Genomic DNA, 104,646 nt, shown 5'->3' on the forward strand with positions numbered 1-104,646 from the left:
ATGGAGGCTCATTGGCTACCGGCGTTCATGGTGGCGAGAGGCAAGCGGCGGCACGGCGCCGCCGCCGACATCAATCAGCCCAGTGGACGCGCAGGCGCGCGCCTTCCAGGTTGATCGCATTGAGGATCGGGTACTGCTGGGCGTCGTTGCTGTCCAGCGCCTGGCGCAGTACCTGCAGCTTCTGCTTGCCACGCAGCAGCAGCAGGCGCTGGCGGCACTGGCGCAGGCCGTGCGGGGTCAGCGTGATGCGCAGCGGCCACTGGTTCGCGCCTGGGCAGCCGGTGGCATCCAGCGCGGCATAGGGCAGGGTACTTTCCAGTGCGCGTGCGAGGTCTTTCGAGCCCGGGAACAGCGAGGCGGTGTGCCCGTCGTTGCCCATGCCCAGCGCTACCAGGCTCGGCGGCTGGCTGTGCTGCGCCTGCAGGTTGGCGGTGTACACGCATTCGGGCAGTGGCTTGCCGATCCGTACCAGCGGATCGAAGTGGGCGCCCTCGGTGCGCTTGAGCAGGTGCTCGCGCACCAGCCAAGCGTTGCTGTCGCGATCCTGCGGCGACAGCCAGCGCTCGTCGGCCAGGCTCACTTCAACCCGGTCCCAGTGCACGTCCAGCTCGGCCAGTGCCTGGTAGACCGGGGCCGGCGTGGTGCCGCCGGACAACAGGATGCGGGCGCGGCCCACTTCATTGATGTCGTGGTTGAGGGTGCGTGCCATCTCAGCGGCCACCGCTTCGATCCAGCCGTCGGCGTCGCTGTGCTGGATGAACTCGATGCGGTTGTCGTGGAAGCTGGGGTTCATGCGGCAACTCCTGGTGCGTCACGTTCGGCGTCGGTGGCATAGGCGGCGGCGCCCAGCAGTCCGGCGTGGGGATGCATCACCGCCAACGAGGGCACGCGCGCCATGATCGAGGAGAAGCGGCCCTTGTGTTCGAAGCGCTGGCGGAAACCGGAGTGCTGCAGCGAATCGAGCATCTTCGGGGTCAGGCCTCCGGTCAGGAACACGCCATCCCAGGCGCCCTGGGTGAGCACCAGGTCACCGGCGATGGCGCCGAACACGGCGCAGAACACGTCCACGGTGCGCATTGCCTGCGGATCACCGTGCAGGGCACGGGCGGTCACGTCCACCGGCTGCAGCTGGCCCGGGTCGATACCGGCCATCTCGCACACGGCGCGGTGGATGTTGACCAGGCCAGGGCCACAGATCAGGCGCTCGTTGGAGACGCGGCCGAACTGTTCGGACAGGATCTCGAGGATGCGGATCTCTTCCGGAGTTCCCGGCGGGAAACTGACATGGCCGCCTTCGGTTTCCAGCGGATAGCAGCGGCCGTGGCGCATGATCAGGCCGCCCACGCCGAGGCCGGTACCCGGCCCGATCACTGCGTAGTTGCGCGGCTGGCCCGGCTTGCCCGGAACCCAGGCGGCACCGCCGACCTGGACCACGTCCTCGGGCTGCAGCAGTGAGATCGCCATCGCCTGTGCGGCAAAGTCGTTGATCAGGTGCAGTTCGTCGAAACCGAGCATCGCTGCGGTGCGGTTGCGCGAGATCACCCACGGATGGTTGGTGATGCGCGCTTCATCGCCATCAACGCGACCGGCCACTGCGAACACGCCGCGGCTTGCGCTGGCGCCGATCTGTTCCAGGTGGTGGCGCGCGGCATCACCCAGCGAAGGGAACTCCGCCACCGCGTATTCGCGGATGCTGTCCTTCCGCAGCGGCGCGTCCTGCGAGGTATCGGCCAGGGCGAAGCGGGCGTTGGTGCCGCCGATGTCGGCCACCAGCACCGGCTGCGAGCTGGCGCTCATGCAGACGCTCCGCTGTCCGGTGCGTCCACGCCCTGCGGCAGGAACTCGCCGGCATTGCTCGGGCCCCATTGGCCGGCGGGGTAGGGCTCCAGCGGCAGCTTGGCGTCCTTCCACGCGTCGGCGACGCTGTCGATCCAGGCCCACGCTGCACGCACTTCGTCGTCGCGCACGAACAGCGTGTGATTGCCATTGAAGGCATCCAGGAACAGGCGCTCGTAAGCGATGCGGCGATGCAGGCCGGTTGGCACTGACAGTTCCAGTTCCAGCGGATGCAGTTCCAGCGCGCCCCATTCCGGGCCGGCCAGGCTGCTCATCAGGCCCAGTTCGATGTTTTCCTGCGGCTGCAGCTGGAACACCAGGCGGTTCGGTGCGGCCTGCGCGCGCTGCGGGCGCTCGAACAGCCAATGGGTGACCGGCTTCAGCGTGACCACCACGCGGGTGGTGCGCTCGGGCAGGCGCTTGCCGGTGACCAGATGGAACGGCACGCCGCTCCAGCGCCAGTTGTCGATATGCGCGGTGACACCGGCGAAGGTTTCCACGTCGCTGCCTTCCGGCGGCTGGTAAGCCTGCGCCGGCTGGCCGTTGATGGTGCCAGCGGTGTAGCGGCCGCGGATGCTGTCACGCGCGGCGTGCTTCGCGTCGAGCGGGCGAAGGGCGCGCAGCACCTTGACCTTCTCGTCGCGGATGCGGTCGGCTTCCAGCGACGCCGGCGGCTCCATCGCCACCATGCACAGCAGCTGCAGGATGTGGCTCTGCACCATGTCGCGCAGCGCGCCGGAGCGGGCGTAGTAGGCGTCACGGCCGTCCACGCCTTCGCTCTCGGCAACCAGGATGTGCACCGATTCGATGTAGTTGCGGTTCCACACCGCTTCCAGCAGCGTATTGCCGAAGCGCAGCGCGATCAGGTTCTGCACTGCCGCCTTGCCCAGGTAGTGGTCGAGGCGGAACACGCGGTCCTCGTCGATCCACTGGCCGATGGTGCTGATGATTTCCTCGGCGCTCTCGCTGTCGCTGCCGATCGGCTTCTCCAGCATCAGGCGTGCCGGCGCGGCGAGGGCGCCGCCCTTGGCCAGGCCTTCGCAGGTGGAAATGTACAGGCCCGGCGGAATGGCGAGGTAGCTGACGCACTTGCGGTGCACCAGGTCGGAGACCGCAGCGGCAACCGAGTCGACGTCGCGCAGGTCCACCGAACGGTAGTCGATGCGGCGCAGCAGGGCAGCGATGTCGTCCTGCGTGGCCATCGGCATGGCCTGCTGCAGGCGCGGCCGCAGGATGTCATGGAAGGCTTCGGTGTCATGCCCGGACAGGGCCAGTGCGCGGATGCGGAAGTCCTCCGGCAGCAGGCCGTCGCCAAGCAGGCGAAGCAGCGAAGGGAACAGGTAGCGCTGGGCCAGATCACCTGTGGCACCGAACAGGAAGAGGGTGTCGTGCATCGCTCGAGTTTCAGATCCGGGTGACATCGTTGTCAATCGCTTCATGGCTGGGTTCGGGGGACATCCGCGCAACTGCCTGTCCGAGGTTCGTCAGGGGCGATCTCCGGGGTTGCGGAAGACCGTTCCATTCGAAACCACTACCTCGGCGGAACCTTCGTTCAACCGCCGACGCAGATCGGTGCGCACCGATCATCGGATAGTGCCACGTGAAAACGTTTACATGGCAGAATGGGCAACTGTATTCGATTGCAGTGCTCGCCGTCATGCGGCAGGCGCGCAATCATCACTGCCATCGGGAGGGCCGAGGCAGTCCCAAAAGACAGCCCGGCTTCGGGCGGACCGGATAGGTGATATGGCAAAAGTGCAGTTGCAGGGTGTGCGCAAGGTCTATGACAACGGCCAGGTCGCGGTGAAGGACGCCACCTTCGAGGTCGCCGATGGCGAGCTGATGGTGCTGGTCGGTCCGTCCGGCTGTGGCAAGTCGACCCTGTTGCGGATGGTGGCGGGCCTGGAAGAGATCAGCGGTGGCACGCTGACCATTGGTGATCGCGTGGTCAACGACGTGGCGCCGAAGGATCGCGACATCGCCATGGTGTTCCAGAGCTACGCGTTGTATCCGCACATGACCGTGGCCGAGAACCTGGCCTTCGGCCTGAAGCTGCGCGGGCATGACAAGGCAACCATCGACAAGCGCATCGCCGAAGCCGCGCAGACGCTGGGCCTGACCGAGATGATGGACAAGCTGCCCAAGGCGATGTCCGGTGGCCAGCGTCAGCGCGTGGCACTGGGCCGGGCGCTGGTGCGCGAGCCGGCGGTGTTCCTGCTCGACGAGCCGCTGTCCAACCTCGACGCCAAGCTGCGCCACAGCGTGCGCACCGAGATCGCGCAGCTGCACCGCAAGCTGGGCACCACCATGATCTACGTGACGCACGACCAGGTTGAAGCGATGACCCTGGGCCAGCGCATCGTGGTGCTGAAGGACGGCATCATCCAGCAGATCGATACGCCGATGGCGCTCTACGACCGCCCGGCCAACCTGTTCGTGGCCGGTTTCCTCGGCAGCCCGGCGATGAACGTGCTGCGCGGCACGCTGCAGGGCGATGCCGGCGGCGTGAGCGTGGTCGACGGCGAATGGCGTGCCCCCCTGGGCCAGGCGACGATCGATCCGGCATGGCTGCAGAAGCCGATCGCGGTGGGCGTGCGCCCGGAGCACCTGCAGCCGGCGGCTGCCGATGATGCGCATGCATTCACCGCGCGCATCGAAGGCATCGAACCGGTCGGCAACGAGATCTTCGTCAACATGAGCAGTGGCCAGCACGCGCTGACCATGCGCGTGGCACCACAGTCGCTGCCAGCAGTGGGCGAGCAGATCCGCGTGGCGATTCACCCGCAGGGCCTGCATTTCTTCAACGCAGAGAGCGGCGAGCGGCTCTGATTCTGTAGAGCCGAGCCCATGCTCGGCTACTTCGTTGCAGTGCGGACCAACGGTCCGCACCCACCGGGTCGGTCAGTAGATCCACGCCATGCGTGGATGAGGGCGCGTCAGATTCAGCGGGCCAGGCCATCCAGCAGCGGCACGCGCTGCGCAATGGCATCACCCACCTGCAGCTCGGCGTCGCCAGCCTCCAGCGGCAGCACCGCCAGCGCCAGGTCACCGGCTACGCTGGCGATCGTGCCCAGCGTCGCGCCGTCCTGCAGCACGCCATCGCCGGCCTGTGCCGGTGCCGCAGTATGCAGCAGCTGCACCGCGCGCTTGGCCTTGCCGAGGAAGTGGGTGCGGGCGACGATTTCCTGGCCCGGGTAGCAGCCTTTCTTCACGCTGTAGCCATTCAGGCGGTCCAGGCCCAGCTGCTGCGGGGTCCACACTTCGCGCTGGCTTTCGTCCAGGCGCGGCAATCCGTAGCGCAGGTCGGCCTGGCGCCAGGCGAGGGCGAAGGTGGCCTCATCGGTTTCGCTGCCGGATGCAACGGCAGCCGCCGCCCCGATGCGCAGGGTGCGCGGCAGGGCGTCGCTGCCCAGGTCCAGCTCCCAGCCGTCACCTGCAGCGAGCGCGATCGCGGCGCCGCTGGCAGCCTCGGGTGCAGTGAACGCACCGGCCACGGCCAGATCGCTGCGCACCTGTACCTTCACCTTGCGACGGAACACGAAGCGCTGCAGTTGCGACGCAATCGCATCGGCATCGCCGTCGGCCAGCACCAGCATCACGTGATCGTCGGCCAGCCGGAGCAGCTGGAACACTGCCAGGGTGCGGCCCTTGGCACTCAGCCAGGCGCTCCACTGCCAGTGCAGCAGGGGCAGGGCGGTGACATCGCTGCTGAATTGGGCGTGGGCGAAGGCGGCCGCATCCGGGCCCTGCAGGCTCAGCAGCTGGTGGCCGGGCAGGCGCGGATATCCGACGAAAGCAGGGGGCAGGTTGTCAGGCACGTGAACGAGGTCTAAAATTTGTGCGTTGCGAGACCGAACATGATAGGCCAAACAACCCCCACTCCCGACGACGAATCTGAAGCCCCGCTGGTCCCCGCGGCACCCGTGCCCGTGGAACAGGAAAAAGCAGAGGAATTCGGCGGCCGCGGCGGACTTGATCCGGTGCGGTATGGCGATTGGGAGAAAAACGGACGCTGCATCGATTTCTGATCAGCATTGAGCCAACGCGGCCGCGTGCCGCCCAGCCGAGACAACGAGCCCAGCGAATGGCGACCAGACAACGCCCACTTTCCCCGCACCTTCAGGTGTATCGCTGGCAGATTCAGATGGCCACCTCGATCCTGCATCGAGCCACTGGCATCTTTCTGTCTGTTGGTGCCCTCATCATCGCTGCCGGCCTGCTGGCCCTGATGATGGGGCCCGAGTCCTGGAACTGCTTCACCGGCCATGCCGGGGCCTGGTATGGCCGCGTGTTCCTGTTCGCGTGGACATGGTCGTTCGCCTATCACCTGTGCAATGGCATCCGCCATGTAGTGCAGGACTTCGCCATCGGCTTCAGCATCCCTGCCTTCATCCGCAGCAGCTGGCTGTCGGTCATCGGCAGCCTGGTGATCACCCTGCTGGTGTGGGCCTATGTGATGTTCGGAGGTGCCGCGTGAGCAAGTTCCGTACCCCGCTGAAGAACGTGCGCGGCCTGGGCTCGGCCAAGACCGGCACCGAGCACTTCGTGCACCAGCGCCTGACCGCCGCCGCGCTGGTGGTGCTGGGCATCTGGTTCCTGGTCTTCGTACTGGGCCTGCTGGGCTCGGATTACGCGACCGCCGCCGCCACCGTGGCCAAGCCGTGGAATGCAGTGCCGCTGATCGGCCTGCTGATCGCCATGTTCTGGCACGCGCAGCTCGGCATGCAGGTCGTGCTGGAAGACTACATCCACGAATCGCTGCTGGCCCTGGTGCTGCAGACCGCGGTGAAGTTCGTCGCCGTGCTCGGCATGATCGTCAGTGTGTTTGCGGTGGGCCGCATCGCCCTCGGCGTTGCCTGAGCCCAGGCACCTACACAGGAATCCAGATTAGATGTCCGCTTACAAGATCACCGAACACAAGTACGACATGGTCGTGGTCGGCGCCGGCGGTGCCGGCCTGCGCGCCACGTTCGGCCTGGCCGCCAAGGGCCTGCAGACCGTGTGCCTGACCAAGGTCTTCCCGACCCGTTCGCACACCGTCGCCGCCCAGGGCGGTATTTCGGCCGCACTCGGCAACATGGGCGAGGACGACTGGCGCTACCACTTCTTCGACACCATCAAGGGTTCGGACTGGCTGGGTGACCAGGACGCCATCGAGTACATGTGCCGTGAGGCCATCCCGGCCATCATCGAACTCGAACACTACGGCGTGCCGTTCTCGCGCACCGCCGAAGGCAAGATCTACCAGCGTCCGTTCGGTGGCATGACCACCAAGTACGGCGAAGGCCCGGCGGCGCAGCGTACCTGCGCGGCGGCCGACCGTACCGGCCACGCGATGCTGCACACCCTGTACCAGCAGTCGCTGAAGCACGATGCGCGCTTCATGATCGAGTACTTCGCGCTCGACCTGATCTTCGACGACGAAGGCGCCTGCCGCGGCGTGCTGGCCCTGGACATGTCCGATGGCACGCTGCACCTGTTCCGCGCCCAGGGCGTGGTGCTGGCCACCGGCGGCTACGGCCGTGCCTACTTCAGCGCTACCTCGGCGCACACCTGCACCGGCGACGGTGGCGGCCTGGCCATGCGTGCCGGCATCGCCATGCAGGACATGGAGTTCGTGCAGTTCCACCCGACCGGCATCTACGGCGCCGGCTGCCTGATCACCGAGGGTGTCCGCGGTGAAGGCGGCATCCTGCGCAACAGCAGCGGCGAGCGCTTCATGGAGCGCTATGCACCGCACTACAAGGACCTGGCCTCGCGCGACGTGGTCAGCCGTTCGATGACCATCGAGATCCGCGAAGGCCGCGGCGTCGGCGAGCACAAGGATCACATCCTGCTCGACCTGACCCACCTCGGCCCGGGCGTGATCGACGAGAAGCTGCCGGGCATCGCCGAGAGCGCCCGCATCTTCGCCGGCGTCGACGTGCACAAGCAGCCGATCCCGGTCATTCCGACCGTGCACTACAACATGGGCGGCATCCCGACCAACTACCACGGTGAAGTGGTGCAGAAGGTCGGCGACAACGACAACGCCGTGGTGCCGGGGCTGTACGCCATCGGCGAAGCGGCCTGCGTGTCCGTGCACGGCGCCAACCGCCTGGGCTCGAACTCGCTGCTCGACCTGGTGGTGTTCGGCCGTGCGGTGGCCAACCGCTGCGCCGAGACCATCAAGCCGGGCGCCGCGCACAAGCCGCTGCCGGCCGATGCCTGCGACAAGGCGCTGGGCCTGCTGGACAAGCTGCGCCACGCCAACGGCGATACCCCGACCTCGGTCATCCGCGACCGCATGCAGCGCACCATGCAGGCCGACGCGGCCGTCTTCCGCACCAGCCAGACGCTGAAGGAAGGCTGCGAGAAGATGGACAAGATCTTCGACTCGTTCCAGGACGTGAAGGTCTCCGACCGTTCGCTGGTCTGGAACTCGGACCTGATCGAGACCTACGAGCTGAACAACCTGCTGCTCAACGCGGTGGCGACGATCAACTCGGCTGAACAGCGCAAGGAAAGCCGTGGTGCGCATGCGCACGAGGACTATCCGGACCGCGACGACGTCAACTGGCAGAAGCACACCCTGGTCAGCGTCGACGAGAAGGGCAAGTGCAGCTTCGACTACCGTCCGGTGCACATGTACACGTTGACCGACGACGTGTCCGTGGTGCCGCCGAAGCCGCGCGTGTACTGATCCGACCCCGCCTACCATGCAATCCGCGCCCACGGGCGCGGGCCGCCTGAGCCAACGAGAGCAGCCATGGCCGAGTTTTCACTCCCCAAGAATTCCAAGATCACGAAGGGCAAGCACTTCCCCGTCAAGAACGGCGGCAAGAATGTGCGCACCTTCAAGATCTACCGCTGGAGTCCGGACGACGACAGCAACCCGCGCACCGATACCTATGAAGTCGATCTGGACGCCTGTGGCCCGATGGTCCTGGACGCCCTGATCAAGATCAAGAACGAGATCGACCCGACCCTGACCTTCCGCCGCTCCTGCCGCGAAGGCATCTGTGGTTCGTGCGCGATGAACATCGACGGCACCAACACCCTGGCCTGCACCCGAGCCATCTCGGACTGCGGCAAGAAGGAAGTGCCGATCTACCCGTTGCCGCACATGAACGTGGTCAAGGATCTGGTTCCGGACCTGACCCACTTCTACGCGCAGTACGCCTCGATCAAGCCGTGGATCCGCACCCAGACCCCGGCACCGCCGGACCGTGAGCGCCTGCAGTCGCCGGAAGACCGCAAGAAGCTCGACGGCCTGTATGAGTGCATCCTGTGCGCCTGCTGCTCGACCAGCTGCCCGAGCTACTGGTGGAACGGCGAGCGTTACCTGGGCCCGGCGATCCTGCTGCAGGCCTATCGCTGGATCATCGACTCGCGCGATGAGGACACCGGCGCGCGCCTGGACGATCTGGAAGATCCGTTCAAGCTGTACCGCTGCCACACCATCATGAACTGCGCCCGCACCTGCCCGAAGGGCCTGAACCCGGCGCTGGCGATCGCCGAGATCAAGAAGCTGATGATGGAGCGCCGCGCCTGATACAGGCCTGGCAGTACCCGGTGGAGCCACGCCACGCGAGGCTGCACCACCCAGTAGAGCCACGCCATGCGTGGCTTTGCTGTATCTGGAGAAGCACGATGGAAGACGATGTCCTGCTGAAGAAGCTGCGCTGGCGCTGCCGCCGCGGCATGCGAGAACTGGACCAGCTGTTTGGCCGCTACCTGGACCACGAATGGCGCACTGCGCCGACCGAAGAGCGCGAGGTTTTCCTGTTCCTGCTCGACTGCGAGGACGATAAGTTGTGGCGCTGGTTCATGGGCTATGAGGCCTGCCCGCATGCGCACGCGATCCCCCTCATGCAGAAGATCCTCGCCCTCAAGCCTTGAGTGGCGCCCCTCGCGGCTGCAGGCCGCCGCCCAGGTCGTGGTGCTGCTGGCCGCCCCCTGGTTGCTGCGTGCCTCCGATCTGCCTGCGCGGCTGCTGATGCCCGCGCTGCTGCTGGCCTGGGGCGTCGGGTTGGCCGAACTGGCCTGGCGCCAGCGCCGGCCGCGCGTGCAGGTGCTTCTGCCTCCGCTTCCCGGGCCACTGCAGGTGGCCGGGCGGGACGTCGATACGCCAAGGCTGGTGGTGCGTGGCCCATGGCTGTTGTTGCTGTGGCGTGAGGATCGGCGCCGCCGGCGCCTGCTGTTCTGGCCGGATGTGCTCGATTCCGGGCAGCGACGTGAACTGCGACTGGCCGTGGCCGCACGCAGCGTTTCCCGTCAGCCCCGGTCGATGGCACCATAAGCTGAATTGACCGGCGTGCCTGCATGTTCAAACCCATTCCCGTGGCCATTGGCCTGCGCTACCTGCGCGCCAAGCGCCGCAACGGCTTCATCTCCTTCATCTCGATGGCATCGATCCTGGGCATCGCGCTCGGCGTTACGGTGCTGATCACCACTCTGGCGGTGATGAGCGGTTTCCAGAAGGAAATCCGCAGCCGCCTGCTGCAGATGACCGCCCATACCACCATCAGCCGCGACGGCGAGCCGATGCCGGACTGGATGCGGGTGGTTGATGTCGCCCGCAAGGATCCGCGCGTGGCGGGTGCCGCGCCGTACATCGAGATCCAGTCGATGATCAGCGGCCCGCGCGTGCAGGGCGCGATCATCCAGGGCATCAATCCGGCGCTGGAGCCGAACGTCTCGGTGATCGACAGGAAGGTCACCAAGGGCAGCTATGACAGCCTCAAGCCGGGCAGCTTCAACCTGCTGCTGGGCAAGGAGCTGGCGATCTGGCTGGGCGTGGACGTTGGCGACCAGGTGCTGGTGACCTTTGCCGAAGTGCAGGGCACGCCGGCTGGTGCGGTGCCACGGATGAAGCGCTTCACCGTCAGCGGCATCTTCGAGGCCGGGTACAACGAGGTCGATCGCGGCGTCGGCTTCGCCAACATGCAGGACCTTGAGCGCGTGCTGCGTAGCGACGGCGCCACCGGCGTGCGGCTGAAGCTGCACGACATGGACCGTTCGCTGGAAGTAGGCGTGGACCTGGCGCAGAGCCTCGGTGGCGCCTACCGCGTGAGTGACTGGACGCAGCAGAACGCCAACCTCTACCACTCGCTGCGCATGGAGAAGGTGGTGATGGGCATCCTGCTGTCGCTGATCATCGCCATGGGAGCCTTCAACCTGGTGTCCTCGCAGGTGATGCTGGTGACCGACAAGCAGGCCGACATTGCCATCCTGCGCACCCTGGGCCTGACCCCGGGCGGAGTGATGCAGGTGTTCATGGTGCAAGGCTCGTTGATCGGCATCTTCGGCACGCTGGCCGGCCTGATCGGTGGCATCACCCTGACCCTCAACCTGGAACGCATCCTCGGCGCCATCGAGAGCGTGTTCAACGTCAAGCTGCTGCCGGAGGATGTGTACTACATCACCGGCCTGCCGACCGACATGCAGACCGGCGACGTGGTGGCGATCACAGTGGTCGCGCTGCTGATGAGCTTCCTGGCCACCCTGTATCCCGCCTGGCGGGCAGCACGCACCCAGCCGGCGGAGGCCCTGCGTTATGAATAAGGTCGTCAACCGCGGCGATGAAGTGATCCGCGCCGAAGCGCTGGGCAAGACCTATGCCGAAGGGCGCATGCAGACGCCGGTGTTCGATGGGCTGGACCTGACCGTGACTGCTGGCGAGACGGTGGCGATCATCGGTGCCTCCGGTGCCGGCAAGAGCACGCTGCTGCACCTGCTGGGCGGCCTGGACATTCCGACTGCCGGCGAAGTGTATGTGACCGGCCAGCGCATGTCGGCGCTGTCGGATACCGCGCGCGGTCTGCTGCGCAACCAGGCGCTGGGCTTCGTCTACCAGTTTCACCACCTGCTGCCGGAATTCACCGCGCTGGAAAACGTGATGATGCCGGTGCTGCTGGCCGGCACGGCCGTGGCCGAGGCGAGCAGCCGGGCGACCACGCTGCTGGAAGCGGTCGGCCTCGGCCATCGCCTGGACCACAAGCCGGGCGAGCTGTCCGGCGGCGAACGCCAACGTGCCGCAGTGGCGCGTGCGCTGGTCAACCATCCGGCCTGCGTGCTCGGCGACGAGCCGACCGGCAACCTGGATGACCGCACCGCCGGCACCGTGTTCGAGCTGATGCTGGAACTCAACCGCGCGCGCCATACCAGCCTGGTGCTGGTGACCCACGACCGCAGCCTGGCGCGGCGCCTGGACCGGGTGCTGGAGCTGCGCGAAGGGCGCCTGCACGCGCTGGCCCACGCCGACGTCTGAGCGCTGGGACCGCTTTGGTAGAGGCCGGCCTTGGTCGGCTGCTCCTGCAGGGCAAGCGCCAACCAAGGTTGGCGTCTCCCGTGGTCCGGCCAGTAGCCGCCGACCGGCGGCTGAATGGGGCGCGAGCCGTCGCGCCGGCGTTGCCAGCCCAGGCGCATGATGGCGACAGTTCCCCGAGGAGATCGCCATGAAGACCCCGATCCTGATGGCCGGACTCTGCCTGGCACTGGCCGCCTGTGCGACGACCGGCCGGCTCAGCAGTACCGAGAAACTGGATCTGTACCGTGCCCACGCCGGCGCGCCGCAGAACGACATGCAGTTCTTTGGCAGCCTCAATGGCTGGACCGAGCTGGGCGACAGTGCGCTGGCGGTGTGGACCCGTCCCAGCGAAGCCTATCTGCTGGAGTTGAATGGTCCCTGCCAGGACCTGCCGTATGCGACCGCCATCGGTCTGACCAGCAGCATGGGCCGTGTGTCGTCGCGCTTTGACAAAGTGCTGGTACGCGACCCCACCGGCGGCCCGCGCCTGCCGTGCTTCATCAACAGCATCCGCAAGCTGGATGTGAAGGCGCTGCGCGCGTCCGAGCAGGAGCTGCGCCAGGCGCAGGTGCAGGAGCGCGAGGAAAACACCGCACCGGCGAAATGATCGAAAAAGGGGACGGAGGGGATTAAGTCGTTTGTGGCACAAACGACTTAATCCCCTCCGTCCCCTTTTGGGTTGTCAGGTTTCCGGGGTGAAGCCGGCCGGCTTTTCCGCGTCCTTCTCGAACAGGAACTTGACCAGTTCGCCTTCAAGGAACGCACGATGTTCCGGCGTGCGCGGCGACAGCCGGTTCTCGTTGATCAGCATGGTCTGGTGGGCCAGCCACGCGGCCCAGGCCTGCTTGCCGATGTTGTTGAAGATGCGCTGGCCCAGCTCGCCGGGGTAGGGCACGAAGTCCAGGCCCTCGGCATCGCGTTGTTCGTACTGGCAGAAGACGGTTCGGGGCATGGCATTCACTCGTGGTTATGGGGTTTGCTGGAATTTCGTTTCGGCGTCTTGATCGTGGCGCCGTCGAGCAGTTTGCGGATCGGTGCCGGCAGGCCCAATGCGGGTAGCTCGTCGTTGGCGACCCAGCGCAGCGTGGGTTCTTCCACACGCAGGCCGCGCACCTTCCGTGACAATACCTGCAGGTGCAGCCTGTAGTGGCTGAAGGTGTGCTGCAGCACCGGCAGTTCCTCTGCATCTTCCAGCGAGCCGTCGACATGTGCGTCGAACCAGTCCTGCAGGTCGCTGCCGGCCTCGGCCTGCGGCAGCGTCCACAGCTGCGCCCAGATGCCGGTGTCCGGCCGCTTCTGCAGCAGCACGCGTTGCTGGGCGTCGCGCAGCAGCAGGGCGACCGCTTCGCGTTCGGGCAGGGTCTTGCTGGGCTTGGGCGTGGGCAGTTCAGTGGTGCGGCCTTCGCGCCGCGCCACGCACGCGTTCTGCAGCGGGCAGATCACGCAGGCCGGCTTGGCCCGGCTGCATACCGTCGCGCCCAGATCCATCTGCGCCTGGGTGTAATCGGCCATGCGCCCGGCCGGCACCTGCGCGACGTGCGCCTGGGCAATCGCCCACAGTTGTTTCTCGATGGCCGGCAGGCCGGGAAAGCCGTCGATGCCGTGGTAGCGGCTGAGCACGCGCTTGACGTTGCCGTCGAGAATCGCGAACCGATCGTTCCATGCCTGGCTGAGGATCGCACCGGCGGTGCTGCGGCCGATGCCGGGCAGGGCATGCAATGCATCGAAATCGCGCGGCAGGTCGCCGTCGTGCAGTTCCACGCAGCGCTTTGCGGCGGCATGCAGGTTGCGTGCGCGGGCGTAGTAGCCGAGCCCGGCCCACTGCGCCATCACCGCGTCATTGCTGGCGGCGGCGAGCTCGGGCAGGGTTGGGAAGTGCTGCAGGAACCGCTGGAAGTACGGGATGACCGTGGCCACCTGGGTCTGCTGCAGCATGATCTCCGACAACCAGACCCGATAGGGGCTGCGCGGGTGCTGCCAGGGCAGGTCATGGCGACCGTGGTCGTCGAACCAGTGCAGCAGGCGGGCGACGAAGTCGTCTTCCTTGGCAGTGTCGGCGCTGGCGTGCGGCTGGCGGGGCATGAGTGTTCCGGAAGGAGGCAGCCACCCATGGGGTGGCTCTACCAGATCGCAGTAGAGCCACGCCATGCGTGGCTGCACGGTGTATCAGGCGCCCAATGCTTCGGGCAGCAGGGCGTCGACGAAGGCTTCCGGGTCGAATACACGCAGGTCTTCCGGGCGCTCGCCAATGCCGGCGAAGCGGATCGGAATGCCGAACTCGCGGGCCAGTGCGAACACCACGCCGCCCTTGGCGGTGCCGTCCAGCTTGGTCACCACCAGGCCGGTCACGTTCACTGCGGCATTGAACTGGCGCAGCTGCGACAGCGCGTTCTGGCCGGTGGTGCCGTCGATCACCATCAGCACCTCGTGCGGGGCGGTGGGGTCGATCTTGCCGAGCACGCGGCGGATCTTGCCCAGCTCGTTCATCAGCCCGGACTGGGTGTGCAGGCGGCCGGCGGTATCGGCGATCAGCACCGAGGTGCCGCGGGCCTTGCCGGCCTGCAGCGCGTCGAATGCCACCGAAGCGGCATCGGCGTTCTGCCCCTGCGCAACCACGGCCACGCCGTTGCGCTCGCCCCAGGCCTGCAGCTGGGCCACGGCGGCGGCGCGGAAGGTATCGCCGGCAGCCAGCATCAGGCTGTGGCCGTCATCCTTGAAGCGCTTGGCCAGCTTGCCGATGGTGGTGGTCTTGCCGACGCCGTTGACGCCGACGGTGAGCACTACGAAGGGCTTGGCATTGCGGTCGATCACCAGCGGCTTGGCCACCGGCTGCAGGATCGCGATCAGCTCGGCGCGCAGCGCGGCCAGCAGCGCATTGGCGTCGGCGAACTGGCGCGACTTCATGCGCTTGCGCAGGCCCTCGACCAGATCGGTGGTGGCGCCCACGCCGACGTCGGCGGTGATCAGGGCGGTTTCCAGCTCGTCCAGCAGATCGTCGTCGAGCTTGGGGTTGCGCGAGAACAGGCCGCCGAAGCTGCGCGCGATGACGCTGTTGCGCAGGCGCTCGCGCCAGCCGGGCTTGCCGGCGGGCGCCGGAGGGGCATCCACCAGCGCAGGCAGGTCGGTGGCCGGGGCGGTGGGTTCCTCGACCGGAATGACCGGAGCCAGAGGAGCCAGCACAGCGGCCGCAGCGAGCGCTTCATTCTGGACGTCCTCGGGCGCGGTGGCCGGCTGCGCAGCTGGCACGGCCGGCACTTCGGCGACCGGGGCCGATTCCGGTGCAGGTGCGGGTGCATTGGCTTCGACCACCGCGGCGGTGGGTGCGTCTTCGGCCGGGGCGGCCGACGGGAACGCCGCCGCCAGCTCTTCAGCCGAGTAGTGCTGGGTCTTGGACGCCTCCGTGGTGGGGGCATCCTGGGGCTTCTTGCGGCGGAAAAAACTGAGCATTGGCAAAAGGCGCTGAAATCAGAGGGATATGCTACCACTCGGGCCTGTCGGGCCGATGTGGACTCAAGGTCGCGGCCGGCCGGCCGTTAACCGGTCCGGAGGGTTGCGCGGAGCGGCCCGGAGACCGCCATGAACAACGTGATGGGAATCGCCCTCGGCGGGATGCGTGCGGCCCAGCAGGGCGTGCAGGTGGCAGCGCACAACGTGGCCAATCTGGCCACCCCCGATGCGCAGCGCCTGCAGTTGCAGCGCGGTGCCACTGGACAGGGTGGGGTGCAGGCCTCGGTGACTGCCGCCGGCGCTGATGTGGGTGCACCGCTGGGAGATCTGCTGGCGGCGAAAGCCGAGGTGGTGGCCTTCGCCGCCAATGCCTCGGTGATCCGCCGCCAGGACCCGTTGCTGGGTTCGCTGCTGGATCGGGAAGCCTGAGCCCCCTCGGCAGGCGCGAACCGCCGCCCCTGGTGGGTGCCAACCCTGGTTGGCATGCTTACCCGCCCTGGCAGGTGCCAACCTTGGTTGGCACGCTTTTGGGGGCGTCAACCAAGGTTGGCCTCTACCAAGGCACCGCTGGGCCATGCCCGGCGACCACCGCCTCGATCAGGCCGACAGCTCCAGCAGCAGCTTGTTCAGGCGCGCCACATAGGCACCCGGATCCTTCAGGCTGTCACCGGCGGCCAGCGCGGCCTGGTCGAACAGCACCCGGCCGAGGTCGTCGAAGCGCGCGCCATCGGCTTCGGCGTCGAGCTTGGCGATCAGCGGATGGCCCGGGTTGATCTCCAGCACCGGCTTGCTGTCCGGCACCTTCTGCCCGCTGGCTTCCAGGATCTGGCGCATCTGCAGGCCCAGGTCCTGCTCGCCGATGGCCAGCACCGCCGGCGAATCGGTCAGGCGGTGCGACACGCGCACCTCGGCCACTTCGTCACCCAGGACCGTCTTGAGCCGCTCGACCAGGCCCTGCTTGTCCTTTGCTGCCGCTTCCTGTGCCTGCTTGTCCGCATCGGTTTCCAGTGCGCCCAGGTCGAGATCGCCACGGGCGATGTCGACGAAGCCCTTGCCGTCGAAATCGGTCAGGTAGCCCATCAGCCACTCGTCGATGCGGTCGGTCAGCAGCAGCACTTCCACGCCCTTCTTGCGGAACACTTCCAGGTGCGGACTGTTGCGTACCTGGCTGTAGCTCTCGCCGGTGAGGTAGTAGATCTTGTCCTGGCCTTCGGTCATGCGGCCGATGTAATCGGCCAGCGACACGCTCTGCGCATCGCCGTCGCCACGGGTGGAGGCGAAGCGCAGCAGGCCGGCCACCTTCTCGCGGTTGTTGTAGTCCTCGGCCGGGCCTTCCTTCAGCACCTGGCCGAACTCCTTCCAGAACGTGGCGTACTGCTCGGGCTTGTCGGTGGCCAGCTTCTCCAGCATGTCCAGCGAACGCTTGGTCAGCGCCGATTTCATCGAATCGATGACCGGGCCGGACTGCAGGATCTCGCGCGAGACGTTCAGCGACAGGTCGTTGGAATCGACCACGCCCTTGATGAAGCGCAGGTACAGCGGCAGGAACTGCTCGGCCTGGTCCATCACGAACACGCGCTGCACGTACAGTTTCAGGCCCTTGGGCGCATCGCGGTGGTACAGGTCGAACGGCGCGCGGCCGGGCACGTACAGCAGCGAGGTGTACTCCAGCTTGCCCTCGACCTTGTTGTGGCTCCACGCCAGCGGGTCGCTATGGTCGTGCGCTACGTGCTTGTAGAACTCGGTGTACTCGGCGTCGCTGATCTCGGTGCGCGGGCGGGTCCACAGCGCGCTGGCGCGGTTGACGGTCTCCCACTCGACGGCGGCGCCTTCTTCGCCACCTTCCTTCGGCATCTGGATCGGCAGACCGATGTGGTCCGAGTACTTCTTGAGGATGCTGCGCAGGCGCCAGCCATCGGCGAAGTCGTGCTCGCCGTCCTTCAGGTGCAGCACGATGCGGGTACCGCGCTCGGCCTTGTCGACGGTGGCCACTTCGAAATCGCCTTCGCCACGCGAGGTCCAGCGCACGCCTTCGGCCGCAGCCAGGCCGGCGCGGCGCGAGGTCACTTCCACTTCGTCGGCGACGATGAAAGCGCTGTAGAAGCCGACGCCGAACTGGCCGATCAGCTGCGAATCCTTCTTCTGGTCGCCGGACAGCTGCCGCAGGAAGTCGCCGGTGCCGGATTTTGCAATCGTGCCCAGGTGGGCAATCGCCTCGGCGCGGCTCATGCCAATGCCGTTGTCTTCGATGGTGATGGTGTGGGCGGCGGCGTCGAAGCTGACGCGCACGCGCAGCTCGCCGTCACCTTCCAGCAGGGCCGGCTGGGTCAGGGCCTCGAAGCGCAGCTTGTCGGCGGCATCGGCGGCGTTGGAGACCAGCTCGCGCAGGAAGATTTCCTTGTTGGAGTACAGCGAGTGGATCATCAGCTGCAGCAGTTGCTTGACTTCGGTCTGGAAGCCAAGGGTTTCGGTCTGGGTGGTCTCGGTCATCGATAGGGCTCCATGTGCAATGCCGCGCCAGCGCGTGCGGCCTCGCCAAGGGGTAGGGGTGATTGTCCCGAAATCAAGGGGGTTGTTCGGCCGGGCTTGCAGCCCTGCACCCGCCGGGGCCGAAGCAACAGCAACAGCAATAGCAACAGCGGGCTATCCTTGGGATGGCGGGGTGGTGTGGGTTGGCAGGACACGCCGTAAACCCGTCCATGGGGGCTCGATGGCGCCATCCATGGCGCCAACGGTCCTGCCAACCCACACCGCCCCACCGTCCGCGGCATGGATGCCGCGGCCAAGCCCCCATGGACGGGTTTACGGCGTCCCCCACAACCTGACCCGCCCCGCCAACCCACAGGAAACCAGCTTTTGAAGTTGCTTCGGCCGTTGCTTCGGACTCTGCGGGTGCCGGGCAAAGCCCGGCCGAACTACAATCCCACTCATGCTGAAATTCTTGAATACCTCCCGCCGGGGGCGCCAATGAGCGGCCGTGGGGGCAACGACGGCCAGGTCCGCATCATCGGCGGTCGCTGGCGCAATACCCGCTTGCCGGTGCCGACCCTGCCGGGGCTTCGGCCCAGCAGCGACCGTGTGCGCGAGACCCTGTTCAACTGGCTGATGCCCAAGCTGGGCGGGGCCCGCGTCCTGGACCTGTTCGCAGGCAGCGGCGCATTGGGGCTGGAAGCCGTCTCGCGCGGTGCCGCCCACGCCACCCTGGTCGAGCGCGATGCGCAGCTGGGACGCAACCTGACCGCCGCCGTGGCCAAGCTGCAGGCCAGCGACCAGATCAGCGTCGTGCAGGCCGATGCCCTGCGCTGGCTGCAGGGTGCGCAGGCGCAGCAGGCCGATCTGGTGTTCATCGACCCGCCATTCGCCGATGGCCTGTGGCAGGACGTGCTGGCCCAGCTGCCGCGGCACCTGGCAGCCGATGCCTGGCTGTACCTGGAATCGCCGGCCGGCCACGTGCCGGTGCTGCCGCAGGGCTGGCTGCTGCACCGCGAGGGCAGCACCCGTGAGGTGCGCTTTGCCCTGTACCGCCGTGCCACTGCTACACTTTGACCTCATCTGAACATCTGCTACCGCCCATGACCGTGGCCAACCGCCGCATTGCCGTCTATCCCGGCACGTTCGACCCGATCACCAACGGTCACATCGACCTTGTGAGCCGGGCCGCGCCGCTGTTCGAAAAGGTCGTGGTCGGCGTGGCGCAGAGCCCGTCGAAGGGCCCGGCGCTGCCGCTGGAACAGCGCGTGCAGCTGGCGCGTGGCGCCCTGGCCCACCATGGCAATGTCGAAGTCATCGGCTTCGATACCCTGCTGGCCCATTTCGTACGTTCGGTCCAGGGCGGGGTGCTGCTGCGCGGCCTGCGCGCGGTGTCCGACTTCGAGTACGAATTCCAGATGGCCAGCATGAACCGCCACCTGATCCCCGAGGTCGAGACCCTGTTCCTGACCCCGGCCGAGCAGCACAGCTTCATTTCGTCCTCGCTGGTCCGCGAGATCGCGCGCCTGGGCGGCGACGTGTCCGGTTTCGTGCCGGCCGCGGTGCTCGAAGCCCTGCGCAAGGTCCGCGAAGCGAAGGCGGCACAGTCGTAAGCCCGCCGTACCTGCACCCCATTACGTACAACACCACGCACCATTCCGGGAGGAAATCCATGAACACCACCATGCGCGCGATGCTGATCGCTTCGTTGGCCCTGGCCTTCACCGCCTGCAAGAAGGAAGAGGCCGCTCCGGTCGACGAGGCCAAGCAGGCCCTGGTCGCCCCGGCCAAGGACGACGATGCAGGCTGGAAGAAGTACCTGCAGGAAGTGGCCATCCAGAACATGGGCAACATCACCAACAGCCCGTTCCTGTATTACCTCTCCCCGGAATCGGACCCGGACTTCCAGGCCAAGTACGAGCGCCAGACCGAGAGCGCGACCCAGGCCGTGGCCCGTGGCGTGCAGCCGGGCAACATGCTGGCCTTCGGTTCGTCGGCCTCGGGCAAGATGGCTGACATGATCCAGGCCGTGTTCAAGGACGTTTCGCCGGATTCGATGAAGGGCGTGCGCGTCGTCTTCATCGGCCAGTCGGCCGACAACGCCCGCGTGCAGGCTGCGATCCAGCCGACCGGTGCCGAGTACATTTTCGTCGAAGCCAAGTAATACCGAGCCATGGCGGCCATGCTCCGGCATGGCCCGGGCGGCGTCCTGCCAGGGCGCCGCTGATGACCTGACCGGCCCGCGCGCCCGCGCTGGCCGGTCCTTTGTCCCAAGGCGCGGGCGAGGAGTATCGCCATGTCGCTGAAAATCAACGAGCTCTGCGTCAACTGCGACGTCTGCGAGCCGGCCTGCCCGAACCAGGCCATTGCGATGGGTGAAACCATCTACGTGATCGACCCTGCGCGCTGCACCGAATGCGTGGGTCATTTCGACGAGCCACAGTGCGTGGTCGTCTGCCCGGTCGAGTGCATCGACCCGGATCCGGAGATCGTGGAAACGGAAGACCAGCTGCTGGCCAAGCTGCGCCAACTGCAGCACGATCACCCCGAACTCTATGCGGAGCCCCCATCCGAATGAAGACGCTGATCGTCCGCCCCCTGTTGCTGCTCGGCCTGCTGCTGAGTCCGATCGCCTGGGCCGACAGCCCGGCCCGTGCCGAGCGCCCCGACGGCGCAGCCATTGCCAGCGGCCACGCGCTGGCCACCCAGGCCGGCATCGACATTCTGGCGCAGGGCGGCAACGCCTTCGACGCCGCGGTGGCAGTGTCGTCCACGCTGGCGGTGGTCGAGCCGATCAGTTCCGGGCTGGGCGGTGGTGGCTTCTTCCTGCTGCACGACGCGGCCACCGGCAAGGACGTGATGCTGGACGCGCGCGAGACCGCACCGGCCGCCGCTACACCGCAGGCCTTCCTCGACAAGCAGGGCAACCTCGACCGTGACCGCTCGGTCAACGGTGCGTGGTCGGCCGGTATTCCCGGCCTGCCTGCGGCGCTGGTCGAACTGTCGGCCAGGCACGGCAAGCTGCCGCTGTCTGCATCGCTGCAGCCAGCCATCCGCATCGCGCGCGAAGGCTTCCCGGTGTACGACCGCATGGCCAAGGGCTATGCGTCGCGCCGTGAAGTGATGGAGCGCTATCCCGGCACGCGTGAAGTCTATCTGCGCAACGGCAAGCCGATCGCCAGCGGTGACCTGTTCAGGCAGCCGGAGCTGGCGCAGACGCTGGAGCGCCTGGCCGCAGGTGGCTTCGATGGCTTCTACAAGGGCCAGACCGGAAAGCTGCTGCTGGCCGGCGTGAAGCAGGCCGGCGGCAAGTGGACCGCTGAAGAGCTGGCCGGCTACCGCGTGAAGCAGCGCGAGCCGATCGTGTTCAACTACAACGGCTGGAAGATCACCACCGCGCCGCCGCCGTCGTCCGGTGGCATCGCGCTGGCCAGCATGCTGCAGATCCTGGAAGGCTGGGACATCAACAAGATGGACCCGGCGCACCGCACCCATCTGGTGGTGGAGTCGATGCGCCGTGCCTACCGCGACCGTACCTTCTTCCTCGGCGATCCGGACTTCGTGCAGATCCCGCAGAAGGTGCTGACCAGCAAGGACTACGCACAGGGCCTGCGCGCGACCATCCATCCGGAGAAGGCCACGCCCAGCGACCTGCTGTCGGGCAATCCGACGCCGCTGGAAGACGACGAGACCACGCACTTCTCGATCATCGACCGCGACGGCAACCGCGTCGGCGCCACCCAGACCGTCAACCTGCTGTACGGCTCGGGGCTCATTCCCAAGGGCACCGGCGTGCTGCTGAACAACGAGATGGACGATTTCGCGCTGAAGCCGGGTACGCCCAATGCCTTCGGCGTGATGGGCTACGAGGCCAATGCGCCGAAGCCGGGCAAGCGCATGCTCAGCTCGATGACGCCGACCTTCATGGAAAACAGCGACAAGGTGATCGTGCTGGGCACGCCGGGTGGCAGCCGCATCATCACCATGGTGCTGCTGGGCATCCTCGGCTACGACGCCGGCTTGGACGCGCAGCAGGTTGCCGCGCTGCCGCGCTACCACCACCAGTGGCTGCCGGATCTGATCGAAGCCGAGGACGATGCGTTCGACGCGGCGACGGTGAAGCAGCTGCAGGCGATGGGCCACAGGATCGACCTGCCGGGCAATGTCGCCGCCGGCGGTCGCGGTTCCAGCCACGTGTGGGGCAACCTGCAGACCGTGGAATGGGACCGCAAGGCGAACAAGCTGTTCGGCGGCAGCGACCCGCGCAATCCGGTGGGCAGTGCCCAGGTCGTGCCGGCCCACTGATGTGGCGGTGCCGGCCACTGGCCGGCAATCTGGCAGATCACCAGGACCCCGCCAACCGGCGGCGTTTCCTGTTTCCTTTCTAGCGATTATTTAACAGTCCGGCGCCGATAATCGACGCATGAAACTCTGGTCTATTCGTGGAAACTCGCAGCGCCTGGACGGCGGCGCGATGTTCGGCAACGCGCCGCGTGCGTTGTGGGAAAAATGGGCGGCTCCGGACGAGCTCAATCGCATCGAGCTGGCCTGCCGTGCGCTGCTTGCCAGTCCGCTGGAAGGCAAGACAGTACTGTTTGAAACCGGTATCGGTGCGTTCTTCGACCCGCGCATGCGCGAGCGTTATGGCGTGCAGGAAAGCCAGCACGTGCTGATCGATTCACTGCGCGAAGCGGGTTTCGAGCACGAGGACATCGACGTGGTGGTGCTCAGCCACCTGCACTTCGATCATGCCGGTGGCCTGCTTGCCGCATGGAGCGAAGGGCGTGAGCCCGAACTGCTGTTCCCCAACGCAACCTATGTGGTTGGTGCGCAGCATTGGCAGCGCGCCGTGCGGCCACACCCGCGCGATCGGGCCAGTTTCATTCCTGAGCTGCCCGGCCTGCTGCAGGCCAGTGGCCGCCTGGAAGTAGTGGAGGGGGAGTACTCGAAGGTGCTCGGCCGCAGCGTGCGCTTCAGCTACAGCGATGGGCATACGCCGGGGCTGATGCTGGCCGAGATCGTTGGCCACGCGCATGCCGGTGAAGATGCGCACGGTGGCGTGGTGTTCTGTGCCGACCTCATCCCAGGTCGTTCATGGGTGCACGTGCCGATCACCATGGGCTATGACCGCAATGCCGAATTGCTGATCGACGAGAAACGGCAGTTCCTTGAAGACAAGCTGGCGCGCAACGTGTGGCTGTTCTTCACCCACGACCCGCAGGTGGCGCTGGCGCAGCTGGGCCGTGATGACAAGGGACGTTTCGTGACCCTGCACGAACAGGGCGAGCTGAAGGCGCGCGCCCTGGGTTAATGGCAGAGCCGAGCGTGGGCTCGGCTCTACATCACTCGTCGTTACGACGCCTTCAGGCAGCTGCTCATGAAGGTCTTGCGCGCATCGCCGGCCAGCTTCTTCGCGCCTGCGTCAGCGTTGCATTTGCGCATGCGTTCCTGCTGCGTATTGACCGGCTTGGTTTCGGCGGCCTGGCCGCTGAGGCAGGAGCTCTGCGCGGTCTTGTAGGCATCCCCCTTCAAGCCCTTGTTCTTGGCCGAGCATTCGGCCATGCGCTGCTGCTGCGGGGTGGTGGCATTGGCAGTCAGGGGCAGGCCGACCAGCAGGACGGCGGCCAGCAGGAAAGAGGCTTTCATCGGGAGCTCCAAGCGGTGGCGGGTGCGCGGAGCATTCGCTTCCGACCGGTAAGGCCACGTGAAGAATCACGCGTCGGCCACACCCGCGTCCACGGGCGTTCACGTGACGCGGCGAAGCGGGCCGGCGAACGGTTGTCGGGTCAGAGCCCTCTCCTGCGGAGAGGGATCCGACCACGGTTCGCCGGATCAGCCGACGCGGGTGCCGAAGATGCGGTCACCCGCGTCGCCCAGTCCGGGCAGGATGTAGCCCTTGTCGTTGAGCTGGGCATCGATGGCCGCAGTGTAGATTTCCACGTCCGGATGCACGGCCTTCACTGCTTCGATGCCTTCGGGCGCGGCCACCAGGAAGATGCCCTTGATGCGACGGGCGCCGGCGCGCTTGAGCATGTCGATGGTGGCGATCAGCGTGCCGCCGGTGGCCAGCATCGGGTCGAGGATCAGTGCGTCGCGCTCTTCCAGGCGGCCGGTCAGGCGCTCGAAGTAGGGTACCGGCTGCAGGGTTTCTTCATCGCGCTGCAGGCCGACCACGCTGACACGGGCGGCCGGAATCAGCGACAGCACGCCGCTGAGCATGCCCAGGCCGGCACGCAGGATCGGCACCACGGTGATCTTGGCGCCGGCAATGCGCTGCACCGTCACCGGGCCGGCCCAGCCGGCCAGGGTGTGCGGCTCGGTATCCAGGTCGGCGGTGGCCTCGTAGGCCAGCAGCGTACCCAGCTCGTTGGCCAGTTCGCGGAAATCCTTGGTGCTGAGCGCAGCGTTGCGCATCAGGCCGATCTTGTGCTGCACCAGCGGGTGGCGCACTTCGACGATCTTCATGGTCGGGAAGGGGAATAGGGAGAGAGGCCGCCATTTTGCCGGATTGGCGGGGCGAAGCCCAAACCGGGCCCGGGGCCGCTGTACATGAAATGTGCAGAGGCATGTCACGGCCATGCAACCTTGCGGACATACCGTGCAGACCCATTCTTAACAGGAATGGGGATTCCTAGTGCATATCAAGACTCCGTTGGCCGTTGCCATCACCCTGACCCTGGCGATGGGGGCCGCCGCCCCGCTGCAGGCCGCCGGGCAGCAGGCGGTAGCCGCCACCGGCGCCGTGGCGGCCGACGCGGTCGACCTGGACCGTATCGAGGTGCGCGCCCAGCTCGAATCGCAGATCCGCGCGGTCGACCTCAAGCGCGGCAGCGACGCCATCGAAGACGCGGTGTCCTCCGATGCCCTGGGCCAGTACCCGGACAAGAACGTGGCCGAGTCGCTGCAGCGCCTGCCGGGCATCAGCGTGACCCGTGACCAGGGTGAGGGCCGTTTCGTGGTCATCCGTGGCCTGGACGCCAATCTCAACAGCGTCAGCGTGGATGGCATCGCCGTGGGCACGCCGGAGGATTCCAGCCGTGCCGCGCCGCTGGACGTGATCCCGTCCGATTCCACCGAACGCCTGCGCGTGGTGAAGTCGCCGACCCCGGACATGCCCGGTGATGCCATCGGCGGTGCCGTGCTGGTGGAATCGGCCTCGGCCTTCGACCGCGACGGTCGCAGCCTGCGTGGCAAGATCGAGGGCAGCCACCAGCAGCTGTCCGGGGAGACCAGCCCGAAGGCGGCCTTCAACTACAGCGAAGTGTTCAACGACACCTTCGGCGTGGCGCTGGGCGTGAACTACCAGAAGCGCCGGTTCGAGTCGGACAACACCGAAGTGGAGTACGACGGCGAGGACGATGCCGCCCCCGGTGACGTGACCGCGATCAACCTGCAGCACCGCAAGTACGAGATCGAGCGCAAGCGCATCGGCGCCAACCTCAACCTCGACTGGCGGCCGGACGAAGACAGCAGGTACTACCTGCGCACGCTGTACAGCCAGTTCGACGATGCGGAGACCCGCCAGCGCGTGATCTTCAACTTCGACGACGCGAAGATGGTCAAGACCGGCACCGACCAGTACCGCCTGGATGGCATGCCGAAGGACTCGATCGACAAGCGCATGCGCTACCGCACCAAGAAGGAAAACACCTTCGCGGCCAGCCTGGGCGGCGAGAACAAGTTGACCAACGCCGTGGTTGATTACCGGATCGGCTACACCCGTACCGAAGAGCGCGTGAACGACGAGATGGAGGCGCGTTTCAAGCTCAACGGCAAGGCGTTCAACGGCAGCCTGGACCAGAGCAGCCGGCTGCCCAGCTACAGCTTCGACAACCCGCAGTGGCTGGACAACAGCAATTACGCGTTCGACCGCTTCGTGCTATCGCCCAAGCAGGTGAACGACAAGGAGCACAGCGCGCAGGTCAACGTGCGCTTCGACGGCGACAGCAGCAGCATCAAGTTCGGTCTGCTCGGCCGCTGGCGCGACCGCGACGTGAATGTGGATGAGCGCGAACTGCGCGTCGGCCCGAAGGTGGCGCTGGCGGGCTGGACCACCTCCTCGCCCGAACATCGCCACGGCAACTTCGGCGACGGCATGGATTCGGCGGCGATGCGTGCCTTCTGGGCGGCCAATGGCAGCCAGTACAGCGCCCGCCCGCAGGACGTCGGCGGCAATGCGATGACGTCGCTGGAAGAGGATTACGTGGCCAGCGAAGACATCTTCGCCAGCTACGCCATGGGTACCTGGGACGTGGGCGCGCTGCGCCTCATCGGCGGCGTGCGCGTGGAGAACACCCGCTTCAAGGCGATCGGTAACCAGGTGGACGTGGCCGCCAACGGCCGCAGCTTCACCGTCACCCCGCGCGTGGCCAACAGCAGCTACACCAACGTGCTGCCGGGCCTGCACCTGCGCTATGACGCGGCTGATGACTGGGTGCTGCGCGCCTCGGCCAACAAGACCGTATCGCGCCCGTCCTTCGGCGACGTCTCGCCGCGCGTGGGTTACAGCCGTGGTGACGAGGAAGTGCGCCTGGGTAACCCGGAACTGGATCCGTACGAGTCGAAGAACATCGACCTGTCGTTGGAGAAGTACATCGGCAGCAGCGGCATCGTTTCGCTGGGCCTGTTCCACAAGTCGATCGATGGCTACATCGTCGAAACCGTGCGCACCAATGATCCTGCCTACGGTGGATTCGATGTGACGCAGCCGATCAATGGTCGCAAGGCCACCGTGCGTGGTGCGGAGTTCAACTGGCAGCAGCAGCTGGCCTTCCTGCCGGACGGCCTGGATGGCCTGCTGGTCGGCGCCAGTGGCACCTGGCTGGATACGAAGTTCGATGCCGGCATCAAGGACCGTGCGGGCGAGGACTTCACGCTGCCGCGCGCTTCCAAGCATGTCTACAGCGCACACATCGGCTATGAAAAGTATGGTGTAAGCACGCGCCTGGCGGCCGTGTACCGCAGCGAGTACCTGGACAGCATCGGCAAGGGGCGCGCGTTCGATATCTACGTTGCGCCGAATACCCAGCTCGATTTCTCGCTTGACTACAGGTTCACCCCGCGCGTGAGCGTGTACTTTGAAGCGCAGAACCTGCTGGACAAGCCGTTGGAGCTGTACCAGGGCACCCGTTCGCGCACCCTGCAGCTGGAAGAGTACGGCCGCACCTATGCGCTTGGCCTGAAGGTGGCGCTGTGAGGGGGCGTGGCGTCACCGTCCTGGCCGCCGCGCTGGCGGCTACGCTGGTCGCCGGCTGCACGCCGGCCACCGGCAGCGATCCGGTTGCGGGAGCTGCCGCGCCGGCCGCCGGGGGCGAGCGCGTGGTGACCACCATCGCCGAAGCGTTCCTGTCACCGATGACCCCGGCCGACAACATCGACTCGCCGGCGGCCTGGCGCGCGCCGGACGGCGTACTGTGGCTGATCGCCACTGCCAAGGCCACCGACAAGCTGGTGGTCTACGACGGCAGCACCGGCCAGCACCTGCGTGACGTCGGCAGCAGCGGCACCGCACCGGGGCAGTTCGACCGCCCAAACGGCATCGCGGTGACCGACGACCTGCTGTGGATCGTGGAGCGCGACAATCACCGCGTGCAGGTACTGCGCCTGCCGGACTTCGCGCCGCTGGCGACGTTCGCGGCGGACGACCTGCGCAAGCCTTACGGGCTGTGGGTCGACCGCCGTGCCGATGGCTACAGCGTCTACGTCACTGACTCCTGGGACAACGGCGAGGATGCACAGGGGCGCGACATCCTGCCGCCGCTGGCCGAGCTGGACAAGCGCGTGCGCCAGTATCACGTGACCCGCAATGGTGAGAAGGTCGACGCCAAGCTGGTGGCCAGCATCGGCGATACCACCGAGACTGGTGCGCTGCGCGTGGTCGAGTCGATCTGGGGCGATCCCGAGAACGACCGCCTGCTGATCGCCGAAGAGGACGAGAGCTACGCCAGCGAGTTCAAGGTCTACACCCTCGCGGGCCGCTTCACCGGCACCACCTTCGGCCGCGACGTGTTCAAGGCACAGGCCGAAGGCGTGGCCCTGCGCACCTGCGGCAAGGATGGCTGGTGGATCACCACCGAACAGGGCAAGCAGCGCAGCGTGTTCCATCTGTTCGACCGGCACACGCTGAAGCCGGTCGGCGCGTTCCAGGGCACTACCGTGGCCAACACCGATGGCATCTGGATGATGCAGCAAGCCAGCACGCGCTTCCCGCACGGTGCGCTGTATGCCGTGCATGACGACCAGGGCGTGGTGGCGTTCGACTGGGAGAGCATCGCCAAGCAACTGGCGTTGCCGCTGGAGTGTGGCGCATGAGCCGGCAGCGCGTGATGCGCACGCTGGCCCTGGGCCTGCTGCTGGCGCTGCCGTCGCTGTCGTTCGCGGCGGCTGAACCGAATACCCAGGTGCCGGCAGGTAGCCGCCACTACGCAGCGACGACGGTGCCGGACCGCATCGTCGCCTCGCCGGCGGTCGATCCCAGCCATGGGTTCGCAGTGGCCTGGCGCACCGATGGCAGCGTGCAGGCGCCGCTGCTGGAGATCGCAATGGCCGCAGATTCGCCGGCCATCGAAGGCATCCGCCAGGTTCGTGCGACGACCCGCGCGCTGCAGACCGAGAACGGCCTGTCGCACCACCATCGTGCAGATATCGATGGCCTGCAGCCGGATACCCAGTACGTCTACCGTGTGCAGGGAAACGGCAGTTGGAGTGCATGGAACCAGCTGCGCACGCTGGCTGCCGCCGACCAGCCGCTGACCCTGCTTTACTTCGGCGATACCCAGAACAAGAACGTCAGCCATGTCAGTCGCGTGGTGCGTGCTGCGCAGAAGGCCGCACCGCAGGCACGCATGAGCCTGTTTGCCGGCGACCTGGTCAGCGGCGGCGACAACATGGATGACAGCGAGTGGGGCGAATGGTTTGCCGCCGTCGGCTGGCTGGCGCAGGAAACGTTCGTGGCGCCGGCCATAGGCAATCATGAGTACTTCGAGGAATTCGAGGACACCCCGCAGGAGCGCCGCGTGCTGGGCCGCCACTGGCCGGTCACGTTCGCGTTGCCGGGCAATGGTGCCAGCGCTGCGCAGCAGAGCAGCTACTGGTTCGATGCGCAGGGCGTGCGCGTGGCCGTGGTAGACGGCACATCGGCACTCGACCTCGGCACCGCTACGGCACAGGCACAATGGCTGGACAAGGTGCTGACCGGCAATCCGCAGCCGTGGACCATCGTGTTGCTGCACCAGCCGTTCTACTCGCCGCGCGAAGGGCGCGAGAACGCCGCGTTGCGTGACGCGCTGTTGCCGGTGGTACGCCGCCACAACGTCGATCTGGTGCTGCAGGGCCACGACCACACCTATGGCCGCCGTGGCGAAGGGCAGGCCGCAACGCCGCAGTACGTGGTGACTGTAGCCGGACCGAAACAGTACCGCGTGTCCGATGAAGCGCGCAGGACGATGAACCCAGTGGCCGAAGACACCCAGTTGTTCCAGGTGTTGAACATCGACCCGCAGCGCCTGCGTTATGAAGCGCGCACCGTGACCGGCCGTCTCTACGATGCCTTCGAACTGCGCCGCGATGCCAAGGGGGGGAAACAGCGCATGGAGCTGACCGAAGGCCGCATCACGCAGCGTGGCTGCCCGCGTGCGCAGACTGCCAAGGGCCGCGCCGATCGCTGCTGGGAATGAGGAGATCCAGATGAAAACCGTACGCCGTCTTGTCCCCATGGCTGCCATCGGCGGGGCCCTGCTCCTGCTCGCGACAGCGGTGACCGCTGCCGATACCGTGCTGCATCCGTTCCTGGTGGCCCAACCAAGGGAAGCCCCGCAGGAAGTGAATCTGGCGGTGGAGATTCCGGCCGGCAGCTTCACCAAGTACGAGATCAAGGAAGACGGCCTGGTGCATGTGGACCGCTTCCAGTCGATGCCGGTCGCCTATCCGGCCAACTACGGTTCGATGCCGCGCACGTTGGCTGGCGACAACGATCCGCTGGACGCGCTGGTGCTGACCCGTGAACCCCTGCATCCGGGCGTGATCGTACGCTTCCGGCCGATCGGCTACCTGAAGATGATCGACGGCGGCGAGCATGACGAGAAGATCATCGGCGTACCGACCGACAAGGTTGACCCGACCTACGCCAACATCCGCGACCTGGCCGATCTGCCGGAGATCGAAAGACAGCGCATCGAAGCGTTCTTCCGGGTCTACAAGGACCTGCCGGCCGGGCGCAACCGGGTCCAGCTCAACGGTTGGGGCAACGCCGCCGAGGCGCGGGCGCTGATCAGCGAAACGATGAAGCGCTTCGAAAGGTAGATCCACGCCATGCGTGGATTCAGTCCAGCAACGTCTCGATGAACGATTCGGCCTGCAGGCGGTCGCCCAGTACCCGGGCCACCGCCTGTCCGGCTGCCTCCTGGTGTTCAGCGCGGATGCCGCCATCGTCATCGTCGTTGTAGAGGTCATCGCCGGCATCGAGGTACACCGTGCCCGCTGCAGCCAGAGCCGCCATCAGGGTCGGCACGTCGGCAGTCATTTCGACGGCATCCAGCAGGCCGGCACCGTGATGGCTGAACAGCACACGGCCGTCGTCCAGATCGAGGATGAACGGATCAGCGCTGCGATCGGCAATCACCAGCCAGTTCGAGGGCCAGTCGTTGATCCGTTCGCCGCTGATGCCATGCCATCGATAGCCGGCCTGATGGCTCCACAGGCGTTTCAGCGGCGGTATCCAGACATCAAGGCCGGGAACGGTGATGCCGGCGGTGCCTACCCGGGCATTGATCTCTTCGCCCAGCGGCCCGACCTGCGCGTAGAAGCGTGCCAGTACCGGGGGCAGCGGGAACGGGCCCTGCCAGTCACGCTCGTGCTGGGCGTGCAGCAGCCCGAAGCGGGCGAATGAGGCGTGCAGATCATCCATGTCAGAGTCCAACGGGCAGCGGCCATGCAGCCTAGCAGACGGCGTCTGCGCGCATCGCCTTCACCACCGCTGGCTATCATGGCCGCCTTCCACAACGAAGGCATTGCCTGTGTCGGTAGCGTTGGTATGGTTCCGTCGTGATCTGCGGCTGCAGGACAATCCGGCCCTGCAGGCCGCGCTGGACGCGGGCCACGATGTGGTGCCGGTCTACGTCCACGCGCCGCACGAGGAGGGCGAGTGGGTGCCGGGTGCTGCCTCCGATGCGTGGCGCCACCGTTCACTGACCGCGCTGGATGCGGACCTGCGCGCGCGCGGCTCGTCGCTGGTGCTGCGCAGTGGTGACAGCCTGCCGGCCCTGCAGTTGCTGATCGAGCAGACCGGCGCCGAGGCGGTGTACTGGAACCGCAAGTACGAGCCGGTTACCCAGCCTCGCGACGCTACCATCAAGCGCACGCTGCGCGAGCAGGGCGTCGACGCGCAGAGCTGCAATGGCAGCCTGTTGTTCGAGCCCTGGGACATCGCCACCCAGCAGGGACAGCCGTACAAGGTGTTCACGCCTTACTGGCGCAACGTGCTCAGTCATTGGCGCCTGCCGGCACTGCAGGCCGCACCGGAGGCACTGGCGCCGCACGCGGTCGACAGCCTCGCACTTGATGATCTCCAGCTTGCACCGACGCTGGATTGGGATACCGGCTTCTGGGAGTACTGGCAGCCGGGTGAAGCCGGTGCGCTGGAGGCGCTGTCGGTGTTCGAGGACGGCGCCTTGCGCGGTTACCGCGAGCAGCGTGACCTGCCGGACCGCGTGGGCACCTCGCGGCTGTCGCCGCACCTGCATTTCGGTGAGATCGCACCCTGGCGCATCGCGCATGCGCTGGAAAGACTGCGCAGTGCCGGCACCGATGCCGACATCGACGGCTATCTGCGGCAACTGGGCTGGCGTGATTTCGCCTACCACCTGTTGCATCACTTTCCGAAGACGCCCACGGACAACCTCAATCCGCGTTTCGACCGCTTCCCCTGGGCGGCACCGACTGCAGCGCAACTGCACGACTGGCAGCGCGGCAACACCGGCGTGCCGATCGTTGATGCCGGACTGCGCGAGCTGTGGCACACCGGCTACATGCATAACCGGGTGCGGATGATCGTGGCCAGCTACCTGTGCAAGCACCTCCGCGCGCACTGGCTGCATGGCGCGCGCTGGTTCTGGGACACCCTCGTCGATGCCGACCTGGCCAACAACACGATGGGCTGGCAATGGGTGGCCGGGACCGGCGCCGATGCCGCGCCGTACTTCCGGGTGTTCAACCCGGTCACCCAGGCCGAGAAGTTCGATCCGCAGGCCCGCTACATCAGCCGCTGGGTGCCCGAGCTGGCGGCACTGCCGGTGAAGGCGCGGTTTGCGCCGTGGCAGCATCCCCTGCTCCTGGCAGCACACGCGCCTGACTATCCACGCACGCCGATGGTGGACCTGGCTGAGGGCCGCGACGCTGCGCTGGCGGCATACCGCCAGTCGGGGGCGGGGTAAAGGGTGACCCGAGCGATCCGGTCAGTTAGCTGAACGCGGCCCTGTCGGCGCACCGGATCATCATCCCGACATCGCATTCGGCTGTTTATCCTCTCTGCGCCCGCAAGCCGCCGGCCGACCGGAAACCAAGGAGAACCTCATGATCCGCAACACCACCCGCAACGTCGCACTGGCCCTGATGAGTGCGGCCGTCCTGTCGGCCTGCGCCACCGGCGGCTCCTATGTGCAGAGTGACCAGTACGGCAACCCGACCGAACAGCAGAACCGGACCGGCCGCAACGCGCTGATCGGTACGGCCATCGGCGTGGCGGCCGGCCTGCTGACCGGCGACAGTGCTACCGAGCGGCGCCAGCACGCGCTGATCGGTGCCGGTATCGGCGCACTCAGCGGTGCCGCCGTCGGCCAGTACCAGGATCGCCAGGAACGTGCACTGCGCGAGCGCACCGCCAACACCGGCATCGATGTGCAGCGCCAGGGCGACAACATCATGCTGAACCTGCCGGACGGCATCACCTTCGACTTCGGCAAGGCGACCCTGAAGCCGCAGTTCTATGGCTCGCTCAACGGCGTGGCCGGTACGCTGCGTGAGTACAACCAGACCATGATCGAGGTGGTTGGCCACACCGACAGCATCGGCAGCGACGCAGTCAACAATCGCCTGTCGAAGGAACGCGCCGACTCGGTCGCGCAGTACCTGATCGGCCAGGGCGTGCAGAGCGTGCGTATCGAAACGCTGGGCGCCGGCAAGGCGTACCCGATTGCCGACAACAGCACCGATGCCGGCCGCGCCAAGAACCGCCGCGTCGAGATTCGCGTGATTCCGCTCAAGCAATAACGCGTAGCGTTACTGCTTGAGCCGGTCCGGCCATCGGCCGGAACGAAAATGCCGCCCTTGCAGGCGGCATTTTCTGTAGGTGCCGCTACAAAACCCGGCTACGCCGCCGAGGCGGCCACCTTCTCCAGTATCCGCTTGCCACTGCTTTCCAGCGCGGCATCTTCCTGTGCCTTCTGCTGCTGTGCCAGCTTCGCGCCGGGGCACTGCGCCAGCATGTAGTTGGCATCGAAGTTGAGCTTCTCGACCAGGAAGTCGACAAACGCACGCACCTTCGGCGAGACCAGGCGGCCGCCGGCGAACACGGCATTGAAGTCCACTTCCGGGCCGGTCCAGCCGGCCAGCACGCGGCGCACCATCCCCGATTCGACGAACGGCTTGGCCATCACATCACCGGTCAGCAGCAGGCCTTCGCCACAGACCAATGCACCATTCAACGCAGACATGTCGTTGGCGGTCATCAGCGGGGTGACCGGGAAATCGCGCAGCTCGCCGCCGTTCTCGCCCAGCTGCCAGGTGAAGCGCGGCGAATTGCCGGTGTGGTACGGCTTGCGCATTGCCAGGATGCGATGGAACTGCAGCTCTTCCGGATGCAGCGGTTCGCCATAGCGCTCAATGTAGGCCGGACTGGCGAACACCTGCGTGCGCAGGCTGCCCAGCTTGCGCGCGACCAGATTGGAATCGGGCAGGGCACCCACGCGCAGCGCCAGGTCCGCTTCACCGGCGATCAGGTCCAGCTTCTCGTTACCCATGTGCATGTCCAGGCGGATCTCTGGATACTGCGCATGGAACTGGCCCAGCAGCGGCGCAATCCAGGTGATGCCGATCGAGTAGGGCACAGTGAAGCGCAGCCAGCCGCGCGGGCCGGACTGCAGCTGGCTCACCGCGCTTTCGGCCTCTTCAAGCTCGCGTGCGATGCGCTGGCAATGTTCGTGATAGATCGAACCGGCTTCGGTCAGGCCGAGGCGGCGCGTGGTCCGGTGCAGCAGGCGCGCGCCCAGGCGCGTTTCCAGCTCCTGCACTTTGCGGCTGACCGTGGTCTTGGGCAGGCCGAGCGATTTGGCAGCGGCAATGAAGCTGCCTTGCTCGACCACTTTGACGAAGATCAGGGTCTCGTTGAGATCGTGGGACATGGTCGGGGATCCTGGACGTCGGGGATGGGACAATCGTGACAGAACGATTGGACCGGGAGCGGGATGATTATTCCCCTTAATCAGGACTAATCAAGTAAAGGTTTGAGGTCTATCGTGGCGCCATTCGTTAATTGGAGCCCGTCCGCCATGAGCCTGCGCAACATTCTTGCTCGACTCCGGAACGCCGGCCAGAACACCCTGGACCTGGCGATGACCGTCGAAGCCCGTCCGAGTTCCTTGGTACACAAGGACTTTCGTGAGTTTACCGCGCCCATGCGTCAGCAGCGTGGCGGTGTCATCCGCCTGGTCCCGCACAAGGGCGACCGCCTGCGTCGAATTGGGACTATCCCGGATTTGGGAGGAAATGTCCCGTGAATGGGATGCTGACGCCCGAAGTCCTGGTCCTTGGCGGTACCGGTGCCGTCGGCCAGGGCGTGGTCGGCGCGTTGCTGGAAGCCGGCAGCCCGGTGCTGGTGGTTGGCCGCGATCCGGGCCGGCTGGCCGCGCTGCATGAGCAGTTCGCGGATGAGCCCGGACTGGAGACGCTGCTGGGCTCGCTCAGCGACGACGGCTCGGCACGCGCGTTGGCCGAGCGCATCGCGCAGCGCCCGCGTCCGCTGGCGGCGGTGATCGCGGCAATGGGTGGCCCTTACCGTCGCGGCCGGGTGATCGACCGCAACGGCGATGAGCTGCTGGGCGCGATGCAGGCCGACCTGATGCCGCACGTGCACGCCGTGCGCCACCTGCTGCCGCTGTTGCAGGACAACGTGCATGCGCGCCGCTACGTGATGATCGGCAGCCCGGCCAACGCCAAGCCCTGGGCGGGCTACGGCGAGACCTCGATCACCACCGCCGCACTGCGCATGTACGCGCAGGTGGTGCACCAGGAAGCGCAGGCGCTGGGCGTGCGCGCGCAGATGCTGGAAGTCTGCAGCCCGGTGTGTACCCCGGCCAACGCGGCCAATGCCTGCATCGAGTGGCCCAGCTCGCTGCTGGTCGGTCGTCGTGTGGTCTCCCTGCTTGATGGGTGCCGCGACAACCGCGCCATCGTCCGCTGCGACAGCAGCGATGCCGAATTGCCGCGTGGCCTGCTGCATCTGGAAGTTCCTCCGCTTTGGCGCGACACCGCAGGCATCGCTTGACCTCGACCATGGTTGAGGTCGCAGTATTCGCCGCCGATTTTTGCAACACGTTCCCATATAGCTGTACCACCCCTCCGTACGGATGCATGCCATGACTTCCCCCAATACCACCCCACATCGTTTCGGACATCGCATTGCGATGGCCGGCGTGTCGATCCTCGCCGCGGCCGTGCTTGCAGCCTGCAGCGGCGGCCATGCCGAAGAAGCCGGTGCACCGCCGCCGCCGCAGGTCAGCGCCGCGCCGGTACTGGTCAAGCAGGTCAGCCAGTGGGACGAGTTCAGTGGCCGCGTCGAAGCGGTGCAGAGCGTTGAACTGCGTCCGCGCGTGTCCGGTTACATCGACAAGGTCAACTACGTCGAAGGCCAGGAAGTGAAGAAGGGCGAAGTGCTCTTCACCATCGACGCGCGCAGTTACCAGGCCGAGTACGATCGGGCGGCCGCCGAACTGGCCCGCGCCCGTACCCAGGCCACGCTGGCCCGCAGCGAGTCCGAGCGCGCCAAGCGGCTGTCCGAGCAGCAGGCGATCTCCACCGAGACCGCCGAGCAGCGCCGTGCGGCTGCCGACCAGTCCGGCGCCGCCGTGCAGGCCGCGCAGGCAGCATTGGATGCAGCCCGCCTCAATCTTGAGTTCACCAAGGTACGGGCACCGATCGACGGCCGTGCCGGCCGCGCGATGGTCACCGCCGGCAACCTGGTCACCGCCGGCGACAGCGCCAGCGTGCTGACCACGCTGGTCTCGCTGGACACGGTGTTCGTCTACTTCGATGCTGACGAAAGCACCTTCCTGCGCTACGCCCAGATGGCACGCAAGGGCGAGCGCCCGAGCGAGCGTGACAGCGCGCTGCCGGTGAAGGTCGGCCTGTCCGGTGAAGAAGGCTACCCGCACACGGGCAAGGTCGACTTCCTCGACAACCAGGTGGCCCGCAGTACCGGGACCATCCGCGTCCGTGCGCTGCTGGACAACGCCGATCGCCAGTTCACGCCGGGCCTGTTCGCCCGCGTGCAGCTGCTTGGCAGCGGCCAGTTCCAGGCCCTGCTGATCGACGACAAGGCCGTGCTGACCGACCAGGACCGCAAGTACGTCTACGTGGTCGACAAGGATGGCAAGGCCCAGCGCCGCGACATCCAGCTTGGCCGCACCGCTGAAGGCCTGCGTATCGTCGAGCACGGCCTGGCGGCAGGAGACAAGGTGATCATCGACGGCGTGCAGAAGGTCTTCATGCCGGGCATGCCGGTGCAGGCCAAGGCCGTGGCAATGCAGCCGCAGGCCGTGCCGGCACCGGGCCGCGATGCCACCGCCGCACTGAACCACTGATCCGCCGTCTCCTGATCCGCGTCCCCGCTTAGCTGCCGGCGCCAGCGGCAGCCTTCCCTGCCTTCGTCGTATCGGCGAGGGGCAGGGTGGCTGTTGCCCGCCGAATGCCTTTCCCAGGAATTCCTCCATGGACTTTTCCCGTTTCTTCATCGACAGGCCGATCTTCGCGGCGGTGCTGTCGATCGTGATTTTCGCCGCAGGCCTGATCACGATTCCAATCCTGCCGATCAGCGAGTACCCCGAAGTGGTGCCGCCGTCGGTGGTCGTGCGCACGGTCTATCCGGGCGCCAACCCCAAGGTCATTGCCGAGACCGTCGCCACGCCGCTTGAAGAGGCGATCAACGGCGTCGAAGGCATGATGTACCTGAAGTCGGTGGCCGGCTCGGACGGCGTGCTGCAGATGACCGTCACCTTCCGCCCGGGCACCGACCCGGACGCGGCGGCGGTGAAGGTGCAGAACCGCGTGGCGCAGGCGCAGGCACGCCTGCCCGAGGACGTGCGCCGCCAGGGCGTGACTACGCAGAAGCAGTCGCCGACCTTCCTGATGGTGGTGCACCTGACCTCGCCGCAAGGCAAGTACGACACCCTGTACCTGCGCAACTACGCCCGCCTGCACGTCAAGGATGCGCTGGCGCGTATTCCGGGCGTGGGTGACGCGCAGATCTTCGGTGGCGGCGACTACGCCATGCGTGCCTGGCTGGATCCGGACAAGGTGGCCTCGCGCGGCCTGACCGCCAGCGACGTGGTGCGTGCCATGCGCGAGCAGAACGTGCAGGTTTCGGCCGGCCAGCTCGGCGCCGAACCGCTGCCGGACAGCAAGTTCCTGACCCTGATCAATGCCCAGGGCCGGCTGAAGACCGAAAAGGAATTCGGCGACATCGTGCTCAAGAGCGGCACCGATGGCGAGATCGTGCGCCTGTCCGACGTGGCACGCCTGGAACTGGGTGCGGGCGACTACACCCTGCGCTCGCAGCTGGACGGCAAGAACGCGGTGGGTATCGGTATCTTCCAGTCGCCGGGTGCCAACGCGCTGGAAATCCGCGATCAGGTCATCTCGACGATGGACGAGATGCAGAAGACCATGCCGGCCGATGTGAAATACGAAGCGGTGTATGACACCACCATCTTCGTGCGCGACTCGATCAAGGCCGTGGTCTCCACGCTGCTGGAAGCGATCGCCCTGGTGGTGCTGGTCGTGATCCTGTTCCTGCAGACCTGGCGTGCGTCGATCATTCCGTTGATCGCGGTGCCGGTGTCGGTGGTGGGTACGTTCGCCGCGCTGTACCTGCTGGGCTTCTCGATCAATACGCTGAGCCTGTTCGGCCTGGTGCTGGCGATCGGCATCGTGGTCGACGACGCGATCGTGGTGGTGGAGAACGTCGAGCGCAACATCGAGGAAGGCCTGTCGCCCACCGCGGCGGCACACCAGGCCATGCGCGAGGTGTCCGGCCCGATCGTGGCGATCGCGCTGGTGCTGTGTGCCGTGTTCGTGCCGATGGCGTTCCTGTCCGGTGTCACCGGCCAGTTCTACAAGCAGTTCGCGGTCACCATCGCCATTTCCACGGTGATCTCGGCGATCAACTCGCTGACCCTGTCGCCGGCCCTGGCCGCGCGCCTGCTGAAGGCTCATGGCGCTCCGAAGGACGGCCCGAGCCGCCTGATCGACCGCCTGTTCGGCTGGGTGTTCCGTCCGTTCAACCGCTTCTTCAAGTCCAGCTCGGAGAAATACGAGCGTGGCGTGGCCCGCATCCTCGGCCGGCGCGGTGCGGTGTTCGTGGTCTACGCGATCCTGCTGGTCGGTACCGGCGTGATCTTCAAGCTGGTGCCGCCGGGCTTCATTCCGACCCAGGACAAGCTGTATCTGATCGCCGGTGTGAAGCTGCCGGAAGGTTCGTCGATCGCCCGCACCGATGAAATGCTGCGCAAGGTCGCCAAGATCGCCCAGGAAACCGATGGCGTCGCTCACACCATCTCGTTCCCCGGTCTGAACGCGCTGCAGTTCACCAATACGCCGAACACCGGCGTGGCGTTCATCCCGCTCAAGCCGTTCGCCGAGCGCCATGGCCGCACCGCGGCGCAGATCAATGCCGAGATCAACCAGAAGATTGCCGGCCTGCAGGAAGGCTTCGCGTTCGCGATGATGCCGCCGCCGATCCTCGGCCTGGGCAATGGCAACGGCTACCAGATGTTCATCGAGGACCGTGGCAACCTGGGTTACGGCGCGCTGCAGAATGCGGTGCAGGCCATGCAGGGCACCGTCGCGCAGACCCCGGGCATGGCCTTCCCGATTTCCAGCTACCAGGCCAACGTGCCGCAGCTCGATGCCGAGGTGGACCGCGTCAAGGCCAAGGCACAGGGCGTGCAGCTCACCGAGCTGTTCGACACCTTGCAGACCTACCTGGGTTCGGCCTACGTCAACGACTTCAACCAGTTCGGCCGCACCTGGCAGGTGATCGCCCAGGCCGATGGTCCGTACCGCGAGACGGTCGAGGACATCGGCAAGCTGCGTACCCGCAACGACCGCGGCGAGATGGTGCCGATCGGTTCGATGGTCACCATCAAGCAGACCTTCGGCCCGGACCCGGTGCTGCGCTTCAATGGCTATCCGGCGGCTGACCTGGCCGGTGAAGCCGACCCGCGCCTGTTGTCCTCGGCCGAGGCGATGACCAAGCTGACCGAGATCGCCGCCAAGGTGCTGCCGGTGGGCATGACCACCGAATGGACCGACCTGAGCTACCAGCAGGCAACCCAGGGCAAGGCCGCCTTCATCGTGTTCCCGGTGGCGATCATGCTGGCCTTCCTGGTGCTGGCCGCGCTGTACGAGAGCTGGTCGCTGCCGCTGGCGGTGATCCTGATCGTGCCGATGACCCTGCTGTCCGCGCTGTTCGGCGTGTGGCTGACCGGTGGTGACAATAACGTGTTCGTGCAGGTCGGCCTGGTGGTGCTGATGGGCCTGGCGTGCAAGAACGCGATCCTGATCGTCGAATTCGCCAGAGAGCTGGAGATGGGCGGCAAGGGCATCGTTGAAGCGGCATTGGAAGCCTGCCGCCTGCGTCTGCGCCCGATCGTGATGACCTCCATCGCGTTCATCGCCGGCACCGTGCCGCTGGTGTTGTCGCACGGTGCAGGCGCCGAAGTGCGCTCGGTGACCGGTATCACCGTGTTCGCCGGCATGCTGGGCGTGACCCTGTTCGGCCTGTTCCTTACCCCGGTGTTCTACGTGGCCCTGCGCAAGTTCGTCACCCGCAACGGTGGTGGACAGCTGGTGCAGCACGGCGAGCCGACCATCCACCACTGATATGGAACCCCGTCGCCGCCGGTCATTGGCCGGTGGCGGCTTTCCCCTCACAAGGCATGCATCCATGAACACCCATCAGAACAAGATCGCGCTGGTCACCGGCGCCACCCGTGGCATCGGCCTGGAAACTGTGCGCCAGCTGGCCCAGGCTGGCGTGCACACGCTGCTGGCCGGTCGCAAGCGTGAGACCGCCGTGGAGCTGGCACTGAAGCTGCAGGCTGAAGGCCTGCCGGTCGAAGCCCTGCAACTGGACGTGACCGACGCGGCCAGCATCGCCGAAGCGGTCGAGCAGGTGCGCCAGCGCCATGGTCGTCTCGACATCCTGGTCAACAACGCCGGCATCATGATCGAGAACCCGGCGCAGGCACCGTCGGAACAGTCACTCGATACCTGGAAGCGCACTTTCGATACCAACGTGTATGCGCTGGTGGCGGTCACCCAGGCCTTCCTGCCGCTGGTCAAGCAGGCCAAGTCCGGGCGCATCGTCAACGTATCGAGCATGCTCGGCTCGCAGACCCTGCACGCCGACCCGGCGTCGGGCATCTACGATTTCAAGATCCCGGCCTACAATGCCTCCAAGGCGGCGGTGAACAGCTGGACCTTGAGTCTGGCCTACGAACTGCGCAATACCCCGATCAAGGTCAACACCGTGCATCCGGGTTACGTGAAGACCGACATGAACGGCGGCAACGGCGAAATCGAAATCAGCGAAGGCGCACGTTCCAGCGTGGAAATGGCGTTGATCGGTGAATCCGGCGCCAGCGGCAGCTTCACCTACCTGGGCGAGGTGCTGCCATGGTGATCCGCACGTTGGCGGTGGCCGTCTCCAGCCTGGTGCTGGCAGGCTGTGTCAGCGTCGGCCCGAATTACAAGGCCCCGGTGCAGGAACCGGTGGTCCTGCAGGGTGCACAGCAGCCGGTGTTCAGTACCGCTTCGCCGGTCGCCAGCTGGTGGGCGCAGTTCGATGATCCGGTGCTGGAACAGCTGGTGCACGGCGCACTGTCGGACAACCTGGACCTTCGCGTGGCCGTGGCCCGCGTCAGCCAGGCCCGCGCGGTGTTCGTGGAAAGCCGCCTCGACCAGGCTCCGCACGTCACCGCTGGCGGCAGCTACGACCGCCGCAAGCAACCCGATCCGCAGCTGGGTGGGCAGCGGGTGTTCAGTGAAAGCTACCAGCTCGGCTTCGACGCCGGCTGGGAGCTGGATCTGTTCGGCCGCAAGCGCCGTGCTGCTGAAGCCGCACGCGCCGACCTCGGTGCCGAGCAGGCCAACCTGGCCGATGCGCAGGTCCTGATCGCCGCTGAAGTGGCGCGCAACTACTTCGAGCTGCGCGGTACGCAGAAGCGCATCGCGGTGGCCCAGCACACGCTGGAAAACCTGCGCGATACGCAGAAGCTGACCGAGGCACGCTGGCAGCTGGGCGCAGGCAGCGAGCTGGATGTGCAGAGCAGCCGTGCCCGCCTGAAGGCGATCGAGGCTGACATCCCGTTGCTGGAAGTGGCCGAGGCGCAGTCGCGCAACCGGCTGGCCGTGCTGCTCGGCCAGCGCCCGGAAGTGCTGACTGACATGCTCGCGCCGCACGACGTACCGGCCTTCGCCAAGGCACTGCCGCTGGGCGATACCCGCGAACTGCTGCGCCAGCGTGCCGACGTGCGCGTGGCCGAGCGTCGCCTGGCGGCTGCGACCGCACGCGTGGGCGTGGCCACGGCGGACCTGTTCCCGCGGTTGTCGCTGTCCGGCTTCGTCGGGTTCCTCGGTGGCGATGCCAGCGGCCTGGTCAATGGCAACAACAAGGCCTGGTCGCTGACCCCATCGCTGAGCTGGGCGGCATTCGACTTCGGCACCGTGCGTGCACGCCTGCGCGCCAGCAAGGCTGAAGCCGAAGGCGTGGCCGCGCAGTATGAGCAGGCGGTACTGCTGGCCCTGGAAGACACCGAGAACGCGCTGACCCGCTATTCCAAGCAGCAGGCACGGTTGGCGATCGTGGTCGAGCAGGCGCAGGCGGCACGGCGTGCCGAATCGCTGGCGCAGATCCGTTATCGCGAGGGCTCGGAGGACTTCCTGACCCTGCTGGATGCGCAGCGCACGCAGCTGGCAGCCGATGATGCGTTGGCGGCGGCCGAGTCCGAGGTCAATGTCAGCGTGGTGGGCGTGTACAAGGCGCTCGGAGGCTGGGGGCAATCACCGCAGCAACCGAGCGTGGCGCAGGTGCAGTGACTCCGGGGGGACGGAGGCCGTGGCTTCCGTCCCCTTGCTCTTTCAGGGCCACTGATTGGCCGGCACCTCGCGCTCGCGCATGCGCACGATGCAGAAGCGATGGCCGGTCGGTGCTTCCATTACCCACCAGCGCTTGACGAAGCCTATCCGTTGCGCGCCGAGCTTCTCCAGGCGGTCGGCCTCGGCATCGATGTCGTCGCTCTCGATGTCCAGATGCACCCGTGACGGATGATCGACCCGCTGGACTTCAACGTCCAGGCCCGCCGGTGCGCCCAGCAGGTCGGCATACTCGGCCCCCCTTCGGCACGCGCCGCCTGTGCCTGCAGACCGAGCGCGGCGGCGCAGAAACGGGCGCCTTCGTCGGCGGGAAGGTCCTGGCAGTCGATGATGAATCCTGCCAGCCGGCTCTGGTGTGCCATGTGCTGCTCCGCAGTTCGAGGGGTACGCGGCAGGGTAGCGCGGTGCATTCCGCGTACGTCTTCACCTTCGTGACGTTTCTGACTCTGCCGGATTGCGGGCTCGCCGTGTAACTAGTGGGTCAGGCACTCGGGAGGACAGGCAATGGCGGACGGAAGGCGGGATACCCAACGGATGTTGTTCGGCGATCCGGGTCCACCGGGTGCGGGCCTGTCAGTGGCGGTCGTGGTGCTGCTGGTGCTGGCGACGATGGCCGCAGCGGTCGGTTTCCTGCGCCTGCAGGATTCGATGCTGGGGCTGGGCCTGATCGGCGTCGCCGTGTTCCTGGCGATAGGGGCCCGCATCTGCCAGGCGCGCGATCAGCATCAGGCCCTGTATCGCCTGCTGTCGCGGCAGCCGCCGCTGTAGCTGCGGCTGCCGTGCGGGGTCAGTGCTTCGGCCAGTCCAGTTCGACCACCAGCGGGAAATGATCCGATGGCAGCACGCCATCGATGCGGCGGTCATCGGTCAGGAAGCTGCGCGCGCGGAAACCGCGCACCAGCACCCAGTCCAGCTGCGCGGTGGCCTTGCCAGTGAAATCGTGGAAGGTCAGTCGCGGGCCCTGCGGTGTCTTCACCTGGGCACGGGTGTCGTGCAGTACGCGGGTGAATGCCTTGTAGGTGTCGCCGCCGGGTTCGCTGTTGAAGTCACCGGTCAGCACCACCGGCAGGTCGGCCGCCAGGCCGGCCACGCGCCTGCCGATCAGCTCGGCACCCTTCACCCGGCGTGGTTCGTCCTCGTCGCGGTAGGGCAGGTGGGTATCCATGAAATAGAAGCGGCGGCCGTCATCGATGCGGCGGAACAGCGCCCAGGTGACCATGCGTGGATACAGGTTGCCCCAGGTGATGCTGCCGGGCACATCGGGCGTATCAGACAGCCAGAAGTTGCCTGATTCCTCGATCGCCAGCACCTTGCTGTCGTAGAACACGCCCATGTGCTCGTCGCCGCTGCCGCCGCGGCGGCCCTCGCCGAACCAGCGGTATCCGGGCAGGTGCTGGGCAAGGTAATCGGCCTGCTCCTGCACCAGCTCCTGGGTACCGATCACCGCTGGGTGCGCGTCGAGGATGACCTTCACCATCGCATCGCGACGGTCGGGCCAGCGCTTGCCGGGTTCGGTATCGGCCGGGGTGCGCACATTGAACGACATCACCTTCAACGGCGCAGGGGCTGCGGCCCAGGCGCTGGTCAGAGGCAGGGCAAGCGCCAGCAGCGCAGACAGCGCGGGGCGACGGAAACGCGACAACATCGTGGAATCCCTCCATTCCATGAAAACGGTTTCACAGAGCATGCCACGAATGCGAGGGCAGCGTTATGCAGGGATGGGTGGCTCGCGGATGCCGGGCGGGCGATGAACGCCCCGCCCGGTGGACCGCGCACCGGCGATCACGGGTCGTAGCTCATCCCGTCGCCTGCCTTCTGCAATCGCGCAGATGCACAGGGCGTATGCCGCACGCTGATCAGGCAGCAGGAAGCGCCTCCATCCTGATCAGTCTTCAATCTCGCCACGGCGGCCTGCCGCGCGCACTGCCTGCGCGGTGGTGGCCACGCCAAGCCGTTGCCGCGCTCGCCGCAGGTGGTTCTCAACGGTGCGCGCAGACAGCCCCAGCGTGGCCGCTATCTCTGCCTGGCGCCGTCCAGCGGCGACCCAGCGCAGCACCTCGCGTTCGCGTGCGCTCAGCGCGCCCGCGCGGATGTCGGCCGGCGCTTCGGCAAGCCGCCGCGCCGCGCGGAAGACTGACGTGCCGACCATTTCAAGCAGCAGGCGCGCGCTGGCGGACGCATCAATCGAGGTGCCGGCGAAACTGACCGCACCCTCCAGACCGGTCGGGCCGAACACCGGCACCTGCAACCCATGCAGGCCATCGCCGCGAGGCTGCTTCACCACCTGGTAGCGCTCGCCACGCGCGCCGTGGCGCTTGCTCCAGAAGAACGGCGCGTTGCTGTCCAGCACATGGCGGTTGACCGGACAGGCGTGCAGGTAGCGGGCGAGTCCGCTATCGCTGCCGTCGCCGAACCAGTCACCTTCAATCCAGTACACACGCTGTGCATCGCGCTCCAGCCCGGTTCCGGTGGCAAACACCAACAGGCGGTCGTAGCCCAATGGTGAGGCGGCGGCGCGCAGCACGCCGCCCACCGCCGGCAATGACCGCGCCTGTTCCAGTTCCAGCAGCGCGGGCACCAGCGCAGGCATTGGCTCAGCGCCCCGCCAGCGCGTCGAGCAGCGTACGCGCGGCCAGCTTGCCCAACGCGTTGCCGGCCAGCGGACTGTCGCCGGTCAGCAGCAGGCGATCCTGCAGCACGCTGCCATCGATGCCCTCATTGACGATCTGCACCCCCTGCTGGGCCAGCCGTTCACCGAAGAACCAACGCAGCTGCCCGGGCATGTAGCCGATCCCCGGTGTCTGCCGGTCCATTGCGTCGGGGAAGGCACAGATGCGGTAGCCACGGAACAGCGAGGCACCCTCGGCGTCGTCGACGCCCGCCGCCAGCAGCGCCGCCGGGCCATGGCAGAGGGTGATGATGTGGCGCTGCTCGGCCATGGCCCATTGCAGCGCGGCCTTCACCGCCGCGCTCTCCGGCAGGCCGATCAACGCGCCGTGCCCACCGGGAATGAAGACGGCGGCGTAGTCCGAATCGGCGCCCAGGCCGGCCACCACCTGATCCAGCTGCAACGGCTGGCGGAAGCGTTCCTGGTAGCGTTCGTACAGGGCGCCGATCTCGCTGTCCTCGTGTGGGAAGGCCCACCATTCGAACTTGACGGCGTTGCCGGACAGCGTCGCCACGTCGATGTCGAAGCCGGCCTTGTCCAGGTGGTACATCGGCAGCAGGGTTTCCACCGGATGGTTACCGGTGGAGAACAGGTGGCCATTGGCGGTCGGCAGATAGCGCTCGTCGGCGGCGATCATCAGCACCTTCCAGCGGCCATCGCGGCGCGCATCCGGATAGTCGGCGCCGGACAGGTCGCTCTTGGGCGAGGTGAACTGCGACAGCGAATACGGCGACGGGAAGAAGGCATCGCGCTCGGCCGGATCGGGGCTGGGCTGGCGGCTGGGCTCTTGCGTGTTCATGCAGACCTCCGTTGGGGGAAAGTGAGCCCAGCATAGGAGGCTGCGTGCGCAGGCGCGATGAGGGATTCCCCTCAATCGGCCGCAACCCGGATGCTGCAGCGCGCCACCCGGCCGGTTGGACAGTGGGATTATGTCGTGTTATCTAGCCAGTGCCGGGATAATCCCGGCATAACCACACAGCAAGCAAAGGAATGAAAATGAAAAGATTCGCCCGAGCATTGCGCGTCACTCTGAATATTCATCCGAACGAAAAGAGCAGCGTGTGGAATACCTGGCCGCTGTGGGTCGAATTCTGATCCTGCCAGCCAAACCCGCGATTGAGCGGTAGCAAGACGAAGGGACTCGTCTTTCGAGTCCCTTCCTGCCGGAGACGCACTGCATGCAAGGGATGTCGAATGAAGGCAGCGCCATTGCTGCCGAGCGCCTGGCTGCGCGCGTGGAGCGCGAAGGGCCGGTGCTGAAGCTGGAAACCGGTGGAATTGGGGTGTTCTGCCCGGAGCTTGCCGGCAAGGTCGACAAGGAAAATTCCGAGCACCTGTTCGTGGTCGAGTCGCTGGCCGACCTGTTCCGCCGGCACGAACGCGTGCGCTGGACCGAAGTGCGCAGCCTGATTGCCACGCGCAGTGCTGAACTCACCAGTGCACAGACTCTGGAGGCGTTGCAGTCGCGCATGCGGCAGGCATTGGACGCACTGTGCGGGCGCGAGCTGGATGCCACGCCGGCGGTGTGGAAAGTGATGGCCCATCCCTTGATCCCGCTGGTGATCGACGGGCTCGATGCCCGCGGCACCGCAGCCATCGAACGCGCCCTGCATCTGCGCTACACCACCCAGGTCGAGCAGGTCATCCATCGGCGCCACCTGCTGCGCAACTTCCTCATCGGCCGTGCCGAATCACGGGCGATTGCCGCCGAACTCAAGCACCGTGTCCGCAGCGGACGTTCGGCGCTGGATTACGCGCAGTCATTGCTGAGCCTGCGAGAGCGCATCGGCCTGGACAAGGTCACCTACCTGGTCACCGTGCAGCTGATCGCCATTTCCGGCGTGCCCGGCATGATGGCCGCCTGCCTGCTGCTGGCGATGCAGATGCATCCACACTGGCGCCAGCGCATCGAGGAGGAATTCGCGCCGCTCTCGGAGGCGGAGATCCACGCGCTGCCGATGGCCAGGATTCCCTGCACGATGCGCTTCCTGAAGGAAGTGATGCGGCTGTACTCCACGCCCTTCAACAACCGCCGGGTGGCTGCCTGCGATCTGCAGGTGGAAGGGCAGGCCATCGCCGAAGGTACGGTCTTCGAGCTGAGCTCGTTCATCCAGCACCGCTCGGCGAAGTACTGGGATGACCCGCTGCAGTTCGATCCCGATCGCTGGTTGCCCGAACGGCGCAAGCGTACCGCCGGCATCTATGTGCCTTATGGCTTCCCCACGCGTTCCTGCGTGGGATCGGCGGTCGGCAATGCACAGCTGGTATTGCTGTGCGCGCTGCTGGCACGCGAGTTCCGCTTCACCCCCAGCGCCGACTATCGGCCCGAGGTGCGCATGGAGGGCTTTGCGATTCCGGCGGCGCTGCATGGCACGTTCTCGCGGCGTACGGCCGGTGCCTGATCTGTCGGGACGGCGGCTTACTTTCCCGTTCGCCCGTGTGCCTGCATGTCCTCATGCAGGATCCGCCGCAGCTCGACGATGGCCGGCGTAGCTTCCTGCACGCTGTGTCCGGACACGATCACCTTCTCCGAATCCGCGTGCGGCAGGTGCGAACTCCAGTAGGGCACCAGCCCGTCATCGGTCTTCTCAAGTGGGCCATCGGCCTTGGCGCGGGCGATGATCGAGTGGTAGTGCACCTTCGGTGACATCGGCAGGTCAGCCACGGCGCGGACGAACGGGTCGTCCTTGTCCAGGTTCTGGATGCTGTTCATCTGGTAGCCGTGCTTGCCGTCATTGCGGTCGATCTGGCCGTCGTTGGCGATGGTGGCGACGTCTTCCAGCACGGTCAGTGGCAACCGCACCAGCCGGCCGATCCACCGGCCGAGGCGGGTGCCGGCCACGTCGGTACCGCGATGCGGCGTGGCGATGAACACCACGCGGGACACTTCCGGTTCTGGCAGGAAGGTCAGCACCGGTGCGCCTTTGGTGCGCAGCAGTTCGCGCTGGGCGGGCGTCATCTGCGCGGTGGCCAGCAGGGTGTCGACCAGGTGGTCGCCGGAGGAGGAGATCATCAACCGTGCGATCACCCCGCCCATGCTGTGCCCCACCAGCACCATGTCATGCGAGGCCTGCGCCTTGCCGCTGGGGTCGAAGTGCTTGAACACTTCAGTCAGCGTGTGGCGCATCGCATCGTGGCTCATCGCGATGGGCATGTTGGTCGGGTAATAGAACTGCCAGACCTGGAACTCCCGGCGGATCTCGTCGTCGCGCAGCAGTTCGTTGGCCACGTTGACCCAGGCTTCCGGACTGCTGGCCAGGCCATGGATCATCAGCAGCACGCGGCGGTTCGGGTCGTAGGGCTGCATCATGTACAGATGCGGCGTGTCGATGCCGCCCTTGCCACCGAACAGCGTGCGCAACGACTGTCGGCTGAAGTTGGAGCGGGCCAGCCACAGCGCATAGCCGGCAGTGAAGTTGGCCGCCAGTGGCACCTGCTGGCCGTGCAGGGTCACTTCCGAAACCTGGTAGGGATCGTGGATCTCCAGCTCCGGCTCGTCATCGTGCAGCACCTCCCACAGGTTGTTCCCCGAGAAGCGCAGCAGCACCGTCATCGATGGCGAGGGCATCTCGCTCCAGCTCTGCGTGGCCGAAGTGCTGGCCTGCGTTGCCTGCGCCGCTGCCCGAGGCGTGGTGGCCGTGCTGCCGGCCGGGTCGTCCATCACCGCCACCAGCTCGGCACCGAAGCCATCGCGGCGATGCACGCTGCGCAGCGTACCGGTGAACGACAGCGAGGCGGCGGGTACCAGCTCGCTGGGGGTACGCTGGTCCAGCGCCGATGCTTGGTCTGAAGGGGCCAGCACGAAGGTCCAGCGGCCCAGCTGGAAATGGCTGGCCTGGCCGTGCACGCGGCCGGTGGCATACGCGTTGTACAGCTGCACCGAGGCTTCCTGCACCGCCAGGTTGTAGTAGTCGCGCACCTGGGTCTGGCGGTCTTCGAAACCACGCTGGTTGGGGGTGCGCTCGGTGAAGAACAGATAGGCATAGGCCTGGCGCGCGACCTGCATCCACGCATCGAGGCGTGGCTGGAAGTCGGCATCCAGCTCGGTGACTGCGGTCTTGGCGCGGCCGGATGCCGAGTACTCGCGCTTTGGCGCCGGCAGGGTCATCGCATACTGCAGCCACAACTCGGCCAGGCTGGAGCGCTTGTCTTCCTCGCGCACCACGATGCTGCTTTCCATGGCCTCGATGCAGGGCAGGCCGGGCTTGGCACAGACGCCCTCATCGAGCCCGGCCACGCGCAGGGTCTCAATGGTCGCCGCGCTGAGCTTGCCGGAGGTCAGGATGTCACCGCGCTTGAGCGCGATGTACTGGCCGGGCGTGACCGAGGCAACCTGCACCGACGGCCCGAACTGGCGCAGCGTCGCGCAGCCGCCCAGGGTGAGCAGCACGGTGAAGATGAGGGTCGTGCGGCCGATGAAGCCCAAGCCCGTGGTAGCCATGCGATCCTCCTGCGCGGTGGCGCCACTCTAGCGGCCGGCCTGTCAAAGCGGAATCTACCGGACGGTCGGTTTGCGCCTGGCCGCTTGGGGCGATTCAGCCATTTCCGTGTGACACTGCGGCGAATGGAAAGGACACGGTGATCGCGATGGCCTGGCTGGAAACCCGCATTCCCCCGCCCGTGGTAATGCTGCTGTTCGCCGCTGCAGGCTTTGCAGCACGCTGGCTGTGGCCGGGTTTGCACCTTCGGGTACCGATGCCTGTTCTGCTGGCAGGGGTGACGGTGACGCTGGGTGTCGTGCTCAACCTGCTGCCCAAGGTCTCTTTCCGGCGCGCCGGTACCACCGTCAATCCTCTGCGACCTTCGGCGTCGAGCGCGCTGGTTACCAGCGGAATCTACCGCCGCACCCGAAATCCGATGTATCTCGGCCAGGCGCTGGTCCTGTTTGGTGCCATGGTGTACCTGCAGAACCTGATCGCGCTGCTGGTGGTGCCGCTGTTCCTGGCGTACATCACTTGGCTGCAGATCTTGCCGGAGGAGCGGGCACTGATGGCCCGCTTTCCCGAGGCGTACGCGCAGTACCGTCATCGCGTGCCACGCTGGCTGTAGCGTCGGCTACGCCATCAGCGGCTGATCTGGCACTTCACCGCCGCCGAATAGCCCTCGTAGTCGTCGCCTGCGATCACGTGCAGTGTGTGGTGCTTGTCGATGCGCTTCACGTACGAAGGTTCCTCGGTATTGGCATGCTCGTTGACCTCGGTCACCGACCAAGCCCTGGCCAGGCGCTTGGGATCGACGCCGTTCAAGTACACGAACAGGCTCTTCTCGCCCTCGGCCACGTCTACATCGGCACTGTTGACCGTGCCGCCAAACAGCGCGACCGGCTTGTGCTCCGGCTCGAAGGTGCCGCCCGGCTTCTTGGCCAGGCCGGCCGCCTGCAGGGCATCGATGGCGTCGGCCGCACTGAAATCCGAGCCCGCCTTGCAGGCCAGCAGCGCTTCCAGCGTGGCGTTGCCGGGCGGCGCGATGGCCGGGGCGGCGGCGTGCGTGGCTGGGGCGGCGGCGAGCGCGGTGAGGAGCAGGGACATCGCGAGGGGGGCTTTCATGGCAGATCCTTCTGGCGGTCGCGGATGGAGGGACTGTTGTGTTGGCGGTGTCATCCCGATTATGCGCCACACGTCCTGCGCGACGTGCAGGCACAAAAAAGCCGGAACCCCAGTTGACGGGAGATCCGGCTTCTTGCGGCCTCGACAGGCCATACAGATGGTGGAAGTGGGCTCTACCGCAGTTGCGCCTCAGGCCTTTGTACTGTGTGGGCCGGTGCCTATACGGCGTCAGCGATACCCCCATCCATACCCCCGGTTTCGCCCGTCTGGTCGCGTTGCTCGACGCGGTCCTGGATTCAGGAATCGATCTCCGATTCGACCCGCCGAACGGAGCTACCCAAGTGGACCGGTTTCAGGACGTTCCGGCCGAAATGCGCAAATACAGGGTCGACTTTGCGATGCCCACCCGGGCCAAGACCTCGGCGCGGCGAAGGAGGCGGGTGGGGTAACTGTGGTACTTTCGTTCATGCTTCCTCCTTCGGCGCGCCGGCGGCGGCCAGAGTGGTGCAGCGGCGGCGGCGTTTCGATACAGGGGCCATGATCCTTTCGGCTTCGGCCCGGTTCCCACGGAAGAGTTCGATCAGCGCTAGGCCACGGGCCTCCCACTCGCGCACGGTTCCGTTGCTGGCCTTGGAGAGGTCCACCCCCGACATGCGGGCCAGCACTCGGCGGACCCCGCAGTAGGTAATGGTGAGAGGCTGATCAGGCATGGCCCACCTTCGTGGCACAATTCCGCCACCACCATATGGAGATGGTCAGATGGTCGCTGCAGAGGTCTTGGTCCCTTGCATGTCGTTCTCCCCATTCTGCCGCCTCGATTGGGCAGCGATTGCCGCAATGGGGGGGTGGGCAGCGGCAATTGTGACCTTCTTTGCTGTGTTGCTTCCGTTTAGGCAGTTTCGCAGGGAGCTCAAATTGAGAGAAGCCGCTGATCTCACTGACGCCGACATCGCGCTGCGAGGCTCTCTCCTGTCTCTCACCAGCATCCACACGGCTCTCCAAGGCATTCGCATGAGCTTCTCGCAAGCGCAAGGATTTGACGACTTCACGGATAGTCTTGATTTGGTCACTCGCTATGTCGTTAGCTCTCCCTTGCCAGTTCTTCCCCGTGCTCACAGTCTCAGAAGTGTGAGGATCTCGATCGCTTCGCTCGATGCCTGTCTTGGGACTTTGAAAAGCTATGTCCCGGCGCACGAAGAAGGGTTGTTCGACGCAACAACGATTGAGCAGTACGTAATTACCTTCGAACTTTGTTGCTTTTACTTCGACGAGGTCGTGAAGAATGTGGATCAGGCGATCCCGACGTTCAAGATTGGCAAGCAGCTTGTGCCACTCCAAGACTGAGCCATTCACGCAAACCAATGACGCTGGCCGATGGAAATGAGGAGGGCTCTCGATTGGCCAGTGTGTGTTGTCGTCTTGGCATCCAAGGTCGCTAACGTCTCTGACGACGGTTAGCTGATGGCAGCGTTCTCCGCTGCCGCTGCGGTGCATTTCCTGATGATATGCGTTCATGCTGCGCCCCTCATCAGTCCCATGACCAACGCTTTCGCCGTGCGGTTTGGTACCGCGTTGCCGATCTGCTTGGTGATCTCGGTGGCGTTACCGGCGAAGTCGTAGACCTCGCCCTCGTCATCGAACGACGTGGCCCGTGCCAGCTCGCGCCAGTGCAGCATCCGGTAGTTGATGTCGATGCGGACGTCGTCGGCCACGTCTGCTGCAGCGGCAGCCAGGCCCAGCTCACCGCGGTTGGCGCCAGTGATGGTCGGCAGCGGCTCATCGACGCCGCGCACGCGCTCGCCGCCGTGGTGGGTCACAGGCATGGTGAACGGCTCGGCCAGCGCCATGGATTATCGTCGGCATCGGCTCACTGGCCGGGCGCATGTCGCCAGTGCGGCCGGTACCGACGTTGCCGCGCATGACGATGGGCTCAGCCAGAGCCATCTCGTTCGATCCGGTCAGCGCCGGTATCGGCGCATCAGCGTCCAGCACGCGGCTCACCGGGTTGCGGCCGTCGCTGTCGCCGTGCCCGGCGCGCATCAACACGGGCTCGGCCAGGCCGAAGCGAGCCTTGGTGGTCACCGACAGCACCGGCTCACTCACCGAGGAAGCGGTCAGGCCTGAGCCACCGCCGTAGTACGGGGCCACCAGCGGCACAGCCAGCGCCTGATCGCCGCCCTTGGCGGTGTACCGCCCACGCGATCGTGCGTGAACTCCGGCCAGGACAGGCGCTTGCCGTCGCTGCGGCCGATCAGGAAGAACCGGCGGCGCGTGGTCGGCTCGCCGAAGTCGGCGCAGCAGACGACCTTCCAGTCGACCTTGAAGCCCACGGCCTCCAGTGCGGCAACCCATGCGCGGAAGTACTCGCCGCGCCGCGACTTGATGGGCCGGCCCGTGACCAGGCTGCACGTGCCCCAGTCCATGAAATCCGGCACGTTCTCTACCAGCACGCGGGCGACGCGCAGCTCGGTGCACCAGCGCACCACGTGCCAGGGGTCCATGCGCCGCTGGTCGTGCACCGGTCGGCCGCCGCGCGCGCGGCTGTGGAACACGCAGGAGGGTGCTGCGGTGAGCAGGACCAGTCTGCCCTCGGGAACGATGGTCAGCGGCAGTGCCGATTCCAGGTCCGCGCAGTGGATGCGGTCGGCATGTTCCTTGTGGTTGCGGCGGTTGGTCTCGATGGCGACTGGCCAGTGGTTCACACCGATCATCTGGACCGGCAGGCCCAGCTGGCGCATGGCGCGGGCGGTGCCGTTGGACAGGCCGTCGGCGCCGCAGAACAGGTCGGCCACCAGCATCGGGCGGGTCTTGCGTGCAACGCGGATCTCTGGGTCGCGGGAGCCGTTAGCCATCAGAAGTCCTCCATGGCAAACAGACGGGGGAAGGAACCGCCGGCGGCGACCTCGATGACCAGCTGCTCGCGGAAAGTGCGCTTATGGCCGGTCGGCCGGCCATCTTCATCGCTGTCACAGAAGTTCAGCGAATCGAGGTCGGAGTCGACCAGCTCCACGGCATCTGCTACGTCGTCGTCGCCCAGGCCGTACTCTTCCTGGGCGGCCTTGACCACGGAATCCAGGTCCGTGCCCATCCACCATTCGGACTCGGTAACGGCGAAGATCTTGATGGTTGCAGTATCAGTCACGGGATGCTCCTGTCAGTTCGGCGCGCAGCTGCTCAACGTGCGTGCGCCAGCAGTCGATGGTTCCGTCGCTGCTGCTGCGCAGCGTTTCGTGGTGCTCAAGGGCAGTTGCGGCCGTTACCAGGTCGGCGACCAAGCCGGGTGGTGCTGGCGCTGCCGCGGGCGCGCAGCTCGGCCACCTCGGCCAGCAGCTGCTCGATGCGTTCGTTGACCTGGGCCAGCCACTGCCGATAGGCGTCCTTCGTCGGCTGCCGCATTCGGGCGGGAATGCCCGGATCCTCCGGCGCCGGCACCAGCGCCAAGCCGCTCACCCCCGGGCCTCGCGGCGGGCTTCGGCCAGGATCTCGCGCAGGGCGTCCTGCACCTTGCGGTCCTCGCCCTGGGCGACAGCGGCGGCTACGGCACGCTCCAGCGCGTAGACCCGATCGTTCGGATGGATGTAGGTCATGGCAGAATCGGCTCCATGATGGACAGGGGCAAAAAAGCGATGGCGATGTGCCCGCTCGCGGTTGATTGGGGTAACGCTGCTGACTGGGCGGCTGTCGTCGTAGGCCTAGGCGCGGCAGTCGCGACTACTTTCGTGGCGGTGCTGGCCCATCGAACGTCGAAACGAGCGACGGAGATCGCTGAGAAGGCAACGGAGATCGCTGCTCAGCAGCACGGCGAAGCTGTAAAGCTCCGAGAGGAGAACGCACGCATCATCGGTCGGCTGCTGCTGTACGAAGTGGCGGCGCTTCCTGCTCACTTGGACGCGCTGGCTGCTGCGTGGGAGGATGCGATCAGCTGGAACGCTCCCGAAAAAATCACCAATGGAAAGCAGGTGATCAGGGTTCTGGAGGGAGTATCCAGAAGCCTTCTGCCGGGAGCTGAAAGGGTGGAGGAGCGAATCCACAATCTTCCTGACAGCCTTGGGGCAGATCTTGCGACTCTAATTGGGGGAGGAAGGACCCTGGCTGAAATTGCAGCCACCATTGCTCCCCGGGTGATCCATCCCACCATGGCCAACGGCGGCCAGTTCAGGTACTCAGGGGACGGAGAAAATTTCGCTCTGCTGCGACAGCAGCTTCGATGGTTGCTGGGGCTGAGCGAGGAATTTGCGAAGGAGTTTGCGACTTTCGTCGGCGTCCGGACCGGTGAAGTAAGTCCGCACCCTGGGCTGGATGGGGGCGGAGATGGCGGGAGCGAGGACAAAGGGTAGCTGTTTCACGCCGCAATCCCCATTGCCTGCAGGTCGATGTCGTCCACCTTGTCGCGCAGGTATCGGCGCGCGGCGAAGGTTGCCTGCGATCACGGCCCGGTCGCCGCCGTTTGCGTCTTGGTCGCCCAGCGGGGTGCTGGCTTCAACGAACGGAACGACGAATCTCCACGTCTGCCGCTACATCAACGACAGCGTGGCAACTACGTCGGGATTCACTCTGGTTCAGAGCGGCGTAAGGTGCGACGTGTACGCCTCCAGAGCCCGCACCCAACAAGACGCTGGAGTACTACACCTTCAGTGCCGCCGAGCTGGCGGCGAGCGGGCCGGTTAGGCTGCGCATGCGCGGTGAAGACGGCACGGTCTTCTACCTTTCGCGGCGGAAGGGCCTGCGCGTGCTCCAGGTGGTGGCGTTGCCTACCGTAGCTGGCCCACCCGTAGAGGTCGGCCAGTTCTTCCAGGGCGTGAGAATTGGCATCGCCATTCCATCGCCACGGTTCTACTACAGCTCACCGACGCAGGACGGCTGCACGATGACAGCCGACTACTTCCACATGACCAGTGACAACCGAATCTTCATGTCCCGGCTGCAGACGGTCCAGCTGACCCTGATCAGCAACACCTTCCCGGTAGGCGGTGTAACGATGGGGCCGCAGAACGCCACGATCTTCATCGTGGACCTGACCGAGGTGCCTCTTGGGTTCGGCTAAGGCGCCGAGAGGCATTGGCGAGTCGCCATTCGAACCTGGTCGTGTTGCACGCCAAATACGATCTATGTCTCGGTGGCAAAAATTCTCCTGCTCTAGAATCGACGTGCGGGCAAGACGCCCGCTGGAAATATGGACGTCCATTCTGGAAAAGGAGTAGATGTGAAGAAGATGATCGCTGTAGTGGCAGTCTTGGCCGGTTCGTTGGCATTTGGTGCTAACGCGCAGGAAGTTGATTACCTGGGGGGCTCTCCGAAGATTCTTGCCGAGGCGAATGCTCAAGCGGCTGATTTGCCCGCTGGCGTGCAGCTGGTCGAGCTGGAACGCTGGCGCTGGAGGGAGGACACTTTCTCTGTAAGGCCTTTGAATAGCCCTTCCACGCAGCATCCAGGCTACCGCGAAGGTGTCTTGGGCTTTATCTCGTACTACCCTTTCGCGGGCGGCCATACGCTCTACGGCTGTGTTCATAATAACTGGATGAATAGGTTCACGTCCGTCGACCCCAATTGCGAAGGGCATATGAAGGACGCCACCTTTCCAATCACCGGCTACATCGCGTCAACGCAGTTGCCTGGAACTGTCCCTCTCTACCGTTGCCAGCGCGGCGGATTCAGCAGCACATGGGTTGATCATTTCGACACGCTTGATGTGAACTGCGAGAACAAGCCCTACAAGGTCAACGACGGCTTGATCGGCTACATCTGGCTCTGATCGGATTACCTGAAAATCGCTCATAGACGCCCCTCCGGGGGCGTCACTGTCGTCACGGTGCTTGAAGGAATGCGGCGGCAGAGCGTGGCGATGTGCTATTCCGCCCAAATCACCGCCGCCTATCAGAAGCTGGTCAGGATGACCGGCGCCACCCTGTCGCTGCAGGAGTTCGCCGCGCTTTACGCGCACGACCCGGGCACGAAGCGGCCCAAGACGCCGAAGGCCATGGATGACGCGTTCCGGGCCGGGGCGAGCCCGGCGGAGCTGGCGGTGTGGGCCGAGGTCGAGCAATGGAACAGGGCCGAGGCCACCATCCTGGAACGGGAGCTGTTCGCCAACCGCAAGCGGCTGGCCGACGCCGAGCGCGCGCTGCAGGTGAAGCAGACGAAGAAGGCCCGCGAGGACGTTCGGATTGCCGGCAACAAGATCGAGCGGGCCAAGGCGCGGCTGGCGGACCTGCAGCGCGTCGAGCCGAAGGATCGCGACAGCCGTATCTTCCCCGGCGTCTACGCCCCGGTGATCGTCTCTGAGGGCGGGAAGCTGGTCATCAAGCCGATGCTCTACCATTGCCGCCTGGCCGGGAAGCCGGCCAAATACGACCAGCGCTTCCCCGGCACCTACAACGCACGGCGCGACAGCCTGGAGAAGTTCTGGGTGTCGGCGTTCGGACACACCCACGGCCTGATGGTGGTCGACACGTTCTACTAGAACGTCGAGGGGTCGGACGGGAAGAACCAGGTGGTGCAGTTCACCCCGCGCACGGGCGAGCCGATGCTGGTCGCGTGCCTGTGGTCGCACTGGAAGGACCCGGCCGGCAAAGAGCCGGATCTGCTGTCGTTCGCTGCCATCACCGACGACCCCGAACCCGAGGTGGCCGCCGCCGGCCACGACCGGACCATCATCAACATCAAGCCCGAACACGTGGACGCCTGGCTCAATCCGGATCCGGGCGAACTGGCCGCGCTCTACAGGATCTTCGACGACAAGCGGCACCCGTTCTACGAGCACCGTCTGGCGGCGTAGCTGAATAGATAGAGAAAAATGAACTCGTTCATTCGGTGCTCATAAAAAGCGACTCCGGATGTTGACTGTCTTATCCGTACAGCTATAATCGTCCGTCTCAGCGCGACAGAAATTTCGCAGAGCAGAACTCTCGCCCCCTTCGGGAGTCACGAATTTATGAACAGTCAGAATTTATTTGAAATGTTGAGCGACGATCCCGTCGAGTTCAACATTGATGCCCTGAAGGCGAAGCTCGCCATTGCCCTGGTGGCTTTCGCTCGCGAGGAAGGGCTTACACAAGCCGCAGTAGCAGATCGACTCATGGTGAGCCAGCCACGAATCAGTAATCTTTTCCGGGGTAGGCTGGAGAAGTTCTCCATTGACGCCTTGCTGGCCATGCTCATCCGCAGTGGATACAAGATTGAGTCGACGTTCAATCCATCGAACGTTTCGGCTCCCTTCTACATGGAAGTAAAGAAGGCGGCGCTCTGACGAGCGCCGCCTCCGGACTTACAGTGCTTTCAGTCGCAATTCAACCGTACGAATCAGCGCTTGGTCGGTGCCTTCGGCGGTCTTTTTGCAGACATGCAAGATGTGAAGCTTCCCGTCTTCCTTGGTGGTGAACACCACGCGAACGGCGGGACTGCCTTGAAGCTTCATTGCCATTGCCGTTTGATTCTTGGACACGTGCAAATGTCCAATTTCCAAATTCGGTGGCTGGCGTGCAAGCAGGTACTCAATGCAGTTGATGACCTGCTTTGCCCTGCGCTTCGGCAGATCCTGAAGAACCTGCTTCAACTCCTTTTCTGCCCTCCCCACGAAAACCAATTCGAGGGGCTTCTTGCTATTGCTGTTATCGTTTGAATCTACTTCGTGCTTCATTGTGGCGGGTTTCCTTAACGTTAATGGGAATGGTTCTCATATGCCTTCTTCCTGTTTGGGATAGACACGCCTGCCGGAATTGACAGGCGTGTTCATGTTATATTCGTATAGATATAAATTCAAGGGGCGGCATGGGAGCGCTGGCGTCTAGCCGCGAGGGATCGTTCGTTCATTCATCTGTTCAGCTTGGCGCTTGGATGAGGTACCAGTCCGGCTATCGCAGGATCTGCGACAGTCGGTCGTATCTTTCCTGCCATGCTTCCCGCGCACGGCTACCAAGGCTTCCGCACCGCCCCGATCCCCTCTGGCTGGGTCCAGACCGGCGAGCGCTGGGCGCTCTGGTACAACGGTCGCGAGACGGCCAGCGTCACGCCCGACGGTGGTCCCGGGGTCCGGCTGTGGATGGAAGGCCAGAAGATGTGGCAGGTGAAGGAAGTACGCGCGGCCAACGTCCGGCAGGCGAAGCGGTACGCCGAGCGCTGGTGTGCGGCCAGGCTCTATCCCGATCTGCCCCTGCGCCAGGCAGTCGCCCGGCTGACCGACAGCACCCCGACCCAGCCGCCGCCGCCACTGCCCGGCCTGCCGCCGACCCGCGAGCAGCAGCAACAGGCCTGGCGCCTGGCCGAGGCTGGGGCGAAGGAGGTAGAGCGGATCAAGGCGGCGCTTGAACCGCGCAAGCCGCCAGCGGAGACGAAACCCCGAGCGAGGGACGTCCGCACCAAGGCGTGGGTGAGGGCAGGGCTGCAGCAGATGCGGCGGGGCGTGTAGGCCTCATCCTGCCCGCAGCTTCACCACGTTGCCGTCGCGCAGACCATCGAGGTAATCCGCCCAGACCTGCATCATCCGCACGCGCTCCTGCAGGTGCGATGTGCGGTTGTAGGCCCGGCCGTTGGGATCCTTCACCGCGTGAGCAAGCTGGTGCTCGATGATGTCCGGGCGGAAGTGCAGGACCTCGTCCAGAATGGTGCGAGCCGTCGCGCGGAAGCCGTGGCCGGTCATCATCGTGCGGTCGTAACCCATGTTGCGCAGCGCTGCGGTAACGGCGTTCTCTGACATCGGGCGTTTGGAATCGCGGGCGCCAGAGAACACCCACTTGTGCCGGCCGGTGATCGGCTTGATGTCCTCCAGGATCTGCAGCGCCTGCCTGGACAGCGGCACCAAATGTGCGGCACGCATCTTCATCTTGCTGGCAGGGATGGTCCACACGGCCGCGTCGAGGTCGAATTCCTCCCATTCCGCATGTCGCAGTTCGCCAGGACGCAGGAACACCAGCGGCGCCAGTCGCAGCGCCGCGCGGGTGATGGCAGATCCGCTGTATGCCTCGATGGAGCGCAGCAGGCCACCCAGCTGCCCGGGGTCAGTAATCGCCGCATGGTGGGCCTCCTTAGGCGGCGCGAGCGCTCCTTTCAGGTCGGCAACCGGGTTTCGCTCGGCGCGGCCAGTGGCCACGGCGTAGCGCATGATCTGGCCGCAGTTCTGCATGATCCGGTGCGCGGATTCGATCGCGCCGCGTTCCTCAATGCGCCGGGCCACCCGGAGGAAGTCCGGTGCGGTGAGGTCGGCCACAGAGCGTGACCCGATCCAAGGGAACACATCGTTCTTCATCCAGGCTTCGACCTTCTCCGCATAGCTGGGCACCCATGGGCGTGTGGCCAGCCACTCATTAGCGATGGTCTCGAAGCTGTCCGAGCCAAGGGCGGAGTGGGCGAGGGCAGCGGCCTTCTTCTGCGCGCCAGGGTCGACGCCTCGGGCCAGCAGTCGGCGGGCTTCGTCGCGGGCCTCGCGGGCGCGCGCCAAGGAGACATCCGGGTACAGGCCGATCGACAGCAGCTTCTCCTTGCCGGCGATGCGGTACTTCCAGCGCCAGCTGCGTGCGCCGGTCGGGGTGAGGTAGAGGTACAGGCCGCCACCGTCGGTGATCTTCTGCGGCTTGTCGCTGGGCTTGGCGCGCCTGATGGCTGCGTCGGTCAGAGGCATTGGGGGTATCGCTTCAGTGGGTGCGGTCGGATACCCCTTGATATACCCCCACCGTCTCGTGGATTGAAACGGATTGCCCCGGTCTGCGGCGGACAATAAAAAAGCCCGGAAACCCTTGTGATGCGGGGGTTTCCGGGCTTCTCCGGTCCTTGACGAACCGTTCGTTGGTGGAGGTGGGCGGAATTGAACCGCCGTCCGAAGGCACTCCATCCCCAGCACTACATGCTTAGCTCACCGTTGGATCTCGTCCCCGAACAGCACGGTGCGCAAAGCGCATCCGGGAACCAGCCTGTTGTGTTCTAGTGCCGGACTGACAGGCAGCCGTCCAGCGCGATTCCATGATAGTGACTCTACACCGCGAGCATGGACACAAGCGGTTTCGAGGCTTAGGCCTTAAGCGGCCAGAGCGTAGTTGTCGTCGTTGGCAACTAGAGTTTTGCAGCTGGATTTACGAGGAAAGCTACCCCCTCGGCATGCGCCAGGCGACTTCACAACCCCCGTCGAAACCAATGCACCCCCGGTTTCTTCAAGTTCTGCAAGGTACAAGGCCCGTTTCGTGTCGCCACGCTCAGTGCCTGCCCAACGCTGGCAATGCTACGCCAAAACAGCTGAACAGTCACCTTGGCAATCCGCAACAAGTTGTAGAGCCTCCGTCATAGCGGATTGGTAACGTCATGGGCACGAATTTGCGACACACTGGCGGCGACCATCCGGGCCAGGACAAACACGGAGACTGTGGGTGACCGAGGCAAGCCAACAACGCAGCCTGCGACAGCTGGTCGGACCCGTCGGGGCCGACTACCAGCGACGGGCATTGCCCCCTGGCTGGGTCTGGGCCGTGCTGGGCGCGCTGCTGGCGGCCACCTGCCTGACCGAACTGCCGGCCACCGCGGCCGCGGCACTGGTCGCCAGTGCGGTGGTGGTGCACTGGTCGCAGCGCGGTCGCATCCATTGGCTGGGCTGGCGCCTGCCGGGCCTGGCGGTGTTGGCGGCCCTGCTGTGGGGGCCGGAAGTGCTGTCGCAGTGGTTCGAGCACGGGCTGGCCGTGGTCCTGATGTCGCTGGCCAGCCTCAGCATCGGCGTGCATGTGTGGCAGTCGCGGCAGATGGCGCAGCAGCTCCAGGGCGCGGCCGATTCGATGGATGACGCCCAGTTGCTGGCCCTGCTGCCGGCCGACGCAGCCCAGCTGGCGCAGCGGTGGCGCGCCGGCGATGACCGGCATGCGCCCGAACTGGCGGTGGTGATGCATCTGGCCGTGATGCACGCGGCGCTGGCACCGCGCATGCGCGGGCAGGGCGTGCTGGCGGGGTGACCGGCAGGCAACTCCAGCGCCGACACGACTACGACCCCGACAACGTCTTGCGCAGGTAGATCCGCTCGTGACCGGGTGGGCAATCGGGCAGTCGCCCATACACGGTGTAGCCCTGCCGCAGATAGAAGGCTTCGGCCTGCCAGTCGAAGGTATCCAGCATCACGTTGCGGGCGCCAAGCTGGCGCGCGGCGGCTTCTGCTTCCGCCAGCAGGCGCTGGCCGATGCCTTGCCCGCGCAGTTCCGGATCCACCCACAGCACATGTACCTGCAGCCAGCCGGCACAGACGTCGGCCAGCACGCCGCCGCGCAGCCTGCCGTGCTCGTCATGCCAGGCCAGGCGGACTGGGGTCTCATCGAACGCATCGCCGCCGTGGGCCTGGTTGAAGGCCAGCAGGCGCGCGCACAACGTGCGCGTTTCATCGGCGCTGGCAGTCGCCATGGCGCCGATGGGAGTGATCATGCGTCGCGGTTGCCGCGACGCATCACGCGCTGCTTCTCGATCGCCCAGTCGCGGTCCTTGGCGGCATCGCGCTTGTCGTGGGTCTGCTTGCCCTTGGCCAGCGCGACTTCGAGCTTGATCTTGTTCTTGCTCCAGTACATCGCAGTGGGCACGATCGTGTAGCCATCGCGCTCGACCTTGCCGATCAGCTTGTCGATCTCGTTCCGGTGCAGCAGCAGCTTGCGCTCGCGCCGGTCATTGGCCACCACGTGGGTGGAGGCCTGGATCAACGGGGTGATCTGTGCACCGATCAGGTAGATCTCGCCGCGCTTCACATAGGCGTAGGCATCGATGATGTTGCCACGGCCTGCGCGGATCGACTTGACCTCCCAGCCCTGCAGGGCGAGGCCGGCCTCGAAGCGCTCTTCGATGTGGTATTCGTGGCGGGCACGCTTGTTCAACGCGATGGTTTTGTTGGCCGTCGCGCTCTTTGCTTTATCCTTGCCGCTGTTCTTGCTCATTTCCGTATTGTCTCCGATTCGGGCCCGCCCGGTCGATTGCCGAAACGTCCTGTATTCATGCCTACTATCCGCCGCAGCGCCCTGGTCGAACATTCGGCCGCGCGCATGTTCGACCTGGTCAACGACGTCCAGGCCTATCCGCGCCGTTTCCGCTGGTGCTCTGCTGCCCAGATCGTTGAGGAGGGCGAGGACCGCCTGGTGGCGCGACTGGACCTGGGCCTGGGCTCGTTCAGCACATGGTTCCAGACCGAGAACACCCTGCAGCGCCCGCACAGCATTGATATGCAGCTGCGCGATGGCCCGTTCAAGCAGCTGCACGGCCGCTGGGAATTCCATGCGCTGGCCGAGGATGCCTGCAAGGTCACCCTGACCCTGGAGTTCGAACCCAGCTCGCGCCTGCTCGGTCCGGCGCTGGCGATCGGCTTCCAGGGGCTGGCCGATCGCATGGTCAACGATTTCGTCCGCGTCGCCGACGAGGGCTGAGCGATGATCGAGGTCGAGGTGGTGCTGGCCTGGCCGCAGCGGGTGCTGTCGCGCCGCTTGCAGCTGGAAGAAGGTGCGACCGTGGCCGACGCCATTGCCGCCGCCGCGCTGGAAGGCAGTGCCGATTGCCCCGCCGTCGCCGTGCATGGTGTGCTGGCTCGCCCGCAGCAGGCACTGCTGGAAGGTGATCGCATCGAGTTGCTGCGCCCGTTGCTGGCCGACCCCAAGGACAACCGCCGGCGTCGCGCACTCGGCGGTTGATTCCGGCAGCCGTATCTGCGGACGGGCAGGGGGCTCAGCGGCCCTTCTTCTTCTTGTCCTTCGGCAGGTTGCGGCCGAACTGGCGCACGGTCTGCTGGGCCAGGGCCTTGTCGTTGCCCGGGAAGTAATCGCCTTCCCAGCGGGTCACGGTGTCATTCTCGAAGAACACCACGAAGTTCTTCACTTCGGTACGACCCAGGCGGTTCACGCGCTGGCTGGAGGTGTAGTCCCAACGCTGGGCGTGGAACGGGTCGGGAATGGACGGGGTGCCCAGCAGCGCGGTGACCTGCTGCTTGCTCTGCCCGACCTGCAGCTTGGCCACGGCATCTTCCCGGATCAGGTTGCCCTGATAGATGGGTTGCTTGTAGATGATGCCGCACCCGGTGGTGGACAGGGCGACGGCGGCGACCAACAGGAGATTGCGCATCGGGACTGGCGGTTGGGGAAATCAAACCGATGATACACTCCCGGCGTGCCACCGCGACCCAATCCGAGGCAGCTGGCGCTAAATCGCCAATGAACGGAGACCTATGGAAACCCACGACCTGCGTAAAGTCGGCCTGAAGGTGACCCATCCGCGGATGCGGATCCTGGCGCTGCTCGAGCAGCGCAATGCCCAGCACCACATGACCGCCGAAGACATCTACCGCCAGCTGCTGGAGCACGGCGACGAGATCGGCCTGGCCACGGTGTACCGGGTGCTGACCCAGTTCGAGGCCGCCGGCCTCGTGCTCAAGCACAATTTCGAGGGCGGCCAGGCGGTCTACGAACTGGACCGTGGCGGCCACCACGACCACATGGTCGACGTGGACAGTGGCAAGATCATCGAGTTCGAAAGCCACGAGATCGAGGAACTGCAGCGCAAGATCGCCGCAGACCATGGCTACGAGCTGGAAGAGCACTCGCTGGTGCTGTACGTGCGCAAGAAGCGCAAGTAATCCGTTCCGGCCAGCTGGATGCGACGAAACCCCGGGCCTGCCCGGGGTTTTTCGTTGATGGGGTCAGAGCCCTTTCCGTTCAGGTAAGGGATCCGACCCCTTGCGGCCCAGCAGGATCTCCAGGTCCACCGCCTCAGCCATGGCCCGGTTGCCGGCATCACCCGGGTGGAGGTGGTCGCCGGAGTCGTAGGCCACGGCCATCCGTGAGGGATCGGCCGGGTCGCGCAGCGCCGCGTCCAGGTCGATCACCGCGTCGAACGGGCTGTCCGTGCGCAGCCAGACATTGAGCTGGCGGCGCAGGGTGTCCTTGTCCGGATGGTAGTAGTCGTCCAGCGGCGTGCCGGGCAGGGCGCCAGCGAACGGTGGCAAGGTAGCGCCCACGATCCGCACACCTCGGCGGCGGGCCTGTTCTGCCAGCGCGCGATACCCCGCCTGCAGCTCGCTCAGCGTGGGCCGGGCCTGGTTGCGGGCGAATGCGGTACCTGGCCAGCTGATGTCATTGATGCCGATCAGCACGATCACACTGGATACCGCAGGCTGGTCCAGCGCGTCGCGCCGGAAGCGGACCAGGGCGGATTCACCCATGCCGTCGCGCAGCAGCCGCCCCCCGGAAATGCCGGCGTTCACCACGGCTATGCCCCGCGCTGCCAGGCGCGCGGCCAGATGATCGGTCCAGCGCTGGTCCTGGTCGAGGCTGGCGGTGGCACCGTCGGTGATCGAATCCCCGATCACCACTACGCTGCGCGCGTCGGCGTCGGCCTCGACGTCAATTCCGGTCAGCAGCAGGCGGGCGGTGGTGCTGCTAGCTGCGCTCAGGGCCTGGGCCCGGCTCTGGTCGCCGGGGGCGATCCAACTGGTCTGGCGGCCTTCCCAATGGAACGTCTGAACGGTTGCCGGCCCCGGCACAAAGACGCTGACCTGCAATGCCTGGCGGTCATCCGTGGCCAGCGGGAGCGGATCGCTCAGCTGTTCCTGACCGGGCCGGATCAACACCCCGGGCTGGCCGCCGAAGCTGAGCGGTTGCGGGATGGCGCCCGCGCGTGCGGCCACGCTGGCCGCCCCGATCCGCAGCGGCCGGGTGCCGTAGGCATTGCTCAGCCGCACCCGCAGCCGCGGGCCGCCCAGGCTGACACGCACCGTCTGGCGGAAGGTCTGGTCCTGCAGCGTGGCCGGGAGCAGGGTCGGGAACAGGAAATCCGCGTTCCAGACCGGCTGCGGGCTGGCCTGCCAGCTGGCGACCCAGTGCGGGGCGGATGCGGCACTGGCGGCGCCGGACATGGCGAGCAGGGCGGTGGTGGTGAGCTGGCTCAAGCGGTTCATCGGGCAGTCCCGAGTGGAGGGACCGCCATGGTGATTCCGTGCTTATCTGTGAACTAGACTGCGCACGGACAATCATCTGTGAACTGGATTCATCGCCATGGCGCGACCCGACATCAACCGATCCGGCGAGCTGGAAGTGTTCGTGCGGGTGATCGAGACCGGTGGCTTTTCCGCTGCGGCCCGCACGCTGGACATGACCCCGTCGGCGGTGAGCAAGCTGGTGGCGCGGCTGGAGCAACGGCTGGGCACGCGCCTGCTGCAACGCTCCACCCGCCAGCTGCAGCTGACCCCGGAAGGCTGCGCGTTCTACGAGCGTGGCCTGCGCGTGCTGGCCGACCTGGACGAGGCCGAGCGTTGTGCCAGCGCCCATGCCGAGCCGCGCGGGCGGCTACGGGTCAACTCCAACGTGCCGTTTGGCCGCCATTTCCTGTTGCCGCTGCTGCCGGCGTTTCTTGAGCGTAACCCGCAGGTGGGCGTGGACCTGACCCTCAACGACGAGGTGATCGACCTGCTGGAGCAGCGCACCGATGTGGCAGTGCGGGCCGGGCCGCTGAAGAGCTCCAGTCTGGTGGCGCGACGGCTGGGCGCGACGCGGATGATGATCGTGGCTGCACCGGCCTACGCGCAGCGGCACGGGCTGCCACGCACTGCCGAGGAGCTGCAGTCGCACAACCGGCTGGACATCGGCCATGCCCGTGCGATGCAGGGGTGGCCGTTGCTGCAGGAGGGGCGCGAGCGGATGCTGCTGCCCAGTGGCAATGCCCGCGCCAGCAACGGCGATGCGCTGCGCCAGCTGGTGCTGGGCGGGCTGGGCATGGCGCGGCTGGCGGCATTCCAGGTGCAGGAGGACATTGCTGCCGGGCGCTTGCTGCCGGTGCTGGAAGAGGCCAATCCCGGTGACCTGGAAGAGGTGCACGCGGTGTTCCTCGGGCAGGGCGGTTACCTGCCGCTGCGAGTGCGCGCGTTCCTCGATTTCCTGGTGGAGAACGTGGATCTGGCGCGGCCGTTGGGGTGATACGGGTAGTGCCGGCCGCTGGCCGGCAACCTCACGATCATCGTCCACCGGTGTTGGGTTGCCGGCCAGCGGCCGGCACTACCGTGCGGGTGGGTTGTAGATCCACGCCATGCGTGGATAACCGTGAACAGGCCTCAGGCCTGCAGCAGCTTGCGGGCGGCGGCGCGCGCTTCCTTGCTCACTTCCACGCCGCCGAGCATGCGCGCCAGCTCTTCCTCGCGCGCCTTGTTGTCCAGCTTTTCCACTGCGCTCTGGGTCATGCCTTCCACCGGGGCCTTGCTGACCCGGTAATGGGCGTGGCCCTTGGAGGCGACCTGCGGCAGGTGGGTCACGCACAGCACCTGGCGCTTCTCGCCGAGCGCGCGCAGCTTCTGGCCGACGATGTCAGCCACCGCGCCGCCGATGCCGGAGTCGACCTCGTCAAACACCATGGTCGGCACCGCATCCAAGTCCAGCGCGGCCACTTCGATGGCCAGCGAAATACGTGACAGTTCACCGCCCGAGGCCACCTTGCGCAGGGCGCGCGGCGGTTGGCCGGCGTTGGCCGCCACCAGGAACTCGACGCGCTCGGCACCCTGCGGGTCGGGCTTGCCGCTGTCCTGTGGCTCCAGTTCGATCAGGAACTGGCCGCCGCCCATGCCGAGCTCGGCGATGATGCCGGTGGTGGTGGCCGACAGTTCGGCAGCAGCGCTGCTGCGGCTGGCGGTCAGCACTTCAGCCTGTACGCGCCAGGCGGCGGCGGCCTTGTCGATCTCGCCGGCCAGGCGCTGCAGGCGCTCGTCGGCGCCACGCAGCTGCTCCACTTCGGCATGCATGCGCTCGCGCTGCGCGCCCAGTTCGTCCATCGGCACGCGGTGCTTGCGGGCCAGGTCGTGCAGGCGGCCGAGGCGGCGCTCGTTCTCCTCGAACTGTTCCGGGTCGGCATCCAGATCGTCGTGCACGCGATCAAGCAGCGACAGGGCTTCGTGCAGCTGGATCGAGGCGTTCTCGATCAGGCCGTCCACTTCGCCCAGGCGCGGGTCGTGCTCGATCAGGCGCGACAGCTCGTGGCGCACCTGCTGCAGCAGGTCCAGCGCAGAGCTGCCGTCATCGCCGTTGAGCTGGTTGCTGGCTGCCTGGCAGGCGCTCAGCAGGGCGCTGGCGTGGGCCTGGCGACGGTGGCTGGCGCCAAGCGCGGCAATCGATTCCGGCTCAAGGTCCTCGCGGTCCAGTTCGCGCAGCTGGTGCTCCAGGAAGCCGATCCGGTCACTGACGTCGCCCTGTTGCGACAACGCCAGCGATTCATCGACCAGTGCCTGCCAGGCCGCGGCGGCGTGGCGCACCTGGCGGCGCTCGTTCTCGTTGCCGGCATAGGCATCCAGCAGGGCCAGCTGCGACGGGCGCGCCAGCAGCGCCTGTTGTTCATGCTGGCCGTGGATCTCCACCAGCAGCGAGGCCAGGTCGCCCAGCTGTGCCAGTGTCACCGGGCGGCCATTGATCCAGGCCCGCGAGCCGCCGTCGGCGCGGATCACGCGGCGCAGCTGGCATTGGTCCTCGTCGTCCAGCTCGTTGTCGGCCAGCCACTGGCGGGCGGCCTGCAGCTGCTCCAGCGCGAACTCGGCGGAAAGCTCGGCGCGTGCGGCACCATGGCGGACCACGCCGCTGTCAGCGCGCAGGCCGGACAGGAAGCCCAGTGCGTCGACCATCAGCGACTTGCCGGCGCCAGTCTCGCCTGAAACCACGGTCATGCCTGGCCCGAACTCCAGTTCGGTGGCGCGGACGACGGCGAAATCCTTGATCGAAAGATGTCTGAGCATGGGTAAGGGGGTGTCAGCAGCCGCGCAACGCTAGCACGCGGGCGCGGGAGGTCCAATGACTTGCCAAGGCGATGCGCCGCCATTATCTAGTGTCCGTGTCTCACAGGTTGATTCCATGCACGGTTCTCCCGACCAGCTTGCCCCGCGTGCGCGCCACCTGCTGCGCACGCTGATCGCGCGATATATCCAGGACGGCGAGCCGGTCGGCTCGCAGACGCTGGCGCGCGTGGCCGGCCTGGAGGTCAGCCCGGCCACCATCCGCAACATCCTGGGCGACCTGGAGGATCTGGGCCTGCTGGCCTCGCCACATACGTCGGCCGGCCGCGTCCCGACCGCGCATGGCTACCGGGTGTTCGTCGACAGCCTGCTGCAGATGCAGCCGCCGGGCGAGGGCGAGCTGGCCCGGTTGCGCCAGGAACTGGCCGGTGGCGGCAGCACCCAGGCCCTGCTCGGCAGCGCCTCGGAGCTGCTGTCGGCGATGAGCCACTTCGTCGGCGTGGTCAGCGCACCGCGGCGCGAGCAGTTCGCCTTCCGCCAGATCGATTTCGTGGCGCTGGATGGGCGCCGGGTGCTGGCGATCCTGGTATTTGCCGACAACGAGGTGCAGAACCGGGTGATCGAGACCCGGCAGGAGTTTGCGCCAGGCCAGCTGGAGCAGGTCGCCAACTACCTCAATGCGCATTTCGCCGGCCTGCCGATGGCCGAGATCCGTACCCGACTGCTGCTGGAGCTGCGCGACGCCCGGTCCGAACTGGAGCAGTTGCTGGCCCACAGCATCGAACTGGCCGAGCAGGCCCTGCAGCCGGCGGCCGACGACATGCTGGTGGCCGGGCAGACCCGCTTAATGGGCGTGCAGGACCTGTCCGACCTGGAGCGCCTGCGCGAACTGTTCGAGCTGTTCTCCAGCAAGCGCGAGATCCTGCAGCTGCTGGAGCGGACCATCCAGGCGCCGGGGGTGCGCATCTTCATCGGCGAAGAGACCGGAATGATGCCGCTGCAGGGCGTCTCGCTGGTCACCGCCCCGTATACCGCCAATGGCCAGGTGCTGGGCGTGCTGGGCGTGATCGGTCCCAAGCGGATGGCCTACGACCGGGTGATCCCGCTGGTCCAGGCCACCGCCGATGTGCTTGGCGCGGCCTTTTCACCGGCCGGACGCACGCCGGGAACATCCGACGCTTGAAACGCAGCATCCCGCCCACACTAGGGTGGGTGGAGGCGGAGAGTGACCGCCAGGGACCCAGACATGAACCACGAACATCCAGATATCGAATCCCAGCAGAGTGCCGCCGATGCGGCTGCCACCGCCGGCGTCAACGACGAAGTCGAGCGCCTGCGCGCCGAAGTCGAGCAGGTCAAGGCCGATGCGCTGCGTGAGCGCGCCGACCTGGAAAACCAGCGCAAGCGTGTTGCCCGTGACATCGAGCAGGCCCGCAAGTTCGCCAACGAGAAGCTGCTGGGCGAGCTGCTGCCGGTGTTCGACAGCCTGGATGCCGGCCTGAAGGCCGCTGGCGACGACCCGCACCCGCTGCGCGAAGGCCTGGAGCTGACCTACAAGCAGCTGCTGAAGGTCGCCGCCGACAACGGCCTGGCGCTGCTGGATCCGATCGGCCAGCCGTTCAACCCGGAACACCACCAGGCCATCAGCCAAGTGCCGACCCCGGGCGCTGCCCCGGGCAGCGTGGTGACCGTGTTCCAGAAGGGCTACCTGCTTAACGAGCGTCTGCTGCGGCCGGCGCTGGTGGTGGTGGCCGCCGACTGATCCGGCAGGGCCGGGCGGCGGACAGACCCGTCACCCGACCCGACGCTGAACGCGCCGGATCGTCGGAAACACAGCGTTCGGGAGGTGGCTTGAATGTTCCACGGGCCTCCCCCACATCGTATTCATCCACCGGCCGAACGGCCGGACTGACCCCAACAAGCATCCTCAGGAGTCTCCCCCATGGGCAAGATCATTGGTATCGACCTCGGCACCACCAACTCGTGCGTGGCGATCATGGACGGCGGCAAGGCCCGCGTCATCGAGAATTCGGAAGGCGATCGCACCACCCCGTCGATCGTCGCCTACACCAAGGACGGCGAAGTCCTGGTCGGTGCCTCGGCCAAGCGCCAGGCCGTGACCAACCCGAAGAACACCTTCTACGCGGTGAAGCGCCTGATCGGCCGCAAGTTCACCGATGGCGAGGTGCAGAAGGACATCGCCCACGTCCCGTACAGCATCCTGGCCCATGACAATGGCGATGCCTGGGTCGCCACCAGCGACGGCAAGAAGATGGCCCCGCAGGAAATCTCGGCCAAGGTGCTGGAGAAGATGAAGAAGACCGCCGAGGACTTCCTCGGTGAGAAGGTCACCGAAGCGGTCATTACCGTGCCGGCCTACTTCAACGACAGCCAGCGCCAGGCGACCAAGGACGCCGGGCGCATCGCCGGCCTGGACGTCAAGCGCATCATCAACGAGCCGACCGCGGCTGCGCTGGCCTACGGCCTGGACAAGGGCGACAACAAGGATCGCAAGATCGTGGTGTACGACCTGGGCGGCGGCACCTTCGACGTCTCGGTGATCGAGATCGCCAACGTCGACGGCGAGAAGCAGTTCGAAGTGCTGGCCACCAACGGCGACACCTTCCTGGGTGGCGAAGACTTCGACAACCGCGTCATCGAGTACCTGGTTGAAGAATTCAACAAGGACCAGGGCATCGACCTGCGCAAGGATCCGCTGGCCCTGCAGCGCCTGAAGGACGCTGCCGAGCGCGCCAAGATCGAGCTGTCCAGCGCCCAGCAGACCGAAGTGAACCTGCCGTACGTCACCGCTGACGCGTCGGGTCCGAAGCACCTGAACATCAAGCTGACCCGCGCCAAGCTGGAAGCACTGGTGGACGACCTGATCAAGAAGTCGATCGAGCCGTGCCGCGTCGCCCTGAACGATGCCAGCCTGCGTTCGAGCGACATCAGCGAAGTGATCCTGGTCGGCGGCCAGACCCGCATGCCGAAGGTGCAGCAGGCGGTGACCGAGTTCTTCGGCAAGGAACCGCGCAAGGACGTCAACCCGGACGAAGCCGTGGCACTGGGTGCAGCGATCCAGGGCGGCGTGCTGGGCGGCGACGTCAAGGACGTGCTGCTGCTGGACGTGACCCCGCTGTCGCTGGGTATCGAAACCATGGGTGGCGTGTTCACCAAGATCATCGAGAAGAACACCACCATCCCGACCAAGGCCTCGCAGGTGTTCTCCACCGCCGAGGACAACCAGTCGGCCGTGACCGTGCACGTGCTGCAGGGTGAGCGCGAACAGGCCCGCTTCAACAAGTCGCTGGCCAAGTTCGACCTGTCCGGCATCGAGCCGGCCCCGCGCGGCCTGCCGCAGGTGGAAGTGTCCTTCGACATCGACGCCAACGGCATCCTGCACGTGTCGGCCAAGGACAAGAAGACCAACAAGGAACAGAAGGTCGAGATCAAGGCCGGTTCGGGCCTGTCCGAGGAGGAGATCGCGCGCATGGTCGCCGACGCGGAAGCCAACCGCGAAGAAGACAAGAAGTTCCAGGAACTGGTGCAGGCCCGCAACCAGGCCGACGCCCTGATCCACGGCACCCGCAGCGCCATCACCGAGCACGGCAGCAAGGTCGGCGGCGATGTCATCGGCAAGGTCGAGGCGGCGCTGGCTGACCTGGAAACCGCGATGAAGGGCGACGACAAGGCACAGATCGAAGCCAAGTCGAAGGCACTGGAAGAAGCTGGCCAGTCGCTGTTCGCCGCTGCTTCGGCCGACCAGGGCGGTGCCCCGGGTGCCGACGCCGGTAATGTCGGCAAGGCGCAGGATGACGTGGTCGACGCTGAGTTCACCGAAGTCAAGGACGACAAGAAGTCCTGATCCGGACCGACGCGGGACGCTGGCCACCAGCGTCCCGTTGTCGCATCAGGGTCCTGACCGCCCACCGGCGTGTCGGGGCGCCCGACGCAAGAGCGGACCTGGTTCCGCTCTTCCGCTTTGACGAATCCCGACTTTCCGGAACCCGATTCACGATATGAGCAAGCGCGATTACTACGAAGTGCTGGGCGTTGCCCGCACCGCCACCGACGACGAGCTGAAGAAGGCCTACCGTCGCTGCGCGATGAAGTTCCATCCGGACCGCAACCCGGGTGATGCGGCGGCCGAAGCCTCCTTCAAGGAGTGCAAGGAAGCCTACGAAGTGCTGTCCGACGGCAACAAGCGCCGCATGTACGACAGCCACGGCCACGCCGCGTTCGAGCATGGCATGGGCGGCGGCGGCCCGGGCGGCCCGGACATGAACGATATCTTCGGCGATATCTTCGGCAACATCTTTGGCGGTGGCGGCGGTGGTCCGCGCCAGGCCCGTCGCGGCGCCGACATCGGCTACGTGATGGAGCTGGATCTGGAAGAGGCCGTGCGCGGCGTCGAGCGCCGCATCGAGATTCCGACCCTGGCCGAGTGCGGCGACTGCGATGGCAGTGGCTCCGAGGACGGCAAGGTCGAGACCTGCAACGTGTGCCATGGCCGCGGCCAGGTGCGCATCCAGCGCGGCATCTTCGCCATGCAGCAGGCCTGCCACAACTGCGGCGGCCGTGGCCAGATCATCGCCAAGCCCTGCAAGACCTGCCACGGCAACGGCCGCGTCGAGGAAGACAAGGTGCTGTCGGTGAAGGTGCCGGCGGGCGTCGATACCGGCGACCGCATCCGCCTGCAGGGCGAGGGCGAGGCCGGCCCGGCCGGCACGCCGCCGGGTGATCTGTACGTGGAAGTGCGCGTGCGCGAGCATGCCATCTTCCAGCGCGATGGCGATGATCTGCACTGCGAAGTGCCGATCCGCATCTCGCAGGCGGCGCTGGGCGACACCGTGCGCGTGGCCACCCTCGGCGGCGAAGCGGAGATCCGCATCCCGGCCGAGACCCAGACCGGCAAGCTGTTCCGCCTGCGCGGCAAGGGCGTGCGTTCGGTGCGCAGCCGCAGCGAAGGCGACCTGTACTGCCGCGTGGTGGTGGAGACGCCGGTGAACCTCACCAACGAGCAGCGCAAGCTGCTGGAACAGTTCGAAGCCACCTTCGTCGGCGAGGAAGCGCGCAAGCATTCGCCGAAATCGGCCACTTTCATCGACGGCGTGAAGGGCTTCTGGGACCGGATGACGTCCTGAGTTCTTCAACGGAAGCGTTGAGCGGAAGCGCCGGGCCATGCCCGGCGTTCTCGTTTGCGATCTGCGATGGTTTCCGCCGGGCATGCGCCGCGATGGTGGATCCACGCCATGCGTGGACGGCGTTACCGGAAAAACGCCGCAGGTGTCTGCCCCAGCTGGCGCTTGAACATGCTGGTGAACGCGCTGGGGCTGTCGTAGCCCGTCGCCAGCGCGACATCGATGACCTTGTCGCCGATCGCCAACCGCTCCATCGCGGCCAGCAGCCTTGCCTGCTGCCGCCACTGCCCGAAGGTCATGCCCAGCTCGGTGGCGAAGCGCCGCTGGATGGTTTTCACGTCCACCTCCAGCGCCTGCGCCCAGTCCTGCAGCGTGGCGTCATCGCCGGGGTGCTTCTGCAGGTGCTGGCAGATCCGCTGCAGGCGCGGGTCGCTTGGCGCAGGCAGGTGCAACGGCAGCACGTCCATGCGGTGCAGCTCGTCCAGCAGCAGGCGGACCACGCGGCCATCGCGGCTGTCCTCGATGTGCTCGCCCTTGACCAGCGTGGCGGCCTGCAGCAGCTCGCGCAGCAGGGGCGAGACCTGCACCGCGAACGGCTCGGCTGGCAGGTGCAAGGCGAACGACGGATCGATGTACAGGCTGCGCATGTGCACGGCGGCGATGCAGTCCACCGCGTGCACCATGCCGGCCGGCATCCAGATCGCGCGGTTCGATGGGACCACCCAGCGCCCGACTTCCGACCGCACCACCATCAGGCCGGAGATGGCGTAGACCAGCTGGTGGCGCTGGTGCTTGTGACCAGGGATGTGGGTACCTACCGGGTACTGGGTGACCCGATAGGTGACCGGGCGATGCAGTGGAACCTCCCGCCAGGGCGCGGCCGGATCGACGTCACTGGCGATGTCCTTTTTGCGATAGGGCATGACCTGAACGCGGCAGAAGGGAGAGAGGGGCAACCGTAGCATGCGTGGCTCGCCCCCAACCTGACTGCGTCCATGTCCACCCTGGCTTCTCCCGCAACGACCTCACGCCCGGCGGCCCCCGGCGTGCTGGCCGCCATTTCCACCTCGCACGTCGTCAACGACATGATGCAGTCGCTGATCCTGGCCATCTATCCGGTGATCAAGGGCGGCTTCAATCTCAGCTTCACCCAGATCGGCCTGATCACGCTGACCTACCAGCTCACTGCGTCGATCTTCCAGCCGTTGATCGGTGTAGCCACCGACCGCCGCCCGGCACCGTATTCGCTACCGATCGGCATGGCCTCGACCTTGTGCGGCATGCTGCTGCTCGGCTTCGCGCCGAACTACGCGATGGTGCTGCTGGCAGCGGCAATGGTCGGCATCGGCTCGGCGATCTTCCATCCGGAGGCCTCGCGCATCGCGCGGCTCGCCTCGGGCGGCCGTCATGGCTTCGCACAGTCGGTGTTCCAGGTTGGGGGCAATTTCGGTACCGCGTTGGGCCCGCTGATTGCGGCGGCAGTGATCGTGCCGTACGGCCAGCATGCCGCGTCGTGGTTCGCAGGCGCGGCCCTGATCGGCATCGCATTGCTGACCTATGTTGGCCGCTGGTACGCGTTGCATCTGGGCACGCCGCGCCCGGCCAGTACCGCCTCGATGGCGCCGCGCCATCCACCACGCACGGTGGCCAAGGTGCTGGCGATCCTGCTGGTGCTGATCTTCAGCAAGTACTTCTACATGGCCAGCATCGGCAGCTACTTCACCTTCTACCTGATCCACCATTTCGGCATTCCGGTGGCGCAGGCGCAGCTGCACCTGTTCGCGTTCCTGGTGGCGTCCGCCGCTGGCGGCTTCCTCGGCGGCCCGTTGGGTGACCGGATCGGCCGCAAGCCGATCATCTGGACCTCGATCCTCGGCGTGGCGCCGTTCGCGCTGATGCTGCCGCATGCCGACCTGTTGTGGACGACGGTGCTGGCGGTGCTGATCGGCTTCGTGCTGTCTTCGGCGTTCTCGGCGATCGTGGTCTATGCGCAGGAGATGATGCCGCACCGCATCGGCATGGTGTCCGGCCTGTTCTTCGGTTTCGCGTTCGGTATGGGCGGGCTGGGTGCCGCCGTGCTCGGCCTGCTGGCGGACAGAACCAGCATCGAGTACGTCTACCAGCTGACCGCGTTCCTGCCGTTGCTGGGCATCGTGGCGGCGTGGTTGCCGCCGTCGCGGCCTGCTGCTCACTGAGGGGGTTTGGTTTGCAGGGCTTGCAGCCCTGCACCCGCAGAGGCAACGGCAACAGCCGAAGCGCGCTATCCGTGGATTGGCGGGGTGGGTCCGGTCGCGGGGGACGCCGTAAACCCATCCCTGAGGGCTTGGCCGCGGCATCCATGCCGCGGACACCCCTGCAACCGGACCCACCCCGCCTTCGACAGTTTTCCGTGATCTGCCGGAACGGCGTACTGCTCTGGTAGGTGTCGACGTTGGTCGACACGGTAGATCCATGCCATGCGTGGATGAATTCATTCGATGTCTGACAGATGTGTCGACCAAGGTCGACACCTACCAACAGACATCCGGAATCTGTCAAAGGCGGGGCGGTGTGGGTGGGCAGGACCGTTGGCGCCATGGATGGCGCCATCGAGCCCCCATGGATGGGTTTACGGCGTGTCCTGACCACCCACACCGCCCCGCCACCCCACGGATAGCTCGCTTTTGCCGTTGCCGTTGCCGTTGCTTGCAGCTTCGGCAGGTGCAGGGCTGCAAGCCCTGCCGAACACTCCACCGGGCGTAGAATGCGGCCATGAGCGAATCCCTTGATAACCACCTGGTCCACGGCCGCCGCCAGCGGCCGGATGGCCCGTCGCCGATCGATGTCATCTCGGTCCAGTCGCAACTTGTCTACGGCCACGCCGGCAACAGCGCCGCCGTACCGCCGATGCGCGCGCTGGGCGTGCGCGTGGCGGAAATCCCGACCGTGCTGCTGAGCAATGCGCCTTTCTACGACACCACGCGTGGCCGCGTGCTGCCCGCTGACTGGTTCGCCGACCTGCTGCTGGGCAGCCAAGAGCGTGGCCTGCCACAACGGGCGAAGATGCTGGTCTCCGGCTACTTCGGCAGCACCGCCAACGGCGCCGCCTTCGCCGACTGGCTGGACGGGATCCTGCCGGCCTGCCCGCAGCTGCGCTATTGCCTGGACCCGGTGATTGGCGACACGCACACCGGCCCCTACGTGGAACCCGGGCTGGAAGCGATCTTCGCCGAGCGCCTGTTGCCGCATGCGTGGCTGGTGACGCCGAACGCTTTCGAACTGAATCGCCTGACCGGCATGTCGGCGCTGGCCGAGGCCGATGCCATCGCCGCCGCGCGCACGCTGCTGGATCGCGGCCCGCATTGGGTGATCGCGCACAGCGTGGGCGGCACCCCGGGTGAACTGGTGACCCTGGCCGTCGGCCGCGAGGAAACCTGGCGCTGGACCTCGCCGCTGCTGCCGGTGGACGTGGCGGGTACCGGCGATGTGCTGATGTCGCTGGTGGTGTCGTTCCTGCTGCGCGGCGAATCGATGCAGCAGGCGATTTCGCGTGCGATTGCCGGGACCCATGCGGCGCTGGAGGCGACCCTGGACAACGGCTTCGAGGAATTCGACGTGGTCGCCGCCGCGCCGGCGGCGCTGGCCGAAGGCACGCGCTTCCGCGCCGAACGCGTTGCATGAGCGGCCTGGACCCACGCACGCCGCGCACGGTCGGCATCATCGGCAGCGCTGGCGCCTACGGGCGCTGGCTGACCCGCTTCTTCCAGCAGCACCTGCAGTTGCAGGTGATCGGCCACGATCCGGCCGCCCCAGGTTCGCACACGCCGGAACACCTGCTGGCGCAGGCTGATGTGCTGGTGTTCTCGGCACCGATCCGGCACACCCCGGCGTTGATCGCCGAGTACGTGCGGCAATCGGCGGGCCGCGAGCAGGGCAGGCTGTGGCTGGATGTGACCTCGGTAAAGGAGGCGCCGGTGCAGGCGATGCTGGCGTCGCGGGCCGAAGTGGTCGGCCTGCACCCTATGACCGCGCCGCCGAAGGCGCCGACCCTGAAGGGCAGAGTGATGGTGGTCTGCGAAGCGCGGCTGCAGCTCTGGCAGGCGTGGGTCGATGCGCTGTGCGCCGCGCTGCAGGCCGAGTGCGTGCGGGCCACGCCGCAGCACCACGACCAGATGATGGCGCTGGTGCAGGCGATGGTGCATGCCACCCATCTGGCCCAGGCCGGCGTGTTGCGCCAGTACCAGCCGCAGCTGGGCGATCTGGCTGCGATGATGCCGTACCGTTCGGCATCGTTCGAGCTGGATACGGCGATCATTTCGCGCATCCTGTCGCTCAACCCGGCGATCTACGAAGACATCCAGTTCGGCAACCCGTACGTGGCGCCGATGCTGGAGCGGCTGGTGGGCCAGCTGCAGGCATTGCAGGCGCAGGTCGTGCAGGGTGACGACGGTGCACGTGGTGCATTCCGCGAGCAACTGCTGTCGGCCAATCGCACTGCCTTCGGCGAGCAGGCGCTGGCGGACGGCAACTACACGTTCGAACGCGTGGGCTATCTGCTGGCTGACCTGACCGAGCGCAACGCGCTGTCAGTACACCTGCCGGAAGATCGGCCCGGCTCGCTGCGCGAGCTGCTGAACGTGTTCGAGCAGCATCGCATCAGCCTGGCCTCGATCCATTCCTCACGTACGCCTGGTGGCGAAGTGCACTTCCGCATCGGGTTCATTGCCGGCAGTGATCCGGCAGCGATCACCCGGGCGGCCGCGGAAGTGGACGCCAGCGGCATCGGGCGGGTGCTCGGCTGACCACATTCATCCACAGGCGGTGTGGATGGATCCTGAGCAAACGTGTGGATAACCTCGCTCAGCCCTTGCAGGCAAAGGCTGTCAAGATGCCTGGCGAAAAATTGGCCACGCTTTTCTGTAGGGTCGAACCATGCTCGGGCGCTTTTGGCCAAAAGCGTGTCGATCAAGGTCGAAACCTGCCAGAGCGGAGGATGGAGATCCGGTAGCGCGAGCGCGGAGCAGCACGAATGCGGTAGCGCCGGGCCGTGCCCGGCGAACCTCAAATCGTCAACCGCAGTTCACCACCACTGGTGGTGAACTCGCGCCCATTGCGCACCAGCTGGCGCCCGTCATCCAGCTCATAGCGCGGCGTGGCTTCGGAGTGGTGCCCGCTGCCGTTCGCCTCGGGCTTGAATTCGATGATGATGTGGCTTTCGCCATTACTGTCGACGGCGGGGAACTGACGGAACGACATCGCGTACCTCCTTCAGCGGATGCTGCGGGTGCGGGGCCAGCTTGGTCTTGCCGATGTTAGCCGGCCGTCATCAATCGATGAACTGCAGTCGTGCCAGTTCAGCGTACAGTCCGCCTTCGGCCAGCAGCTGCGCATGGGTACCTTCGGCGACGATACGGCCCTGGTCCATCACCACGATGCGGTCGGCCTTGAGCACGGTGGCCAGGCGGTGGGCGATGACCAGCGTGGTGCGACCGGCCATCAGCCGCTCAAGTGCCTGCTGCACGCCATGCTCGCTCTGCGCATCCAGTGCGCTGGTGGCCTCATCGAGCAGCAGGATCGGCGCATCCTTCAGCAACGCGCGGGCGATCGCCACGCGCTGCTGCTGGCCACCGGACAGGCGTGCGCCGCGCTCGCCCAGTTCACTGTCGTAGCCTTGCGGCAATGCCCGCAGGAAGCCATCGGCCTCTGCTGCACGTGCGGCGCCCTCGACCTCGGCGTCGCTGGCCTGCAGCCTGCCGTAGCGGATGTTGTCGCGTGCACTGGCTGCGAACAGCGTCGGCTGCTGCGGTACCAGTGCCAGCTGCGCGCGCAGCTCGGCCGGATCGACCTGGCGCACGTCGATGCCATCCACGCAGATGCGGCCGCTGGCCGGATCGTGGAAGCGCAGCAGCATCGACAGCACCGTGCTCTTGCCTGCGCCCGACGGGCCGACCAGGGCCACGGTCTCACCCGGGCGGACATGCAGGTTGAAGTGGTCCAGCGCGGCCTGGTCCGGGCGCTGCGGGTAGTGGAAAACCACGTCGTCGAACTGGATTTCGCCGCGTAGCGGTTGCGGCAGTGCGTGCGGCTGCGCCGGCGCACGGATCTCGATGTCTTCCTGCAGCAGCTCGCCGATACGGCCCATGCCACCGGCCGCACGCTGCAGCTCGTTCCACACTTCGGCCAGGGCGCCCACCGAGCCGCCGCCGATCAGCGCGTACAACACGAACTGGCCCAGCGTGCCGGCACTGAGGCGGCCGTCGATGACATCGTGCGCGCCCAGCCACAGCACGCCAACGATGGCGCCAAACACCAACAGGATGGCACTGGCGGTAACCAGCGATTGCGCACCGATGCGCCGGCGTGCGGCACCGATGGCATCGCCCAGCGCCTTGTCAAAGCGCCCGCGCTCATAGGGCTCGCGCGCATGCGCCTGCACCGTGCGCACGGCGCCCAGCGTCTCGCTGGCCAGGCTGTTGGCATCGGCGATGCGGTCCTGGCTGCTGCGCGCAACCGTACGCAGCTTGCGCGCGCCGACGATGATCGGCAGCACCGCCAGCGGGATGCCGAGCAGTGACCACGCGGCCAGCCGCGGGCTGGTGACGAACAGCATCGCCAGGCTGCCGACCACGGTTACGCTGCTGCGCAGGGCGACCGACATGGTCGAGCCGACCACGCTGCGCAGCAGTTCGCTGTCGGCGGTCAGGCGCGAGACCAGTTCGCCGCTGCGGCTGCGGTCGTGGAAACCGGCGCCGAGCTGGATCAGGTGTGCATACAGGCGGCTGCGCAGGTCGGCGACGACCTTCTCGCCCAGCAGCGACACGAAGAAGAACCGTGCGGCCGTCGCCAGTGCCAGCACCACCGCCACCAGCATCAGCAGGGCGAAGGCACGGTTGATCTGGCCACCGCTGGTGAAGCCGTGGTCGATCATCTGCTTCACGGCGGGGGGCAGGCTCAGCGTGGCGGCCGAAGAGACCGCCAGGGCAAGCAGCCAGGCGGTGAACAACCCGCTGTGGCGGCGCACGAACGGCCACAACGTCCGCAGGCTGCCAAGGCGGCGCAGCGGCGGGGTCGAGGCAGGGGCGTCGTCCTTGTCAGTCATCCTGGTTGTCGTCTTGTATGCGGATACGGTCACGGGTGGCGTCGCGCAGGCGGATTTTCAATGCATCGACCTGATCGGCCGGCAATTCGGCCCGCAGGCACACGCCGTTGGCATCGAACTGTTCATCGAGTTTCCCGGCGCCGAAGGCGGGCAGGGTGGCGTGCAGGATGCCCAGGTCCTCGAAGCCGGCCAGCAGCTGCAGCCGGGCCATCGCCACCAGGGGCAGGCGGGGGGCGGTGCGCAGGCACTCGGCGGCAGCGCCACCGTAGGCGCGCACCAGTCCACCGGCGCCCAGCTTGATGCCGCCGAACCAGCGCGTCACCACCACCATCACACGGTCGAAACCCTGGCCATCGATTGCCGCCAGGATCGGTCGTCCGGCCGTTCCAGCGGGCTCCCCATCATCGCTGGAGCGGTAGTCCTGGCCGTACCGGTAGGCCCAGCAGTTGTGGGTCGCGTCGGCTGCTGCAACCTGCTGCAGGATCGCCATGGCCGCTGCGGCGCTGTCGATCGGCGCAGCATGGGCGATGAAACGACTGTGTTTGACTTCCAGCGTGTGGCTGACAGGCTGGTCGAGGGTATCGAGCATTCCCGTCATTCTACGGGGTCGCCGGAGGTCACGTTCTGCTTCAGTCGTCCAGCAACGGGCGCAGGTCGCGCGGCAGGCGGGCTTCCGGATACTGCTGCACGTAGCGCTCCAGGCTGGCGCGGGCCAGATCGCGCTGGCCGTCGTCGCGTCGCGCGCGGATCTTCTGCAGCCACTGCCGGCGCGGCAGTCGCGCGTCGGCGTCCACCTCGGCCTGCACGGCATCCGCGCTCAGGCCCGCGTCGCTGCCGCGGCGCATGATGCCCGGTGCGGAACGGCTGGGCGCCTCACGCTTCATCGAGGTGATCTCCACCCGATCCAGCGCCTGCGTCCGCTCCGCCTCGGCGGCATTGGTTGCCGGTGCCGCGGCCGTGCGTGCGTTCATTGCCCCGGACGCTGCTGGCGCGAATGCCGGTGCGGGTGCGGGTGCCGAGTAGGCGGCCGGTGCAGGTGGCGCTGGCGGCGCTGCAGCCGGAGCGGGCGGGAGCGCCGCAAAGGAGGTGTCGGCGGCCGCATCCGCGGCCATGGACCGTGCAGCCTGGGCCGGCGCTTCAGCGGTCTTGGCCGGCGCAGGCTTGTGCGCACGCGCGATGGCCGGTGCCGGGGCAGCGGAAACAGGTGCGGACTCGGGTGCTGCCGGAGCAGCGGCTGGTTCCGCAACCGCCACTGCGCTGTCGGCTGAACCACTTCCAGCGGCCTGATCGGCAGCCGCGACGTCTTCTGCCGCAGCCGGTGCTGCGGCAACAGCAGTCTCGCCCGCCGGAACCGGTGGCGGTTCAGGACGCAGCTGCCAGGCGATGCCGATGGCGAACACCATCGAAGCGGCGATGCCGAACACCGCTGGCCAACGCGGGCCTGTGCGCTGCTTGCGCGGCGCCTCGGGAGAGGCAACAACATCGGTACCCGGAGCGTCAACCGCGGCACGTGCCGCGGCCAGGATGGCGGCGTCCAGTGCGGCCGGTGGTGCCTGCTCGGCGCGACGGCCGAGCAGCCGGGCCAGCTCGCGTTCTTCCGGCGTCAGCGGTTCGTCTCGGTTCATGCGTTCAATCCCGCACGCAGCTTGTCCATCGCATAGCGCAGCCGCGATTTCACGGTTTCCCGGCCTACGCCGGTGATCTGGCCGATCTCCTCCAGGCTCAGTTCCTGATCCAGCCGCAGTTGCAGCACTTCGCGCTGCTCCGGCGGCAATTGCTCCATCGCCAGCTGGATGCGGCGACGTTGTTCGAATTCGGAAAGTTCGGCTTCCGGGGTCTGCCCGTCCTCGATCGCGGCCAGGCGCAGGTCGGCGTCGGCCGGTGCGGCAGGGCGATGGCGGGCGGCGCGCCAATGGTCGTTCAGGCGGTTGTGGGCGATGCGGAACAGCCAGGTGCTGAACGCTGCTTCGGGCTGCCACCCGGCACGGGCGCTGATCACCCGCTGCCAGACGTCCTGGAAGATCTCCTCGGCCAGCGCGTTGTCGCGCAGTTGGCGCAGCAGGAAACCGAACAGTCGCTTGCGATGGCGCGCATACAGGCTTTCGAACGCGCGCAGGTCGCCGCCGGCCCAGGCCAGCATCAAGGCTTCATCGGTTGGCAGTGCGCTGGCTTCCACGGCGTACAGGGTAAGGCCTGCAGGCGATGGCGCATAGCCGGTGGCAGGGGCGGGCAGGGCGAGGGTCATGGCTCGGAAGGGGCTGCAGACAGCAGGAAAAACGTACGGGCGCACGATTCGGGGTTTACGGGCTTCCATTGCCCCCCGGGTGGCGCGCTATGCTCGTCGGCTCAGGGGAGGCGACGCATCGACGGCGCCAAGAGATTGTCATTTGTCCACGCATGCTGAACCGGCGGAAGAGCCACCACACGAGGCCGTGCTGAGCACGGCGCTGGTGCGCGCGTTGCATGCGCTTTTGCCGGAAACGGCCTTGGTCCGCGTCGGCTGGGACGACCCGCAGCTCGGGCGTGGTCAGGGCGGGTGGCCGGCCGACGGGGCGGCAGGCGCGTTCACTGCGCCGGGCATCGGCGAGGGCTCCCATGGCTGGGAACATGACGGTGCACGCCTGCAGTTGTCGGTGGAAGGCGCCGTGCCTTCCGCGGCGTGGTGGGGGCTGGCCCGTCAGGCCATGGAACTGGCACTGCAGCGTGGCCGCCAGGCCGGGCAGATCAAGGCGCTGGAAGAAGCTGAACGGTTGCAGCAGGCGCTGTTCCAGATCGCCGATCTGGCCGGCGCCGATCTGGAGATGTCGGAGATGCTGCGTCACGTGCACGGCGTGCTCGGCACGCTGATGTATGCGGAGAACTGCTACATCGTTGAATACGATGATGTGCGTGACCAGATCCGCTTCCTGTACTTCGCCGACCAGGTCGACGATTTCGTCGCCGACCCGACGCAGAGCCATGACGCCGCCGAGATGCCGCGCAGCTTGACCGTCGCGCTGCTGCGCCATGGCAAGCCGCTCAGCGGACCCTCGCGCGAACTGCTGGCGCGCGTGGTCGAGCAGGAGCACGACCCGCAGCGTGGCCCCGAAAGCCTGGACTGGCTGGGTGTGCCGATGCTGCGCGATGGCCGGGTATGCGGCGCGATCGTGGTGCAGAGCTATGAGCTGGCGGCCCGTTATGGCGAGGCCGAGCGGGCGTTGCTGGGCTTTGTCGCGCAGCACGTGCAGACTGCGATGGATCGGCGCCAGGCGCAGGTCCGGCTGGAGCAACAGGTGGAGCGGCGTACGCTGGAACTGCAGCGCGCCAACCACAGCCTGCAGGATGAAGTGGCGGAGCGCCGGCGCGCCGAGCAACTGCAGACCGCGCTGTACAACATTGCCGAAATGGCGATGTCGGCCGACAGCCTGGCCCAGTTCTACGGGCAGGTGCATGGCGTGGTCGGGCGCCTGCTCGATGCGCGCAACTTCTATATCGCGCTGGTGAACGGAAGCGGCAACGGCCTGGACTTCGTCTATTCGGTGGACGAGCACAATGCCAGCCGTGCACCTCGTCCGTTCAGTCGCGGCCTGACCGAATACGTGGTGCGCAACCGGCGGCCCCTACTGGCCTCACGCGCCCAGATCGATGCGCTGCTGGCCAGTGGCGAGGTGCGTGAATCCGGCGCGCGCTCGCATTGCTGGCTGGGCGTGCCGCTGCTGCGCGATGACGAGGTGGTCGGTGCGATCGTGGTGCAGAGCTACAGCGAGAACAGTACGTTCAGCGTGCACGATCAGCGGCTGTTGACGTTCGTTGCGCAGAACATCGGAACCGGGTTGGCGCGCCAGCGCGACCAGCAACGGCTGCGTTTGGCGCATGCCGAACTGGAAAAGCGCGTGGAGGAACGCACGCGTGAGCTGGCCGAGGTCAACGAGAAGTTGCTCGGCCAGATCGGCGAGCGCCTGCGGGCCGAGCAACGCCTGACCCATCAGGCCATGCACGATGCGCTGACCGGCCTGCCCAACCGGCTGCACCTGCTCGATCGCCTGCAGGATGCGCTGGCGCTGGCCAAGCGCGAGGGTGGGCCGGTGTTCGCCGTGCTGTTCCTCGACCTGGATCGCTTCAAGCTGGTCAACGACAGCATCGGCCACGCCGCGGGTGACCGCATGCTGGTGGAGGTGGCCAAGCGCATCGTATCGATGGCCGGTGCCGATGATGTGGTGGCACGGCTGGGCGGTGATGAATTCGCGGTACTGCTGCAATGCCCGCAGGGCCTGGCACAGGCACTGGATTTCGGCCAGCGCCTGCTGCTGGCACTGCAGGAGTCGATGTGGATCGCCGGCCGCGAACTGTTCCCGTCCGGCAGCCTGGGCATCGCGCTGTGGAATCCGCGCTACCGTACCGGCGAGGAGCTGCTGCGTGATGCGGACGCGGCGATGTACCGGGCCAAGGCGCAGGGCCATGACCGCTGCGCGATCTTCGACGAGGACATGCGTGAACAGGCCATGCGCAGCCTCGACCTGGAAGCCGATCTGCGCCGCGCGATCAACAACCGTGATTTCGTTCCGTTCTTCCAGCCGATCGTGCGCCTGTCCGATGGCGAAGTGGTGGGACATGAGGCATTGCTCCGCTGGCAGCACGAGCGTCGTGGCCTGCTGTTGCCCGGCGCGTTCCTGGAGCTGGGAGAGGAAAGCGGCCTGATCGAACAGGTCGACTGGCTGATCTACGAGCAGGTCATCGCGCGCCTGGCCGAAGGTGGGCAGAGCTATGTCTCGGTGAACGTTTCGCCGCGCCATTTCCGCTCGGCCGAGTTCAGCGACCGCCTGTTCGGCCTGCTCGACGCGTGTGGCGCCGATCCGCGCCGGCTGCGGCTGGAGATTACCGAGGTCGCGCTGCTGGACGATGCGCCGCACACGCTGCGCATCCTGCAGGGCCTGCGCGAGCGTGGCATCCAGGTGCAGCTGGACGACTTTGGTACCGGCTTTTCTGCGCTGTCCTACCTGCACCGATTCCCGATCAGTACATTGAAGATCGACCAGAGTTTCATCGCCGGCCTGCACGGGCCGGAAGTGCAGAGCACGCGCGCGCTGGTCGAAGGCGTGCTGTCACTGGCCCGCACCCTGGGCATCGAAACCATTGGCGAAGGCATCGAGACCGAGGCGCAGCGGCAGACACTGCGCGAACTCGGTTGCGACTATGGCCAGGGCTACCTGCTGGGCCGTCCCGCACCGTGGGCGCGGACGCTGGCGTGAGCCACCGCGACGGTTCACTTCAGCGCAGAGCCGAGCGACGTTTCTCGTCGATCCACTTCGAGGCCTGCGCCGGCTGGTAGTTCTGCATCCACACCAGCATTTCCTCGATGTCCGAGCCGTACCAGAGGTCCTGGCGCTGGTCCGGATGCAGGAAACGCTCTTCCACCATGCGGTCGATCATGCCGATCAGCGGCGCGTAGAAACCTTCCACATCGAGGAACGCGCACGGCTTGTTGCCGATGCCCAGCTGGCGCCAGGTCAGCATCTCGAAGATCTCTTCCATGGTGCCGAAGCCACCGGGCAGGGCAACGAAGCCATCGGCGAGGTCGAACATGCGCGACTTGCGCTCATGCATCGAGCCGACGATCTCCAGTTCGGTCAGGCCGCGGTGGGCCACTTCCCAGTCGGCCAGCTGGCGCGGGATCACGCCGGTCACCTCGCCGCCAGCGGCGAGCACGGCGTTGGCCACGGTACCCATCAGGCCAACGTTGCCGCCGCCATACACCAGGCGCAGGCCATCGCGGGCAATGCGGTCGCCCAGTGCAATGGCGCGTTCGGTATAGGCCGGCTTGCTGCCAGCGTTGGAACCACAGTACACACAGATCGATTTCATGGATCTTCTGTCTCTTGACCGGAAACGAAAACGCCCCGTCACCGACCGCAAGGCGGTCAGAGACGGGGTGCCCTTGGATTATGAGCCCTTCTGTAGAGCCGAGCCATGCTCGGCTGCCCTTCGTTCAGATCACGGCAAAGGCCAGCCGAGCATGGGCTCGGCTCTACGTAAGCGATGGCTTACGCCGCCGCGGCCTGCTCGCGGCGCGGGCCTTCACGCAGGGCACGGCCCACCATGGCCACCAGCAGGTCCAGCTCCTGGCTGTCCATGCCGAAGTGCGGGGTGAAGCGCAGCGAGTTCTCACCACCGTGAATCACGTTGATGCCGTGCTGGCGCAGCCATTCCTCGGTGGAGTTGGCGCCATAACACTTGAACTGCGGGGCCAGCTCGCACGAGAACAGCAGCCCGGTGCCCTGCACCTTGGTGATCAGGCCGCCCAGCTCGCTCTTGAGCTGTTCCAGCTTGCGCACGGCCTCGGCACCGCGCTCGGCGATGTTGGCGCGTACCTGTGGGGTCAGCTGCGCCAGGGTGGCGCAGGCGACGTCCAGCGCACGCGGGTTGCTGGTCATGGTGTTGCCGTAGATGCCCTTGCGGTACAGCTGCGCAGCATGCTCGGTCACCGCCAGCACCGACAGCGGGTACTGCGCGGCGTTGAGCGCCTTGGAATAGGTCTCCATGTCCGGCGGGTCAAGGCCTTCAAAGCCCGGGTAATCGACCACCGACAGCACGCCATGCGCGCGCAGGCCGGCCTGGATCGAGTCGAGCAGCAGCAGGCTGCCATGCGCACGGGTCAGCTCACGGGCAACGGCATAGAACGACGGCGGCACCGAACGGCCCGGGTCGCCTTCGCCCATCACCGGCTCCAGGAATACGGCTTCGATGAACCATTGGTTGCGTGCAGCATCCTCGAACACCTTGCGCAGGCCGGCCTCGTCGTAAGGCGCCACGGTGATCACCGAGTCCTCGCCACGGTAGCTGGCCAGGTGCTGCATGTAGCTCTTGCGGCTGGAATCCGAATAGAGGGCAGGGCGGTCGGTACGGCCATGGAAGCTGCCCTTGACCACCACGCGCTTGATCGTAGCGCCGGCGTGACGTGCGCCAGGATCGGTCTGCAGCTTGGCGTTGACGTCGGCGATGCGCGCGGCCAGGCCGACGGCTTCGGAGCCGGAATTCAGGCACATGAAACGGGCGAACGGGCAGCCGCCACGGCGGTGGCCGATCTCGGCGCGCAGGGCGGTGATGAAGCGCTGCTGCGACAGGCTGGGGGTCATGATGTTGGCCATCACCTGTGGGCGCGCCATGGCCTCCAGCACGGCGTCCGGGGTGTGCCCGAAGCCGAGCATGCCGTAGCCGCCGGCGTCGTACAGCACGGCGCCCTTCAGGGTGACCACCCATGGGCCGCGCGCGGCCAGCGCCACGTACGGGGTCACCGCGTCATCGGCATAGAAATTGACGAATCCGTCCTGCATCGCGTCGATCTGTGCCTGTTCGTCCTGCGCCAGCAGCGGCCCCAGGTCGGCCTGCACGCGCGCGAACTCCTCGGCGGCGGCGTCCACTGCGGCGATCAGCTGCGGGTGGTTGGCGGACAGGGCGGTCAGGGTGGCATCGTCCAGGCCGGTGGTGAGGCGGGTGCCGGGCTGGTTGCGCAGGGGGGCGAGGCGTTCGATGAAGCTCATTGCAGATCTCCTGAAACAATGGGTCGCACGGGCCATCAAAAGCAAAACGCGCGTCATCACGCGCGCTTGGGGCAGGCTCGTGCAGCGGACTTCCGGTTCGATGCTAGCACTTGTTTTTTTGCGCGATAACCCCGTAGAAACCTGCTGCATAGCAGCATTTTGCGCGACGTTCGCCGCGAAGTGCGCCGGCTCGCAGACGCTGGACGTACAATGCGCGCCATTGTCGACCTGTTGCCGCCCACCGCCTTGAAGAAGTCCGATTTCCACTACGACCTGCCGGCTGAACTGATCGCGCAGGCTCCCCTGGCCGAACGCTCCGCCAGCCGCCTGCTGCTGGTACCGCCGGCACCTGCCGCCTTCACCGACCTGCAGGTGCGTGACCTGCCGTCGCTGCTGCAGCCGGGCGACCTGCTGGTGTTCAACGACACCCGGGTGATTCCGGCGCGCCTGTTCGGGCAGAAGGCCAGCGGCGGCCGCGTGGAGATCCTGATCGAGCGCCTGCTCGGCGGTCAGCAGGCGCGTGCGCAGGTCGGCGCCAGCAAGTCGCCGAAGGCCGGCAGTCGCATCGCGCTGGATGCCGGTGGCGAAGCCGAGGTGCTGGGCCGCGATGGCGAGTTCTACGTGCTGCAGTTCCATGTGCCGGAGTCGCTGGAGCAGTGGCTGCTGCATGCCGGCCGCCTGCCGCTGCCGCCCTACATCCAGCGCGAGCCGGGCGTGGACGACCGCGAGCGGTACCAGACCGTGTTCGCGCGCGAGGTAGGCGCGGTGGCGGCACCGACCGCCGGCCTGCATTTCGACGAGCCGCTGCTGGCGGCGCTGAAGGACAAGGGCGTGGAGTTCGGCCACGTCACCCTGCATGTGGGTGCGGGCACCTTCCAGCCGGTGCGCGCCGATGACCTGAAGGACCACGTTATGCACCGCGAGTGGCTGAACGTCGGCGCCGAACTGGTGCAGCAGGTGCGGCGCACGCGCGCCGGCGGCGGCCGGGTGATCGGCGTCGGCACCACCGTGGTGCGCGCGCTGGAAAGCGCGATGCGCGATGGCGAGCTGCTGCCGTTCGCCGGCGAGACCCAGATCTTCATCACCCCGGGCTACCGCATCCGCAGCGTCGACGCGATGGTGACCAATTTCCACCTGCCGGAAAGCACGCTGCTGATGATGATCTCGGCGTTTGCAGGCAAGGACCGCGTGTTCGAGGCCTACCGGCACGCGATCGAGCAGCGCTACCGCTTCTTCAGCTACGGCGACGCGATGCTGCTGTTCCCGCAGGCGGAGTAGGGGCTGACCTCTGCTTGCTTGTGGTGGGTGCGCACCGTTGGTGCGCACTTGCAGGTGCCTGGAGACCAGGAAAGCCACGCATGGCGTGGCTCTACTGCCGTGCCGTTCAGGCCTGAATGGGCGGTCGAGCCGGTTTTGGGAGACAATGAGCAACTATTTGCCCGAATGACCGCTCCATGTCCCGACTGCAGTTCCAGCTCCAGACCCGCGATGGCCGTGCCCGCCGTGGCCGCCTGACCTTCCCGCGTGGCACGGTGGAAACGCCGGCCTTCATGCCGGTGGGGACCTATGGCTCGGTCAAGGGCATCCTGCCGGACCAGGTGCGGGCGCTGGGCGCCGAGATCATCCTCGGCAACACCTTCCACCTGTACCTGCGCCCCGGCCTGGACATCATCGCCGACCACGGCGGGCTGCACGGCTTCTGCCGCTGGGATGGCCCGATCCTGACCGACTCCGGTGGTTTCCAGGTGTTCTCGCTGGCCCATCGACGCAAGATCACCGAGCAGGGCGTGACCTTTGCCTCGCCCACCGACGGCGCCCGGGTGTTCCTCGGTCCCGAGGAGAGCATGAAGATCCAGAAGGTGCTCGATTCGGACATCGTGATGATCTTCGACGAGTGCACCCCGTACCCGGCCACCGAAGACGTTGCCCGCCGTTCCATGGAGCTGAGCCTGCGCTGGGCCCAGCGCAGCCGCAACGCGCATGACGAGCTGGGCAACGACGCGGCCTTGTTCGGCATCGTCCAGGGGGGCGTGCACACCGACCTGCGCAGCCGGTCGGCCGACGCCCTGCAGGCGATCGGCTTCGACGGCTACGCCATCGGCGGCCTGGCCGTGGGCGAGCCGGAGCACGAGCGCAACGCCATGCTCGACCACCTGGATCCTGAGCTGCCGGGCGACCGCCCGCGTTACCTGATGGGCGTGGGCCGGCCGGAGGACCTGGTCGAGGGCGTGGCACGCGGCGTGGACATGTTCGACTGCGTGATGCCGACCCGTAATGCGCGCAACGGCCACTATTTCACCTCGTTCGGCACCGTTCGCATCCGCAATTCCCAGTACGCGCGGGACATGGACCCGATCGAGCCGGGCTGCGGCTGCGTGGCCTGCACCGGCGGTTACACCCGGTCCTACCTGCGCCACCTGGACCGCTGCAACGAGATGCTGGCGCCGATGCTGGGCACCCTGCACAACCTTTTCTATTACGAAAAGCTCATGGCCGACATCCGTGCCGCGATCGAGGCGGGAACCTTCCTGGCCTTCCGCGAGTCCTTCTACGCGGCACGCGGAGCGGTGGCCCCGCCGCTGTAACCCCGACGCCCCCTGCCGAACGGCCCAAGGACGAACGCCCGGGGCCGTGGCATACTTCAAGGCTGACCCAGATCCGCGGTCGACACCCCCGCCCCTCAAGGGACGGGAGCGCCGCCCAACCAAAGGACCAACGATGAACCTGCTTGCTTTCCTGATTCCCGCCGCCCACGCCCAGGCCGCCGGCGGCCAACCGCAGGGCATGGGCCTGACCACGCTGCTGTTCCCGATCATCCTGATCGCCATCATGTACTTCCTGATGATCCGCCCGCAGATGAAGCGGCAGAAGGAGCACAAGGCCATGCTGGAGAAGATCAAGCGCGGCGATGAAGTGCTGACCAACGGCGGCATCGCCGGCAAGGTCACCGACATCGGCGACCACTTCATCACCGTCGAAGTGGCCGACAACGTGCGCATCCGCGTGCAGAAGGGTGCTGTCGGTAGCGTGCTGCCGACCGGCACCCTGGATTCGGCCAAGTAAGCCACTCCCTTTCCGAAGCACAACCGCGGCGCCGGGGATGGCGCCGCGCGGGACCCAAGCAATGCTCGAATTTCCACGCTGGAAGTACGTCGTCATCCTGATCGTACTGGCGCTCAGCGCGCTGTATGCGCTGCCCAACATCTACCAGAAGGACCCGGCCATCCAGATCACCGCCAACCGTGGCGGGCAGATCGACGATGCGCTGCGCGACCGTGTGCTGGCCGACCTGAAAAAGGCCGGCATCGCCACCATCGGTGCCGAAAAGGAAGGGGAAAGCCTGATCGTCCGCCTGTCGGACCTGAAGTCGCAGTCCGCTGCCAGCGACGCCCTGCGTGACACCGTCGGCGAGAAGTACACCGTGGCGCTGAACCTGGCTTCGACCGTGCCGGACTGGCTGGCCAACCTCGGCGGTCGCCCGATGGTGCTGGGCCTGGACCTGCAGGGCGGCGTGCATTTCGTGCTGCAGGTCGACCAGAAGGCTGCCCTCGACAAGCGCCTGGATGCCTATACCGAAGACGTGCGCAGCACCCTGCGTGACGCGCGCATCGCCTACCAGTCGGTGGAACGCCGCGCCGACAACAGCATCGTGGCCAACCTGAGCCCGTCCGCCGGTGACGACGCCGCGCAGCGCGCCCGTGCCGCCCTGGTCAAGGCACAGCCGACGCTCGGCTATGACGTCAGCGGCAACCGCATCACGGTCACCGTGCCGGAGACCGAGATCACGCAGATCGCCAACGGCGCCATCGAGCAGAACATCAACACCCTGCGCAACCGCGTGAACCAGCTCGGCGTGGCCGAGCCGATCATCCAGCGCCAGGGTGCCGACCGTGTGGTCGTGCAGCTGCCGGGCGTGCAGGACACCGCCGAAGCCAAGCGCATGATCGGTGCCACCGCCACCCTGGAATACCGTGCGGTGGTTGAAGGAAATGCGCAGGACGCCATCAACTCCGGCCGCATTCCGCCGGAAGCGAAGGTCTACCAGCAGCGTGACGGCCGCGGCCCGATCCTGCTGAACAAGCGCGTGATCGTCACCGGTGACCAGATGGTCGGCGCGCAGGCGGTGACCGATTCGAACAGCGGCTCGCCGGCGGTCAGCGTGACGCTGAACAACGTCGGTGGCCAGCGCATGTTCGACTTCACCAGCGCCAACGTGAACAAGCCGATGGCGGTGGTCTACACCGAGCGCGTGCCGACCGTGACCGTCGTCGACGGCCAGGAAGTGCGTGGCTTCAAGGTCAACGAGGAAGTGATCTCGGTGGCCAACATCAACGGCGTGTTCGGCAAGAACTTCCAGACCACCGGCCTGCAGAAGAAGGAAGCCGAAGACCTGGCCAAGCTGCTGAAGTCGGGTTCGCTGGCTGCGCCGATGGACTTCGTCGAGGAGCGCGTGGTCGGCCCGAGCCTCGGCGCCGAGAACGTCAAGAACGGCATGCGCGCGGTGGTGTTCGCGTTCCTGTTCACCCTGGTGTTCTTCAGCGTGTACTACCGCATGTTCGGTGTGATCACCTCGGCAGCGATGCTGTTCAACCTGCTGATCGTAGTGGCGGTGATGTCGCTGTTCGGTGCCACCATGACCCTGCCGGGCTTTGCCGGCCTGGCGTTGTCGGTCGGCCTGTCGGTGGACGCCAACGTGCTGATCAACGAGCGTATCCGTGAAGAGCTGCGAGCCGGTGTGCCGGGCAAGACGGCGATCGTGACCGGTTACGAGCGTGCCTCGGGCACCATCCTCGACGCCAACCTGACCGGCCTGATCGTCGGCGTGGCGCTGTTTGCATTCGGTACCGGTCCGCTGAAGGGCTTCGCGCTGACCATGATCATCGGTATTTTCGCCTCCATGTTCACCGCGATCACCGTGTCGCGTGCGCTGGCGACGCTGATCTACGGCCGTCGCAAGAAGCTCCAGAACGTGGCCATCTGACGGGACGACACGCACAATGAAACTGTTTCCGCTGCACATCCTCCCGAACGACACCAAGATCGACTTCATGCGCTGGCGCCATGTCGCCATGGCAGTCACCATCGTGGTGTTCCTGGCCTCGGTCGCCATCATCGGCATCAAGGGCTTCAACTACGCGCTGGACTTCACCGGCGGCACCCTGATCGAAGCCCGCTTCGACAAGGCGGTGGATGTTGAGCAGGTCCGCACCAAGCTCGAGCAGAGTGGCTTCGAAGGCGCCCAGGTGCAGAGCGTGGGTGGCAACACCGACCTGCTGATCCGCCTGGCCCCGCACGGCGAGCATGCTCCGGGTACCGGCGACGCCGCCCACGAGGACAAGGCCACGGCCGCTGCCGTGGTGAAGGCGTTGTCCACTGCCGACAATCAGGCCACCGTGCTCCGCAACGAGTTCGTGGGCCCGCAGATCGGCAAGGACCTGGCGATGAATGGCCTGTATGCCACCATCTTCATGCTGGCCGGCTTCCTGATCTACATCGCAGTGCGCTTCGAGTGGAAGTTCGCGGTCACCGCCAGCATCGTGGCGATGTTCGACCTGATCGTGACGGTCGCTTACGTGTCCCTGCTGGGCCGTGAGTTCGACCTGACCGTGCTGGCCGGCCTGCTGTCGGTGATGGGCTTTGCGATCAACGACATCATCGTGGTCTTCGACCGCGTCCGTGAGAACTTCCGCAGCCTGCGCGTGGATTCGATGGAAGTGCTGAACCGTTCGATCAACCAGACGCTGTCGCGTACGGTGATCACTGCGGTGATGTTCTTCCTGTCCGCGCTTGCCCTGTACCTGTACGGCGGCAGCTCGATGGAGGGCCTGGCCGAGACGCATATGATCGGTGCGGTGATCGTGGTGCTGTCCTCGATCCTGGTGGCAGTGCCGATGCTGACGATCGGTTTCCTGCGCGTCAGCAAGCAGGACCTGCTGCCGAAGGCGAAGGACGTTGAGGCCCTGGCCCGTCGCCCGTAACCGTTCGCGCTGCACGCAACCCACAGAGAACCCCGCGCAAGCGGGGTTTTTTGTGTTGCAGGGCTTGCAGCCCTGCACCCACGGTAATGCCGGCCGCTGGCCGGCAACAGCAACAGCAACAGCAACAGCAACAGCAACAGCAACAGCAAGAGCGTGCCTTCCGTGGGTGGGCGGGGCGGTGTCGGAGTGCGGGGACGCCGCAAGTACGTCCGTGTAGGCTTGGCAGCCGCATCCATGCGGCTGACACCCCGCACTCCGACACTGCCCCACCTCTGACAGATCCCCACGGCTGTGGGTAGGTGTCGACCTGGGTCGACACATTTGTCAGAAATCGAAACAATTCTGGGGTCAGATCCGTTTTCCTTCAGAAAACGGATCTGACCCCAAGAGCTGTTCCGACAGATCGCGGAAGACTGTCAAAGGCGGGGTGGGCCCGGTTGTGGGCCTCAGTAGCCCGGCTTTTGACGTTGCTGTTGAGGTTGCCGGCCAGCGGCCGGCACTACCGCAGGTGCAGGGTGCAACCCTGCAAAAGAAACACCACCCTACGCCAGCGTCGGTTGTGCATTCGGCCCCCGCGCACTACGATCCTGCGGTTCGCGCGCGTGCGCGCCCTTACTCCTGCTGAGCGCCCCGCGCGCCGCATCTGCCAACCCGAGGTATCCATGGTCATCAAACCGCGCGTCCGCGGCTTCATCTGCGTCACCACCCACCCGACCGGCTGCGAGGCCGCGGTCAAGCAGCAGATCGACTACATCCGTGCGCGCCCGCCGATCCAGAACGGTCCCAAGCGTGTGCTGGTGATCGGCGCGTCCACCGGCTACGGCCTGGCTGCGCGCATCACCGCTGCCTTCGGCAGTGGTGCTGCCACCCTCGGCATCTTCTTCGAACGCCCGGGCAGCGAGACCAAGCCGGGTACCGCGGGCTGGTACAACTCGGCCGCGTTCCACAAGTACGCCGACGAAGCCGGCCTGTACGCCAAGAGCATCAATGGCGATGCCTTCTCCGATGAAGTGAAGGCGAAGACCATCGAAATGATCAAGGCCGATCTGGGCCAGGTCGACCAGGTTGTCTACAGCCTGGCAGCGCCGCGCCGCAAGCACCCGAAGACCGGCGAGATCATCAGCTCCACGTTGAAGCCGATCGGCGAGCCGATCACCCTGCGCGGGCTGGATACCGACAAGGAAGTGATCACCGAGACCACCCTGCAGCCGGCCACTCCGGAAGAAATCGCCGGCACCGTCGCGGTGATGGGCGGCGAGGACTGGCAGATGTGGATCGATGCGCTGGCCGATGCCGGGGTGCTGGCCAATGGTTGTACCACCACGGCCTTCACCTACGTGGGCGAAGAGATCACCCAGGCGATCTACTGGAATGGCTCGATCGGCGCGGCCAAGAAGGACCTGGACACCAAGGTGCTGGGCCTGCGCGAAAAGCTGGCGAAAATCGGCGGCGACGCACGCGTGTCGGTGCTGAAGGCCGTCGTGACCCAGGCCAGCTCGGCCATTCCGACCATGCCGCTGTACCTGTCGCTGCTGTTCAAGGTGATGAAGGAAAAGGGCACCCACGAAGGCTGCATCGAGCAGCTCGACGTGCTGTACGACATCCTTTACGGCGGCAAGTCCGATGGCGTGGCGGTCGATCGCCTGCGCCACGACCTGGTCGATGGCGACGGCCACACCGTCGCGCTGGTCGATGAGGAAGGCCGCCTGCGTGCGGACTACAAGGAAATGGCCGCAGACGTGCAGGGCAAGGTGGTCGCGCTGTGGCCACAGGTGACCAACGAGAACCTGTACGAAATCAGCGACCTGGCCGGTTACAAGGCCGACTTCCTGCGTCTGTTCGGTTTTGGCGTGGAGGGCGTCGACTACGAGGCCGACGTCAACCCGGACGTGAAGATCGGCAACCTGGTCGATATGACCTGATCAGGCAGAAGGCCGGCGAAAGCCGGCCTTCTGGTTTGTGTAGAGCCGAGCCATGCTCGGCTGCTCTTCGCTTGAGTCCCGCAGCCGAGCATGGCTCGGCTCTACAGAGAGGCATTACCCGAATTCGAACCCCATCTCCGGCAACGCCGGGCCGACAAAGTCGCCCTGCACGTAATCCACGCCGGCACTGAACAGCAGCGTCATCGAGTTGGCATCGCTGACGAATTCGGCGATGGTGCGGATGCCCGCTTCCTGAGCACGCGCAGTGATCTGGCTGATGCGGTCGATGTTCTCGCGGGTGGCAGCCAGGTCGCTGGTGAAGCCCCGGTCCAGCTTGAGGAACTGCGGCTGGAAGTGGGCCAGCAGCTGGAACGAGTCCAGCCCGGAACCGAACTGCTCCAGGCCGATGCGGCAGCCCAGTGGCGCCACTTCGGCAAGGAATTGCTGTGCACTGCGCAGGTGGGTGAACACCTTCGCTTCCGGTGCATGCAGCCACAGCCGTTCGCCGGGCACGCCCTGTGCCTGCAGTTCGCGGTGCAGGGTGGCGATCATCTGTGGGTCATCGAACGATTCCGGCGTGACCTTCACCAGCACCTGGGTGGCATGACCCGCACGTGCGCGTTCGCCCAGCACCGCGATCGCCTGCGAAACCACCCAGCGGTTGATGTCGGCCAGCAGGCCGTGTTCCTCGGCGATGCCCAGGAACGCGGTCGGGCTCAGCAGCTCGCCGTTGTTTTCCAGGCGCAGATAGGCTTCGTACAGTTCCAGTGGTTCGCCCTGCAGGTTCAGCACCGGCTGGTAGTGAAGCTGGAAACCGTCGCCGGCCAGCGCCTCGCGGATGCGCGCCACCCAGCGCTGCACACGCTCTTCCTCGACACGGTCGGCGGCAGCCGGGTCGAAGATGCGGCAGGTGTTACCCAGCTCGGCTGCAGCCTGGGTGCATTCGCTGGCGCGCGCCAGCACCTGGCCGATGCTGGCGATCTTCTCACCGACCTGTACGCCACCGATGCTGACCGTCACCGTGGCCGAGCGTGCGCCGATGCTGAAGACGTGCGCGGCGTAGGCTTCTCGGATGCGCTCGGCCAGCGCCACGGTCTGTGCGTAGGGTCCGGCCTGCAGCACGGCGAAATTGTGTTCGCCGAAACGGGCCAGTTGCGCGTCCTCGCCAACCACTTCGGCCAGCAGGGCGGCGAGGGCGCCGATCAGGGTATCGGCCGAGGCCAGGCCGATATCCGGCAGCAGGCGCGCGTAGTGGTCCGGCTCGATCAGCAGCAGGCCGAACTGGCCCTCGCTGCGCCCGGCCTGGGCCACCGCGCTTTCCAGCTGCAGCATGAAGGTCGGGCGATTGAGCAGGCCGGTGACCTGGTCGCGCTGGCGCAGGTCCTCGACCTCGCGTGCCAGCTCGGGGTCGAACTCCATGCGGCGGCGGAGCACCACCTGCAGGCAGGACTCGCCTTCGTAGGTGGCCGCCGCAAATTCCATCGTCGCCGGGAACGCACTGCCGTCCTGGTGGCGCGCGTCGAGCTGGTACTGCGGCGGCGGCGCCTCGCCACGGCTGAGGCCCTTCAGCAGCTGCTTGAAGCCCTCCACGTGTTGGGCAGCGACCATGTCCAGCAGCGAAATGCCTTCGATGTCGTCGAATTGCTCGTAGCCGAACATCTCCAGGTAGGCGTCGTTGGCGCGGATGTGCATGCCTTCATGCACGTAGGCGATGGGGTCGCGCGAGGAGGCGATCAGCGCGTCGCAGCGGCGCTCGGTCTCGCGCATCTGCGCCTCGATGCGGCGCAGGCCGCGGCGTGCCTGCAGGTCGACCCACTGGTCGCGGACCACGGCGAGCAGGTGCTCGGGGCGCTGGCGCAGGGCGAGGGCACGGATGCCATGGCTGCTGGCCTGCACCAGTTCGTCCTCGTCGATGCGCTCGGCCAGCAGCACCAGCGGGATGTCCTTGCCGCTGGCGGCGATGTGCTGGGCTGCCAGCTGCAGCGGAATGCCCTGCGACGGCGAGGCCAGCACCAGGTCGATGGCCTGGCTGGTCAGCACCTGGGCCAGCTCGGCCGCATCCTGCGGGCGCCACGGGCGTACCGCGATGCCGCTGTTGCGCAGGGTGCTGACGATGGCTTCGGCATTCTCGCCGCTGTCATCGACGATCAGCAGGCGGATGGTGATGTCGTTCGCGTTCTGCATGCACTGCTCCCCAATCTGCGAATCTAGATACACGATGCGCGGCGAACCGTCCATGCGCGTACCCCTTGCGCGCATGGAACGGCGAAGTGGTTCACACCACGCCGCCCGCTGCGTGGCCGCTTGCCCAGGCCCATTGGAAGTTGTAGCCGCCCAGCCAGCCGGTCACGTCCAGCACCTCGCCAACGAAGTGCAGGCCGGGGACGCGCTTGGATTCCATCGTTGAGGATGACACTTCGGCGGTGTCCACGCCGCCCAGGGTGACCTCGGCGGTGCGGTAGCCTTCGGTGCCGCTGGCCACCAGCGGGAATGCGCCCAGCAGCTGCGCAGCCTGGCGCAGCACCGGCTCGTCCAGCTGGCGCACGGGGCGGTTGGGCAGCCAGTGCTCGCACAGCCGCTGTGCCAGCCGCTTCGGCAGTACCTCGCCCAGCACCGTGCGCAGCTCGGCGGCGGGGCGGTCGCGCTTCATCTGGCGCAGCCACTCGCCGGCATCCTGGCCCGGCAACAGGTCCAGCTCCAGCGCATCGCCGGGCCGCCAGAACGAAGAGATCTGCAGGATGGCCGGACCGCTCACGCCACGGTGGGTCAGCAGCATGAAGTTCTGGAAGCTCTTGCCGTTGCAGCGCGCTTCGATCGGTAGCGCCACGCCGCTGAGGTCGGCCAACCGTTCCTGGTGCTTGCCGCTGAGGGTCAGCGGCACCAGCCCGGCGCGGGTCGGCAGCACCTGGTGGCCGAACTGGCGGGCCACTTCATAGCCAAAGCCGCTGGCCCCCATGCTGGGAATCGACAGGCCGCCGGTGGCAACCACCAGCGAGGCGCAATGGAACAGCCCGTGCGTGGTGTGCACGCGGAAACCATCGCTGCCATGCTCGATGCGCTGCACGCTGCAGTCGGTACGGATCTGCACGCCGGCCGCCTGGCATTCGTCCACCAGCATCTTCACGATCTGCTTGGAGGAGACATCGCAGAACAGCTGCCCCAGTTCCTTTTCGTGATACGCGATGCCGTGCTTGTGCACCAACTCGATGAAGTGCCAGGGCGTGTAGCGGGCCAGCGCCGACTTGCAGAAGTGCGGGTTGGCCGACAGGAAGTTGGCCGGGGTGGTGCCGGTGTTGGTGAAGTTGCAGCGGCCACCGCCGGACATCAGGATCTTCTTGCCGACCTTGTTGGCATGGTCGATCACCTGCACCTGGCGGCCGCGCTGGCCAGCCGTGATCGCGGTCATGAGCCCGGCTGCGCCGGCGCCGATGACCACCACGTCACAACGGATCGTGTTCATGCCTTGGCGCGCTTGCGCCAGGTCGGGATCACGTCGAGCTGCATCTGATCGTTGAGCAGTTGCACTTCACCGTCCTGGATCAGCACGCTCCAGCGCATCGCGCGCTGGATCTGCTGGCCCCACAGCTCTACGAAGGCACCGTCGAGATCGACCACCGAAAGATTGTCGAAGCGCGCCAGGCCCTTGCCCTGCTTGCCCCACCAGATCTCCGAGGCGTTGCCGCCATAGTTGACCACCTGCACCTGGCGGCTGCGGTTGCTGGCCTTGCGGATGCGCGATTCGTCCGGATGGCCCAGGTCGATCCACTGCAGGATGTCGCCGGTGTAGTCGTGTTCCCACAGGTCGGGTTCGTCATCGGTGCTCAGGCCGCGGCCGAACTCCAGGCGGTCGCCGGCGTTCAGCGCGAAGGCGAGCAGGCGCACCATCAGGCGCTCGTCGGTCTCGGACGGATGCTGGGCCAGGGTCAGGTTGTGGGTCGCGTAGTAGCCGCGATCCATGTCGCTGATCTGCAGTTCGGCCTTGCGGATGGTGGCGGTAAGAGCCATGGGGGGTCCGTGGACTAAAGACGACAATGATAGAGGTTTGCTCCGGGGGTGTCCGTGGCCGGGCTGTCTGCGCAGCGTCAACGGTGGCACGCTTGCGTTCTTTCCCGTGGCCGGAGTGGACGCCATGACCTTGCCCAGCCGACTGCAGTTGCCGCCCGGGCCCTGGGCCACCCTGCTGGATGGCCTGTGTGCACGTTTCCCGCGCATCGCGCCCGCGCAATGGCAGGATCGCTTCGCGCGTGGCCGTGTGCTGGATGCGCAGGGCAGGGCGCTCACTGCGGACACGCCCTGGCAGGTCGGGCGGGAGATCCAGTACTTCCGCGAGGTGGCCGACGAACCGGTGATTCCCTTTGTCGAGACCATCGTCCATCTGGATGCGCACCTGCTGGTGGCCGACAAGCCGCATTTCCTGCCGGTGACACCTGCGGGTGGGCATGTGCGCGAGACGCTGCTGGCGCGGCTGGTCGCCCGCACCGGCAATGCCGATCTGGTACCGCTGCACCGGCTGGATCGGCTGACGGCCGGGCTGGTGATGTTCTCGACCCAGCGAGCGTCGCGCGATGCTTACCAGCGCCTGTTCCGTGATCGGCGCATCGAGAAGGCCTATGAGGCCCTGGCACCGGCGCTGCCGGGGCTGGCGTTTCCGTTGCAGCGGGACAGCCGGTTGGTGCCGGGCGAGCCGTTCTTCCGCATGTCCGAAGTGCCCGGTGAGCCCAATGCGCGCAGCCGGATCGAGCTGATCGAGGCCGAAGGGCCGATCTGGCGCTACCGGCTGCTGCCGGAGACCGGCCGCAAGCATCAACTGCGCGTGCACATGGCCATGCTGGGGGCGCCGATCATGGGTGACGACCTGTACCCGCAGCTTCGGCAACGTCCGCCGAACGTCGCCGAGGCGCCGCTGCAGCTGCTGGCGCGGGCCCTGGCCTTCGACGACCCATTGAGCGGCGAACGACGGGCGTTCAGCAGCGGCCGCAGCCTGAGCCTTCCGGCTTAGCGCGGCCAGGCGCTCAGCGGGCCGGGCGTCGCGCCAGCCAGCGGTCCAGCTCGGCGGCGAACAGCTGCCGGTCGCGGGGCCCCAGGGGCGGCGGTCCGCCGGTCTGGACCCCGGCGCCGCGCAGTTCCTCCATGAAATTGCGCATCGACAGCCGCTCGGCCATGTTGTTCGGGGTGTACAGCTGGCCGCGCGGGTTCAGCGCCACGGCCTTCTTCTCCAGCACCAGCGCGGCCAGCGGGATGTCCTGGGTGACCACCAGGTCACCGGCGCCGACCCGCTCGACGATGGCACTGTCGGCCACATCCAGCCCCTGCGGTACCTGGATCGAGCGCAGCCAGCGCGACGGCGGGGTGCGGATCCACTGGTTGGCGACCAGGGTCAGCTCGATCCCGACCCGTTCGGCGGCCCGGAACAGGATGTCGCGAATGACGGTGGGGCAGGCGTCCGCGTCCACCCAGATGCGGGGAGACGCGTGTTCAGTGGGGATTTCAGCTTCAGTCATTTACCCAGTGTAGGGTAGGAAAAACCTGAATGGGGGCTCGGGGTTAGCCGCGATTGGCTGCCAACCCTTGTCACGCCTAGCGGGTGACGTGTTCCCATGAACGTCGGGACTATCGCTTTTTGCAGAAAACACGCGTATCGTGCGACCCACTGTGTTTGCTAGGGTCACCGTGAATCGTGGCCTGGTGCAGTTGATCTCACGATCCGCTCATCGATCCGCTTTACCAACGCCTGCAACTCAGTCTCGGCCCCGATACCCGGCGGCTGCGATTTTTTTCAACATGTGTTTCAGGAGTTAGTAAAATGTCTGAACGTCAGACCGGCACCGTCAAGTGGTTCAACGACGCCAAGGGCTTCGGCTTCATCACCCCGGAAAGCGGCCCGGACCTGTTCGTGCACTTCCGCGCGATCCAGGGCACCGGCTTCAAGACCCTGCAGGAAGGCCAGAAGGTTACCTTCATCGCCGTCCAGGGTCAGAAGGGTATGCAGGCTGACCAGGTGCAGGCGGTCTAATCCGTCTGCTACCGTTGGGTAGCCAGAACGCCGGAGGCGAGAGCTTCCGGCGTTTTTTATTGCCCGCTGTTTTTTGTAGAGTCGAGCGTGGCTCGACTCTACAAAGGGCATGCAGCCGGCGCGGTAGGATGGCGGCCCTTCCCAAGGATCGTCCGCATGCGCATCGTTCATCACCTGGAAAACTCCCGTTCCCTGCGCGTGCTGTGGATGCTGGAGGAGTTGGGGCTGGACTACGAACTGCGCCGCTATCCGCGCGATCCGAAGACGCTGTTGGCGCCGCCGGAACTGCGCAACGTGCATCCGCTCGGCAAGTCGCCGGTGCTGCAGGATGGCGAGCTGGTACTGGCCGAGTCCGGGGCGATCCTCGACTATCTGGCTGACCGTTACGACACGCAGCGCCAGCTGTCGCCGTCACCGATGCCGGCCGACGGCACCGAACGCATCGCGTACCGCTACTGGCTGCACTATGCCGAAGGCTCGGCGATGCCGCCGCTGCTGCTGACCCTGGTGATGGGCCGCATCCGTAATGCGCCCATGCCATTCTTCGCACGCCCGATTGCACGCAGCATTGCCGACAAGGCCGAGCGGGGCTTCGTTGGGCCGCAGCGGCGCCTGCACCTGGACTGGATGGAGCGCCGCCTGGCCGAAAGCCCATGGTTTGCCGGCGAGCGCTTCAGTGCGGCCGACATCCAGATGAGCTTCCCGATCCAGGCTGCTGCCGCGCGCGGTGGCGGTCTCGACGGCAAGCCGGCACTGCGTGGCTTCCTCAAGCGCATCAGCGAGCGGCCTGCTTACCAGCGCGCCGAGGCCCACGGTGGCCATCTGCAGGCGCTCAGCGGCAATTGACGTCGGCGGCGGTCGCCCCCACCTCCAGAGTCATGGATACCGACAGCCCCCGTTTCGACAACCGCCTGCTGCATGCCCTGCCGGGTGACCCCGAATCCGGCCCGCGTCGCCGTGAAGTGCTGGGCGCGGCCTGGTCGCCGGTGATGCCGACGCCGGTGGTGGCGCCCACGTTGCTGGCGTGGTCGCCTGAGATTGCCACGATGCTCGGCTTCGATGCTGCCGAGATCGAGAGCGAAGGCTTCGCCGATGTATTCGGCGGCAACGCGCTGTACGCCGGCATGCAGCCATGGGCCGCCAATTACGGTGGCCATCAGTTCGGCCATTGGGCCGGCCAGCTCGGCGATGGGCGTGCGATCTCACTGGGCGAGCTGGTGGCACCCGATGGCCGCCACTGGGAGCTGCAGCTGAAGGGGGCCGGGCCGACGCCTTACTCGCGCGGTGCCGATGGACGGGCAGTGCTGCGCTCGTCGGTCCGCGAGTTCCTGTGCAGCGAAGCGATGCACCACCTGGGCGTGCCGACCACGCGCGCGTTGTCGCTGGTCGGCACCGGCGAAGAGGTGGTGCGTGACATGTTCTATGACGGCCACCCGCGTGCCGAGCCTGGCGCCATCGTGTGCCGGGTGTCGCCGTCGTTCCTGCGCTTTGGTTCCTTCGAACTGCCGGCGTCGCGGGGTGAAACCGCCCTGCTGCAGCAGCTGGTCGATGCCTGCATCGCGCGCGACTTCCCCGAGCTTGAAGGGCAGGGCGAGGCCCTGTACGGCGACTGGTTCGCGCAGATCGCGGTGCGCACTGCCGAGATGATCGCGCACTGGATGCGTGTCGGCTTCGTGCACGGCGTGATGAACACCGACAACCTGTCCGTGCTCGGTCTCACACTGGATTACGGCCCCTGTGGCTGGGTCGAGGATTTCGATCCGGACTGGACGCCGAACACCACCGACGCCCAGGGGCGCCGCTACCGCTTCGGCACCCAGCCGCAGGTGGCGTACTGGAACCTGAGCCGATTGGCCCAGGCGCTGTCGCCGCTGTTCGCCGATGTCGCACCGCTGCAGGCGGGCCTGGCGGCCTTCCAGTCCACCTTCGTGGCCTGCACGCGTCGCGATGCCGCGGCAAAGCTGGGGCTGGCCGCGGCCGACGATGACGACCTGCAGCTCTACCAGCGCTGGCAGCAGCTGATGCAGGAGGGTGCCATGGACATGACCCTGGCCTGGCGCGCACTGATGCGCATCGACCCGTCGGCAGCGGACGCTACGGTTCTGGACGCGGTGTACTACGACGAGGCGCGGCGACAGGCAGTGCAGGCACCGTTGCAGCACTGGCTGCAGGACTACGCGGAGCGCCTGCGCAGCGATCCGCTGCCGGCCAGCGAACGCGTGGCGAAGATGACGGCGGCCAACCCGCTGTACGTGCTGCGCAACTGGTTGGCGCAGGAAGCGATCGACCGCGCAGAGCAGGGTGACCTCGGCGGTGTGCATGCGCTGCAGGACGTGCTGCGCGACCCATACACCGAACGCCCGGGGCTTGAACACTTCGCCGGCAAGCGCCCGGCGTGGGCCGACAACCGCGCCGGCTGCTCGATGCTGTCCTGCAGTTCCTGAGGGTGGGTTTCGGCAGGGCTGCGCCCTGCACCCGCAGAGGCCAGGTCAACAGCCAGAGCAAAAGCTGGATTCCGTGGTTTGGCGGGGCGGTGTCGGAGTGCGGGGACGCTGCAAGTACGTCCGTGTAGCAACTGTGTTGACGGAGGGGCCTGGCCCCTCCATGAGACGGGCACGGTAG

Annotated in this window: 105 protein-coding genes, 1 other RNA gene and 2 pseudogenes (1 of these 108 only partly in view); 63 read left to right on the forward strand and 45 right to left on the reverse strand. The window is 66.3% G+C overall.

Annotated elements, in window-relative coordinates:
• The 4 genes in view from edd to zwf are tightly spaced (at most 58 nt apart) and all read right to left on the reverse strand, a layout consistent with a single transcriptional unit that may run on beyond the window.
• Positions 1–12, reverse strand: partial view of a phosphogluconate dehydratase gene (gene edd / locus PEM_RS06140; protein ID WP_005416126.1) — the 5' portion only. Its footprint begins 1,905 nt before the window's first position; the window shows 12 of its 1,917 coding nt (coding positions 1–12); its start codon is at positions 10–12; its stop codon lies off the left edge, out of view.
• Positions 13–70: 58 nt separating this feature from the next.
• Positions 71–793 (reverse strand): 6-phosphogluconolactonase, encoded by a 723-nt coding sequence (pgl, locus tag PEM_RS06145; protein ID WP_005416127.1) that lies wholly within the window; start codon positions 791–793, stop codon positions 71–73.
• Positions 790–1,797 (reverse strand): glucokinase, encoded by a 1,008-nt coding sequence (gene glk, locus PEM_RS06150; RefSeq protein ID WP_005416128.1) that lies wholly within the window; start codon positions 1,795–1,797, stop codon positions 790–792. Before glk ends, pgl begins: the two co-directional genes overlap by 4 nt.
• Positions 1,794–3,230 carry a glucose-6-phosphate dehydrogenase gene (zwf, locus tag PEM_RS06155; protein WP_005416129.1) on the reverse strand — a complete coding sequence of 479 codons (1,437 nt, stop codon included), beginning with the start codon at positions 3,228–3,230 and terminating at the stop codon, positions 1,794–1,796. The genes glk and zwf overlap by 4 nt, the downstream gene beginning before the upstream one ends.
• 352 nt (positions 3,231–3,582) lie before the next feature.
• Between zwf and ugpC the strand changes: the two genes are divergently transcribed.
• On the forward strand, positions 3,583–4,665 hold the full coding sequence (gene ugpC / locus PEM_RS06160) for a sn-glycerol-3-phosphate ABC transporter ATP-binding protein UgpC (RefSeq protein WP_065179413.1): 1,083 nt from the start codon (positions 3,583–3,585) through the stop codon (positions 4,663–4,665).
• Positions 4,666–4,778: 113 nt separating this feature from the next.
• Here the strand turns inward: ugpC and PEM_RS06165 are convergent, their stop codons facing one another.
• On the reverse strand, positions 4,779–5,654 hold the full coding sequence (locus PEM_RS06165; RefSeq protein ID WP_111129113.1) for a folate-binding protein YgfZ: 876 nt from the start codon (positions 5,652–5,654) through the stop codon (positions 4,779–4,781).
• 39 nt (positions 5,655–5,693) lie between these two features.
• Here PEM_RS06165 and PEM_RS06170 point away from each other — a divergent pair, with 39 nt between their 5' ends.
• The 10 genes from PEM_RS06170 (at position 5,694) to PEM_RS06215 (ending at position 12,734) form a co-directional block, all read left to right on the forward strand.
• On the forward strand, positions 5,694–5,864 hold the full coding sequence (locus tag PEM_RS06170; protein WP_005409075.1) for a DUF1674 domain-containing protein: 171 nt from the start codon (positions 5,694–5,696) through the stop codon (positions 5,862–5,864).
• A 56-nt stretch (positions 5,865–5,920) separates the two neighbouring features.
• The gene (gene sdhC / locus PEM_RS06175; protein ID WP_005416132.1) at positions 5,921–6,313 is read left to right on the forward strand and encodes a succinate dehydrogenase, cytochrome b556 subunit; all 393 of its coding nucleotides are present in this window, start codon (positions 5,921–5,923) and stop codon (positions 6,311–6,313) included.
• The gene (gene sdhD, locus PEM_RS06180; protein WP_111129111.1) at positions 6,310–6,696 is read left to right on the forward strand and encodes a succinate dehydrogenase, hydrophobic membrane anchor protein; all 387 of its coding nucleotides are present in this window, start codon (positions 6,310–6,312) and stop codon (positions 6,694–6,696) included. The genes sdhC and sdhD overlap by 4 nt, the downstream gene beginning before the upstream one ends.
• A gap of 31 nt (positions 6,697–6,727) precedes the next feature.
• Positions 6,728–8,518, forward strand: a complete 1,791-nt coding sequence (sdhA, locus tag PEM_RS06185; protein ID WP_014036803.1) for a succinate dehydrogenase flavoprotein subunit — start codon at positions 6,728–6,730, stop codon at positions 8,516–8,518.
• A 66-nt stretch (positions 8,519–8,584) separates the two neighbouring features.
• Complete coding sequence (locus PEM_RS06190) at positions 8,585–9,370, forward strand: succinate dehydrogenase iron-sulfur subunit (RefSeq protein ID WP_005409079.1); 786 nt, start codon at positions 8,585–8,587, stop codon at positions 9,368–9,370.
• A 98-nt stretch (positions 9,371–9,468) separates the two neighbouring features.
• Entirely contained in the window at positions 9,469–9,717 is a 249-nt protein-coding gene (locus PEM_RS06195) for a succinate dehydrogenase assembly factor 2 (RefSeq protein WP_005416134.1), read from the forward strand.
• Complete coding sequence (locus tag PEM_RS06200) at positions 9,668–10,117, forward strand: hypothetical protein (RefSeq protein ID WP_095377449.1); 450 nt, start codon at positions 9,668–9,670, stop codon at positions 10,115–10,117. The genes PEM_RS06195 and PEM_RS06200 overlap by 50 nt, the downstream gene beginning before the upstream one ends.
• A 23-nt stretch (positions 10,118–10,140) precedes the next feature.
• Positions 10,141–11,382, forward strand: a complete 1,242-nt coding sequence (locus PEM_RS06205) for a lipoprotein-releasing ABC transporter permease subunit (RefSeq protein ID WP_111129109.1) — start codon at positions 10,141–10,143, stop codon at positions 11,380–11,382.
• Complete coding sequence (gene lolD, locus PEM_RS06210; protein ID WP_032954095.1) at positions 11,375–12,088, forward strand: lipoprotein-releasing ABC transporter ATP-binding protein LolD; 714 nt, start codon at positions 11,375–11,377, stop codon at positions 12,086–12,088. Before PEM_RS06205 ends, lolD begins: the two co-directional genes overlap by 8 nt.
• Before the next feature lie 187 nt (positions 12,089–12,275).
• Positions 12,276–12,734 (forward strand): DUF6491 family protein, encoded by a 459-nt coding sequence (locus PEM_RS06215; protein ID WP_005416138.1) that lies wholly within the window; start codon positions 12,276–12,278, stop codon positions 12,732–12,734.
• 75 nt (positions 12,735–12,809) lie between these two features.
• Here PEM_RS06215 and PEM_RS06220 read toward each other — a convergent pair whose 3' ends face one another.
• The 3 genes from PEM_RS06220 to ftsY all read right to left on the reverse strand — a co-directional run bounded on the left by PEM_RS06220 (position 12,810) and on the right by ftsY (position 15,574).
• Positions 12,810–13,079: an oxidative damage protection protein gene (locus PEM_RS06220; RefSeq protein WP_005416139.1), complete on the reverse strand. Its 270-nt coding sequence runs from the start codon at positions 13,077–13,079 to the stop codon at positions 12,810–12,812.
• Positions 13,080–13,084: 5 nt separating this feature from the next.
• Positions 13,085–14,209, reverse strand: coding sequence for an A/G-specific adenine glycosylase (gene mutY / locus PEM_RS06225; RefSeq protein WP_005416140.1), 1,125 nt, complete (start codon positions 14,207–14,209; stop codon positions 13,085–13,087).
• Positions 14,210–14,293: 84 nt separating this feature from the next.
• Positions 14,294–15,574, reverse strand: a complete 1,281-nt coding sequence (ftsY, locus tag PEM_RS06230) for a signal recognition particle-docking protein FtsY (protein WP_111129107.1) — start codon at positions 15,572–15,574, stop codon at positions 14,294–14,296.
• 129 nt (positions 15,575–15,703) lie between these two features.
• On the opposite strand from ftsY, the gene PEM_RS06235 reads away from it, so the two are divergent.
• Positions 15,704–16,003, forward strand: coding sequence for a hypothetical protein (locus PEM_RS06235; protein ID WP_065185205.1), 300 nt, complete (start codon positions 15,704–15,706; stop codon positions 16,001–16,003).
• Between the two features lie 168 nt (positions 16,004–16,171).
• Here PEM_RS06235 and htpG read toward each other — a convergent pair whose 3' ends face one another.
• Entirely contained in the window at positions 16,172–18,064 is a 1,893-nt protein-coding gene (htpG, locus tag PEM_RS06240; protein ID WP_111129105.1) for a molecular chaperone HtpG, read from the reverse strand.
• 477 nt (positions 18,065–18,541) lie between these two features.
• On the opposite strand from htpG, the gene rsmD reads away from it, so the two are divergent.
• The 6 genes from rsmD to PEM_RS06270 all read left to right on the forward strand — a co-directional run bounded on the left by rsmD (position 18,542) and on the right by PEM_RS06270 (position 23,354).
• Positions 18,542–19,120, forward strand: coding sequence for a 16S rRNA (guanine(966)-N(2))-methyltransferase RsmD (rsmD, locus tag PEM_RS06245; protein ID WP_111129101.1), 579 nt, complete (start codon positions 18,542–18,544; stop codon positions 19,118–19,120).
• A 26-nt stretch (positions 19,121–19,146) separates the two neighbouring features.
• The gene (gene coaD, locus PEM_RS06250) at positions 19,147–19,656 is read left to right on the forward strand and encodes a pantetheine-phosphate adenylyltransferase (protein ID WP_005416145.1); all 510 of its coding nucleotides are present in this window, start codon (positions 19,147–19,149) and stop codon (positions 19,654–19,656) included.
• Between the two features lie 59 nt (positions 19,657–19,715).
• Entirely contained in the window at positions 19,716–20,207 is a 492-nt protein-coding gene (locus PEM_RS06255) for a hypothetical protein (RefSeq protein ID WP_005409092.1), read from the forward strand.
• Between the two features lie 132 nt (positions 20,208–20,339).
• Entirely contained in the window at positions 20,340–20,621 is a 282-nt protein-coding gene (locus tag PEM_RS06260) for a YfhL family 4Fe-4S dicluster ferredoxin (protein WP_004153175.1), read from the forward strand.
• A complete protein-coding gene (ggt, locus tag PEM_RS06265) occupies positions 20,618–22,348 on the forward strand; it encodes a gamma-glutamyltransferase (RefSeq protein WP_111129099.1) in 1,731 nt (576 codons plus the stop codon). The genes PEM_RS06260 and ggt overlap by 4 nt, the downstream gene beginning before the upstream one ends.
• Before the next feature lie 118 nt (positions 22,349–22,466).
• A complete protein-coding gene (locus PEM_RS06270) occupies positions 22,467–23,354 on the forward strand; it encodes an MBL fold metallo-hydrolase (RefSeq protein WP_111129097.1) in 888 nt (295 codons plus the stop codon).
• A 41-nt stretch (positions 23,355–23,395) separates the two neighbouring features.
• Here PEM_RS06270 and PEM_RS06275 read toward each other — a convergent pair whose 3' ends face one another.
• Positions 23,396–23,689: a PsiF family protein gene (locus tag PEM_RS06275; RefSeq protein ID WP_005416148.1), complete on the reverse strand. Its 294-nt coding sequence runs from the start codon at positions 23,687–23,689 to the stop codon at positions 23,396–23,398.
• A 186-nt stretch (positions 23,690–23,875) separates the two neighbouring features.
• Positions 23,876–24,508, reverse strand: a complete 633-nt coding sequence (upp, locus tag PEM_RS06280) for a uracil phosphoribosyltransferase (protein ID WP_005416149.1) — start codon at positions 24,506–24,508, stop codon at positions 23,876–23,878.
• A gap of 169 nt (positions 24,509–24,677) precedes the next feature.
• On the opposite strand from upp, the gene PEM_RS06285 reads away from it, so the two are divergent.
• Genes PEM_RS06285 through PEM_RS06300 form a run of 4 tightly spaced genes read left to right on the forward strand, consistent with a single transcriptional unit; the run spans position 24,678 to position 30,343 of the window.
• Positions 24,678–27,239, forward strand: a complete 2,562-nt coding sequence (locus PEM_RS06285) for a TonB-dependent receptor (RefSeq protein ID WP_111129095.1) — start codon at positions 24,678–24,680, stop codon at positions 27,237–27,239.
• Positions 27,236–28,354 (forward strand): phytase, encoded by a 1,119-nt coding sequence (locus PEM_RS06290; RefSeq protein WP_111129093.1) that lies wholly within the window; start codon positions 27,236–27,238, stop codon positions 28,352–28,354. Before PEM_RS06285 ends, PEM_RS06290 begins: the two co-directional genes overlap by 4 nt.
• A gap of 14 nt (positions 28,355–28,368) precedes the next feature.
• Positions 28,369–29,718, forward strand: a complete 1,350-nt coding sequence (locus PEM_RS06295; protein WP_240431621.1) for a metallophosphoesterase family protein — start codon at positions 28,369–28,371, stop codon at positions 29,716–29,718.
• A 10-nt stretch (positions 29,719–29,728) separates the two neighbouring features.
• Positions 29,729–30,343 (forward strand): inorganic diphosphatase, encoded by a 615-nt coding sequence (locus PEM_RS06300; RefSeq protein WP_119706077.1) that lies wholly within the window; start codon positions 29,729–29,731, stop codon positions 30,341–30,343.
• A gap of 19 nt (positions 30,344–30,362) precedes the next feature.
• On the opposite strand, the gene PEM_RS06305 is transcribed toward PEM_RS06300, so the two are convergent.
• The gene (locus PEM_RS06305) at positions 30,363–30,947 is read right to left on the reverse strand and encodes an SMI1/KNR4 family protein (RefSeq protein ID WP_119706078.1); all 585 of its coding nucleotides are present in this window, start codon (positions 30,945–30,947) and stop codon (positions 30,363–30,365) included.
• 109 nt (positions 30,948–31,056) lie between these two features.
• On the opposite strand from PEM_RS06305, the gene PEM_RS06310 reads away from it, so the two are divergent.
• Positions 31,057–32,472 carry a deoxyribodipyrimidine photo-lyase gene (locus PEM_RS06310; RefSeq protein WP_119706079.1) on the forward strand — a complete coding sequence of 472 codons (1,416 nt, stop codon included), beginning with the start codon at positions 31,057–31,059 and terminating at the stop codon, positions 32,470–32,472.
• A 139-nt stretch (positions 32,473–32,611) separates the two neighbouring features.
• Positions 32,612–33,307, forward strand: a complete 696-nt coding sequence (locus PEM_RS06315; RefSeq protein ID WP_005416156.1) for an OmpA family lipoprotein — start codon at positions 32,612–32,614, stop codon at positions 33,305–33,307.
• A gap of 98 nt (positions 33,308–33,405) precedes the next feature.
• Here the strand turns inward: PEM_RS06315 and PEM_RS06320 are convergent, their stop codons facing one another.
• Positions 33,406–34,437, reverse strand: coding sequence for a LysR family transcriptional regulator (locus PEM_RS06320; protein ID WP_005416157.1), 1,032 nt, complete (start codon positions 34,435–34,437; stop codon positions 33,406–33,408).
• Between the two features lie 147 nt (positions 34,438–34,584).
• Here PEM_RS06320 and PEM_RS06325 point away from each other — a divergent pair, with 147 nt between their 5' ends.
• The 6 genes from PEM_RS06325 to PEM_RS06350 all read left to right on the forward strand — a co-directional run bounded on the left by PEM_RS06325 (position 34,585) and on the right by PEM_RS06350 (position 42,409).
• A complete protein-coding gene (locus PEM_RS06325) occupies positions 34,585–34,812 on the forward strand; it encodes a hypothetical protein (protein WP_071229459.1) in 228 nt (75 codons plus the stop codon).
• Complete coding sequence (locus PEM_RS06330; protein WP_065195840.1) at positions 34,809–35,579, forward strand: SDR family NAD(P)-dependent oxidoreductase; 771 nt, start codon at positions 34,809–34,811, stop codon at positions 35,577–35,579. Before PEM_RS06325 ends, PEM_RS06330 begins: the two co-directional genes overlap by 4 nt.
• 91 nt (positions 35,580–35,670) lie before the next feature.
• Positions 35,671–36,894: an efflux RND transporter periplasmic adaptor subunit gene (locus PEM_RS06335; protein WP_069137872.1), complete on the forward strand. Its 1,224-nt coding sequence runs from the start codon at positions 35,671–35,673 to the stop codon at positions 36,892–36,894.
• A gap of 127 nt (positions 36,895–37,021) precedes the next feature.
• Positions 37,022–40,192 (forward strand): multidrug efflux RND transporter permease subunit, encoded by a 3,171-nt coding sequence (locus PEM_RS06340; RefSeq protein ID WP_053499150.1) that lies wholly within the window; start codon positions 37,022–37,024, stop codon positions 40,190–40,192.
• A gap of 64 nt (positions 40,193–40,256) precedes the next feature.
• Positions 40,257–40,994 carry an SDR family oxidoreductase gene (locus PEM_RS06345; protein ID WP_005416162.1) on the forward strand — a complete coding sequence of 246 codons (738 nt, stop codon included), beginning with the start codon at positions 40,257–40,259 and terminating at the stop codon, positions 40,992–40,994.
• The gene (locus tag PEM_RS06350) at positions 40,988–42,409 is read left to right on the forward strand and encodes an efflux transporter outer membrane subunit (protein WP_119706080.1); all 1,422 of its coding nucleotides are present in this window, start codon (positions 40,988–40,990) and stop codon (positions 42,407–42,409) included. Before PEM_RS06345 ends, PEM_RS06350 begins: the two co-directional genes overlap by 7 nt.
• A 42-nt stretch (positions 42,410–42,451) precedes the next feature.
• Here the strand turns inward: PEM_RS06350 and PEM_RS20580 are convergent.
• Positions 42,452–42,828, reverse strand: a pseudogene (locus PEM_RS20580) (VOC family protein).
• 142 nt (positions 42,829–42,970) lie between these two features.
• Here PEM_RS20580 and PEM_RS06360 point away from each other — a divergent pair.
• On the forward strand, positions 42,971–43,234 hold the full coding sequence (locus tag PEM_RS06360) for a hypothetical protein (protein ID WP_049414598.1): 264 nt from the start codon (positions 42,971–42,973) through the stop codon (positions 43,232–43,234).
• 19 nt (positions 43,235–43,253) lie between these two features.
• Here PEM_RS06360 and PEM_RS06365 read toward each other — a convergent pair whose 3' ends face one another.
• The 3 genes from PEM_RS06365 to hchA form a co-directional block, all read right to left on the reverse strand.
• Positions 43,254–44,111 (reverse strand): endonuclease/exonuclease/phosphatase family protein, encoded by an 858-nt coding sequence (locus PEM_RS06365; protein WP_005416166.1) that lies wholly within the window; start codon positions 44,109–44,111, stop codon positions 43,254–43,256.
• Between the two features lie 240 nt (positions 44,112–44,351).
• Complete coding sequence (locus PEM_RS06370) at positions 44,352–45,056, reverse strand: PA1136 family autoinducer-binding transcriptional regulator (protein WP_111129083.1); 705 nt, start codon at positions 45,054–45,056, stop codon at positions 44,352–44,354.
• 4 nt (positions 45,057–45,060) lie between these two features.
• The gene (gene hchA, locus PEM_RS06375; protein WP_053499139.1) at positions 45,061–45,933 is read right to left on the reverse strand and encodes a glyoxalase III HchA; all 873 of its coding nucleotides are present in this window, start codon (positions 45,931–45,933) and stop codon (positions 45,061–45,063) included.
• A gap of 379 nt (positions 45,934–46,312) precedes the next feature.
• Between hchA and PEM_RS06380 the strand changes: the two genes are divergently transcribed.
• Positions 46,313–47,536, forward strand: coding sequence for a cytochrome P450 (locus tag PEM_RS06380; protein ID WP_240431590.1), 1,224 nt, complete (start codon positions 46,313–46,315; stop codon positions 47,534–47,536).
• Positions 47,537–47,553: 17 nt separating this feature from the next.
• Here the strand turns inward: PEM_RS06380 and PEM_RS06385 are convergent, their stop codons facing one another.
• Entirely contained in the window at positions 47,554–49,575 is a 2,022-nt protein-coding gene (locus tag PEM_RS06385; protein WP_119706081.1) for an alpha/beta fold hydrolase, read from the reverse strand.
• Between the two features lie 146 nt (positions 49,576–49,721).
• Between PEM_RS06385 and PEM_RS06390 the strand changes: the two genes are divergently transcribed.
• On the forward strand, positions 49,722–50,183 hold the full coding sequence (locus tag PEM_RS06390) for an isoprenylcysteine carboxylmethyltransferase family protein (protein WP_111128312.1): 462 nt from the start codon (positions 49,722–49,724) through the stop codon (positions 50,181–50,183).
• Positions 50,184–50,197: 14 nt separating this feature from the next.
• Here the strand turns inward: PEM_RS06390 and PEM_RS06395 are convergent, their stop codons facing one another.
• The gene (locus tag PEM_RS06395; protein WP_111128307.1) at positions 50,198–50,680 is read right to left on the reverse strand and encodes a hypothetical protein; all 483 of its coding nucleotides are present in this window, start codon (positions 50,678–50,680) and stop codon (positions 50,198–50,200) included.
• A gap of 464 nt (positions 50,681–51,144) precedes the next feature.
• Complete coding sequence (locus PEM_RS06405) at positions 51,145–51,390, reverse strand: hypothetical protein (RefSeq protein WP_111128304.1); 246 nt, start codon at positions 51,388–51,390, stop codon at positions 51,145–51,147.
• Positions 51,391–51,469: 79 nt separating this feature from the next.
• On the opposite strand from PEM_RS06405, the gene PEM_RS06410 reads away from it, so the two are divergent.
• Positions 51,470–52,024 carry a hypothetical protein gene (locus PEM_RS06410; protein ID WP_146257594.1) on the forward strand — a complete coding sequence of 185 codons (555 nt, stop codon included), beginning with the start codon at positions 51,470–51,472 and terminating at the stop codon, positions 52,022–52,024.
• Between the two features lie 167 nt (positions 52,025–52,191).
• Here PEM_RS06410 and PEM_RS20445 read toward each other — a convergent pair whose 3' ends face one another.
• The 5 genes from PEM_RS20445 to PEM_RS20240 form a co-directional block, all read right to left on the reverse strand.
• Positions 52,192–52,527, reverse strand: a complete 336-nt coding sequence (locus tag PEM_RS20445; RefSeq protein ID WP_240431591.1) for a DNA cytosine methyltransferase — start codon at positions 52,525–52,527, stop codon at positions 52,192–52,194.
• Between the two features lie 267 nt (positions 52,528–52,794).
• Complete coding sequence (locus PEM_RS20450; protein WP_240431592.1) at positions 52,795–53,532, reverse strand: DNA cytosine methyltransferase; 738 nt, start codon at positions 53,530–53,532, stop codon at positions 52,795–52,797.
• Entirely contained in the window at positions 53,532–53,822 is a 291-nt protein-coding gene (locus PEM_RS06420) for a hypothetical protein (RefSeq protein WP_111128301.1), read from the reverse strand. The genes PEM_RS20450 and PEM_RS06420 overlap by 1 nt, the downstream gene beginning before the upstream one ends.
• 95 nt (positions 53,823–53,917) lie before the next feature.
• The gene (locus tag PEM_RS20235; protein ID WP_146257593.1) at positions 53,918–54,130 is read right to left on the reverse strand and encodes a hypothetical protein; all 213 of its coding nucleotides are present in this window, start codon (positions 54,128–54,130) and stop codon (positions 53,918–53,920) included.
• The gene (locus tag PEM_RS20240; protein ID WP_162911579.1) at positions 54,127–54,267 is read right to left on the reverse strand and encodes a hypothetical protein; all 141 of its coding nucleotides are present in this window, start codon (positions 54,265–54,267) and stop codon (positions 54,127–54,129) included. The genes PEM_RS20235 and PEM_RS20240 overlap by 4 nt, the downstream gene beginning before the upstream one ends.
• Before the next feature lie 15 nt (positions 54,268–54,282).
• Here PEM_RS20240 and PEM_RS06425 point away from each other — a divergent pair, with 15 nt between their 5' ends.
• From PEM_RS06425 to PEM_RS06445, 5 genes and pseudogenes are all read left to right on the forward strand, one after another.
• Positions 54,283–55,017, forward strand: a complete 735-nt coding sequence (locus PEM_RS06425) for a hypothetical protein (protein WP_111128299.1) — start codon at positions 54,283–54,285, stop codon at positions 55,015–55,017.
• Positions 55,018–55,355: 338 nt separating this feature from the next.
• Positions 55,356–55,724: a hypothetical protein gene (locus PEM_RS06430; protein WP_111128298.1), complete on the forward strand. Its 369-nt coding sequence runs from the start codon at positions 55,356–55,358 to the stop codon at positions 55,722–55,724.
• A 159-nt stretch (positions 55,725–55,883) separates the two neighbouring features.
• Complete coding sequence (locus PEM_RS06435) at positions 55,884–56,432, forward strand: hypothetical protein (RefSeq protein WP_111128297.1); 549 nt, start codon at positions 55,884–55,886, stop codon at positions 56,430–56,432.
• A 90-nt stretch (positions 56,433–56,522) separates the two neighbouring features.
• Positions 56,523–57,455: pseudogene (locus PEM_RS06440) on the forward strand (SOS response-associated peptidase family protein).
• Between the two features lie 156 nt (positions 57,456–57,611).
• Positions 57,612–57,926: an XRE family transcriptional regulator gene (locus PEM_RS06445; RefSeq protein WP_099475748.1), complete on the forward strand. Its 315-nt coding sequence runs from the start codon at positions 57,612–57,614 to the stop codon at positions 57,924–57,926.
• An 18-nt stretch (positions 57,927–57,944) separates the two neighbouring features.
• On the opposite strand, the gene PEM_RS06450 is transcribed toward PEM_RS06445, so the two are convergent.
• Positions 57,945–58,316 (reverse strand): type II toxin-antitoxin system RelE/ParE family toxin, encoded by a 372-nt coding sequence (locus tag PEM_RS06450; protein WP_111128295.1) that lies wholly within the window; start codon positions 58,314–58,316, stop codon positions 57,945–57,947.
• Positions 58,317–58,571: 255 nt separating this feature from the next.
• Here PEM_RS06450 and PEM_RS06455 point away from each other — a divergent pair, with 255 nt between their 5' ends.
• Positions 58,572–59,084, forward strand: coding sequence for a hypothetical protein (locus tag PEM_RS06455; RefSeq protein ID WP_111128294.1), 513 nt, complete (start codon positions 58,572–58,574; stop codon positions 59,082–59,084).
• Positions 59,085–59,087: 3 nt separating this feature from the next.
• Here PEM_RS06455 and PEM_RS06460 read toward each other — a convergent pair whose 3' ends face one another.
• Together PEM_RS06460 and ssrA are read right to left on the reverse strand one after the other, a co-directional pair.
• Positions 59,088–60,293, reverse strand: a complete 1,206-nt coding sequence (locus PEM_RS06460) for an integrase arm-type DNA-binding domain-containing protein (protein WP_111128292.1) — start codon at positions 60,291–60,293, stop codon at positions 59,088–59,090.
• A gap of 165 nt (positions 60,294–60,458) precedes the next feature.
• Positions 60,459–60,812, reverse strand: a transfer-messenger RNA (tmRNA) gene (ssrA, locus tag PEM_RS06465).
• A gap of 220 nt (positions 60,813–61,032) precedes the next feature.
• Here ssrA and PEM_RS06470 point away from each other — a divergent pair.
• A complete protein-coding gene (locus tag PEM_RS06470) occupies positions 61,033–61,605 on the forward strand; it encodes a hypothetical protein (RefSeq protein WP_065179671.1) in 573 nt (190 codons plus the stop codon).
• Positions 61,606–61,633: 28 nt separating this feature from the next.
• Here PEM_RS06470 and PEM_RS06475 read toward each other — a convergent pair whose 3' ends face one another.
• Both PEM_RS06475 and smpB read right to left on the reverse strand, forming a co-directional pair.
• Positions 61,634–62,065 (reverse strand): GNAT family N-acetyltransferase, encoded by a 432-nt coding sequence (locus PEM_RS06475; protein ID WP_095377359.1) that lies wholly within the window; start codon positions 62,063–62,065, stop codon positions 61,634–61,636.
• The gene (gene smpB, locus PEM_RS06480) at positions 62,062–62,565 is read right to left on the reverse strand and encodes an SsrA-binding protein SmpB (RefSeq protein WP_005416174.1); all 504 of its coding nucleotides are present in this window, start codon (positions 62,563–62,565) and stop codon (positions 62,062–62,064) included. The genes PEM_RS06475 and smpB overlap by 4 nt, the downstream gene beginning before the upstream one ends.
• A 57-nt stretch (positions 62,566–62,622) precedes the next feature.
• On the opposite strand from smpB, the gene PEM_RS06485 reads away from it, so the two are divergent.
• Positions 62,623–63,048, forward strand: coding sequence for a type II toxin-antitoxin system RatA family toxin (locus PEM_RS06485; RefSeq protein WP_005416175.1), 426 nt, complete (start codon positions 62,623–62,625; stop codon positions 63,046–63,048).
• Positions 63,049–63,051: 3 nt separating this feature from the next.
• On the forward strand, positions 63,052–63,309 hold the full coding sequence (locus PEM_RS06490) for an RnfH family protein (protein ID WP_005416176.1): 258 nt from the start codon (positions 63,052–63,054) through the stop codon (positions 63,307–63,309).
• 34 nt (positions 63,310–63,343) lie between these two features.
• On the opposite strand, the gene bamE is transcribed toward PEM_RS06490, so the two are convergent.
• Positions 63,344–63,736 (reverse strand): outer membrane protein assembly factor BamE, encoded by a 393-nt coding sequence (gene bamE, locus PEM_RS06495; RefSeq protein ID WP_005409234.1) that lies wholly within the window; start codon positions 63,734–63,736, stop codon positions 63,344–63,346.
• Positions 63,737–63,839: 103 nt separating this feature from the next.
• On the opposite strand from bamE, the gene fur reads away from it, so the two are divergent.
• Positions 63,840–64,247: a ferric iron uptake transcriptional regulator gene (fur, locus tag PEM_RS06500; RefSeq protein WP_005409235.1), complete on the forward strand. Its 408-nt coding sequence runs from the start codon at positions 63,840–63,842 to the stop codon at positions 64,245–64,247.
• 63 nt (positions 64,248–64,310) lie between these two features.
• Here fur and PEM_RS06505 read toward each other — a convergent pair whose 3' ends face one another.
• Complete coding sequence (locus PEM_RS06505; RefSeq protein WP_111128291.1) at positions 64,311–65,567, reverse strand: SGNH/GDSL hydrolase family protein; 1,257 nt, start codon at positions 65,565–65,567, stop codon at positions 64,311–64,313.
• 97 nt (positions 65,568–65,664) lie between these two features.
• Between PEM_RS06505 and PEM_RS06510 the strand changes: the two genes are divergently transcribed.
• Positions 65,665–66,582, forward strand: a complete 918-nt coding sequence (locus tag PEM_RS06510; protein WP_065185194.1) for a LysR family transcriptional regulator — start codon at positions 65,665–65,667, stop codon at positions 66,580–66,582.
• 134 nt (positions 66,583–66,716) lie between these two features.
• Here the strand turns inward: PEM_RS06510 and recN are convergent, their stop codons facing one another.
• Complete coding sequence (gene recN, locus PEM_RS06515; protein WP_111128289.1) at positions 66,717–68,378, reverse strand: DNA repair protein RecN; 1,662 nt, start codon at positions 68,376–68,378, stop codon at positions 66,717–66,719.
• A gap of 115 nt (positions 68,379–68,493) precedes the next feature.
• Here recN and hrcA point away from each other — a divergent pair, with 115 nt between their 5' ends.
• From hrcA to dnaJ, 4 genes are all read left to right on the forward strand, one after another.
• Positions 68,494–69,558, forward strand: coding sequence for a heat-inducible transcriptional repressor HrcA (gene hrcA / locus PEM_RS06520; RefSeq protein WP_005416180.1), 1,065 nt, complete (start codon positions 68,494–68,496; stop codon positions 69,556–69,558).
• Positions 69,559–69,621: 63 nt separating this feature from the next.
• Positions 69,622–70,137 carry a nucleotide exchange factor GrpE gene (gene grpE / locus PEM_RS06525; protein WP_005416181.1) on the forward strand — a complete coding sequence of 172 codons (516 nt, stop codon included), beginning with the start codon at positions 69,622–69,624 and terminating at the stop codon, positions 70,135–70,137.
• Between the two features lie 180 nt (positions 70,138–70,317).
• Entirely contained in the window at positions 70,318–72,240 is a 1,923-nt protein-coding gene (dnaK, locus tag PEM_RS06530; RefSeq protein WP_111128288.1) for a molecular chaperone DnaK, read from the forward strand.
• 154 nt (positions 72,241–72,394) lie between these two features.
• Positions 72,395–73,519, forward strand: coding sequence for a molecular chaperone DnaJ (gene dnaJ / locus PEM_RS06535; protein ID WP_100477941.1), 1,125 nt, complete (start codon positions 72,395–72,397; stop codon positions 73,517–73,519).
• A 122-nt stretch (positions 73,520–73,641) separates the two neighbouring features.
• On the opposite strand, the gene PEM_RS06540 is transcribed toward dnaJ, so the two are convergent.
• Positions 73,642–74,439, reverse strand: a complete 798-nt coding sequence (locus PEM_RS06540; protein WP_049416914.1) for a helix-turn-helix transcriptional regulator — start codon at positions 74,437–74,439, stop codon at positions 73,642–73,644.
• Between the two features lie 72 nt (positions 74,440–74,511).
• On the opposite strand from PEM_RS06540, the gene PEM_RS06545 reads away from it, so the two are divergent.
• From PEM_RS06545 to PEM_RS06555, 3 genes are all read left to right on the forward strand, one after another.
• Positions 74,512–75,711, forward strand: a complete 1,200-nt coding sequence (locus PEM_RS06545) for an MFS transporter (protein ID WP_005416188.1) — start codon at positions 74,512–74,514, stop codon at positions 75,709–75,711.
• 556 nt (positions 75,712–76,267) lie between these two features.
• Positions 76,268–77,176, forward strand: a complete 909-nt coding sequence (pdxY, locus tag PEM_RS06550; protein WP_111129534.1) for a pyridoxal kinase — start codon at positions 76,268–76,270, stop codon at positions 77,174–77,176.
• Entirely contained in the window at positions 77,173–78,297 is a 1,125-nt protein-coding gene (locus PEM_RS06555) for a prephenate dehydrogenase (RefSeq protein ID WP_111129536.1), read from the forward strand. The genes pdxY and PEM_RS06555 overlap by 4 nt, the downstream gene beginning before the upstream one ends.
• A gap of 259 nt (positions 78,298–78,556) precedes the next feature.
• Here PEM_RS06555 and PEM_RS06560 read toward each other — a convergent pair whose 3' ends face one another.
• The 5 genes from PEM_RS06560 to PEM_RS06580 all read right to left on the reverse strand — a co-directional run bounded on the left by PEM_RS06560 (position 78,557) and on the right by PEM_RS06580 (position 82,734).
• Positions 78,557–78,751: a hypothetical protein gene (locus tag PEM_RS06560; protein ID WP_005416191.1), complete on the reverse strand. Its 195-nt coding sequence runs from the start codon at positions 78,749–78,751 to the stop codon at positions 78,557–78,559.
• A gap of 70 nt (positions 78,752–78,821) precedes the next feature.
• Positions 78,822–80,594, reverse strand: a complete 1,773-nt coding sequence (locus tag PEM_RS06565; protein WP_005416192.1) for an ABC transporter transmembrane domain-containing protein — start codon at positions 80,592–80,594, stop codon at positions 78,822–78,824.
• Complete coding sequence (locus PEM_RS06570) at positions 80,587–81,183, reverse strand: YigZ family protein (RefSeq protein WP_111129538.1); 597 nt, start codon at positions 81,181–81,183, stop codon at positions 80,587–80,589. The genes PEM_RS06565 and PEM_RS06570 overlap by 8 nt, the downstream gene beginning before the upstream one ends.
• Before the next feature lie 40 nt (positions 81,184–81,223).
• Complete coding sequence (locus PEM_RS06575; protein WP_005416194.1) at positions 81,224–82,219, reverse strand: hypothetical protein; 996 nt, start codon at positions 82,217–82,219, stop codon at positions 81,224–81,226.
• Entirely contained in the window at positions 82,216–82,734 is a 519-nt protein-coding gene (locus PEM_RS06580; protein WP_229298213.1) for an RNA polymerase sigma factor, read from the reverse strand. The genes PEM_RS06575 and PEM_RS06580 overlap by 4 nt, the downstream gene beginning before the upstream one ends.
• Before the next feature lie 247 nt (positions 82,735–82,981).
• Here PEM_RS06580 and PEM_RS06585 point away from each other — a divergent pair, with 247 nt between their 5' ends.
• The gene (locus tag PEM_RS06585) at positions 82,982–85,822 is read left to right on the forward strand and encodes an EAL domain-containing protein (protein ID WP_065185187.1); all 2,841 of its coding nucleotides are present in this window, start codon (positions 82,982–82,984) and stop codon (positions 85,820–85,822) included.
• Between the two features lie 19 nt (positions 85,823–85,841).
• Here the strand turns inward: PEM_RS06585 and PEM_RS06590 are convergent, their stop codons facing one another.
• Both PEM_RS06590 and PEM_RS06595 read right to left on the reverse strand, forming a co-directional pair.
• Positions 85,842–86,435 carry a TIGR00730 family Rossman fold protein gene (locus PEM_RS06590; protein WP_005416197.1) on the reverse strand — a complete coding sequence of 198 codons (594 nt, stop codon included), beginning with the start codon at positions 86,433–86,435 and terminating at the stop codon, positions 85,842–85,844.
• Between the two features lie 179 nt (positions 86,436–86,614).
• The gene (locus PEM_RS06595; protein ID WP_005416198.1) at positions 86,615–88,111 is read right to left on the reverse strand and encodes an aminotransferase class III-fold pyridoxal phosphate-dependent enzyme; all 1,497 of its coding nucleotides are present in this window, start codon (positions 88,109–88,111) and stop codon (positions 86,615–86,617) included.
• Positions 88,112–88,321: 210 nt separating this feature from the next.
• Between PEM_RS06595 and queA the strand changes: the two genes are divergently transcribed.
• From queA to fabV, 6 genes are all read left to right on the forward strand, one after another.
• Positions 88,322–89,389 carry a tRNA preQ1(34) S-adenosylmethionine ribosyltransferase-isomerase QueA gene (queA, locus tag PEM_RS06600; RefSeq protein ID WP_065185185.1) on the forward strand — a complete coding sequence of 356 codons (1,068 nt, stop codon included), beginning with the start codon at positions 88,322–88,324 and terminating at the stop codon, positions 89,387–89,389.
• A gap of 176 nt (positions 89,390–89,565) precedes the next feature.
• Complete coding sequence (tgt, locus tag PEM_RS06605) at positions 89,566–90,696, forward strand: tRNA guanosine(34) transglycosylase Tgt (RefSeq protein WP_014646826.1); 1,131 nt, start codon at positions 89,566–89,568, stop codon at positions 90,694–90,696.
• A gap of 133 nt (positions 90,697–90,829) precedes the next feature.
• Complete coding sequence (gene yajC / locus PEM_RS06610) at positions 90,830–91,174, forward strand: preprotein translocase subunit YajC (RefSeq protein ID WP_005416201.1); 345 nt, start codon at positions 90,830–90,832, stop codon at positions 91,172–91,174.
• A 61-nt stretch (positions 91,175–91,235) separates the two neighbouring features.
• Positions 91,236–93,092 (forward strand): protein translocase subunit SecD, encoded by a 1,857-nt coding sequence (secD, locus tag PEM_RS06615; RefSeq protein WP_005416202.1) that lies wholly within the window; start codon positions 91,236–91,238, stop codon positions 93,090–93,092.
• A 16-nt stretch (positions 93,093–93,108) separates the two neighbouring features.
• Positions 93,109–94,089 (forward strand): protein translocase subunit SecF, encoded by a 981-nt coding sequence (gene secF, locus PEM_RS06620; RefSeq protein WP_065185182.1) that lies wholly within the window; start codon positions 93,109–93,111, stop codon positions 94,087–94,089.
• Positions 94,090–94,751: 662 nt separating this feature from the next.
• Positions 94,752–96,011, forward strand: coding sequence for an enoyl-ACP reductase FabV (fabV, locus tag PEM_RS06630; protein WP_005416204.1), 1,260 nt, complete (start codon positions 94,752–94,754; stop codon positions 96,009–96,011).
• A gap of 114 nt (positions 96,012–96,125) precedes the next feature.
• Here the strand turns inward: fabV and PEM_RS06635 are convergent, their stop codons facing one another.
• From PEM_RS06635 to PEM_RS06645, 3 genes are all read right to left on the reverse strand, one after another.
• Positions 96,126–98,195, reverse strand: coding sequence for an EAL domain-containing protein (locus tag PEM_RS06635; RefSeq protein ID WP_005416205.1), 2,070 nt, complete (start codon positions 98,193–98,195; stop codon positions 96,126–96,128).
• Between the two features lie 91 nt (positions 98,196–98,286).
• On the reverse strand, positions 98,287–99,471 hold the full coding sequence (locus tag PEM_RS06640; RefSeq protein ID WP_111129542.1) for an NAD(P)/FAD-dependent oxidoreductase: 1,185 nt from the start codon (positions 99,469–99,471) through the stop codon (positions 98,287–98,289).
• Positions 99,468–100,016 (reverse strand): YaeQ family protein, encoded by a 549-nt coding sequence (locus PEM_RS06645; RefSeq protein ID WP_005416207.1) that lies wholly within the window; start codon positions 100,014–100,016, stop codon positions 99,468–99,470. Before PEM_RS06645 ends, PEM_RS06640 begins: the two co-directional genes overlap by 4 nt.
• A 124-nt stretch (positions 100,017–100,140) precedes the next feature.
• Here PEM_RS06645 and PEM_RS06650 point away from each other — a divergent pair, with 124 nt between their 5' ends.
• On the forward strand, positions 100,141–101,010 hold the full coding sequence (locus PEM_RS06650) for a pseudouridine synthase (RefSeq protein ID WP_065195925.1): 870 nt from the start codon (positions 100,141–100,143) through the stop codon (positions 101,008–101,010).
• Between the two features lie 13 nt (positions 101,011–101,023).
• Here PEM_RS06650 and PEM_RS06655 read toward each other — a convergent pair whose 3' ends face one another.
• Positions 101,024–101,512, reverse strand: coding sequence for a YaiI/YqxD family protein (locus PEM_RS06655; protein ID WP_111129544.1), 489 nt, complete (start codon positions 101,510–101,512; stop codon positions 101,024–101,026).
• 302 nt (positions 101,513–101,814) lie between these two features.
• Here PEM_RS06655 and PEM_RS06660 point away from each other — a divergent pair, with 302 nt between their 5' ends.
• The 3 genes from PEM_RS06660 to PEM_RS06670 all read left to right on the forward strand — a co-directional run bounded on the left by PEM_RS06660 (position 101,815) and on the right by PEM_RS06670 (position 104,468).
• Entirely contained in the window at positions 101,815–102,024 is a 210-nt protein-coding gene (locus PEM_RS06660; RefSeq protein ID WP_005416210.1) for a cold-shock protein, read from the forward strand.
• Positions 102,025–102,180: 156 nt separating this feature from the next.
• Positions 102,181–102,870: a glutathione S-transferase gene (locus PEM_RS06665; RefSeq protein WP_053500891.1), complete on the forward strand. Its 690-nt coding sequence runs from the start codon at positions 102,181–102,183 to the stop codon at positions 102,868–102,870.
• 32 nt (positions 102,871–102,902) lie between these two features.
• Positions 102,903–104,468 carry a YdiU family protein gene (locus tag PEM_RS06670; RefSeq protein WP_111129546.1) on the forward strand — a complete coding sequence of 522 codons (1,566 nt, stop codon included), beginning with the start codon at positions 102,903–102,905 and terminating at the stop codon, positions 104,466–104,468.
• The last annotated feature ends 178 nt before the right edge of the window (positions 104,469–104,646 follow it).

The organism is Stenotrophomonas sp. Pemsol (assembly GCF_003586545.1).
GTDB lineage: Bacteria > Pseudomonadota > Gammaproteobacteria > Xanthomonadales > Xanthomonadaceae > Stenotrophomonas > Stenotrophomonas sepilia.

Bases quoted from the DNA above. Each gene is read 5' to 3' on its own strand.
- secD (WP_005416202.1), top strand. From the start codon at position 91,236: ATGCTCGAATTTCCACGCTGGAAGTACGTCGTCATCCTGATCGTACTG.
- PEM_RS06320 (WP_005416157.1), bottom strand. From the start codon at position 34,437: ATGTCCCACGATCTCAACGAGACCCTGATCTTCGTCAAAGTGGTCGAG.
- dnaJ (WP_100477941.1), top strand. From the start codon at position 72,395: ATGAGCAAGCGCGATTACTACGAAGTGCTGGGCGTTGCCCGCACCGCC.
- PEM_RS06640 (WP_111129542.1), bottom strand. From the start codon at position 99,471: ATGAACACGATCCGTTGTGACGTGGTGGTCATCGGCGCCGGCGCAGCC.
- PEM_RS06475 (WP_095377359.1), bottom strand. From the start codon at position 62,065: ATGATCACTCCCATCGGCGCCATGGCGACTGCCAGCGCCGATGAAACG.
- sdhA (WP_014036803.1), top strand. From the start codon at position 6,728: ATGTCCGCTTACAAGATCACCGAACACAAGTACGACATGGTCGTGGTC.
- PEM_RS06410 (WP_146257594.1), top strand. From the start codon at position 51,470: ATGTCGTTCTCCCCATTCTGCCGCCTCGATTGGGCAGCGATTGCCGCA.
- PEM_RS06170 (WP_005409075.1), top strand. From the start codon at position 5,694: ATGATAGGCCAAACAACCCCCACTCCCGACGACGAATCTGAAGCCCCG.
- hchA (WP_053499139.1), bottom strand. From the start codon at position 45,933: ATGAACACGCAAGAGCCCAGCCGCCAGCCCAGCCCCGATCCGGCCGAG.
- PEM_RS20445 (WP_240431591.1), bottom strand. From the start codon at position 52,527: ATGGCGCTGGCCGAGCCGTTCACCATGCCTGTGACCCACCACGGCGGC.
- PEM_RS06315 (WP_005416156.1), top strand. From the start codon at position 32,612: ATGATCCGCAACACCACCCGCAACGTCGCACTGGCCCTGATGAGTGCG.
- PEM_RS06460 (WP_111128292.1), bottom strand. From the start codon at position 60,293: ATGCCTCTGACCGACGCAGCCATCAGGCGCGCCAAGCCCAGCGACAAG.
- fabV (WP_005416204.1), top strand. From the start codon at position 94,752: ATGGTCATCAAACCGCGCGTCCGCGGCTTCATCTGCGTCACCACCCAC.
- bamE (WP_005409234.1), bottom strand. From the start codon at position 63,736: ATGCGCAATCTCCTGTTGGTCGCCGCCGTCGCCCTGTCCACCACCGGG.
- PEM_RS06345 (WP_005416162.1), top strand. From the start codon at position 40,257: ATGAACACCCATCAGAACAAGATCGCGCTGGTCACCGGCGCCACCCGT.
- PEM_RS06260 (WP_004153175.1), top strand. From the start codon at position 20,340: ATGTCGCTGAAAATCAACGAGCTCTGCGTCAACTGCGACGTCTGCGAG.
- ggt (WP_111129099.1), top strand. From the start codon at position 20,618: ATGAAGACGCTGATCGTCCGCCCCCTGTTGCTGCTCGGCCTGCTGCTG.
- PEM_RS06560 (WP_005416191.1), bottom strand. From the start codon at position 78,751: ATGTCGTTCCGTCAGTTCCCCGCCGTCGACAGTAATGGCGAAAGCCAC.
- PEM_RS06205 (WP_111129109.1), top strand. From the start codon at position 10,141: ATGTTCAAACCCATTCCCGTGGCCATTGGCCTGCGCTACCTGCGCGCC.
- sdhC (WP_005416132.1), top strand. From the start codon at position 5,921: ATGGCGACCAGACAACGCCCACTTTCCCCGCACCTTCAGGTGTATCGC.
- PEM_RS06350 (WP_119706080.1), top strand. From the start codon at position 40,988: ATGGTGATCCGCACGTTGGCGGTGGCCGTCTCCAGCCTGGTGCTGGCA.
- lolD (WP_032954095.1), top strand. From the start codon at position 11,375: ATGAATAAGGTCGTCAACCGCGGCGATGAAGTGATCCGCGCCGAAGCG.
- pgl (WP_005416127.1), bottom strand. From the start codon at position 793: ATGAACCCCAGCTTCCACGACAACCGCATCGAGTTCATCCAGCACAGC.
- PEM_RS06665 (WP_053500891.1), top strand. From the start codon at position 102,181: ATGCGCATCGTTCATCACCTGGAAAACTCCCGTTCCCTGCGCGTGCTG.
- PEM_RS06505 (WP_111128291.1), bottom strand. From the start codon at position 65,567: ATGAACCGCTTGAGCCAGCTCACCACCACCGCCCTGCTCGCCATGTCC.
- PEM_RS06195 (WP_005416134.1), top strand. From the start codon at position 9,469: ATGGAAGACGATGTCCTGCTGAAGAAGCTGCGCTGGCGCTGCCGCCGC.
- PEM_RS06455 (WP_111128294.1), top strand. From the start codon at position 58,572: ATGCTTCCCGCGCACGGCTACCAAGGCTTCCGCACCGCCCCGATCCCC.
- ugpC (WP_065179413.1), top strand. From the start codon at position 3,583: ATGGCAAAAGTGCAGTTGCAGGGTGTGCGCAAGGTCTATGACAACGGC.
- recN (WP_111128289.1), bottom strand. From the start codon at position 68,378: ATGCTCAGACATCTTTCGATCAAGGATTTCGCCGTCGTCCGCGCCACC.
- mutY (WP_005416140.1), bottom strand. From the start codon at position 14,209: ATGCCCCGCCAGCCGCACGCCAGCGCCGACACTGCCAAGGAAGACGAC.
- PEM_RS06200 (WP_095377449.1), top strand. From the start codon at position 9,668: ATGCGCACGCGATCCCCCTCATGCAGAAGATCCTCGCCCTCAAGCCTT.
- PEM_RS06370 (WP_111129083.1), bottom strand. From the start codon at position 45,056: ATGCCTGCGCTGGTGCCCGCGCTGCTGGAACTGGAACAGGCGCGGTCA.
- PEM_RS06395 (WP_111128307.1), bottom strand. From the start codon at position 50,680: ATGAAAGCCCCCCTCGCGATGTCCCTGCTCCTCACCGCGCTCGCCGCC.
- dnaK (WP_111128288.1), top strand. From the start codon at position 70,318: ATGGGCAAGATCATTGGTATCGACCTCGGCACCACCAACTCGTGCGTG.
- PEM_RS06425 (WP_111128299.1), top strand. From the start codon at position 54,283: ATGATGGACAGGGGCAAAAAAGCGATGGCGATGTGCCCGCTCGCGGTT.
- PEM_RS20240 (WP_162911579.1), bottom strand. From the start codon at position 54,267: ATGACCTACATCCATCCGAACGATCGGGTCTACGCGCTGGAGCGTGCC.
- pdxY (WP_111129534.1), top strand. From the start codon at position 76,268: ATGAGCGAATCCCTTGATAACCACCTGGTCCACGGCCGCCGCCAGCGG.
- PEM_RS06365 (WP_005416166.1), bottom strand. From the start codon at position 44,111: ATGTTGTCGCGTTTCCGTCGCCCCGCGCTGTCTGCGCTGCTGGCGCTT.
- PEM_RS06275 (WP_005416148.1), bottom strand. From the start codon at position 23,689: ATGAAAGCCTCTTTCCTGCTGGCCGCCGTCCTGCTGGTCGGCCTGCCC.
- PEM_RS06575 (WP_005416194.1), bottom strand. From the start codon at position 82,219: ATGAACCGAGACGAACCGCTGACGCCGGAAGAACGCGAGCTGGCCCGG.
- PEM_RS06390 (WP_111128312.1), top strand. From the start codon at position 49,722: ATGGCCTGGCTGGAAACCCGCATTCCCCCGCCCGTGGTAATGCTGCTG.
- secF (WP_065185182.1), top strand. From the start codon at position 93,109: ATGAAACTGTTTCCGCTGCACATCCTCCCGAACGACACCAAGATCGAC.
- PEM_RS20450 (WP_240431592.1), bottom strand. From the start codon at position 53,532: ATGGCTAACGGCTCCCGCGACCCAGAGATCCGCGTTGCACGCAAGACC.
- PEM_RS06655 (WP_111129544.1), bottom strand. From the start codon at position 101,512: ATGACTGAAGCTGAAATCCCCACTGAACACGCGTCTCCCCGCATCTGG.
- queA (WP_065185185.1), top strand. From the start codon at position 88,322: ATGCGCGCCATTGTCGACCTGTTGCCGCCCACCGCCTTGAAGAAGTCC.
- PEM_RS06590 (WP_005416197.1), bottom strand. From the start codon at position 86,435: ATGAAATCGATCTGTGTGTACTGTGGTTCCAACGCTGGCAGCAAGCCG.
- PEM_RS06270 (WP_111129097.1), top strand. From the start codon at position 22,467: ATGAAACTCTGGTCTATTCGTGGAAACTCGCAGCGCCTGGACGGCGGC.
- coaD (WP_005416145.1), top strand. From the start codon at position 19,147: ATGACCGTGGCCAACCGCCGCATTGCCGTCTATCCCGGCACGTTCGAC.
- PEM_RS06670 (WP_111129546.1), top strand. From the start codon at position 102,903: ATGGATACCGACAGCCCCCGTTTCGACAACCGCCTGCTGCATGCCCTG.
- glk (WP_005416128.1), bottom strand. From the start codon at position 1,797: ATGAGCGCCAGCTCGCAGCCGGTGCTGGTGGCCGACATCGGCGGCACC.
- PEM_RS06645 (WP_005416207.1), bottom strand. From the start codon at position 100,016: ATGGCTCTTACCGCCACCATCCGCAAGGCCGAACTGCAGATCAGCGAC.
- PEM_RS06405 (WP_111128304.1), bottom strand. From the start codon at position 51,390: ATGCCTGATCAGCCTCTCACCATTACCTACTGCGGGGTCCGCCGAGTG.
- fur (WP_005409235.1), top strand. From the start codon at position 63,840: ATGGAAACCCACGACCTGCGTAAAGTCGGCCTGAAGGTGACCCATCCG.
- ftsY (WP_111129107.1), bottom strand. From the start codon at position 15,574: ATGCTCAGTTTTTTCCGCCGCAAGAAGCCCCAGGATGCCCCCACCACG.
- hrcA (WP_005416180.1), top strand. From the start codon at position 68,494: ATGCACGGTTCTCCCGACCAGCTTGCCCCGCGTGCGCGCCACCTGCTG.
- PEM_RS06635 (WP_005416205.1), bottom strand. From the start codon at position 98,195: ATGCAGAACGCGAACGACATCACCATCCGCCTGCTGATCGTCGATGAC.
- PEM_RS06580 (WP_229298213.1), bottom strand. From the start codon at position 82,734: ATGCTGGCCTGGGCCGGCGGCGACCTGCGCGCGTTCGAAAGCCTGTAT.
- yajC (WP_005416201.1), top strand. From the start codon at position 90,830: ATGAACCTGCTTGCTTTCCTGATTCCCGCCGCCCACGCCCAGGCCGCC.
- PEM_RS06235 (WP_065185205.1), top strand. From the start codon at position 15,704: ATGAACAACGTGATGGGAATCGCCCTCGGCGGGATGCGTGCGGCCCAG.
- PEM_RS06490 (WP_005416176.1), top strand. From the start codon at position 63,052: ATGATCGAGGTCGAGGTGGTGCTGGCCTGGCCGCAGCGGGTGCTGTCG.
- smpB (WP_005416174.1), bottom strand. From the start codon at position 62,565: ATGAGCAAGAACAGCGGCAAGGATAAAGCAAAGAGCGCGACGGCCAAC.
- PEM_RS06555 (WP_111129536.1), top strand. From the start codon at position 77,173: ATGAGCGGCCTGGACCCACGCACGCCGCGCACGGTCGGCATCATCGGC.
- PEM_RS06380 (WP_240431590.1), top strand. From the start codon at position 46,313: ATGCAAGGGATGTCGAATGAAGGCAGCGCCATTGCTGCCGAGCGCCTG.
- PEM_RS06305 (WP_119706078.1), bottom strand. From the start codon at position 30,947: ATGGATGATCTGCACGCCTCATTCGCCCGCTTCGGGCTGCTGCACGCC.
- PEM_RS06650 (WP_065195925.1), top strand. From the start codon at position 100,141: ATGACCTTGCCCAGCCGACTGCAGTTGCCGCCCGGGCCCTGGGCCACC.
- PEM_RS06255 (WP_005409092.1), top strand. From the start codon at position 19,716: ATGAACACCACCATGCGCGCGATGCTGATCGCTTCGTTGGCCCTGGCC.
- PEM_RS06295 (WP_240431621.1), top strand. From the start codon at position 28,369: ATGCGCACGCTGGCCCTGGGCCTGCTGCTGGCGCTGCCGTCGCTGTCG.
- PEM_RS06335 (WP_069137872.1), top strand. From the start codon at position 35,671: ATGACTTCCCCCAATACCACCCCACATCGTTTCGGACATCGCATTGCG.
- PEM_RS06340 (WP_053499150.1), top strand. From the start codon at position 37,022: ATGGACTTTTCCCGTTTCTTCATCGACAGGCCGATCTTCGCGGCGGTG.
- PEM_RS06565 (WP_005416192.1), bottom strand. From the start codon at position 80,594: ATGACTGACAAGGACGACGCCCCTGCCTCGACCCCGCCGCTGCGCCGC.
- PEM_RS06220 (WP_005416139.1), bottom strand. From the start codon at position 13,079: ATGCCCCGAACCGTCTTCTGCCAGTACGAACAACGCGATGCCGAGGGC.
- PEM_RS06595 (WP_005416198.1), bottom strand. From the start codon at position 88,111: ATGAGCTTCATCGAACGCCTCGCCCCCCTGCGCAACCAGCCCGGCACC.
- PEM_RS06485 (WP_005416175.1), top strand. From the start codon at position 62,623: ATGCCTACTATCCGCCGCAGCGCCCTGGTCGAACATTCGGCCGCGCGC.
- PEM_RS06190 (WP_005409079.1), top strand. From the start codon at position 8,585: ATGGCCGAGTTTTCACTCCCCAAGAATTCCAAGATCACGAAGGGCAAG.
- PEM_RS06325 (WP_071229459.1), top strand. From the start codon at position 34,585: ATGAGCCTGCGCAACATTCTTGCTCGACTCCGGAACGCCGGCCAGAAC.
- PEM_RS06450 (WP_111128295.1), bottom strand. From the start codon at position 58,316: ATGAAGCACGAAGTAGATTCAAACGATAACAGCAATAGCAAGAAGCCC.
- upp (WP_005416149.1), bottom strand. From the start codon at position 24,508: ATGAAGATCGTCGAAGTGCGCCACCCGCTGGTGCAGCACAAGATCGGC.
- PEM_RS06660 (WP_005416210.1), top strand. From the start codon at position 101,815: ATGTCTGAACGTCAGACCGGCACCGTCAAGTGGTTCAACGACGCCAAG.
- zwf (WP_005416129.1), bottom strand. From the start codon at position 3,230: ATGCACGACACCCTCTTCCTGTTCGGTGCCACAGGTGATCTGGCCCAG.
- PEM_RS06510 (WP_065185194.1), top strand. From the start codon at position 65,665: ATGGCGCGACCCGACATCAACCGATCCGGCGAGCTGGAAGTGTTCGTG.
- PEM_RS06360 (WP_049414598.1), top strand. From the start codon at position 42,971: ATGGCGGACGGAAGGCGGGATACCCAACGGATGTTGTTCGGCGATCCG.
- PEM_RS06445 (WP_099475748.1), top strand. From the start codon at position 57,612: ATGAACAGTCAGAATTTATTTGAAATGTTGAGCGACGATCCCGTCGAG.
- rsmD (WP_111129101.1), top strand. From the start codon at position 18,542: ATGAGCGGCCGTGGGGGCAACGACGGCCAGGTCCGCATCATCGGCGGT.
- grpE (WP_005416181.1), top strand. From the start codon at position 69,622: ATGAACCACGAACATCCAGATATCGAATCCCAGCAGAGTGCCGCCGAT.
- PEM_RS06300 (WP_119706077.1), top strand. From the start codon at position 29,729: ATGAAAACCGTACGCCGTCTTGTCCCCATGGCTGCCATCGGCGGGGCC.
- PEM_RS06215 (WP_005416138.1), top strand. From the start codon at position 12,276: ATGAAGACCCCGATCCTGATGGCCGGACTCTGCCTGGCACTGGCCGCC.
- PEM_RS06430 (WP_111128298.1), top strand. From the start codon at position 55,356: ATGCGCGGTGAAGACGGCACGGTCTTCTACCTTTCGCGGCGGAAGGGC.
- PEM_RS06570 (WP_111129538.1), bottom strand. From the start codon at position 81,183: ATGCTCGATACCCTCGACCAGCCTGTCAGCCACACGCTGGAAGTCAAA.
- PEM_RS06385 (WP_119706081.1), bottom strand. From the start codon at position 49,575: ATGGCTACCACGGGCTTGGGCTTCATCGGCCGCACGACCCTCATCTTC.
- htpG (WP_111129105.1), bottom strand. From the start codon at position 18,064: ATGACCGAGACCACCCAGACCGAAACCCTTGGCTTCCAGACCGAAGTC.
- tgt (WP_014646826.1), top strand. From the start codon at position 89,566: ATGTCCCGACTGCAGTTCCAGCTCCAGACCCGCGATGGCCGTGCCCGC.
- PEM_RS06540 (WP_049416914.1), bottom strand. From the start codon at position 74,439: ATGCCCTATCGCAAAAAGGACATCGCCAGTGACGTCGATCCGGCCGCG.
- PEM_RS06545 (WP_005416188.1), top strand. From the start codon at position 74,512: ATGTCCACCCTGGCTTCTCCCGCAACGACCTCACGCCCGGCGGCCCCC.